This is a genomic window from Streptomyces sp. NPDC020983 (assembly GCF_044333485.1).
Lineage (GTDB): Bacteria > Actinomycetota > Actinomycetes > Streptomycetales > Streptomycetaceae > Actinacidiphila.
In genome coordinates this window covers 156,386-239,891 of sequence record NZ_JBIRRA010000015.1, presented here as the reverse complement: position 1 = coordinate 239,891, position 83,506 = coordinate 156,386, and the positions used below count along the sequence as shown (strand labels likewise).

The following is an 83,506-nucleotide window of genomic DNA, read 5'->3' as shown; positions in this document are numbered from 1 at the left end:
ACCACAACGTCCACCCGGCCGTCCTGGTTCCCCGCGGCCGCCGGAGGCCGGGGGCCGTGGGGGGGGGGGGGGGCCCCCCCCCCCCCCCCCCCCCCCCCCCCCCCCCCCCCCGCCCGCCCCTCAGAGGCCCTCGGGGTCCTCCATGCGGTCCAGCACGGCCGCCGGGTCCTCGCCCGCCGGCTCCGGTGCCTCCGATTCCGCCTCCTCCTCGTCCTCCCACAGCGAGAACCACACGGTCTTGCCCTCGGACTCCGGGCGCACGCTCCACTGGCCGGACAGGATGTCCAGCAGCATCAGCCCGCGGCCCGACGACGCCAGTTCGCCCGGGTTGCGCTGGTGCGGCAGCTCGTCGCCGCTGTCGGACACCTCCACCCGCAGCACCCTGCGGCCCGGCTCGCCGGTCAGCGACGCCGCCAGCGACGCCGCCTGGTCGGTGTGCATCAGGACGTTGCCCACCAGCTCCGACGTCAGCAGCACCGCGGTGTCCACCTGGTCGGGCTGCGCCCAGTCGTGCAGCAGCGCCTGCAGCTCGGCGCGGGCCTCCGACAGGCCGTGCGCCTGGTCCTGCTCGATCGTCAGCACGAGCCTGCGCTCGGGCACCGCCCGCTGGAGCACCCCGGCGTCGCGGCGCAGCAGCACCAGCGCGATGTCGTCCTCGTTGCGCGGCGCCAGGTCCGGCCGGGCGCCCGCGGCCGCGCGCTCGCCGCTGCCCCCGGGGCCGCGCTGCGCCGACTGCGCCAGCGGGTGCTGCACCGCGCGGATGAGGGTGTCCGCGATGCCCTCCAGGTCCTCGGCCGGGCCCGGCGAGAAGGCGTCCCTGACCCGCACCCAGCCGCTGTACATGTCGTGCCCGCCGGTCTCGATCAGGCCGTCGGTGCACAGCATCAGGATCTCGTCGGGCCGCAGCTCCATGTCGGTGACCGGGAAGTCCTCGGTGCCGGGCATCAGGCCCAGCGGCAGCCCGCCGCCCACGTGCTTGAGCATGCACGTGCCGTCCGCGAGCCTCAGCACCGGGTGGGGGTGGCCGGCCCGGGCGATGTGCAGCATGCCCGACGCCGGTTCGGCCTCGATGTACAGGCACGTCGCGAAGCGGTCGTCGTCGAGGGCGGCCAGGAAGCGCGAGGCGCGGGCCAGCACCGCGTCCGGGCCGTGGCCCTCGGCGGCGTAGGCGTGCACGGCGGTGCGCAGCTGCGCCATCAGGGCGGCCGCGTGCACGTCGTGGCCCTGGACGTCGCCGATGACGACGGCGAGCCGGCCGCCGGGCAGGTTGATCACGTCGTACCAGTCGCCGCCGACCACCAGCCCGCCGCCGGTCGGGATGTAGCGGGTCGCGACCGTCAGGCCCGGGACGGCGGGCGGGCTCGCACCCATGCTGCGCCGCAGCCCGCGGGACAGGGCCAGCTCCGCGGTGCCGGTCCGGGTCCGCTCCAGGGCCTGTGCGACGAGCCGGGCGGTCACCACCAGCAGCGCCCGCTCGTCCTCGGTGAAGGCCACCGGCTCGCGGAACGCCATCAGGCACGCCGCGCTGACGCTCCCCGACGTCACCAGCGGCAGGAAGGCCCACGAGCTGCGCCCGTACCGGGCGGCGACCGGCCAGGTGGCGGGGAAGCGGGCGCGGTAGTCGTCGGCCGAGGACAGGTAGACGGGGCGGCCGGTGTCGATCACCTCGACGGCGGGGAAGGGGGCGTCCCTCGGCATCCGGAAGGCGTCCTCGCCCTCCTGGCGCCGGAATCCGTACTGGCCGAGCACCTTGAGGAACTTGTCGGTCATGCCGAAGACGACCAGCCCGTCCAGCGCGAAGCCGGGGGCGAAGAGCCTGGTCACCGCCTTGAGCGCGGCGGACAGCGTGTCGGCCTCGGCCAGGTCGTGACCGGCCTCCAGCAGCGCGGCGTCCCGCAGCCGCCCCTCGGCGAACGAGCCGCCCCCGCCCGGAGCGGAACCGGGACCGGCGTCCGGGGGAGGGGCGCCCGGGTGGTCCGTGATGCGGTTCATGGCGTCGATCTGCCGCTGCCCGTCCGGGTCGGCCGGCACGGCGCCGCGGGACCGGGCCCGCGCGGGCCCGCCGGACGCCGCCTGCGTGTCGGCCTCCGACGGCTCGCGCGGCGCCGGACGGCCCGCTCCGTTGCCCATCCCGGCGCCCTCTCGCCGCAGCGGTGGTCCTGTCCGTACCCATGCTGGGCGACGGCGCCACTCCCCGCATGCGGAGCGCCACCGCCCGGGGCCGGGGGCCGCGACGCCGGGGGCGATGTGCCCTCCGGCCGGGGGAGCTGGCATGCTCGGACACGTGGGTGAACGCATCATCGCCGCGTGTGACGGGGCATCGAAGGGCAATCCTGGACCTGCGGCCTGGGCCTGGGTGATCGCCGACGACCGGGGTGAGCCGGTCCGCTGGGAGGCCGGCCCGCTGGGCAGCACCACCAACAACGTCGCCGAGCTGACCGCGCTCGAACGGCTGCTGGAGGCGGTCGGCCCGGAGGTCGCGCTGGAGGTCCGGATGGACTCCCAGTACGCGATGAAGGCCGTCACGACCTGGCTGCCCGGGTGGAAGCGCAAGGGCTGGAAGACCGCCGCGGGCAAGCCCGTCGCCAACCGGGAGCTGGTGGTGCGGATCGACGCGCTGCTGGCCGGGCGCACGGTGGACTTCCGCTACGTGCCCGCGCACCAGGTCGACGGCGACCGGCTCAACGACTTCGCCGACCGCGCCGCGAGCAACGCCGCCGTCGTCCAGGAGCCGGCCGGCAGCGCCCTCGGCTCGCCGCCGCCCCCGCGGACCCCGGACACCGTGCGCAAGGCGCCCCGCCCGGCGCGCCAGGGCGGCTCCGCGGGCGGCACGGGCACCTCCGGCGGCGCGCCGGGCGGCGGCCCGGCCCGTACCCTCAAGGCCAAGTACCCCGGCCGCTGCCGCTGCGGGCGCGGCTGGGCGCCCGGCGAGCCGATCGCCAAGAACGCCGACGGCTGGGGCCACCCCGACTGCCGCTGACCTGCCGCCGTGACCGCCCCGGCGGCCTGCTGACCTGCTGACCTGCGGTCCGCCGCCGTACGCCACCGCCCCCGTCCCCGCGCACGACGCGCGGCTGGCGGGGGCTTTTGCATGCCCGGGCGCTCTCGCGCGGCCGCCCTCCGGAGCGGGGAAGTGCCCGCGCCGGTTCGCGCGCGGGGCATTGACGTCCGCACCCGGCGGCCCTACGGTCGTCCGCGTCGTACTTCGTACGTCATATATGAGACCTGATACGTGAGATCTGAGAGCCCCATGACCTTCGCTCCCACCCCGATCCCGTCCCGGACGCAGTACGTCCTCGAAGCGATCAAGCACCGCATCCTCACCGGGCAGCTCAGCCCGGGGCAGGCCCTGGTCGAGGCGGACCTGGCGGCGCAGTTCGGGGTGTCCAAGACCCCGGTGCGCGAGGCGCTCAAGACGCTCGCCGGGACGGGCCTGGTGGTCATGAGCCAGTACAAGGGCGTCACCGTGCGGACCGTGGACGCCGCCATGGCCCGCGAGGTCTACGACGTGCGCCTGCTGCTCGAACCGGAGGCCCTGCGCCGCACCATCGCCCGGCAGGCCTCGCTCGCCGACGCGCAGGAGGCGCTGGAAAGGGCGGCCCGGGCGGAGGACCGGGCCGACCGCAGCCTCGCCAACCGGGACTTCCACCGCGCCCTCTACCTGCCGTGCGGCAACCCGCTGCTGGCCAGGATGCTCGACGAGCTGCGCGACCAGGCCGCGCTGGTGTCCACCGTCGCCTGGGCCGCCGACCCGTCGTGGGAGCAGGAGGCGAGCGAGCACGAGGAGATCCTCCGGCTGGCCCTGGCCGGCGCCGCGAACGAGGCGACGCGGCTGCTGCACACGCACATCGCGGTCTTCTTCCGCCGTGCGTTCCCCGACGACGAGGAGGGTGTCTGATGGACCGTTCCGCGCTCACGGCCGCGCTCGCCGGTGTGGTGGCGATCCCGGTGATCCCCTTCGGCACCGACGGCGGCATCGACCGGGACGCCTACCGGGTGCTGCTGCGGCGGCTGCTCGACGGCGGCATCCGCGCCGTCACGCCGAACGGCAACACCGGCGAGTTCTACGCCCTGACCCCGCAGGAGCGGCAGGCGGTCGTCCTCGACACGCTCGCCGAGACCGCGGGCATCCCCGGCGCCACCGTGATCGTCGGGGTGGGCCACGACCTGCCGAGCGCGATCGGTGCGGCCGAGCACGCCCGGGACTGCGGGGCCGCGATGGTGATGGTGCACCAGCCCGTCCACCCGTACGTCTCGCGGGACGGCTGGGTCGCCTACCACCGCGCCGTCGCGGAGGCGGTGCCGGAGCTGGGCGTCGTGCCCTACATCCGCAACCCCCTGCTGGACGGCGGGTGGCTGGCCGAGCTGGGCGGGCACTGCCCCAACGTGATCGGCGTGAAGTACGCGGTGCAGGACGCCGCCCGCTTCGCCGCCTTCGCGCGGGACGCCGGGCTGGAACGCTACGTGTGGATCGCCGGCCTCGCCGAGCTGTACGCGCCGGCGTACTTCGCGGCCGGCGCGACCGGCTTCACCTCGGGCCTGGCCAACGTGGCGCCGTGGATCCCGCTGGAGATGCTGGCCGCGCTGCAGGGCGGCGACTACCCGGCCGCGATGAAGGTGTGGGAGCAGATCCGCGCCTTCGAGGACCTGCGGGCCGCCCGGCAGTCCGCGGACAACGTGACGGTGGTCAAGGAGGCGCTGGCCTCGCTCGGCCTGTGCCGCCGCGAGGTCCGCCCGCCCAGCAGCGCGCTGCCCGAGGAACGGCGCGCCGAGGTCGCCGCCGCGGTGGAGGGCTGGGGGCTGTGACCGGCACCGGGAGCACGCGGCGGCCGCTGCGCAGCAGCGCGTGGTACGACGGCGACGGCCTGCGGGCCTTCAGCCACCGGGCCAGGACCCGGCAGCTCGGCTACCTGCCCGAGGAGCACCTCGGCAAGCCGGTGATCGCCGTGCTGAACACCTGGTCGGACATCAACCCCTGCCACAGCCACCTGCGCGAGCGCGCCCAGGCCGTCAAGCGCGGGGTGTGGCAGGCGGGCGGCTTCCCGCTGGAGTTCCCCGTCGCCACGCTGTCGGAGACCTTCCAGAAGCCGACCCCGATGCTCTACCGCAACCTGCTCGCGATGGAGACCGAGGAGCTGCTGCGCTCCTACCCGGTCGACGGCGCGGTGCTGCTCGGCGGCTGCGACAAGACCACCCCCGCGCTGCTCATGGGCGCCGCCAGCGCCGACCTGCCCGCCCTGTTCGTCCCCGCCGGGCCGATGCTGCCGGGCCACTGGCGCACCACGGTGCTCGGCTCGGGCACGGACATGTGGAAGTACTGGGACGACAAGCGCGCCGGCCTGATCGGCGACTGCGAGATGGCCGAACTGGAGAGCGGCCTGGCCCGCTCGCCCGGCCACTGCATGACCATGGGCACCGCCTCCACGCTGACCGCCGCCGCCGAGGCGCTCGGCATGACGGTGCCCGGCGCCTCCTCGATACCCGCGGTCGACTCCGGGCACGAGCGGATGGCCGCGGCGAGCGGCGCCCGGATCGTCGAGCTCGTCCGGCGGGACCTGCGCCCTTCGGCCGTCCTGACCCGCGAGGCGTACGAGGACGCGGTCACCACCGTGCTCGCGCTCGGCGGGTCCACCAACGCGGTGATCCACCTCATCGCGATGGCCGGCCGCTCCGGCGTGCCGCTCGCCCTCGACGACTTCGACCGGCTGGCCCGTACCGTCCCCGTGCTCGCCAACGTCCGCCCCGGCGGCCGGTACCTGATGGAGGACTTCCACTTCGCCGGCGGACTGCCCGGCCTGCTGTCCCGGATCAGCGGGCTGCTGCACCTGGACCGGCCCACCGTCGCCCACGCCAGCCTGCGCGAGCAGCTGGCCGGCGCGAAGGTGCACGACGACGACGTGATCCGCGACCCGGCGCACGCGCTCGCCGCCGAGGGCGGCATCGCGGTGCTGCGCGGCAACCTGTGCCCGGACGGCGCGGTCATCAAGCACATCGCCGCCGAGCCGCACCTGCTCACGCACACCGGCCCGGCCGTCGTCTTCGACGACTACCGCACGCTGCAGGCGACCGTGAACGACCCCGGACTCGGCATCACCGCCGACAGCGTGCTCGTCCTGCGCAACTCCGGGCCGCTCGGCGGGCCCGGCATGCCCGAGTACGGCATGCTCCCGATCCCCGACCACCTGCTCAGGCAGGGCGTGCGCGACATGGTCAGGATCTCCGACGCCCGGATGAGCGGCACCAGTTACGGCGCGTGCGTGCTGCACGTCGCCCCCGAGTCGTACGTCGGCGGGCCGCTCGCGCTGGTCCGCAGTGGCGACCCGATCACCCTCGACGTGCCGGGCCGCACCCTGCACCTGGACGTCGACGACGCCGAACTCGACCGGAGACGAGCCGAGTTGAAGCCGCCTCCGGCCCGCTACGGGCGCGGTTACGGCGCCCTCTACCAGGACCAGATCACCCAGGCCGACACCGGATGCGACTTCCGCTTCCTCGCCGCGCCCGGCGACGTCCCGGAACCCCACGTGTCATAGCGAAGGAGCCCCGGTCATGGCCATCGCCGTGGCGAAGAACCCGCTCAAGAACCGCGTGAACCACCGCGGCCGGCGCACCCGGCGCCTGCCGTACCTGCTGATAGCCCCGGCCGCCGTACTGATGCTGGGCTTCATCGCCTACCCGATGGGCAGCGTCCTCTACTACAGCCTGCAGGACTACAACGTCACCAAACCCTGGCGGAACGGCTACGCGGGCCTCGGCAACTTCCGCCGCATCCTCACCGACGACCCGCAGTTCTGGCAGAGCCTCGGCTTCAGCCTGCGCTGGGTCGTGGTGCAGATCGGCCTCCAGCTGGTCATCGGGCTCGCGCTCGCGCTGCTGGTCAACCAGACCTTCGCCGGCCGCGGCCTGTCGCGTGCGCTGGTCTTCTCGCCCTGGGCGGTGTCCGGGGTGCTGACCACGACCATCTGGATGCTGCTCTACAACCCCTCGACGGGCATGAGCCGCTACCTGGCCGACGCCGGGATCGGCTCCTACGGCCACTCGGTGCTGTCCGACCCCCACACCGTCTTCTGGGCCGCGGTGCTCGCCGAGCTGTGGCGCGGGGTCCCCTTCTTCGCGATCCTGCTGCTCGCCGACCTCCAGTCGATCCCCAAGGACCTCTACGAGGCCGCGTCCGTCGACGGCGCGAACCGGCTGCGGCAGTTCTTCCACATCACGCTGCCGCACCTGAGGGACGCCATCGTGCTGTCCACGCTGCTGCGCGCGGTGTGGGAGTTCAACAACGTCGACCTCCTCTACACGCTGACCGGCGGCGGCCCGGCCGGGCAGACCACCACGCTGCCGCTGTACGTCGCCAACACCGGCCTGGACGGGCACGACTTCGGCTACGCCTCGGCGCTGACCACCGTCGCCTTCGTCATCCTGCTCTTCTTCTCCCTCGTCTACCTGCGCCTGAGCAAGTTCGGAGGCGACCGCGCATGACGACCGCACTCGTCGAGAACGCGACCCTGCCGCCCGCCGCGCTCCCGCACCCCCGCAGGGGCGGGCGCCGCGGACGCGGGCCCGCCGACGGGCCCCCGCGCTGGCAGATCTACCTCCCGCTGGGCCTGTACCTGCTGTTCACGCTCGTGCCGTTCTACTGGATGCTGCTCTTCGCGCTGCGCCCCGACGGCTCCACCGCGCTGGTGCCGTGGCCGGTCACCGGCGCGCACTTCGACAAGGTCTGGAACGACCGCTCCTTCGGCACCTTCTTCGTCAACAGCATGCTCGTCGGCGTCGGCACCCTGGTCTTCACCACCGTCGTCGCGCTCAGCGGCGGCTACGCGCTGGCCCGCTTCCGCTTCAGGGGACGCACCGCCTTCCTGATCGCCCTGCTGTGCTCGCAGTTCATCCCGGGCGCGCTCATGCTCGTGCCGCTCTTCCAGATCTTCCGGCACCTCCAGCTGATCAACTCGCTGTGGAGCGTGGTCATCTCGGAGACGGTCTTCCAGCTGCCGCTGTCGGTGATCCTGCTCAGCGGCTTCATCAAGGGCATACCCGAGGCGCTGGAGGAGGCCGCGTGGGTCGACGGCTGCACCCGCATGCGGGCCTTCCGGGCGGTGGTGCTGCCGATGCTGCGGCCCGGCCTGGTGGCCGTGGGCTCGTTCGCCTTCGTGCACAGCTGGAACCACTTCCTCTTCGCGCTGATGTTCCTCAGCGAGCAGGACAAGCAGACCATCCCCGTCGGCCTCAACACCCTCATCGGCGCCGACAGCGTCGACCTGGGCGCGCTGGCCGCGGGCGGCGTCATCGCCGCCGTGCCCGTGGTGATCGTCTTCGCCTTCATCCAGAAGTGGCTGATCACCGGCTTCAGCGCCGGCGCGGTGAAGGGGTGACGGGCATGAGCGCGACACGTGTCGTCCTGGCCGGCGGCCGCGGTCACGGCCACTGGCACCTGGACAACCTGCGCCGGCTCGGCGCCCGCGGCCTGGTCAGGCTCGCCGGCGTCTGCGACGTCACCCCGCTGGAGCCCGCCGCGCTGACCCGGCTCGGCAGGCCCGCGCAGGGCCCCGACCTCGGCGCGCTCATCGACGCCACCGGCGCGACCGCCGCGATCGTGTGCACCCCCATCCACACCCACACGGCCCTCGCGCTGACCGCCGCGGCGCACGGCGCCGACGTCCTGCTGGAGAAGCCGCCCGCGCCGTCCCTCGGCGAGTACCACCGGCTCCAGCGGGGGCTGGCCGGCAGCGGCAGGGCCTGCCAGATCGGCTTCCAGTCGCTCGGCTCGCACGCCCTGCGGGCGGTGCACGAGCTGGTCGCGGACGGCGCGGTCGGCGAGCTGCGCGGCATCGGCGCGGCCGGCAACTGGGTACGCGAGGAGCACTACTTCCGCCGCGCCGCCTGGTCCGGGCGGCGCCGGCTGGACGGCACCGACGTCGTCGACGGCGTGCTGACCAACCCGCTCGCGCACGCCGTGGCGACCGCGCTGCACCTGGCCTCCAGCACCGCCGAGCAGGACGTCGAGGAGGTGCGCACCGAGCTGTACCGCGCGCACGACATCGAGTCGGACGACACCTCGTGCGTCGCCGTCCGCACCGCCCGCGGCACCCGGATCGTCGTCGCGGCCACGCTGTGCGCGGCCCGCGCCGCCGAGCCGTACGTCGTGGTGCACGGCAGCAGGGGGCGGATCACCTTCTGGTACAAGCAGGACCGGGTGCTGCTGCAGCGCGCCGGGCACGGTCCGGTCGAGCGGGTGTACGGCCGCACCGACCTGCTGGAGAACCTGCTCGCGCACCGCGCCGACGGCACGCCGCTGCTCGTGCCGCCCGCCGCGACCGGCGCGTTCATGCGGGTCGTCGAGGCCGTCCGCACCGCACACGACCCGCTGCCGGTCCCGCCCTCGCGCCGGCGTGCCGTGCCGGGGGAGCGCTCCCCCCGGCGGGTGGTGGACGGGGTCGACGAGCTGGTCGACGCCGCCGCCGAGAAGCTCGCGACCTTCACCGAACTGGGTGCGTCCTGGGCCGCCCCGCTGCGCCCGGCGGCCCGCCGGTGACCGGCACCGTGCCGCTGCGCTGCGGCTCCACGACCGTCGGGGCGTACGTCACCGCGCCACGGCTGGCGGCCCGGCTGTCCCCGCGGCCCTACCTGCACCCGTTGACCACGCTGGGCGGGGCCCCCGTCACCGAGCTGATGCCGGCCGACCACCTGCACCACCTGGGCGTGGGCGTCGCGGTGCCGGACGTCGCCGGGCACAACTTCTGGGGCGGCCGCACCTTCGTCCGCGGCCAGGGACCCACCGCACTCGACAACCACGGCGAGCAGCGGCACCTGCGCTGGACCGCGGGGCGCCCGGGCGGCTTCACCGAGGAGCTGTCCTGGACCGCGGGCGGCCGTGAACTCCTGCACGAGGAAAGGACGGTGACCGCCCGCCCGCTGACGGCGCAGGCCTGGGAGCTGGACTTCGCCTTCACCCTCACCAACACCACCGGGGCCCCGCTGCGGATCGGCAGCCCCGCCACCAACGGCCGCCCCGGCGCGGGGTACGGCGGCTTCTTCTGGCGCGCCCCGCACACCGGCGCGCCCCCGCGGGCCTTCACCGCCGACGCCGACGGCGAGGACGCCGTGCACGGCAGCACCGCCGCATGGCTGGCGCTCGCCGCCGAGCACTGGACCCTCGTGCTGCGCGGCACCGACCCCTGGTTCGTCCGCACCCGCGAATACCCCGGCGTCGGCTCCGCCCTGGCCTGGCGGAGCCCGCTGACCGTACCCGCCGGCGGCAGCGTCAGCCGGCGGGTCGTCACCGCCGTGGCCGACGGCCGGCTCGGCCGTGACGAGGCCGCCGCGCTGGCCGCCCGCACCACCCGCTGAACCGCGCCCGCCCACGCGGCGCCCCGCACGGACCGTGCGCGGCGCCGCCGTACCACCCGCCGACCGCCGCTCCCGGCCCGGCGGCACCCTCCGGCCGTCCCGGACGGACGGTACCGCGACACCAGTCCCGACAACCGAAAGAGCCGCCATGCCGCACCCGCAGCACAGACACCGCAGAGCCCGGCTGACCGCCGGAGCCGCCCTCGCCGCAGTGCTCGCCCTGACCGCCACCGCCTGCGGTGACGACGGCAGCGGCAGCTCCGGAGGCGAGGGCAGCGGCAAGGGGAAGATCGTCTTCTGGGACAACAACGGCGGTGTGCGCACCGACGTCTGGAAGAAGATCATCGCCGCGTTCGAGAAGAAGTACCCGGACATCGAGGTCGAGTACGTCGGCATACCGATCGCCGACGTGCAGAAGAAGTACGACACCGCCATCGCCGGCGGCGGCCTGCCGGACGTCGGCGGCGTCGGCACCGCCTACCTGGCCAACATGGTCGCGCAGAACGCACTGGAGCCGCTCGGCGCCCGGATCGACGACAGCGCCCTCAAGGGCAGGCTCGTCACCGGCATGGTCTCCAGCGTCCAGGCGGCCGGCGGCCAGGGCAAGGAGATGTACGAGGTCCCGACCTCCGCCAACATGGGCACCCTGTGGTACCGCCCGGACCTCTTCGCCGCCGCCGGGCTGCAGCCGCCCACCACCTGGTCGGCGTTCTACGCCGCCGCGGACCGGCTCACCGACGCGAGGAACAACAAGTTCGGCTTCACGCTGCGCGGCGGCGCCGGATCCATCGCCCAGGCGCTGGAGATGATGTACGCCCAGTCCGGCATCGACAGCTTCTGGGACGGCGACAGGACGACCGTCAACGACCCGCGGAACGTCGCCGCGCTGGAGAAGTACGTCGGCCTGTACAAGAAGGACACCCCCGAGGCCGACCTCAACAACGACTTCGTCAACATGGTCGCCGAGTTCGACCACGGCACCGTCGGGATGCTGCAGCACAACCTCGGCTCGTACAACGACCATGTGAAGGCCTTCGGCAAGGACCGCATCGAGGGCGTCACGCTGCCGCCCGCGCAGGACGGCGGGGTGCGCACCATCGTCTCCAACCCGGTCGACGGGCTGGGGCTGTTCAGGAGCAGCAAGAACAAGTCCGCGGCGTGGAAGTTCATCGAGTTCGCCGCCTCGGCGCCGATGAACAGCCTCTGGAACGAGTCCGCGGGCGCCATCCCGGCCAACACCGGCGCGGCACAGGACGCGTGGATCAAGGACGCCGAGCCCACCCGGACGGCGATGGAGTCGCTCAACGACCCCAGAACCACGATCGTCCAGTTCCCGTACTACCTGCCGGACTGGAACAACATCACCAAGGCCGACAGCGAGCCGGACTTCCAGAAGGTGCTGCTCGGCAAGATGACCGCGAAGGCCTTCGCCGACGAGCTGGCGGGCAAGATCAACGACGCCCAGGCCGACTTCCTCGCGCACCACAAGAAGAAGTGAGCCCGCGGCGGGGCCGGTCCACGCCCCGGCCCCGCCCGCACCTTCCCCCCGCACCTTCCCCCCGCACCTTTCCGCGACGAGACCCGTCTCCTTCACCCCACCGGGAGCCGCACGTGCGCAAGAGCCATGTCCCGCTGATCGCCATGCTCGTCTCCGCCGCCCCCCTGGTGCTGGCCGCCGCCCCGGCGCAGTGCGCGCCCGGCGGCCACCCGGGCAGGCTGCCGGGCTACGCCCGCCAGGTGCTGCCGGCCCACGACGGCTGGGCCTCCCAGGACGGCGGCACCACCGGCGGCGCGGCCGCCGACGCCGCGCACGTCTACACCGTCACCAACCGCGCGGAGCTGGCCGCCGCACTCGACGGCGGGAGCGCCGTCCCGAAGATCATCCAGATCTCCGGCACCGTCGACGGCAACGCCGACGCCGAGGGCGAGCCGCTGTCCTGCGACGACTACGCCACCGACGGCTACAGCCTGGACGCCTACCTCGCCGCCTACGACCCGGCGGTATGGGGCCGGGACGAGGTGCCGTCCGGCCCGCTGGAGGACGCGCGCGCCGCCTCCGCCGCCAAGCAGGCCCTCCAGGTCGAGCTCAAGGTCGGGCCCAACACCACCGTCGTCGGCATCGGGCGCAGGCCGACCCTGCTGGGCCTCGACCTCCAGGTCGCGAACGTGGACAACGTCATCGTCCGCAACCTCACCTTCGAGGACGCCTTCGACTGCTTCCCGCAGTGGGACCCGACCGACACCGCCGACGGCAACTGGAACTCCGAGTACGACAACCTCGTGCTCACCGGCGCCACGCACGTGTGGATCGACCACAACACCTTCACCGACGGCCGCCGCCCCGACGCCGGCCAGCCCTTCTACTTCGGCCGCATCTACCAGCAGCACGACGGGGAGATGGACGTCGTCAAGGGCGCTGACCACGTGACGGCCTCCTGGAACGCCTTCCTCGACCACGACAAGACCCTGCTGTTCGGCAACAGCGACGGCGCCGCCGCGACCGACGCCGGCAGGCTGCGGGTGACGCTCCACCACAACCTGTTCCAGGACATCGGCGAGCGCGCGCCGCGGGTCCGCTTCGGGCAGGTCGACGCCTACAACAACCACTACGACGTCACCGACGCGGCGGGCTACGTCTACAGCCTCGGTGTGGGCTTCCGGTCGCAACTCGTCGCGGAGTACAACGCCTTCACGCTGCCGGCCGGTGTCACCCCCGACCGCACCCTCGCGTACTGGAAGGGCACCGCGATGACGGAGGACCACAACTACGTCAACGGGCGCCCGGCCGATCTGCTCGGCGCCTTCGACGCCGCCCACCCCGCGACCCCGATCGCGCAGGGCGCGGGCTGGACGCCGGTCGCGCGCACCCGTGTCGACGACCCGCGCGCCGTCCCGCACGTCGTCGACCACGGCGCCGGGGCCGGACGGCTCTGACTGCTCCTGACGGCCCGCCGCCCGCCCGGGCGGCGGGCCGTCACGAGGGCGGATTGCCCGTACGGCCCGCGGCCAGCGGCGTGATGGTGAAGAGCTCGTCGCACACCGTCACCTCGCCGTCGACCACCAGCGACGCGCGGCTGCCCGGCGGGTAGACGCGCACCTTCGCCGACGCCGGGCGGCAGGTGCCCAGGTGGTTGGCGGTCCGGATGGTGTCGCTCGCCGACTCGCCCGGCTTCAGCACGACCGGCGCGTAGTCCATCGGCCGGCGGTCGGCCGGGGCGCCGATCTGCTTGCCGCTCGCGTCCAGCACCGACACCCCGGGGTAGCCGGTGAGGTGGCAGGCCGTCGCGCCGTGGTTGGTGAGCAGCAGGTAGCGGTAGACGCTGCCCGCCGCCCCCTCCGGAGCGCCGAGCGAGGCGGTCAGCTGGGAGGCCGCGCACATCGGCGCCGGGGAGCCGTGGCCGGTGGACGCCGGCGTGCCGGACGGGGTGGGGGAGTCCTTCGCGGGGGAGGGGCCGGTCACGGGCGGGCGGGACGGCGGGGACGCGCCGTGCGTGCCCGGGGTGGCCCGCGGCTCGGTCGTCACCGGCGGCGCCGGCCGGGTGGTCCGCGGGGCGGGGGTGGTCGGCGAGCCGGTCGCGGGCGGGCTCACGCGGTCCTCGGTCCCGTGCGGCGTGAGGGCGCCCACCAGGTACACCGACCCGGCGAGGACCGCGGCCGCCGCGGTCCCACCCCCGGCCGCCCGCAGCCGGCGGCGGCGTGCCGCCCGCCGCCGGATCTGCCCGAACGAGCCGGGCGGCGGGGCCAGATAGCCCGGCGGCTGCCGCAGCAGCGGCTCCTCCGGGCCGGGGCCCTCGGGGGTGCCCCCCAGGTCGTCAGGAAATCCGGTCATGGTGTCCTTCGAGTCGGGCGCGGAGCAGTTCGCGTGCGGCGTGCAGATCGGCCTTGACGGTGCCCTCCCGGCGGCCCAGCAGCGCGGCCACCTCACGGACCGGCAGGTCCGCGTAGTAGTAGAGGAGCACCGGGTTGCGCAGCCGCTCCGGGAGCGACTGCACCAGTATCCGCACCGAGGGGTCGTCGGCCTCCCCCCGGGAGTGCAGGGACTGCTCGACCGACACCCGGCGCAGCGCACGCCGCTCGCGCTCCGTTCTGCGCCAGTGGTCGCGGACCAGGTTGGCCGCCGTGACGTAGAGGAAGCCGGTCGGCTCCTCGACCCTGGTCCAGCGGGCCCACAGCCGGGTGAACGCCTCGGCCGCCACCTCGTGGGCGGTGCCGTCGTCGTCCACCAGACGGCGGCACCAGCCCGCCAGCCGCGGGTACACGGCCTCGAACAGCTCCGCGGCGGCGCGCTCCTCGTGCTGCCGGATGACGACCCTCCTCACCTCCGCAGACGGGCCGCCGAACGTGGCGGGCCAGTCGTTCACGGGCCGGCGACCAGCGAGGCGTAGACGATCACGTTGTCCGGGTAACCGCCGCCGCCCGTCAGCTTCGTGCCCCCGCAGGTGATGAGACGCAGGGCGGGGTGGTCCACGTTCCCGTACACGGCCCGTGTCGGGAAGTGCGCCTTCGGCACCGTCTGCACCCGCTCGACGGCGAACGTCGCGACGCTGCCGTCCGCCCGTACGACCTGCACCCGGTCGCCCGGCCGCATCCGGTCCAGCCGCCGGAAGACGCCGTCCCCGTACCTGCCGACCGTGACGTGCCCGAGCAGTACCGCCGGGCCGGTCTGGCCGGGCGCCGGCGAGCCGTCGTACCACCCGGCGGGCGAGTGCGGCTCGATCGGCGGCACCTGCACCGTCCCGTCGGCCGCAAGGCCCAGCGCGACGACCGGGGTGTCCACCCCGAGGGAGGGGATCTTCAGCCGCTTCGGCGACGACCGCGCCATCGCCCCCGGGCGCGCGGGGGCCGTGGTGTGCGTGCCCGTCGGCGAAGCGGTGGGCGGCGCCACGCCGCCGGGCGTGCCGGACCCCGCGGAGGCGGGACCCGTGCCGGTCCCGTTGCAGGCCGACACGCCGACGGCGAGCGCGGCGAGCGCCGCGGCGGCCCACGGGGCGCGGCGCGCCCCCGACCGCTCGCGGGCCCGTAGGGGGGTGCGTGTCCCCCGGCCGCCGGAAGGCCGGGCGGCGGCCGGGGGAGGCACCGGGTGTCCGGCCGGGCGAGGGGCTGCCTGACCGGACCGGGGTACGTGACGCAGGCCGGACAACGCTCAGCCCCGGGAGCGGCGGCGGGAGGCCGCGACGCCCAGGCCGCCCAGCGCGAGTGCCGCCGCGCCCGCCGCCAGACCGGCCGTGAGCTCGCCGTTGCCGCTGCCGCCGCCCGTCGCTGCGAGACCGGTGTCCGGCGCGCCCTTCGGAACGTGCGAGACCTGGCCGGTGTCCGTCGGCCCGGGCGTCGACCCGTGCGTCGGCGCGGGCGTGCCCACCGGGTCGCTGCCGTCCTTGCCCGCGGCCATCGGCGTGATCGTGAAGACCTTGTCGCAGATGGTCAGCTGACCGGGGATCACCAGCGACGCGGTGTTGCCCGGCGGGTATATCCGCACCTTCGCCGACGTCGGCAGGCACGTCCCCATGTGGTTGATCGTGTGGATGGTGTCGCTCGCCGACCCGCCGGGCTTCAGCACGACCGGCGAGTAGCGGCTCGGCTGGCGGTCGGCCGGGGCGCCGATCTGCTTGCCGCTCGCGTCCAGCACCGACACCCCGGGGTAGCCGGTGAGGTGGCAGGCGGTCGCGCTGTGGTTGGTGAGCACGAGATAGCGGTAGACGTGCCCCGCGCCCGCGTCCCCGCCGCCGAGCGAGGCGGTCAGCTGCGAGGTGGCGCACATCGGGGTGCCGGGCGCCCGGCCCACCGGGGCCGAGGCGACAGCGGGGACGGTTCCCGCGACCGCCACCGCGAGGACCGCCGCCGTGCCGGCGGCGAGTGAGGTACTGCGCATGTCCCGTCCCTCGTTTCTCCGGCGGCCGGCCGCGCGTCCCGTCGCGCGGACCCTGGCCGTACCGGGATTCGTGGGCAGAGACGACACGGGCGGGCACCGGGTTGTAAAGACTTCGTCAAGTCCCGCTCCCCGGGCCCGTGTCCGTTCCGAACGGCCGTCAGGACGGCAGCGCGCGGCGGCCACCGAGCGCGCGAACCACCGGTGCGTCGGGCATCCGGCGTCCGGCTTCCGGTGGAGGGCGGGGGTGCCGCGGACTGCTGCGGGCGGGCGGTGCGGGCTCTCAGGCCCCTGCGCCCGCCCGTGTGTCGTCGCCGGGCTCCGTGTGCGGACGGTTCGCCTCCCGGGGGGCGGGCGGCGCCGCCCTCAGCGCCGCCGCGAGGAGGGCCACCGGCTCCGCGGGGGAGGTGGCGTGGAGGATCTCGGTGCGGTGCACCAGCCGCGGCGCGGCGACGGGGACGGCGTGCACGCCGGGCGCCCCGGCGAGTGCCGCGGCGGGCAGCACCGCGAGGCCGTGCCCCGCGGCGCACAGCGCGAGCAGCCCCCGCACGTCCGCGCCGTCGTAGCGGAGGGCGGCGCGGAAGCCCTCCGTGCCGCTCACCGTCCGCAGGCGGGCGAGCGGCAGCGCGGTGCCCGGGGCGTCGATCCAGCGCGCCTCGGACAGGTCGGCCAGGCCCAGTCCCGCGCGGCCGGCCAGCGGGTGCCCCGCGGGCAGGGCGACGGCGAGGGGCTCCTCGGCCACGGCGAGCGCCACCGGCGGCGCGGTCTCGGCGAGGTTCAGCGGGTCGCCGGGCGCCGCGGCCCCGTCGACGAGGCCCGCGTCCAGCTGCCCGGCGGTGACGCCGCCCACGACGGCACCGCGGCCCAGCACCCGTACCGTCACGTCCAGCAGCGGCTGCCGGCGCCGCAGCCCGGCGAGGGCCGCGGCGAGCCGCCCGGTCAGGGCGGTCGGCGCCGCCCCGACGACGAGCCGGGCCGCGGGCTCCGCGGTGAGCCGCGCGATGTCGGCGCGGGCGGCGTCCAGTCGCAGCAGCAGCGGCTCCGCGTGCTCCAGCAGCCGTGCGCCGACCGGCGTCGGGGTGACCGGCCGCCGTCGCAGCAGCACCGCTCCGAGGTCGTTCTCCAGCGCGGCGATGTGCTGTGACACCGCCGACTGCGTGTAGCCCAGTTCGCGCGCGGCCGCGGAGAAGGAGCGGAGGCGTGCGACGGCGGTGAACGTACGGAGCAGGTGCGGATCCACGTCCATCAGTATCCGTGATGGACGGTGCACGGATCATCGTTGGCGCTTCATCCGGACGCCGGGCAAGGATGTCCGCATGTCCGAACCCCCGGCGGCCGCAGCCGCAGTACCCCAGGTCCCCGCGCCGCGTGTCGCCCTCGTCGGCGACCGCTCGCCCGGTGTCCGCTCCCACACCCGCCTCCCCGGCATCCTCGACGCGCTCGCCGCCCGCGACCACCTGGTCCTCGACGCGTACTGGATCCCCACCACCGAGGCGGAGGACGCCGCCGCCCTCGCCGCCTTCGACGCCGTCTGGCTGCTCCCCGGCAGCCCCTACCGCAGCGAGCGCGGCGCGCTCACCGCGGTGCGCACCGCCCGCGAGCGGGGCATCCCTTTCCTGGGCAGCTGCGGCGGCTTCCAGTACGCGGTGCTGGAGTTCGCCCGCCACGTGTGCGGGCTGGCGGGCGCCTCCCACGCCGAGGAGCGGCCGCCCGGCACGGACGACGCCGATCTGCTCGTCGTCCCGCTCGCCTGCTCCCTCGTCGGCCACGAGGGCGCGGTCGACGTGGCCCCCGGCTCGCTCGCCCGCAGCGCCCTCGGCGCGGAGCGGTCCGTCGAGCGCTACCACTGCTCGTACGGCCTGGCCCGCGACCGGCTCGACGTCCTGCGCGCGCACGGCCTGCGTTTCAGCGGCGTCGACGGCTCCGGCGACGTCCGTATCGCCGAACTCCCGGGCCACCCGTTCTTCCTGGCCACCCTCTTCCAGCCCGAGCTGTCCGGCGACGGGACCCGCCCGCACGCCTTCGTCCGGGCGCTGGCCCGCGCGGCCGCCGCCCACGCGGCGGGCAGGGCCGGCCGGCCGGCGCCCACCGAACCGGCGGGCCGTCAGCCACCGCGCTGACCAGCGGACTTCATGATTACCGGGGACCTTCACTACGATCCTCCGATGATCACGAGAAGACTGCTGGCCATGGGTATGGCCGGTGGCCTACTGGCCACCCTCGTCTGCGGGCTGCTGCCCGCCGGCGCCGCCGCCGACGACGGCGAACCGGCGGCTCAGCCCGCACCGAAGGTCGAACTCGTCCTCGACGTCAGCGGGTCGATGCGCGCCAGGGACATCGACGGGCAGACCCGGATGTCCGCCGCCAAACAGGCCTTCGACGACGTCCTCGACTCGACGCCGCCGAACGTCCAGCTGGGCATACGCGTCCTCGGTGCGGACTACCCCGGCAACGACCGCAAGACCGGCTGCAAGGACACCCGGCAGCTCTACCCGGTCGGACCGCTGGACCGCACCGAGGCCAAGACCGCCGTGGCGACGCTCGCGCCCACCGGCTGGACGCCGATCGGCCCCGCGCTGCTGGCCGCCGCCGACGACCTCAAGGCGGGCGGCGACGGCACCCGCCGCATGGTGCTCATCACCGACGGCGAGGACACCTGCAACGCCGACCCCTGCGACGTCGCCCGCGACATCGCCTCCCAGGGCATCCACCTGGTCATCGACACGCTCGGCCTGATCCCCGACACCAAGACCCGCAACCAGCTCAGCTGCATCGCCGAGGCCACCGGCGGCACGTACACCACCGTCCAGCACAAGAACCAGCTGACCAGCAAGGTCAAGCAGCTCGTCAGGCGCAGCACCGACACGGTCGTCACGCCCGTCTCCACCCAGGGCGCCGCCAGCTGCGCGGACGCGCCCCTGCTCAAGGCGGGCCTGTACTCCGACCGCGAGACCTTCTCCGAGAACCGCTGGTACCGCGTCGAGGTGCCGCCGGGCAAGGAGCTGCGCGCGTCCGCGACCGTCGGCGTCGACCGCGCCGTCAACGCGGACTACGGCGTCCTGCTGCGCGGCGTGACCCTGCACGGGCGGGAGATCGTCCGGGACGACGAAGCCGGCACCGGACGCACCGACGCCGTCTCCGCGGGCATCCGCTACCCCAAGCCGAAGGCCGACGACGGCACGCCGCCGGAGACCGTGTGCCTCCAGGTCGGCAACTCCTTCTCCGCGCCGCCCGCCGTCAAGACCACCCCGGGCCTGCCCGTCGAGCTGGCCGTCGATCTGGTGCCCAGCCCCGACCAGCCCTCCGACGTCGCCTTCTTCGGCCTCGGCCGCGGCTGGTGGCTGCTCGGCCTGCTCACCCTCACCGGCGGTGTCGCCGGCCTGCTGACCGGCTGGGTCTCCCGCTGGCGGCTGAACACCGGAAGGGCCTCCTGATGCGCACCGTACGACGACTGGCCGCCGCGCTGCTCTTCACGGCCGCCGCGGTCGCACTGCCCGCGGGCCACGCCCTCGCCGACGACCCCACCCCGGCCGCCACGGCGACCGCGACCGACGGCACCGCCGGCGACGACGGGCCGCCCACCGAGGCGGGCACCAACTTCCGCACCGCGGTGGCCGTCGAGCAGGGCGAGCAGGCCACCGCCGGAGCCTCGGCGGGCGACTACCTGTACTGGGTGGTCCCCGCCGACGCCGGGCAGCACGTCACCGTCAAGGCCACCGTGACGTTCGGCTCCGGCTCCGGGACGGCCGCCGCGCACAGCGCGTCCACGTGGCAGATCGACGTCTACGACGGCCTGCGCCGCCGTCAGGCCTGTCGCTACGGAGCGCAGACGAGGACGGCCGCGGCGGACGCCGCGAGCGTCGACCTGGTCTGCCACCTGCGCACGGTGCGCGCCTGGGCCGACACCTGGTCCAACGACCCGCTGCGCGGCGCGTTCTACCTGCGCCTGACCGCGCTCGACGTCGCCGAGGCCGATCTCGGCCAGCCCTTCCGGGCCGCCGTCGAGGTGACCTCGGACGGCACCGCGGGCCGCGACGCCGTCGACGGCTCGGTGGCGCCGGTGGTCTCCGCGAGCGCGCCGGACGTCTCACCCGGAGACGGCTGGGCCGGCACCTGGTGGTCGCCGCGCTGGCTGTGGACGGCCGGCGGCGGACTGCTCGCCGTGGCCGCCGCGCTCGGCGGCCACCGGCTGGCCCGCGGCCCGATCGGCCGCCCGTACCGGGGCCGTCCCGCGGAGCCGGTGCGTCCGCACGAACCGCCGCCGTACACCTCCTGACGGCGGCCTCCGCCGCGGCGCACCACCATCCGGGGGCGTCCCCTCCTGCGCGGAGGGGACGCCCCCGGGCGTGTGCCGGCGCCGCCGGTCCCGTACGGCGCCGGCGGCTACAGTGAGCCGGTGCGTGAAACCCCTGAAGAGATCACCGCGCTCCAGGCCCTGCTCGATGCCTCGCTGGCGGACTCCACCTCCCACCTGCGCTCCGTCTTCACCGGCCGCACCATGACGGCCGGGCAGCTCACCTCCGTCCTGACCGGTATGTGCACACTCGCGCTGTCCACCGTCACGGCCCGGGGCGAGCCCCGGATCAGTGGCGCGGACGGCCACTTCCTGCACGGACGCTGGTATTTCGGCACCGCCCGCACCGCCGCCAAGGCCCGCCACCTCGCCGCCCGCCCGGCCGCCAGCGCCGCCCACATGCGCGGTGAGGACCTGGGCGTCTTCACGCACGGCAACGCCGTGGCCCTCAACCCCCGCGACGCCGCCGCGGCCCCCGAATGGCCCGACCTGCTCGGCTACCTCAAGGACTTCTACGGCGCCGACGCCTTCGACTGGGACCGCGACGTCGTCTACTACCGCCTCGACCCGCACTGGATGACCGTCTACGCCCCAGACCCCGCCGCGCTGACGGACTCCTGAACGCGCGTCACCCGGGAGCGGGCGGGACCCGCGCGGGGACGCCGCCCGCGGACGGGGGAGGGCCGCGGGATACGCCGAGTGACGTATGGCCCCGGCATGCGCGGGGGCGCATGCTTGCCCCACCCCCGAGGTGCCCCGCCGCTGCTCCCCCTTACGGCGGGGCACTGCCGTGCCCGCGCGGGCCCCGCGCGAGCCGGCGGGGAGAAGGGGGAGCGGGGCCGGACACCGGCGGTGCGGCGGTCGCGTCCTTCCCCGGCGCCCCGGCCGCCCGGCGCCCGTCCCGGCTCCGTGACCCGCTGAGCGGCGGTGCGGCGGTCGCGTCCTTCCCCCGGCGCCCCCGGCCGCCCGGCGCCCGTCCCGGCGCCGTGACCCGCTGACGGGCAGGCCCGTCCCGGTGGCCTGCCACGACGGCCGGGTGCCGGGACGGCGGTGCCCGGCCGTCGCGGAACGGGCACCGCCGGGGGCATTCCGTCGTCACCCCACCGGGCCGGGCGCCGCGCTGGTAGCGTGCCGGGCATGTTCCTCCACCGTGTGTAGGCCGAGCCGGCCGCCCCGCGGCACCGCGGGCGGCGGCCCTCTCGCGCCCACCCACCGGCGCGCCGGCCCGGCCGGCGCCGTGACGCCGAGGAACACCCCATGTCTTCGTCCTCCGTACCGGCGGCGTATTCCGCCGTCCTCCGCAGACCCCACGTCCTGCGGACCTTCGGCCCTGCACTGCTGGGCCGCCTCTCCTACGGAACGGCCTTCGTCCCGCTGGCCGTCGCGCTGACCCGCACGACCGGCTCCTACGCCTGGGCGGGCGCCGCCGTGGCCTGCTTCGGGCTCGGCGCCTCCGTGCCGGCGCCGCTGCGTGCCCGCCTCATCGACCGGCGGGGCCCGCGCCGCGTCCTCCCCGCACTGGCGGCGGCCTACGGGGCGGCGCTGCTGGCGCTGACCGCCGCGACCTGGTCGCCCGGCACGCCGCGCCCGCTGCTCGCGCTGCTCACCCTCGCGGCGGGCGTGTGCTCGCCGCCGCTCGGGCCGGTCATGCGCACGCTGTGGAGCACGCTCGTGCCCGAGCCCGAACTGCGCGCGCGGGCCTTCTCGCTGGACGCCGTCGCCGAGGAAGTCCTGTACGTCGTCGGGCCGCTGCTGGCCGGCGTGGTCATCGCGCTGGGCAACCCGGCCGCCGGGGTGGGCGGCAGCGCCGTGCTGGTCGTCGTGGGCACCCTGGCGATGTGCACGTCGCCGGTGGTGGCTTCCGCCGCGCCGCCCGCCGGGGCGCCGCCCCGCGACGCCGCGGCGAGGGCGGGGCGGAGCCCCGGCAAGCGGCGGACGGGGCGGCCGGGATGGCTGGTTCCCGCCGTCGTGGCGGGCGCCCTCGGGGTGTCGCTGGGGGCGCAGGAGCTGCTGGTGGTCGCGTTCGCCCGCGGGCACCACGATCTCGCGGCGGTCGCCTGGATCCAGGCCGCGGTCTCCGCGGGCAGCGTCCTCGGCGGCACGGTGTACGGCGCCCGCACCTGGCGCGTGCCCGCGCGCCGCCGCCTCGCGCTGCTGGCGGCCGCCCTCCCGGTGCCGCTCGCCCTCGCCGGGTCCGCCGGCGGCGTGCCCGAGCTCGCGGTGCTGCTCGGCTGCACGGGCGCGTTCGTCGCCCCGGCCCTGTCCACCGCCTACCTGCTCGCGGACGACGAGGCCGCGGAGGGCGCCCGCACCGAGGCCGGCACCTGGGTCAACACCGGCTTCAACGCGGGCCACACCGCCGGCACCGCCGCGACCGGCCTGGCCCTCGGCGCCCTCCCGCTGGGGCTGTGCTTCGTGGCGGCGGCCGTCCCGACGCTGCTGTCGGCCGTCCCGGCCGCGGGGCGGCCGAGGCGGCGGTCCCGGCGGGCGGCCCGGCGCCGGGAGGGGTGGCCGACCGGCCCGCCGCCGACCGTCCCCCCGGCCGGGCCGCCGGGCTTCTGCTGCCCGGTCTGCCGGAAACCCCTGCCCGCGGACGCCGCCGGGTGCGCGGTGTGCGCGGCGCGCGGCGAGGCGTGAGCCCGCGGCCCGCGGCCGCGCACCGGTACCTCCCGCCGCCGCGCCGTCAGCGCGCCGGGACCGCCGCGGACAGCTCCGCCGCGTCCGGCGGGCGGGCGCCCGCGCGGGAGACGGTCAGGGCCGCCGCGGTCCCGGCCCGGCGCAGGACGCGGGCCAGCAGCGGGCCGTCGAGGGCGGCGGGCAGCCGGGGGCGGGCGGCGGCGCCGGTGAGGTCCACCGCGTGCAGCGTGTCGAGGGCCGCGGACATGAAGGCGTCCCCGGCCCCCACCGTGTCGACGACCTCGACGGGGACGGGCGCCCCGGCCACCCGGCCCGCCGCCGTGAACGCGTGCGCGCCCCGCGCGCCCAGCGTCACGAAGACCGCCGCGGGCCCCAGCCGCAGCCAGCGCGCGGCCACCTCGCCGGGCCGCTCGCCCGGGTAGAGCCACGCGAGGTCCTCGTCGCTGGCCTTGACGACGTCGCTGAGCGCCACGCACCGCTCGGCCTGCGCGGCGGCCGCCGCCCGTGCGCCCATGAGCGCGGGGCGGACGTTCGGGTCGTAGCTCACGGTCGCCACCGCCCGCAGCCGCGCGGTCAGCTCCTGCGCGGCGGCCGCCCCGGGCGCCACCAGCGCGCCGATCGACCCCAGGTGCACGTGCCGCACCCCGCCCGCCGGCGGGTCCACCGGCCGCAGCGTCCAGCCGATCGCGAAGTCGTAGGTTGCCGCGCCGTGCGCGTCCAGCGTCACCACGGCGGTGGGCGTGGCCGTCCCCCGCTGCCCGTCCGTGAGCACGTGCACCCCGGCGCCCTCCAGGTGCTCCCTGATGAGCCTGCCCTCCGCGTCCTCCCCGAGCTGGGTGAGCAGCGCGGCGCGTCGCCCCAGCCGGGCCAGGCCGTAGGCGACGTTGGCGGAACTCCCGCCGGGGTGCGTCACGTCGGGCGCGCCGGGGGTGCGGACGACGTCGGCGACGCTCTCCCCGACGGCCAGAAAGTCGATCACCCGCTCATCATCGCGCACCCGCGCACCGCGGCGGACCGTCCGCGGGCGCCTCCGCGAGAGGATCCGGCGCCCGCCCTCCGGACCGGCGCGCGGCCGCAGCCGCCGGGGATGCGAGGATGGAGTCCATGAACAATGTGTACTTCGACATCTCGATCGACGGCGCACCCTCCGGACGCATCGTCTTCCGGCTCTTCGACGACGTGGTGCCCAAGACCGCCAAGAACTTCCGCGAGCTGGCCACCGGGGAGCACGGCTTCGGGTACGCGGGCTCCGCCTTCCACCGCATCATCCCGTCCTTCATGCTCCAGGGCGGCGACTTCACCTCCGGCGACGGCCGCGGCGGCAAGAGCATCTACGGCGAGAAGTTCCAGGACGAGAACTTCCAGCTCAAGCACGACCGCCCGTTCCTGCTCTCGATGGCGAACGCCGGGCCGAACACCAACGGCTCGCAGTTCTTCATCACCACCGTCGTCACCGACTGGCTGGACGGCAAGCACGTCGTCTTCGGTGAGGTCGTCGAGGGCCAGGAGCTCGTCAAGACGATCGAGGGCAAGGGCTCGCGCAGCGGTGCGCCGTCCGCGAAGGTCGTCATCACCGAGTCCGGAACCGTCGCCTGACCGAACCCGACCACGCCCCGCCCCACGGCGGGCGCACCCGCGAGGGCCCCCGGCACTGTGCCGGGGGCCCTCGCGTCCGGCGGTGTCAGAGCGACTCCCGGCCGTCCAGCCGGACCCGGCCGCCCACCTCGACCACCCCGTCCGGCTGCGGCGCCGTCATGATCTGCGAGCCGCGGCCCTGCGCGATGTTCAGCGCCCGCCCCAGCCGCTCGGTGAGCAGCAGCGCCGCCGCGCCGGTCGCCTCGTCCTCGTCGATCCCGTCGTCGCGGCCCGGGAAGGCCCGCGCCCTGATCCGGCCCGCAGCCTTGTCCTGCCAGGCCCAGGCGTAGATCCACTCGCCGGGCGGCGGCACCTCCAGCGCGTCCACCTCGGCCGCCGAACCGTACTGGAGCAGGGTGCGCGGCGGCGCCCAGGCCGGCATCGCCCCGATCCAGCAGAACTCCCCGTCCATACGGACGTCCACCACGCCCGCGGGCGTCACCAGCTCCGGCAGGTCGAGCAGCCAGCCGGTGCCCACGCAGGGGTGACCGGCGAAGGGCAGCCGCAGGGTGGGGGTCCAGATGTCGAGGATGCCGCGCTCGGGGTCGTCGACGAAGACGGTCTCGCTGAAGCCGAGCTTGGCGGCCAGCCGCAGGCGGTCCGAGGGGTCGGGCACGGCCGAGCCGTCGCGGACCACGGCCAGTTCGTTGCCGTGCCGCCCGTCGGCGCCGCAGAAGACGCGGAGAACGTCGTATTCGGTCACGCGGGCAGTCAACCACGTGCGGCGGGCCGGCGGAGGCCGGAGGCCCGGGGGCGGTTTGGCCGCGGGCGGGCGGGGCAGGCGTGGGTGCACAAGGGGGCCGGACGCGGCAGGCGCGCGCCGACCGACCGGTGGGTTCGTGCGGCAGGAGGCCGGGTCCGGCACACGATCGGGCACGGATGGGACGGTCTCGTGATGCAGCAGCAGACAGCGCCGACGACGCGCACCAAGTCCTGGACCCTCAACCTGGAGATCGCCGAGGAGAGCAAGGACGCGACCACGGTCGAGGCCGCTCTCGACACCGGCGACCGCACCCTGCGCACGCACGCCACCGCGCAGCGCAACCCGGGCGACCCGCCCGCCCCGGAGATCGGCGACGAGTACGCCGCCGGGCGGGCCCTGCTGGAACTCGGCAGGCAGCTGCTCCGGATGGCGACGGTGGACGCCGCCGAGAACGAGAAGGCGGCCGCCCACGAGCCGCCCGCGCGCTGAGCACGGCCTCCCGGCCGGGGCCGAGGAGTTCCGGCCGGGAGCCTCAGCGCTCGGCCGGGACCGGAGCGGGCAGCAGTCCGTCCGCCAGGAGTCCCAGGTGGATCGCCTCGGCGACGATCTGCACCGCGGACTGGGGGCGGATCAGCACGGTGATCTCGGTGATGTGCCGTGCGCCGTCGAAGTGCAGCAGGTCGATGCCGTGGATCTGCCGGCCCTTGACGGTCGCCCGGAAGGGCAGCGCGGTCGCGGTGGCGCGCGTCCCGTCCGCCCCGCGCTCGGCGGCGCCGTCGAGCCGGCCGCCGTAGTGGACGTCCTCGAAGGTGCGGTAGAGCACGGCGAAGAGGCCGGTGACCAGCCGTCTGCCCTCGAGGGGCCGGAAGGTGACGGGGCTGTAGAAGCGGACGTCGTCGGTGAAGAGGTCGTCGAGCGCGGTCAGGTCCCGGTTCTCGACGGCGGCGCGGAAGCGTTCTGCTGTGGCCACGGGCGTACCTCCCCTGTGAGGCCCTGCCTGGGGGCCTCTTCCGGATAGTCATGAAGGTGACTAGTCACAGTGTTGACTATCCCGCGGCCGCGTGCGGCCGTTTCACGCCACTGCGCACGCACGCCACCGGCCCCGCCCGGCCGCCCCGCGCCCGGGGGAACCGCACGCGTGCCGGGGGCCGTCTCAGCGGTCACCCGGGCGTCCCGATACGGGCACCTGCGGAGGGAGGGGGCGGTGGCGGACATGACGGACGAAGGCGCACCCGGGGGCACGAACGGCCACTCCGCCCGGCGCGAGGCCCTCCGGCTCGCCGGGCAGCACGGCTTCGGTGCCGCCCGCGGCACGGTCGCCCTCGGCGGCGGTGACGCCGGCTGCGCGGGTGTCGCGCTGGCCGTCACCCTGCTGCCACCGGGGATCGGGCTGCTCGCGGGTCCCTTCGGGCCGCTCGCGGCGTCCGCCGGGGCCACGCTGGTCATGGCGGCGCTCGCCGTCCCCGTCCTGGCCCTCGGTTACGAGCGGCGGCGGGGCGCCCGGATCCCGCGGCTGCACCTCTTCGACGGCGGTCTGGTCATCGGCTACCCGCCCGCGCGCCCGTCGGGGCCGCCCCGCCCGGAGGGCTTCGCGGTGCTGCCGTGGACGGACGTCCGCGTCGCCGAGCGGATCCACACCTCCACCGCCGGCCGGGGCGGGGCGGCCCGGCGGGTGTGGCGGCTCGAACTGCACGTCCGCGGCGGGCCGCTGCTCTGCTCGCTGGGCGACACCCCCCTCGGCCTGCAGGCCCTCCGGCTCGCCCTCGCCGGAGGCGCGGACACCGGCGGCGCCTGAGCGTACGGGCCGTCCCGGAGGGCGGCGCCAGGGCGTGACCGCGAGTCAGGCCCGCGCGCCCTCCGCCCCTTCCGCGGCCATGCCGGTGAGCGTCTCCAGCGTGTCGTATACGAGCTCGGGCAGGCCGCGGATCTCCTCGGGGGCGACCCAGCGCTCGAAGCCGACCTTGAAGACGGCGACGCCCGTCTCCGCGGCCACGGCCGCCGCGGGGTCCGGCACCCCGCGCTCGCGCAGCGCGGCCGAGAGGGCGGCCGAGAGCGTCGCGAGCTTGATCAGCTCGCGCTCCAGCAGGTCGGCGTTCGCCGTGATCACCTCGTGCCGCTTGCGCGCGAAGTCCCGGCGGTCCGTGAACATCCCGGCCGCCGCGTCCACCCCGGCCGCCACGGCCCGCAGCGGCCCCGTCCCGGCGGGAGCGCCGGCGACCGCCGCCACGAACACCTCCTGGAGGGCGGCGCTGCCCGCGAACAGCACCTCGCGCTTGTCGGCGTAGTGCCGGAAGTACGTCCGCTCCGTCAGTCCGGCGCGGCCGGCGATCTCCGCGACGGTCGTCTGCTCGTAGCCGCGCTCGCTGTAGAGGTCCAGCGCGGCCTTCGCCAGCCGGCCGGGTGTGTCCGGCGCCCATCTGCCCATGGGGGGATCCTACGTGATGACGGTGCCTGACATCGGGTGCTACTGTCGATGACAGTAGCTGACATCACTTGTACCGAACGTCAGGGGTCCCCTTCATGCGCTACTTCGTCACCGGTGCGTCCGGCTGGATCGGCTCCGCCACCGTGCCCGAGCTGATCGCCGCCGGACACCGGGTCACCGGCCTCGCCCGCTCCGACGCCTCCGCGGCCGCGCTGACCGCGTCGGGCGCGGACGTCGTCCGCGGCACCCTCGACGACCTCGACGTCCTGCGGGAGGCGGCGGCCGCCTCCGACGGCGTCGTCCACCTCGCCTTCAAGCACGACATCGCCTTCTCCGGCAGCTTCAAGGAGGCGGCCGAGGCCGACCGCCGCGCCGTCGACGCGCTCGGCGAGGCGCTGGCCGGCAGCGGCCGCCCGCTGGTGCTCGCCTCCGGCGTGGCGGGCCTCAAGCCGGGCCGGCCGGCGACCGAGCGCGACATGCCGGAGAGCGACGGCTCGCCGATGTCCCTGCGCGGCGCCACCGCGGCGGCGGTGCTCGCGCTCGCCCCGCGCGGCGTGCGCTCGTCCGTCGTGCGGATCCCGCCGACCGCGCACGGCGACGGCGACCGGGGCTTCGTCGCGAGCCTGGTCTCTTTCGCCCGGGAGAAGGGTTCCTCGGGTTACCTCGGCGACGGTGCCAACCGCTGGCCCGCCGTCCACCGCTCGGACGTCGGCCGGCTGTTCGCCCTCGCGGCGGACGGGGCCCCGGCCGGAGCCGTGCTGCACGCCGTCGCCGACCGGGGCGTCCCCTTCCGCGAGATTGCCGAGGTGATCGGCCGCCACCTGGGGGTGCCCGCCGTGTCCGTCCCGCAGGAGGAGGCCGCCGCGCACTTCGGCTGGATGAGCGGCTTCGTCGGCCTGGACGCCCCCGCGTCCAGCGACCTCACGCAGGAACTGCTCGGCTGGCACCCGACCGGGCCGGGTCTGCTGGCCGACCTCGACGAGGGCCACTACTTCCGCGCGGCGGGTGCCTGAGCGGCGGCCGGTCCTCCGCGGGCGGCGCCGTCACGCCCCGCCCGGACGCGCCCCGCAGTCGGCGAGCAGGGCCGCGACCAGACCGCGGGCCCAGTCGCCGGAGGCGGGCCGGCTGCTGAAGACGGCCCGGTAGTAGAGCGGCCCGAGCAGCATGTCGACGGCCCGCTCCACGTCGGGCACGGCCCCGCCGCGGGCCCGCTCGCGGCCGATGATCGCCGCGAGCTGCTCGTGCCGGTCGGCGGCGCACGCGCAGCCGCCGTCCGGTCCCGAGCCGATCGTGGCGCGCATCAGGGCGAGCACGTCGGGGTCGGCCAGGTCGGTCGCGACATCGGCCATCCAGCGCTCCAGGTCGCCGTCCAGCGTCCCGGTGTCGGGCACCACCACGTTGCCGCTGAAGCGGCTGGTGGCGACGTCGGCCAGCAGCTGGGCGACCGAGCCCCAGCGCCGGTAGACGGTGGTCGGGTGGACGCCCGCGCGGGCGGCGACCACCGGGACGGTCAGCGGCTCCGCCGGCTCGGCGGCGACGAGTTCGGCGACGGCGCGGTGGACGGCGGCCCGTACCCGGGCCGACCGCCCGCCGGGCCGCCGCTGGGCTGCTTCGGTCATACGGAAATTATCGCACTGGTCACTGCGTTAGCGCAGGAGTCACTAACGCAATGATCACTGCAACCGGAGAGATCCATGACCGTCGCGCCGCACTCCCAGGAGCCCGGACCCGCCGCCCCGCCCGCCCCGCGCGGGCCCTCCCTCCCGTCCCGCGCCCGGCCGGGCGGCCTCGGCCGGGGCGCCGCCTTCGCCGCCGTCGCCGCGATCTTCGTCCTCTTCATGGCCGCCTCCAGCGCACCCTCCCCGCTCTACGTCGTCTACCAGCACGCATGGGGCTTCTCCGCGACCATGCTGACCACCGTCTTCGCGGTGTACGTGGTCGGCATGATCGGCGCGCTGCTCGTCCTCGGCGCGCTGTCCGACCACGTCGGGCGCCGGCCCGTCCTGCTGGCGGCCATCGCCCTGGAGGCGGTGGCGATGGTGCTCTTCGTCTCCGCGGGGGACGTCCCCACCCTGCTCGCCGCCCGCTTCGTGCAGGGCGTGGCCACGGGCGGCGCGATGACGACACTCGGCGCGGCCCTGGTCGACCTCAACCCGCCGCACGCGCCGCACCGGGCCGGCGTGGTGAGCGGCGCCGCCCCCGCCTTCGGCCTCGCCGTGGGCTCGCTCGGCTGCGGCTTCCTGGTGCAGTACGGACCGCACCCGACACGGCTGGTGTACGTCCTGCTGTTCGCCGGGCTGGTCGTCGCCGGACTCACCGCCCTCCTGCTGCCGGAGACCTCGCAGCGCCGCCCCGGCGCCCTGCGGTCGCTCCAGCCGCGGCTGGGCGTCGCACCCCGGCTGCGCGCCGACCTGCTCGCCCTGGTGCCGATCCTGATCGCCAGCTGGGCGCTCGGCGGCCTCTACCTCGCGCTCGGGCCGTCGGTCGCCGCGGGCCTGTTCGGCCTGTCCAGCCACGTCATCGGCGGCCTGGTCGTCACGCTGCTGTGCGCCCCCGCCTCCGTGACGGCGTTCGCGCTGCGGCCGTGGCCGACCGAGCGCACCCTCGCCCTGGGGGCGGGCCTGCTGGCGCTGGGCACGGGCGTGGGACTGGCCGGCGTGGAGGCGGACTCGGTGGCCGCGGCGGCGCTCGGCACCGCGCTGGCCGGGGTGGGCTTCGGCGCCGCGGGGCTGGCGAGCTTCGGCACGCTGGCCAGGATCGCCGAGCCGGCCGAACGCGGCGAGCTGTTCGCCGTCGCCTTCGTCATCTCCTACCTGGCCTTCAGCATCCCCGCCGTCCTCGCGGGCTTCGCCACCACCGGCGTCGGCCTGCACCGCACGGCGGTCGTCTACAGCTCGGCGGTCATCGCCTTCGGCGTCCTGGCGCTCGCCGCCCAGCGCGTGCGGACCTCCCGCGCCGCCCGAGTCCCGGCGTCCGGAGTGACGCAGATCACCGGGCGGGGGGCCTGAGGCGGTCACATCCGGCCCGGCCCGGGAGTCAGTCCTGTGCAAGCCGCCGCAAGGCCGACCACCGCAAGGAGACCCTCATGGACGCCCGTCTGAGCTACTACACCAACCCCGTCGGCGCCAAGGTCGCGAAGTACGTCAACTCCGCGGGCAAGGCCGTGACCGACTCGTCGCTGCCCGCCGCCACCCAGGAGCTGGTCAAGATCCGCGCCAGCCAGATCAACGGCTGCGGCGCGTGCCTGGACATGCACACCAAGGACGCCGCGGCCGCGGGGGAGACCGCGGTGCGGCTCGCCCTGATCGGCGCCTGGAGGGAGGCCACCGTCTTCACCGAGGCCGAGCGCGCCGCCCTCGCGCTGACCGAGGCGGGCACCCGTCTCGCCGACTCCGCGGGCGTGCCCGACGACGTGTGGGCGCAGGCCGCCCGGCACTTCGACGAGGAGCAGCTGACGGCGCTGGTGTGCCTGATCGGCGTGATCAACGTCTACAACCGGCTGAACGTCCTGACCCGCCAGCCCGCGGGCGACTACCAGCCCGGCCAGTGGGGCTGATCCTGCCCCCTCAGCGCCCGGAGGGCCGGTGCCCCGTACGGGGGAGCACCGGCCCTCCGGGCTTTCCGCAGCCCGGGCTGCGGCGCGCGGCAAGGGCCCGCGGAGGGGGCGGGCCCTTGCCGCGTCCTGCCGTCAGCGGGCGGGACGGGCCTCCGCCGCACGCCGCTCCTTCAGGCGCGCGGCCTCCTTGCGCACCTCGGCCTGGGTGGCGCGCTCCCTGCGCAGCCACTCCGGGCTCTGCTCCTTCAGGGCCTCGACCTGCTCGGTGGTGAGCGCCTCCGTGACACCGCCGCGGGCCAGCCCCGCGATGGACACGCCGAGCTTCGCCGCGACGACCGGACGCGGGTGCGGACCGTCGCGCCGCAGGTCGCGCAGCCACTGCGGCGGGTCGGCCTGGAGCGCGTCCAGTTCCGCCCGCGAGACGACACCCTCCTGGAACTGCGCGGGGGTGGCGGGGAGGTACACGCCCAGTTTCTTCGCCGCGGTGGCGGGCTTCATCGTCTGGACGGATTTCTGCGACGTCATGCCCCAAGGGTAACGAGCGCGTGCGCCGCCCCCGACCGTCGCCGCTAGCCTTGCGGGGTGACCGGCACGCACCAGACCCCCGACGTCCCCGAGGCTCCTGAGCCCTCCGACGCGCCCGCGCCCGACCGGACCGCGGAGCCGGTCTTCCGCCTCGCCTACGTCCCGGGTGTGAACCCGTCCAAGTGGGTGCGGATCTGGGGCGAGCGGCTGCCGGACGTCCCGCTGGAGCTGGTCGCGGTGCCCGCCGCGCAGGCCGCGGGACTGCTGCGGGCCCGCGGCGCCGACGCCGGCCTGCTCCGGCTGCCCGTCGACCGCACCGACCTCAGCGCGATCCCGCTCTACACCGAGACGACCGTGGTGGTCGTCCCCAAGGACCACTTCGCGGCCGCCGCCGAGGAGGTCGCGCTCGCCGACCTCGCCGACGAACTGGTGCTGCACCCCCTCGACGACACCCTCGGCTGGGAGCGCCCGCCCGGCCGCCCCGCCCTTGAGCGCCCGGCGGCCACCGCGGACGCCGTCGAACTGGTCGCGGCCGGCGTGGGCGTGCTGGTCGTCCCGCAGTCGCTGGCCCGGCTGCACCACCGCCGGGACCTGACCTACCGGACGGTCACGGACGCGCCGCAGTCGCAGGTCGCGCTGTCCTGGCGGGAGGACGCGACGACCGATCTCGTCGACGACTTCATCGGGATCGTGCGCGGCCGCACCGTCAACAGCACACGCGGCCGCCGCGCCGCCGCGGACGCCGAGCAGGCCGGCGGCCGAGCCGCCGCGGGCAAGGCCGGTACGTCCGGCAAGGCCGCCGCGGGGCGGAAGAAGCCGGGCGCGGCCCGCACGTCCGCGGGCAAGGGCGCCCGGACACCGGCCGCGCCGCGCCGCGGCAAGCCCCGCCGCCGCTCGTAGCCGCACGCGGACGCGCCCGGCCCGCGGTGTGCGGACCGGGCGCGTACGGGCTCCGGGCTCAGCCCAGGCCGACCGACTGCAGCCAGGCCTTCGCCACGTCGAGCGGGTCCTTCTTGTCGTTCTGCACCTGGGCGTCCATGGTGAGCAGCGACTTCGTGTCGAGCTTGGCGGACACCGCGTTGAGCGCGGCGACGGCGTCGGGCGACAGGGCGGTCTTGGACACCAGCGGCTGGACGTTGGCGATGCCGAAGAGCTTCTTCGGGTCCTGGAGCGTCACGAAGTGCTCGCGGGTGACCGACGCGTCCGTGGTGAAGACGTCGGCGGCCTGCACGCTGTTCGACTTCAGCGCCTGGACGGTGAGCGGGCCGCCCGCGTCCAGCGGCTTGAAGGACTTCGGCTTCAGCCCGTACTCCGACTTCAGGCCGACCAGGCCCTGCTGACGGGTCTGGAACTCCGGAGAGCCGCCCACGACGATCTCCGGCCCGTACTTGGCCAGGTCGGCGATCGTCGACTGCGCCGTCAGGTGGTACTTCGCGGCGGTCTCCTTGTTGACCGTCAGCGAGTCCTTGTCCTCGGCCGGGGCCGGGTCCAGCATCGTCAGCGACGGGTCGAGCTTGGCCTCGATCGCCGCGGTGGCCGCCTCGGGGGTGGTCGGGGTGGCGCTCTTGTCCAGGTAGGACAGCAGCGAGCCGTTGAACTCCGGCAGCACCGTCACGCTGCCGTTCTTGACCAGCCCGTAGGTGATCTCGCGGGTGCCGATGTTGGGCTTGTACTGGACCGTCACGCCCTTGGCCTTGAGCGCCTCGCCGTACAGGTCCATCAGCAGGACGCTCTCGGCGAAGTTGTTGGACCCGACGACCACCGTGCCGCTCTGCGGTGCCTTGCCCGCCAGCGGGTCCTTGTCCTTGCCGCTGCCGGACGCGGGCGGCGCCGCGGGCTTGAGCGGGTCGGAGTCGGACGAGGAGGAGTCGCTACAGCCCGCGAGGAGCGCCGCGGCCGTGGTCGCGGCGATGAGGACCGCCGTCACTCGGAGGTGTCGAGGGCCTGTGCTGCTGCTCTGCGAAGGAGAGGTCACGATTCCCGCTTCCGGGGGTGAGGGTTCGGATGGCGTTCAGTTGTCTTCGAAACGTCGGTTCCGTACACCGAATGATCCAATCCAGCGGCCGCGAAGGGCGTCAAGGCCGCCAGGGTCACCGATTGGCATCGATGCCCGCCGGGAACCGGACGCGGGTCCGGATCCCGGCGGGGCGCCGGCGCGCGGTACGGGCCGGTCACCGGCCGCGCCGGACGCCCGGGGACACGACAACGCGCCCGACCAGCCAGAACAGCCCGATCATGGCGAGCGCGAGAGCCGCGATGAGCGTCGCACCGCCCACCACGATCCGGTAGTTGTACTGGTAGAGGCCGTCGACGACGAAGCGTCCCAGGCCGCCGAGCGAGACCGTCGCGGCGATCGCCGTGGTCGAGACGACCTGGATCGCCGCCGACCGCAGCCCGCTGAGCACCAGCGGCAGCGCCATGGGCAGTTCGACCTGGAAGAGCACCGCGGCCGGCCCCATGCCCATCCCGCGCGCCGCGTCGACGGGTGCCGGGTCGACGGTGCGCATCGCCTCGTAGGCCGTGACCAGGATCGGCGGCACGGCCAGCGCGACCAGGGGGATCATCACGGGCGTGAGCCCGAGGCCCAGCCAGAAGAACATCAGCACCAGCAGGCCGTAACTGGGCAGCGCCCGGGCCGCGGTGGCGACGAGGGCCAGCGCGTTGCCGCCCCGCCCGGTGTGGCCGGTCAGCAGGCCGACCGGCAGCGCGAGGGCGGCGGCGATGCCGAGCGCCGTGAAGGTGTACTGGAGGTGCTCCAGGAGCCGGTGCGGGATGCCGTACGCGCCGTGCCAGTTGGCGTTGTCGCGGAAGAAGTCGCCGATGAAGTGGAAGAGGCTCATGACGCGGCCTCCACCCGTGCGGCGCCGGCCGCCGGCTCGGGCGCGCCCGCGGACGCCGCACGCGCCGCCCGGCCGCCCCGCGGCAGCCACGGGGTCAGCGCGGTGCGCAGCAGCACCAGCAGGACGTCCGCCACCACGGACAGCACCGCGATGGACAGCACCGAGTTCAGCGCCAGGTTGGAGCGGTGGTAGAGGATCGCGTCCTGGAGCAGGTTGCCCAGCGCGCCCTGGTTGCCGATGATGGCGCCGACGCTCACCAGACTGATGCTGGACGCCGTCGCGACCCGCAGCCCGGCGAAGATCGCCGGTACGGCGAGCGGCAGTTGCACCTTCAGGTAGCGCTGGACGGGGCCCAGCCCCATGGCGGTGGCCGCCGACATCGTCTCCTCGGGCACCGATCTGACGCCGTCGACGATCGCCGGGATGAGGATCACCAGCGTGTAGACCGTCAGCGGGATCATCACCGTGGTCCGGGTCGCGCCGGTGTAGTCGATCAGGAAGACGAAGAAGGCGAGCGACGGGATCGCGTACAGCACGGTGGTGACCCACAGCAGCGGCGGGTAGATCCAGCGGAAGCGCACGCACAGCTGGCCCAGCGGCAGCGCGACGGCCAGGCCGAGGCCGACCGGGATCATCGCCTCCTGGACGTGCAGCCCGACCAGGCCGAGGTAGGAGTGCTGGAGGTCGCTCGGGATGTCGAAGAAGCCGCTGCCGCTCATGTGGCCGCCCCCGCCTTGCCGGTGACGGCCCGGCCGCCGTCGTCCGCCCCGGCGGCGTGCGCGCTGCGGATCGCCGAGCCGATGGCCTCCTGCGAGACCACGCCCGCCACCGCGCCGTCGCCGTCCACGGCGACCGCCCATCCGGTCGGCGAGAGCACCGCGCAGTCCAGCGCGTCCCGCAGCGACTCGCGCCCGGCCACGAAGGCCCTGCCGAGCGGCAGCAGCCCCTCCGCACCCTTCCCCGCGGCGGCGGCCGCGTCCTGCGCGGGGGCCCAGCCCAGCGGCCTGCCCGCGGCGTCGGTGAGCAGGACGTACGGGGCGCCCGACGCGGTGGCCCGTGCGACCCGGCCGGAGTCCGCGCCGACCGGGAGCACGGGGTCGGTCAGCAGCTCCAGCTCCTGCGAGGAGAAGAACGACAGCCGCCGGATGCCGCGGTCGGTGCCGAGGAAGTCCTCGACGAAGGCGTCGGCGGGGGAGCTGAGCAGTTCCTCGGGCCGGGCGAACTGGGCCAGCACGCCGCCGGTGCGCAGGACCGCGATCATGTCGCCGATCCTGATGGCCTCGTCGATGTCGTGCGTGACGAAGACGATGGTCTTGCCCAGTTCCTCCTGGATCCGGAGCAGTTCGCCCTGCAGGCTCTTGCGGACCACCGGGTCGACCGCCGAGAACGGCTCGTCCATGAGCAGCACGGGCGGGTCGGCGGCGAGCGCGCGGGCCACCCCGACGCGCTGCTGCTGGCCGCCGGAGAGCTGGTACGGGTAGCGCCTGGCCAGACCCGCGTCGAGGCCGACACGCTCCATGAGCTCGCGGGCCCGCGCACGGGCCCGGCCGCGGTCCCAGCCGAGCATGCGGGGGACGGTGGCGATGTTGTCGACGATGGTCCGGTGCGGGAAGAGCCCGGCGTTCTGGATGACGTACCCCATGGACCGGCGCAGCGTGTTGACCGGCTGCTCGCGTATGTCCGCGCCGTCCAGCAGGATCCGCCCGGAGGTCGGCTCGACCATCCGGTTGACCATCCGCAGGGTGGTGGTCTTCCCGCATCCCGACGGGCCCACCAGGACGGTGATCGAGCCGTCCGGGATCTCCAGCGACAGGCCGTCGACCGCGGTGGTGCCGTCGGGGTATCGCTTGGTAACTGACTCTATCTGTATCAAAGTGCCGAATACCCCTCGGGATCGGGCATGGACGGCCTGCCTCCGGTCGATTTCGGGCAGGCCGGTGCCCAAGGAGTCTAGACCGGGGGCTCCCGGGAGCGGCCGGGCGTCGCCCGCGGGGGGCCGGCCCGGTGGGGCCGTCCTCCCGGCCCCCCGCGGGCGAGCGGCCGGGTGCCCGCGCTCACGCCGCCGGCCCGGCGGGCGCGGACGCCTCCAGCAGGGCCAGGTCGCCGTCGGTGAGCCGCAGGGCGCCCGCGGCCAGGTTGTCCTCCAGGTGGGCCGGGTCGCCGGTGCCCGGGATCGCCAGCACGTGCGGGCCCTGACGGAGCGTCCAGGCCAGCCGCACCTGGGCCGCCGACACGCCGTGGGTCCGGGCGACGGCCTCCACCGCGCCGTCCGCGCCGCCGGGTTCCCCGACTACGCCCATCTCCCGGCCCTCGCCGGCGATCGAGTAGAAGGGCACGAAGACGATTCCCAGCTCGCCGCACTCGCGCACCAGCGGGGCGCTGCGCCGGTCGCCGAGCCCGTACATGTTCTGCACGCACACCACCGGCGCGGTGGCGCGGGCCTCGGCGAGCTGGGCGGACGTCACGTTCGACACCCCCAGGTGGCGGATCAGCCCGGCGGTGCGCAGCTCCTCCAGCGCCCCCATGCGCTCGGCGACGCCGCCGGGCCCCACGGAGGGCATGACGCGCAGGTTGACCAGGTCCAGGTGGTCGCGGCCGAGCTGGCGGAGGTTCTCCTCCACCTGGCCGCGCAGCTGGTCCGGGCGGGCCGCCGGCAGCCAGGCGCCCGAGGGGTCGCGGCCCGGACCGACCTTGGTGGCGATCACCAGGCCGTCGGGGTACGGCGCGAGTGCGCGGTTGATCAGCTCGTTGGACGAGCGCAGCGAGGAGAAGTAGAAGGCCGCGGTGTCGATGTGGTCCACGCCCAGCTCGACCGCCCGGCGCAGCACCGCGAGCGCCTGTTCGCGGTCGCGTGGCACCCCGGCGTGGAAGGCGGCGCTGCCGGTCAGGCGCATCGCGCCGAGCCCGATCCGGCGGACCGTCAGGTCGCCGAGCCGCCAGGTGCCTGCCGCGTCGGCGGTGACCGGGTGTGAGGTCGAAAACGTCATGGACTCCCGTTTCTGTGGGTGCCGCGCGGGGGGAGGTCCCTGCGGAGCGACCCGGAGTATGCCCCGGCGGGGGCCGCGTCCGGAACGCCCGGACCGCGGGGGAAACGTCACATCCGGGCCGGGAACGATATGGTGGCGCCGGGAGTTGGTCCTGTGTCGGAAGGTGCCGGTCACGCGCCCTGCGCGGCCGCCGGGCAGGGCGGAAAAATCCCCTTCGCCCCATTACGCTCACAGATGTGACGACGACCCAGCGGTCCGGCCCCCGCCGCGCGGCCCCCGGCCGGTCCGGCCGCGCCCTGGTGGCGCCGATCCTGCTGGCCCTCGCCATCGGTGTGGCGGCCGTCGTGACGCCGCGTGACGTCGCCATCAGCCGGATGCTGCCCGCCGCGCCCGCGCTCGCCGCTTCCAGCTGGTCGGTGGCCGCGACCGTCGCGCTCGGCGTGTTCGCGCTCGTCGTGGTGGTCGTCGTCGAGCTGACCTCCCATCAGCCTGCCGTCTTCTTCACCGGCGCCGCCATCACCGCCGTCACCGCGGCCGCGGGCTACGCCTGCCACGTCCGTCTGGAGCGCGAGCGCGCCCTCCTCCAGGTCCGGTCGGTCGCCGAGGCGGCCCAGTCGGTCGTGCTGCGGCCGGTGCCGCCGCGCGTCGGCGGCATGTCCGTCCAGACCCTCTACCTGGCCGCCGCGGCCGAGGCCAGGATCGGCGGCGACCTGTACGAGGTGACGGACACCCCGTTCGGCGTACGGCTGCTCATCGGCGACGTGCGCGGCAAGGGCCTGTCCGCGGTGGGGGTGGCCGGCGCCGTGGTCAACTCCTTCCGGGAGGCCGCCCACGACGAGCCGGACCTCGCGGCGCTGGCCCGGCGGCTGGACGCCAGCATGGTCCGCTACGGCGCGTCCTTCCCGTCCGACGAGTCCGCCGAGCGTTTCGCGACCGCGGTGCTCGCCCAGATCCCGCACGGCGGCGGCGACGCGACGGTGCTCAACTGCGGCCACCCGCCGCCGGTCCTGATCCGCGGCCGGGACGTGCGCGCCCTGGAGCCGGCCGCCGCGTCCCCGCCGCTGAACATGGCGGGACTGCTCGGCGCCGACTACGCCGTCGACACCGTCCCGCTGGTCCCCGGCGACCAGCTCCTGCTCTACACCGACGGCGTCACCGAGACCCGTGACAGCGAGGGCCGCTTCTTCCCGCTGCTGGCCTGGCTCGGCAGCACGGACCCGGCGCCGCCGCGCCGCCTGCTCGACCAGCTGCACGACCGGCTCGTCGGCTTCGGCGACGGCCTCGACGACGACATCGCTGCCCTGGTGGTCCAGGTGGAGGCGGCGGATCCGCCGCGGAGCCCGCCGGGCGGCCCGTAGTCTCCGGCCCTCCGCGGCGCGCTGTCACACGTTCACGTTCACATGTTCACGTGATCCCCGCAGGGCGTCGCGGGCCGATGAGAGGGATGCTGGAAGGGAGCCGACAGCGGGAGGCTGCGCCATGCCGAACCTCGGGATCGCCATCGTTCGCCAGTACGAGCGGGGAGTGGTTTTCCGGCTCGGGCGGCTGCGCGGAGTACGCAAGCCGGGTTTCCACTTCATGATTCCGTTCTCCGACCGCATGTGGAAGGTCAGTCTGCGGACGGTCACCATGCCCGTGCCGTCACAGCAGGTCATCACCCAGGACAACGTGTCGATCGGCGTCGCGGCGGTCGCGTACTTCCGCCGGGTCGACGCCGTGAAGGCGATCGTGGAGATCGAGGACGTCGCCAAGGCGGTCGGCCAGATCGCGCAGACCACGGTCCGCAACATCGTCGGGCGCTCGATGCTGGACCAGGTGCTCACCGACACCCAGACCCTCAACCTCGCCATCAGGGAGATCCTCGACAGCATCACCGAGCAGTGGGGCGTGCAGGTCTTCCTCGTCGAGCTCAAGGACATCGAGCTGCCGGTCACCATGCAGCGCGCGATGGCCCGCCAGGCGGAGGCCGAGCGGGAGAAGCGCGCGAAGATCATCGCCGCCGAGGGCGAGGCGCTGAGCGCCGGCCGGCTGGCCGAGGCCGCCGACGTCATCGCCGACCACCCCGTGGCGCTCCAGCTGCGCAACCTCCAGGTGCTGGCCGAGATCGCGGCCGAGAAGAACAGCACGGTCGTCTTCCCCGCGCAGCTCCTGGACAGCGCCAGGGCCGTCGGCCGGTTCGTCGCCGAGGAGAGCGGCCGGCCGCCGGACCCGGACGCCCCGCTCCCGCGCGTCGAACCGGCCGCGGGCCCGGCGGTCGGCTCCGCGGAGGAACCCCCGGCCGTGGAAGGCCCGCAGGGTACGGACACGCCCCCCGGGACCGGCGCTGGGCGGTGACCGCGGGCGGCGCGCCGCCGGACCGCGTCCGCACGCCTCACGAACCCGGCTCCGGGATCCCGAGGCGCGTTCCGGCACGCCCGCGCCCCCCGGCGGCTCGGCCTCGTGCACCGTCGACGGACAGGGCCGGGTCACCGCGTGGGGCGGCGACGCACAGGACCTGCTGGGATTCGCCCCCGCCGAGGCGGTCGGCCGCCCGGTCCAGGAGCTGCTGGGCGTGCGGGCCGACCTGCTGCCGTGGGGCGCGGACACCGGCTGGACGGTCTTCGCCCCCGTACACGAGCGCGGCGGCGAGCCGCTCGACGCGCTGTGGTGCGCCGAGCCGCTGGCGACGGCGGGGGCCGGCGAGCCCGGCGCGGGCACGGCCGGAGGCGCGACCGCCCGCGGCGCCGGGGCCGCCGGCCCGCCCGGCCGCTGCTGGGCCGTCCGCATCCTCCCGCAGGACGCCGCCGCCCAGCTCGCGCACGCCCGGGACGTACCGGCCGAGCAGGACCACGGCAGCCGGCGGCGGCTCGCGATGGTCTACGAGGCCTCGCTGCGGATCGGCAACACCCTCGACGTCTTCCACACCGCCGACGAGCTGGCCCTGATGAGCACCGGGGAATTCGCCGACTACGTGACCGTCGACCTGCTGGAGGAGCTGCTCAGCGGCGAGGAGGACGTGCTCGACCCGGCACCGGCCGGCGGCGTGGTGCTGCGGCGCACCGCCCAGCGCTCCGTCCTCGACGGCTGCCCCGAGGCCGTCGTCGCCCTCGGCGACAAGCACACCTACCCCGCCGACTCGCCCGCCGGCCGCACCCTCGCGACCGGGCACGGCTTCCTGCAGCAGGTCAACGAGCCCACGCTCGGCTGGTGGTCGGCCTCGCCCGAACGCCAGACCGCCGTCCGCGAGTACGGGATCCACAGCGCGCTGGTCGTCCCGCTGCGTGCGCGGGGCGTCACGCTGGGCCTCGCCATGTTCTGCCGGCACCGCACCCTCGCCGCGTACGAGGCCGACGACCTCGGGGTGGCCGAGGAGCTGGCCCGGCGCGCCGCGGTCTGCGTCGACAACGCCCGCCGCTACACCAGGGAGCGGGCCACCGCCGTCATGCTCCAGCGCAGCCTGCTGCCCGGCACCCTGGCCGCGCCGGCCGCCGTCGAGGCCGCCGCCCGCTACCGTCCCGCAGGATCGCGCAGCGGTGCGGGCGGCGACTGGTACGACGTGATCCCGCTGTCCGGCGCGCGGGTCGCGCTCGTCGTGGGGGACGTCGTCGGCCACGGGCTGCGCGCCGCGGCGGCGATGGGGCGGCTGCGCGCGGCCGTCCGCACCCTCGCCGACATCGACCTGCCGCCGGACGAGGTGCTCACCCGGCTCGACGACGTCATCACCCGGCTCGGCCGCGAGGCGGCCGTGTCCGACAGCGCCGACCCCGAGCAGCAGGGCCTCGGCGAGATGAGCGCCACGTGCCTCTACGCCGTCTACGACCCCGTGTCGCGCACCTGCTTGACGGCCTCGGCCGGACATCCGCCGCCCGCGGTCGTCAGCCCCGAGGGCGAGGCGGTCTTCGCGGACCTCCCCGTCGGCCCGCCGCTGGGCATCGGCGGCCTCCCCTTCGAGGCCGTGGACCTGCGGCTCACCGAGGGCAGCCTGCTCGCGTTCTACACCGACGGGCTGGTCAAGGCGCCGGGGACGGACGTGGGCTCGGCGATGGAGACCATGCGCGAGCGGCTCGCGACCGCCGGGCGCCCGCTGGAGGAGACCTGCGACCTGCTGCTGCGCACCCTGCTGCCCACCCCGCCCGTCGACGACGTCGCCCTGCTGCTCGTCCGCACCCGCGCGCTGAGCGCCGACCGGGTCGCCTCCTGGGACGTCTCCGACGACCCGGCGGAGGTCGCCCTCGTCCGCAAGAACGCCGTCGAGCAGCTCGACGCCTGGGGGCTGGACGAGGCCGTCTTCACCATGGAGCTCGTCATCAGCGAGCTGGTCACCAACGCCATCCGGCACGGCCGCCAGCCGGTCCGGCTGCGCCTCATCCGGGACGACGCGTCACTCTTCTGCGAGGTCTTCGACGGCAGCAGCGCCGCCCCCCACCTGCGCCGCGCCCGCGTGTGGGACGAGGGCGGCCGCGGGCTGCTGCTGGTCGCCCAGCTCACCGACCGCTGGGGTACCCGGCACACCGCCGACGGCAAGATCATCTGGACCGAGCAGGACATCGCGCGGCCGGCCGCCTGACACCGCCCGCACCGCGCGCCGCGGCCGTCCCCGGCCGGCCCTCGCACGGCGCGGGTTCAGCGACGCGACCCCGTCCGTTCGGTCCTTCCGGCCCGGCGCCGCTCCCCGGCCCGGCGCCGCTCCCCGGCCCGGCGCCGCTCCCCGGCCCGGCGCCGCTCCCCGGCCCGGCGCCGCTCCCCGGCCCGGGTCGCGGCGCGGGCGGGGCCCGGCTTCCGGCACGGGACGGCCCCGTACGCCGCCGAGAGAGCGGCGACGCCCGCCGCGGCGGTGAGGGCCGCGGTCACCGAGCGGGCCGCGACCGGTCCCGCGGCCGCCGCGCCCAGGGCAAAACCGGTGACCTTCAGGCTCGCCCCGGTGGTGAAGACGCGGGCCCGCAGCGCCTCGGGCGCCTCGCGGTGCCGCACCGCGAAGAGGGCCGTGAGCTGCGGGCCCTCGCCGGCCCCGGCGAGCAGCAGCGCCGCGACCAGCAGGCCGGGGCTGCCCCCGGCGGCCGCCGCCAGCGCGGCCGCCTGCACCAGGGCGCCCGCCCACACCACCGTGTCCGGTGCGGCCGCCCGCGGGAACCGCGCCAGGACCGCCCCCGCCGCGAGCGACGAGCAGGCCGCGCAGGAGAGCAGCAGCGCCCCGCGCCCCGCGTCCCCGAACTCCCGCTCCCCGAGCAGCGGAAGGCACGCGGCGAGCGCGCCCTGCGCGGCGGAGCAGCCGATCGAGGTGAACGTCGCCCGCCGCAGCCGCGCCCGTCCGGCGACGATCCGTACCCCGTCGAGGAGTTCACGCCGCAGCGGCCCCGCCGGGCCCGCCGGGGCGGCCCCCCTCCGCCCCGGCAGCGCCCATGCCGCCGGGGCTGCCGCGGCGATCAGTGCGGCCGAGGCGGCGACCGCCGCCGGGGCGCCGGCGGTCTGCGTGACGGCGCCCGCGAGGGCCGGGCCGCCGAGGCTCGCGAGGGTGAAGGTCAGCGCGTCCAGGGCGTTCGCGCGGGCGAGCCGCGGGCCCGGTGCCGCGTCCGGGAGCTGGGCCGTCCACCCGCCGGACACGGCGGGGCCGGCCAGGCCGGTCAGCACCGCGAGCGCCACGCACAGCGCGAACGGCAGCCTGCCGAGGCCGGCGAGGAGCGCGGCGAGGCCCGCCGCGTACGCCGCGAGCGCCCCGGCCAGCAGCCGGCCGGGCCGCTCCCGGCGGTCCAGCAGCGCCCCGAGCACCGGGCCTCCCGCGGCCGCGGCGACGGTGAGCCCCGCCAGCAGGGCCGACGCCGAGGCGGCGGAGCCGGTGAGCGCGAAGCCGGCGAGCATCAGCGCGGGCCCCGACATCTCGTCGCCCGCACGTGCCGCGACCGCCCCGGCGAGGTACGTGCCCAGCCCGTAACGCTTTGCCACCCGGCCGACGTTACGGACGTAACTCACAACGCCGCAATATGCGTTACGGTGCCGGGGTGCTGCACTCCGTCCACGAGATGGCCGCCCGCGCCGCCGCCCTCGTCAACGTCCTGGACACCTCACGCCCCGCCGGCCCCGGCGACACCGCAGCGGTGGCCGCGGTGCTCACCGCGTACGGGGAGCCGGCCGGCGCCCTCACCGCGGCCGACGTCGCCGGGATGCGCGCGGCCGCCGTGCTGCTCCGCGAGGTCTTCGCCGCGGGGCGCACCGACGCCGCCGCGGCCGTCCTCAACCGGCTGCTGCGCGAGCACACCGGGCCGATGCGGCTGACGGGGCACGGCGGCGCGTCGCCCTGGCACCCGCATCTGGACGGTGACGACGAGGCGCCGTGGGACGAGTGGTTCCTCGCCTCGTCCTGCATGGCGCTGACCCTCCTGCTCTGGGAGCGGCAGGCGCCGCCCGGTGCGGTGTGCGCCTCGTCCGCCTGCCGCGACGTCTTCGTCAGCGGGAGCCGGGGTCTGGAGCGCCGCTACTGCTCGCGGCGCTGCGCGACCCGGGAGCGGGTCGCGGCCCACCGGCGCGGCCGCGCGTGACCCCCGCCGCGAGACGGCCGAGCAGCGGCGCGGTACGCGGGTGCGGGGCACGGCGCGGGGTCAGGGCGTGGATGCCGCGGGACGGGGCGTCCACGAGCGGCACCGCGGTCACGTCGGCCCGCAGCGCCGGCGCCAGCACACCGGGCACCAGCGCGATCGCGTGGCCGGTGGCGACCAGCGCGAGCTTGCCCGGCAGGTCGGCGGCGGTCAGCTCGACCCGGGCGGTGACCCCGGCGCGTGCGGCGTGCCGGTGCAGCAGCGCGGCCGAGCCGTCGTTGTCCTCGGCCCAGGTCTCGCCCGCCAGCTCCTCGATACGCAGCGGTCCGGCGGCCGCGAGCGGGTGCCCGGCGGGCAGCACGACCAGCATCTCGTCGGCCCCCAGCGGGTGCTGTTCCACCCGCGGGTCGGGCGGCAGTCCCGGCGGCGCGTCCGTCACCACGGCGACGTCCAGCTCCCCGGCCGCCACCCGGCCGTGCAGCTCGGCGCTGAGCGCGGGCAGCAGGCTCCACCGCACGGGCCCGGCCTCCGCCAGCATCTCGCGCACGGCCTGCGGGACGATCCCCGCGGCGAGCGAGGGCGTCGCGCCGACCGCGAGCGGCCGGACCGCCTCGCCCTCGCGCAGCTCGCGTACGGCCCGGACCGCCCGGTCGGCCTCGTGGAGCGCGGCCAGGGCGTGCCGCCGGAAGACCTCGCCCGCCGCGGTCGGGCGCACCCCGCGGGCGTGCCGCTCCACCAGGGGCACACCGAGCTGCCGTTCGAGCCCGGCGATCTGCCGCGAGACCGCGGACTGGGTGTGGTGCAGCTCGGCGGCCGCCGCCGACAGCGAGCCGAGCCGGCACACCGTCACGAAGGTCCGCCACACGGTCAGGTCCATGGGCGCCAGTATGCCGGTGAGCCATGCGCCGCTCGCAGGGCAGCCCTGCGTGATCATCACTTGTCGCATGGCTCGCGGCAGGTGAGCCTGGGCGGCATGACCACAGCACACACCGTCGCCGTCCTCGGCCTGGGACGTATGGGCGGCGCGATGGCCGCCCGGCTCGCCGCCGAGGGCCACACCGTCACCGGCTGGACGCGCTCCGGCCGCCCCGTTCCCGGCGTCGTATCCGCCTCCGGCCCGGCCGCCGCCGTCGCGCGAGCCGATCTCGTCCTGCTGGCCCTCTTCGACGGCGCCGCCTGCCACCAGGTGCTCGACGCCCTCCACGGCGAACTGCCGCCCGGCGCGCCGGTCCTCAACACCGCCACCGTCGCGCCCGCCGAGGCCGCGGGCCTCGCCCGGCGGGTGGGCCGGTCCTACGTGCACGCGCCCGTCCTGGGCTCGGTCCCGGCGGCGGCGTCCGGCACGCTGCGGATCCTCGCGGCCGGCGAGGAGGACGCCCTGGCGCGGGCCCGCCCGGTCCTGGACGCGCTCGGGACCGTGCACCACGCCGCGGACGCGTGTACCGCCGCGGCACTGAAGCTCGTCGCCAACGCCGCGCTCGCGGGCGCCGTGCTCACCCTCGGCACGTGCCTGCGGCAGTCCGACGCCCTCGGGCTGCCGCGCGAACAGGTGCTGGACGTCCTCGAACGCGGGCAGCTCGGCGGCCTCACCGCCCGCAAGAGGGCCTTCCTCGGCGGCGGGCCCGCTCCCGCCACCGCCGATTTCACCCTCGCCGCGCTGACCAAGGACATGGACCTGCTGGCCGCCGCGTCCGGCCTGCCGCTGCCCGAGGCCTCCGCGCTCGCCGCGGTACCCGCGGACCCCGGCGCGGACGTCGCGGCCGCCGCCACCGCCCCCGCTCCGGACGAGGCCGTCCTCGTGCCCCTGCGCGCCTACGCCCGCGGTCACGCGACGGGCGACCCCGCGCACTTCCGTACCGCGTTCCTGTCCACCGCCCGCGTCGAGGGCATGCGCGACGGAGCGTTCGTCTCCTGGACGCTCGACGACTACTGCGCCCTGTTCCCCGGCAGCCCCGCCCCGGACGAGGCGTCCCGCACCCGCCGGGTCGACGCCGTCGACGTCCACGGCAGCACGGCCACCGCCCGGATGACCCTCGTCCACGGCCCGGACCGCTTCACCGACGTCTTCCTGCTCGTCCGCACCGGAGGCGGCTGGCGCATAGCCGGCAAGACCTACCACCGGCACGCCTCCTGACGGCGCGGTACGGGCGGCCCGGGTCCGAGCCGCCCGTACCGCATCCCCTCGCGGGGGGAAGGCGCGGCACCCGGGCGGCGGCCCCCGTCCGGCCTGTACGACGGCGGCCCACGGCCGCCCGGCTCCCGCGCGCCGGGCGCGTGCGTGTCCGCCGCGGGCCGCGCCGCCGGGCGGTCCCCGGGGCGAGGACCGTGTCCGCCGCGAGCCGCGTCCCGGAAACCGGCGCGCAGGGGCCGCAGAAGGATCACCCGGCCCGTTCCCGGCCCGTTCCCGGCCCGTTCCCGGCCCGTTCCCGGCCCGTTCCCGGCCCGTTCCCGGCCCGTTCCCGGCGCGGCCCGGCGCGGCCCGGCGGGGCCCGGCGGGGCCGGACGCGCGAGCCCGCCGATGTCGGCGGGACCGGAGCGTCCCGCCGGGCCCCGGCGTCCGCATGAGGCACCATCGGTCACGGACGTCCCGCCCCGGAAGGGCGGATGACACGGAGGAGGGCCGCAGGTGCCGACACGCACCGCAGAGGACGAGCCGGGCGCGCCGTGGTTCGTCCGGGTGGTGGTCCTGGTTGCCGCGGTGCTGCTGTACGTCCTCGTGCTCGGCCTGGAGTTCGGCACCTCGCGGTCCTCGCACGTACCGTCCGTCCTGGTGGCGATCCCGGCCCTGGTCGCGCTCGCCTTCGGGCCGCCGCTGATCATCGGCTCGGCCCTGCTGGTGGCCGCCACCCGGTGGGCCTTCCTGCCCGTGGAACCCGGGCGCTTCGGCGCCGCGGCGGGGACCAGCGCGGCGGCCCTCGCCGTCGCGGCGATCGCGTGCTTCGTGGTCGGGCGGCGGCGGCGGACGGCGGTGCAGCTGGGGGAGGTCACCTCCGTCTCGGAGACGGTCCAGCGCGCGCTGCTGCGCCCGCCGCCCGCCGCCGCAGGCCCGTTCCGTATCGCCGCGAGCTACCGGGCGGCCGCGCAGTTCGCCCGTATCGGCGGTGACGTCTACGGCGTCGCGGACACCGGTTTCGGCCTGCGCGTGCTCATCGGCGACGTCCGCGGCAAGGGGCTCGAAGCCGTGGCCACCGGGGCGGCCGTCCTCGGCTGCTTCCACGAGACCGCCTTCGACCACCCCACCGTCGAGGGCCTCGCCGACCGGATGGAGCTCAGCCTGCGCCGCCACCTGGCCGACGCCGAGGGCTTCGTCACCGCGCTGCTGGTCGACATCGCCCCGGACGGCCGACTGCACGCGCTGTCCCGCGGCCACCCGCCGCCGCTCCTGCTGCGCGGCGCGGACGCGCGCGACCTCCCGGTGGCCGAGGGGCTGCCGCTCGGCCTGGGCGACCTGCCGTCCGCCGCCGGTCCCGGACCGGCTCCCGCCGCCGTGCGCCTGCAACGGGGCGACACCGTCCTGCTCTACACCGACGGGATCACCGAGGCGCGCGACACCGCCGGCGACTTCTACCCGCTCGCCGGCCGCCTCGGCGCCCACCTGCGCGCGCACCCCGGCCCCACCGACCCGGCCCCGCTCCTCGACTGGCTCCAGCAGGACGCGCGCGACTACGCCGGCGGCTGCACCCACGACGACGCGGCCCTCCTCGCCCTCACCTGGATCTGAGCCGGCCGGGCGGGCCGGGTTCCGGGCCGCTCCAGGGCGCGCAGCGGCGGGGCGTGCCGCCGGGGGGCAGGGCCCGGGCACGGGCCACGGCCCCCCGGGCCCCGCCGGGCTCCCACCCAGGCGAGCGCAGGACAGCCGCCCGCCCCGCCCGGGTACACCGGCGCGTGCACACCTTCCACCGGCGGCGCGGGCGTAGGGGCGGGCGCGGCGGCTCACGTCCGTATCCGCGGGCCTGCCGCCAGGCCGGTGCTGGTGCCGTGGTTGCGGTGAGTGGGTTCGCGGTGCGCGGCAGCTGGGCGGTGTCTCCGGTTGCCGTGCCCGCGGCGGGCAGGCGCCGCTCTGTGCGGTTGCCGGCTCACCTCCGTATCCGCGCGCCTGCCGCCCTGCTGGTGCCGGTGCCGTGGTTGCGGTGAGGGGGTTCGCGGTGCGCGGCAGCTGGGCGGTGCCTCCGGTTGCTGTGCCTGTGGTGGGCAGGCGCCCGTCTGTGCGGTTGCCGGCTGTCCGCATGCGCGGGCCTGCCGCCAGGCCGGTGCTGGTGCCGTGGTTGCGGTGAGGGGGTTCGCGGTGCGCGGCAGCCGGGCGGCGTCCCCGGTTGCCGTAGCCGCAGCGGGCACGCACTGCCCTGTGCAGACCGCCGGCTCAGCGCCGGGTGGTTCGGCCGGCCGGACAGCCACGACCCGATGGACCGGTAGGGCCCGGCACCGGCAGCACGGGCATCGCCGAGCCGGGTGACCCGAGCGTCGCGAAGGACTGCACGGACCCGCGGACCTGCTCGACCGGGCCGGGGCCGCCGACCCGACGGACAGCTGCGGGGGCGGGACCCGGCCGGCCGGCGGGACACCGCGCCCGCCGGTGTCACGCCCGGCGCCCGCTGCCCGTGGCACCGGGCGCGTTATTCGGTGGGCACCCCGGCACGCCCGCGGTTACCCTCTCGCGGTGCCGGGCGGGCCGGCGGAGGAGAACTGATGCACCGCGGCGAATTCCCCGTCGACGAGGACCTGGTGGCACGGCTGGTCGCCGCGCGCTTCCCGCGCTGGGCGGGGCTGCCGGTACGGCGCCTGGCCTCCGGCGGGACGGTGAACGCGGTGTTCCGGCTCGGCGGCGATCTGCTCGTACGGCTTCCGCTGCTGCCCGGCGGGGCGGCGGACGTGGAGCGGGAACGGCGGTGGCTGCCGCGACTGGCCCGGTTGCTGCCCGTGCCCGTACCCGAGGTGGTGGGGGAGGGGGAGCCGGGCGAGGGGTACCCGTGGGCCTGGTCCGTGCTGCGGTGGCTGCCGGGCGAGCCGCCCGAGGAAGGGGCGCCGGGCGACCCGGCTGGGCTGGCCGCGGACCTGGCGGGCTTCGTCGCCGCCATGCGGGCCGTCACCCTGCCGGACGCGCCGCGCGCCCACCGCGGCGGACCGCTCGACCTGCTCGACGCCGACACGCGGGAGGCGCTCGCGCGGCTGCGGGACGTCCCGGAGGAGGGCGTCGACTGCGACGCGGCCCTCGCCGTGTGGGAGGAGGCGCTGCGCGCGCCGGCGTGGGACGGCCCCCCGGTGTGGCTGCACGCCGACCTGATGCCGGGCAACCTGCTCGTCCGGGAGGGCCGCCTGGCCGCGGTCATCGACTTCGGGTGCGCCGGCGCCGGCGACCCGGCCTGCGACCTCCTCCCGGCGTGGAACCTGCTGCCGCCGGACGCCCGCGACGTCTTCCGCGACGCCCTGGACGTCGACGACGCGACCTGGGCCCGCGGCCGCGCCCGTGCCCTCTCGCAGGCGCTCGTCGCCCTGCCGTACTACCGCACGTCCAACCCCGCGATGGCCCGCAACGCCCGGTACGTCATCGGTGCGGTGCTGGGCGGCCGGTGACGCGGCACCGGCGCGTGCGGTGCCGTCCGTCCCCTGCCGCGGCAGGGGACGGACGGCACGGACGGGCCGTCAGCGGGAGGTGAGCACGCGGTACTCGAAAGCCGCGAACGCCGCCTCCTGGCGCCATTCGAGGGCGGCCTTCGGGCTGGCCGCGAGCAGGCGGCGGCAGGCCGCGGAGACCGGGCGGCCGGTGCCGGGGAGCTGGCCGCGGCAGGCCGGCTGCGGGCGGTAGCCCAGCGCGGTGGGGTTGCCCGACCAGAGCGGCGCGCCGGGCAGGAAGGCGTACTGGAGGGAGGCGCGGGCCAGGTCCTTCAGCTCCGGGTACGTCAGGCCGTAGGTCGCGGCCGTGTACTGGTACTCGTGGCTGATGTCGACCCGTGAGACGCCCGGGTCGTCGGTCGCCAGGACGACGGGTACGCCGTAGGCGCGGTAGGTCTCGAAGGGGTGCTCCGCGCCCTTGACGCCCAGGATCTGGGCGTTGCTGCTGAAGGGCACCTCGACGGCGGTCTGGCGGGCCGCCATCGTCCGGGCGCTCGCCTGCCAGCCGTCCTCGTGCACCAGGTCCACGCCGTGGCCGATGCGTTCGGCGCCCGCGACACCGACGGCCTCCCCGATGTGGAAGGCCAGGTCGGCCGGTTTGACCAGGCCGGGCCACAACTCGCCGGCGTGCAGCGTCACGTGGGCCCGCGGGTGGACGCCGCGCAGGTACTGGAGCATGCGCATCTGGAGGCTGTAGTCGCGCAGCGCGATCTCGCCGTCCTCGGGCTGCACCAGGTTGACGGCGACGAACCGCGGGTCGGTCTCGGCCAGCCGCATGCCGACGTCCATCTGCGTGAAGACGCGTTCGGGAGAGGTGCCGCGGGAGACCTGCGAGATCCACCGCACGGTGAGCGCGCACCCGGGCCGGGCCGCGGCGGTTCCGCAGTGCGCGGAGGCGCGGAACTCGGCGTCTGCGTCGTCGGCCTCCTTGCGGGCCGCGGCGACGACCGCGTCGAGCCTGCCGTCCGCGGTGAGCGCGGCGTGCAGCGCGGCGAGGTCCGGGTTCCAGCCCACCTGGGCGGCGAGTTTCCTCGCCTCGCCGGAGGCGGGGGTGACCATCGTCTCCAGGTAGAACTGGTTCTGCTCCGCGGCCGTGTCCGCGACGTCCGCGAGCATGTCGCCGCGGTGCCGCCACGTCACCTCGCCGAACTTGCCGAAGGTGTCGAAGAAGTGGTCGTGGCCGTTGCCGTCCGGTGGGAAGTCCTGCATCGACCAGGCACGCACGATCGCCGCGGCGAAGGCCGCGTCGGTGCGGGCGTCCGCCGCGGGCCGGGTGCCGGGCCCGCAGGGCGGCTCGACCGCGGTCATCGTCTGCGTGTCGACGCACAGCCCGTCCTCGGCGGCCCGTTCGACCAGGTACTCGGTCGAGACCGCACCCGAGAGGTGGTTGTGCAGGTCGCCGCCCTTGGGCATGGCCACGAAGAACGCGCGCAGCCGCGCCGGGTTGCCGCGTACGGAGCGCAGGTACGCGTCGGTGAGCGCCTCGGAGGGCGTCACCGTCCGGGCGGCGGTGGTGCCCGGCGACGCGGCCGGAGGCGCCGCGGGCGCCGGGGCCGCCAGCGTGCACACCACGGCGAGCGCCCCAAGGCCGGCGCCCGCCAGCCGCCGGGCCCGGCGGGCGGGGGAGGAACCATTGGTGATCATGGTGTCATCGTGGCCACCGGGGCGTCGGCGCGGGCGAGTTGACACACCGCCGCGTACCCGGGTCACCCGTACGGAGCAGCCGCCGGAGGTGCCCGGCCGCGTACGCCGTTCGGTCCCGTGCCGGTAACGGTCCGCATCGAGCGGCCAGTCGGGGGGTAGCCATACGTGATGTGAAGGACGAGAACGGCGATACCAGTGAGAACGGCGGCACCGGCGCGAGCGGCGTGAGCGGCGTGGACGGCGGGCCCGGTGACAGCGGGCAGTGGCCCGGCGGCCCGCGCGGGCCGCACCGCCACGCCCGGACGGGGCCGAGCGCGCAGGACGCCCAGGTCATCGTGGTGGGCGCGGGCCCGGCCGGCTCCAGCGCGGCCTTCCACCTCGCACGCGCCGGAGTGGACGTCCTGATGCTGGAGAAGGACGAGTTCCCGCGCGAGAAGGTGTGCGGCGACGGACTGACCCCCCGGGGCGTGCACCAGCTCGTGCGCATGGGCGTCGACGTCACCGGGGAGGGCTGGCACCGCTCGCGCGGCATGCGGTGGGTCTGCGGTGAGCGCCACGTGCTCATCGACTGGCCGAACCTGGCGCGCTTCCCGGACTTCGGACTGACCCGCACCCGGCACGACTTCGACGAGATCCTGGCCCGCCACGCGCAGGCGGCCGGGGCCCGGCTGCACACAGGTGTCAAGGTCACCGGGCCGCTCACCGACCGCGCCGGCCGGGTCGTCGGCGTCCGCGCCGCCGCCGGGCCGGACGGCGAGCCGGTCGAGCACCGCGCACCGCTGGTCGTCGCCGCCGACGGCGCCTCGGCGCGGCTCGCCGTCGCGCTGGGCGCGCACCGCGACAAGGGCCGGCCGATGGCCACCGCCGTACGCCGCTACTTCCGCAGCCCCGCCCGCTCCGGTGAGGAGTACCTGGAGCTGTGGGCGGATCTGCGGCTGCCGCAGACCGAGGCGTGGCTGCCCGGCTACGGCTGGATCTTCCCGCTGGGCGACGGGCGGGTGAACGTCGGGGTCGGTGTGCTGGGCCGCCGCGGCCGGCGCACCCCCGACCTGCGCGCCGTGCTGGCCTCGTGGCTGCGGCGGACCCCGCCGGAATGGGGCCTGGACGAGGCGGGCGCCGACGGCCCGCTGCGCAGCGCCGCCCTGCCGATGGGCCTCAACCGCCGCCCGCAGTACGGGCGCGGGCTGATGCTCGTGGGCGACAGCGCGGGCACGATCAGCCCGTGGAACGGCGAGGGCATCTGCCAGGCCATGGAGTCCGGCGAGGCCGCGGCCGAGGTCGCCGCCCTCGCGCTGACCCGCCCGGAGGGGCCGGGCCGCGAGCGTGTCCTGCAGAGCTACCCGGCCGTGCTCGACCGCCGCTGGGGCCGCTACTACCGGCTCGGCAACGCGGCGGCGACGTACGTGCTGAGCCGCTCCGGCTTTGAACCGCTGCTCGCCCGCATCATCGACCGCCCCGTGCTGGTCGACGGCATGGCCCGGCTGCTCACCAACCTCACCGACGACCCGTCCCGCGACGCCGTCGACCACGTCGTCAACACCCTCGTCCGCCTCACCCCCGCCCGGGCGGCGAGCCGCTGACCGCCACGCGGCCGCCCGCACCCGGCCCTCCGGTACGCCGCCCGGGGCGGGCGGCGGAATAACCCGCACCCGCCACGGTGCTGCACACGGGCATGACTGCACTCCACAAGCTCGGGCCGTCCGATCTCGAGATCTTCCCGCTCAGCCTCGGCGGGAACGTCTTCGGCTGGTCCGCCGACAAGGCGACCTCCTTCGCCGTCCTCGACGCCTACGCCGAGGCGGGCGGCAACTTCGTCGACACCGCCGACGCGTACTCCGCCTGGATCCCCGGCAACGAGGGCGGCGAGTCGGAACGCATCATCGGGGAGTGGCTGGCGGCGCGCGGCAACCGCGACAGCGTCGTCGTCGCGACCAAGGTGAGCCGGCACCCGCAGTTCCAGGGCCTGCGCCCGGAGAACATCAAGGCCGCCGCGGAGGCCTCGCTGCGCCGCCTGGGCACCGACCGCATCGACCTGTACTACACGCACTTCGACGACCCCGAGGTCCCGGTCGAGGACATCGTCACCGCCCTCGACGACCTGGTGCGCGCCGGCAAGGTCCGGGCCGTCGCCGCGTCCAACATCAGCCCCGGGCGGCTCGCCGAGTCGCTGGAGTTCGCCGAACGCGAGGGCAAGGCGCGCTACGTCGCCCTCCAGCCGCACTACAACCTGATGTCCCGCGACACCTACGAGGGGCCCCTCCAGGACACCGCGGTACGCCACGGCCTCGCGGTCGTGCCGTACTACGCGCTCGCCGCGGGCTTCCTGACCGGCAAGCACCGCCCCGGCGAGGCCGTGGACAGCGCCCGCTCCGGCGGCGTCGGGAAGTACGTCGGGAGCGAGCGCGGCAACCGGGTGCTGGCCGCCCTGGAGCGCACCGCCGCGGCACACGGGGCGCACGTGGCCTCCGTCGCCCTCGCCTGGCTCGCCGCCCGGCCCGGCGTCGTCGCGCCCATCGCCAGCGCGCGCGTTCCCGGCCAGCTCCCGCCGCTGCTCGCCTTCCCGGAGCTGCGGCTGAGCGACGCGGAGGTCGAGGCGCTGACCGAGGCCTCGGCCTGACGCTCCGGGCCCGGCCCGCCGGCTGCCCCGCGGCGGCCCGGGCCTCGCCCCCCCGCCGCCGGGCTGCCGGAGCTGCGGACGCCGACGCCCGCACTGTCCGGCCGCCCCCGGGTCACCGTCGAGGTGCTGCACGGCGGCCCCGGCCCGCTGCGGCAGGCCCGCGGGGTGCGGCGGCCGGCACCGGCCCGCCGCACCCCGCGGACGGCACGCTCACAGCGCGCGCAGGATGTCCGCGACGCGCTCCTTCGCGTCCCCGAACAGCATCCGGCTGTTCTCCCGGAAGAACAGCGGGTTCTGCACGCCGGCGTAGCCAGGGTTCATCGACCGCTTGAAGACGACGACGTTCTCCGCCTCCCACACCCGCAGCACGGGCATGCCGGCGATGGGGCTGCCGGGGTCGTCGACCGCGGCCGGGTTGACGGTGTCGTTCGCGCCGATGACCAGGACCACCGAGGTCGCGGCCAGGTCGTCGTTGATCTCGTCCATCTCCAGCACGATGTCGTACGGCACCTTCGCCTCGGCCAGCAGCACGTTCATGTGCCCCGGCAGCCGGCCGGCCACCGGGTGGATGCCGAACCGCACCTCGACGCCCATCTCCCGCAGCCTGCGCGTCAGATCGGCCACCGGGTACTGCGCCTGCGCCACCGCCATGCCGTAGCCGGGGGTGATGACGACCGACCGGGCGTCCTTGAGCAGCCTCGCCGTCCCGGCCGCGTCGATCTCGCGGTGCTCGCCGTACTCGGTGGTGTCCGCGGGGCCGGTCTCCACTCCGAAACCGCCCGCGATGACTGACAGGAAGGAGCGGTTCATCGCCGTGCACATGATGTACGACAGGTACGCACCCGACGAGCCGACCAGCGCGCCCGTCACGATCAGCAGGTTGTTGTCCAGCAGGAAGCCCGACGCGGCCGCCGCCCAGCCCGAGTAGCTGTTGAGCATCGACACGACGACCGGCATGTCTCCACCGCCGATCGAGGCCACCAGGTGCAGGCCCAGCGCCAGTGCCACCGCCGTCACGGCGACCAGCAGGCCCGCGTCCGGCGAGATCACGAAGGCCGCCGTGAGGCCCGCGAAGGCGGCGAGCGCGCCGAGGTTGAGCAGGTTGCGGCCGGGCAGCATCAGCGGGCTCGACCTGATGCGCGCCGACAGCTTCAGGAAGGCGACGATCGAGCCGGTGAAGGTCACGGCGCCGATGAAGACGCCGATGAAGACCTCGGCGTGGTGGATGCGCAGCAGGTCGGCGGCGACCTCGTGCTGCCCGGCGCCCTTGGCCTCGACGTCCAGGTAGCCGTTCCAGCCGACCAGCACGGCGGCGAGGCCGACGAAGCTGTGCAGTATCGCGATGAGTTCCGGCATGCCGGTCATCTCGACCCGGCGGGCCCGCCACAGGCCGATGCCCGCGCCGGCGGCCATGGCCAGGACCAGCAGCCCCATGCCGGTGGCGGCGATGCTGCGCGAGGCCAGCCCGATGGTGGCGGCCAGTGCGATGGTCATACCGGCGATGCCGTGGACCACGCCGGAGCGGGACGTCTCGTGCCGGGACAGCCCGGCCAGGGACAGGATGAAGAGCAGCGCGGCCACGACGTAGGCCGCCTGTGCGGCGGTCGATGCGGTCACGGCGGTCAGTCCTTCGCGAACATCGACAGCATGCGCCGCGTCACCGCGAAGCCGCCGAAGATGTTGACGGACGCCAGCAGGACCGCCGCGAAGGCGAGCACGGTGACCGCGGTGTGCGCGTGCCCGATCTGCAGCATCGCGCCGACCACGATGATCCCGGAGATCGCGTTCGTCACCGACATCAGCGGGGTGTGCAGCGCGTGGTGCACGTGCCCGATGACGTAGTAGCCGATCACGACGGCCAGCACGAAGACCGTGAGGTTGCCGATCAGCTGCTGCGGGGCGAAAGCCGTCGCCAGGAACAGCAGCGCCGCCCCCAGGCCCACCACGGCGTAGCGGCGGGCCGCCGCCGCGCCGCGGCTGCGCGCGGGCGGGGCCGGCGGGGCGGCGGGGGGCACCGCGGCGGCGGGCTGCGGTGCGGCGGAGACCTGCACGGGCGGTGGCGGCCACGTCGTCCTGCCGTCGCGCGTGACGGTGACCGAGCGCTGCACGACGTCGTCGAAGTCCAGCACCAGCCGCCCGTCCTTGCCGGGCGTCAGCAGCTTGAGCAGGTTGACCAGGTTGGTGCCGTACAGCTGGGAGGCCTGCGCGGGCAGCCGCGCGGCCAGGTCGGTGAAGCCGATGATCGTCACTTGGTTCGCGGTGACGACCGTCTCGCCGGCGACCGAGCCCGCGACGTTGCCGCCCTGCGCCGCGGCCATGTCCACGATCACGCTGCCGGGGCGCATGGCCGCCACCATCTCCTCGGTGATCAGCCGCGGGGCCGGGCGGCCCGGGATGAGCGCGGTGGTGATGACGACGTCGGTGTCCGGCAGGGCGCGTGCGTAGAGGGCCGCGGCCCGGGCGTTGTAGTCGTCCGACATCTCCTTGGCGTAGCCGGTCGCGCTGACCTCGGCCTCCGCCGACTCGACCGCCAGGTACTCCCCGCCCAGCGACCTGACCTGGTCGGCGACCTCCGGGCGCGGGTCGGTGGCCGTCACCACCGCGCCGAGACTGCCCGCCGCGCCGATCGCCGCGAGCCCCGCCACACCGGCGCCGGCCACCAGGACCCTCGCGGGCGGCACCTTGCCGGCGGCGGTGACCTGGCCGGTGAAGAACCGCCCGAAAGCGTGAGCGGCCTCGACCACGGCGCGGTAACCCGCGATGTTCGCCATGGAGCTGAGCACGTCCATCGACTGGGCGCGGGAGATACGCGGCACCGCGTCCATCGCGAGCGCCGTCACGGAGGCGCGCGCCAGCGCCTCCAGCAGTTCCGGGTGCTGCGCGGGGGCGAGCAGCGAGACCAGCACCGCGCCCTCCCGCAGCAGCGCGATCTCGTCTCGTGCCGGCGCGTCCACCGCCAGGACGACGTCGGCGCCCCACACTTCCGTACGGCTCCCGATCGCGGCCCCGGCCTCGCGGTAGGCCTCGTCGCCGATGCTGGCGGCCAGACCCGCGCCGGACTCCACCACCACCTCGTAGCCGAGGTCCCGCAGGTGCGCGACCGTCACCGCGGTGGCCGCCACCCGTGTCTCCCCGTCGCGCGCTTCGGACACGACGCCCACTCGTTGACCTTGCTGACTCACACTGGGTCCTCTCTGGTCGGCGTTCCGCCCCGGCGGAGGCCGCGACGGCCCGCGGCCGCCCCGGAGGGCGGACGCGGGCCGGCCCGGGCGCACCGGTCCCGGCCGGGCGCGCGGGGCAGGACGCGGCACGGCAGAACCGCATGATCCCGCCCCGCGCGCGGCCGCACCACAGTGCGAACGCCGTACGCCCGGGCGCCGGCCCGTAGTCTGGGGCCGACGTGGGAGGGGTGCGTGGAACGGATCGGCACATACGCGGTCGTGCGCAGGCTCGGCGAGGGCGGCATGGGGACGGTGTGGCTGGCGAGGTCGCGCGGCGGGCGGCTGGTGGCGGTCAAACTCGTCCGGCCCGAACTGGCCGTGGACCCCGCCTTCCGGGCCCGCTTCCGCGCCGAGGTGGCCGCCGCCCGCAGCGTCGGGGGCTTCCACACCGCGCCCGTCGTCGACGCCGACCCCGAGGCCGCCGAGCCGTGGCTCGCCACCGCGTACGTGCCCGGCCCGACGCTGGGTCAGCTGCTCGCCGCCGAAGGGCCGATGGGCGAGGCGCGGCTGCGCGAGCTGGGCGCCGCGCTCGCCGAGGCGCTGCAGGCCGTCCACCGCTGCGGGCTGGTGCACCGGGACCTGAAGCCCGGCAACATCGTCATGGCCGCGGACGGGCCCCGCGTGCTGGACTTCGGCATCGCCCGCGCCATGGACGACGCACGCCTCACTACCACCGGCACGGCGTTCGGCACGCCCGGCTTCCTCGCGCCCGAGCAGGCCGAGGGCCACGACGTCGGCCCGGCCGCCGACGTCTTCGCGCTCGGCGCGGTGCTGGTCGCCGCCGCGGGCGGCAGCGCCTTCGGCGGCGGCACCCCCGTCGCGCAGATCTACCGCTCCGTGCACGGCGACCCCGACCTGTCCGCGGTGCCGGACGGGCTGCGCGCGCTGGTCGCCGCGTGCCTGGCGAAGGACCCGCGGTGGCGGCCCACGACCGGGGAGCTGCTGGACCGGCTCAGCCCGCTGGACGCCCCGCTCGCAGCCCCCGCCGCGCCGACGTCCTACCCGCTCGCGCCCCCGCGGGCGCGCGACACGCCGGTGCCGTCCGGCCCGGCGGCGGGCGGACGCGACACGCCCGGGCCTCGGGTCCAGGAGGCGGGGGAGGACCGCACACCCGGGCCGCAGGCCGCGCAGGGCCTCCCGCCGCAGGGCGCGCCGGAGCCCGCCCCGCCGCCGCTGCCCGGGACCGCCCGCCCGCCCCTGCCGCCGCCGCCCGCCTACCCGCCCTCGGCCTACGGCGCCGGGTCCGTGTCCGCCGCGCCGCCGCCGTACACCGCCGGGCCGGTGCACGCGCCCGTTCCCGGCGGGGGAGCGCTGCCGCCCTCGCCCTACGGGCCGGGGGCGCCGGTGCCCCCGCCGGGAACGGGCGCGGGGCAGCCGGGGATGCCGGAGTTCCTGGCCATGGACCGCAGGAACGCCGTCGTCCTGGACCCGGCGGGCGTGTCGCTGGGCGTCGACGGCCAGGTCACCGAAGTGCCCTGGCACGCCGTCGACTTCGCCTGGTGCGAGCGGGCCGCCGGGCGCGGCCACACCCTCCTGGTGGGTGTGTCGCTGCGCGACGGCACCGTCTTCTCCTGCGCGGTCGGCACCCGCAGGGCCGCCGAGCTGGAGACCTGGATGGCGCAGTTCGACGCCACCCTCGGCTACTACAGCCCGGAGGAGGACTGAGGCGGCGGCGGGGCCGCCGGAAAACCGGGTGCCGCGCCGGCCGCGTACGCGCTAGCGTCCGCCGTATGAGAAGCCACGGTCGCACGACGACGCCGGAGTACGTCCCGGCGCGCTGACCGATGTCCGCAAGCGAAGCCCCGGGGCGGGTGCCCCGGGGCTTCGCCGTGCGGTCACCCGCCTCGCCGTCCGCGAGGGAGACCCGCCATGCACGACCACCGTAAGCTCGGCCGAGAGCTCGGCCTCTTCGACACCGACCCCCTCGTCGGCGCCGGACTGCCCTACTGGCTGCCCGCGGGCGCCGCCGTCCGGCACGAGCTGGAGTCCTACGTCCGCGAGGAGGAGCGCCGCGCCGGCTACCGCCACGTGCACTCGCCCGTGCTCGGCAAGCGCGAGCTGTACGAGATGTCCGGACACTGGTCGCACTACAGCGACGACATGTTCCCGCCCATGGACGTCGGCGGCGAGCAGCTGGTGCTGCGCCCGAGCCTGTGCCCGCACCACGCGCTGATCTACCGCCACCGCGCCCGCAGCCACCGCGAACTCCCGCTGCGGATCGCGGAACTCGGCGGCATGTACCGCTCGGAGCTCTCCGGCGTCCTCGGCGGCCTGACCCGGGTGCGGGCCATCCACCTCAACGACGCGCACATCTTCTGCACCCTCGACCAGGCCGCCGCCGAGGCCCGCGACGCCCTGCTGATGATCGCCCGGGCCCACCGGGTGCTGGGCATCGAGCCGGTGCGCCACCGGCTGTCGCTCGCCGGCCCGGGCGGCAGGTACGCCGGCGACCCCGGGATGTGGCGGCGGGCGGAGGCGCTGCTCGTCGACGCGCTCGACGCCGCCGGGCTGGAGTACGAGGCGGCGGCGGGCGAGGCCGCGTTCTACGGGCCGAAGATCGACGTCCAGATCGCCGACCCGGCGGGGCGCGAGAGCACCCTGTCCACCGTCCAGATCGACTTCCACCAGCCCGAGCGCTTCGGCCTGGAGTACGTGGGCGCGGACGGCGGGAGGCACCGTCCCGTGATGGTCCACCGCAGCGTGATCGGCAGCGTCGAACGCGCCGTCGCGCACCTCGTCGAGCGCCACGGCGGCGCCTTCCCCGGCTGGCTCGCCCCCGTCCAGCTGGTGCTGCTGCCGCTCACCGCGGCCGAGGTGCCCTACGCCGGGCGGCTGCTCGACCGGTGCCTCGCGCAGGGCCTGCGCGCCGAGGTCGCCCACCCGGCCCAGGGCACCCTCGCGGCCCGGGTACGCGCCGCGCGCCTGGCCCCGTGGCAGGCCGTGCTCGGCCCGCGCGAGGCCGCCGCCGGGACCGCGGCGCTGCGGCTGCGCGACGGGCGCCGGCTCGCCGCGCTTCCCGCCGGTGAGGTGGTGGCCCGCGTCGCCGCCCTGGTCCGGGCGCGCACCGCCGGGCTGTGGGGGGACGGCGGGGAGGGGGCCGCGGGGTGAGCCGGCTCCGGCGTCCCCGCGGGCCGCCGCCCCGCCGGGACGGGCGGCGCCCGGCCTGCCGCCGGGGCGGGACCGGCGGCAGGCCGGGCGTACGGCGGGACGCCGTGCGACTGCGCGCGGACGCCGGCCCGGCGCCCGCGGACGGCGCGCCCGGCGCGGCTCGCCGACACCTGGCCCGGTTCCGGGCCGGGAGCCCCCGCCGAGCCGCCGTCAGGACGCGGTGCGCACGCCCAGCCGGCCGAGGGCCGCCACGGTCAGCGCCTCCACGCCCGTGGTGAGTGTCGGCTGGACCACCGGCGCGAACTCGGGGGAGTGGTTGCTCGGCAGCTCGTCCATCCGGCCCTCCTGGAAGGCCGCTGTCGTGGCCGCGGCGTCCGTGCCGCCCCAGAACCAGAAGACCGTGGGGACACCCGCGGCCTCGCCGTAGAGCCCGACGTCCTCGCTGGCCGCGACGGGCGGCAGCGGCAGCATGCGGTCGGCGCCGAAGTGCGCGGCGAGGTCGGCGCCCACCGCGCGTGTCGCGTCGGGGTCGCTGACGAGCACCGGCGCGCCGGGGGCCCAGGTGATCTCCGGCGGCTTCGGGGCACCGCTGGCGGCGGCCTCGGCGCGGATGATCCGCTCGACCGCGTCGATGACCAGGCGCCTGACCTGAGGGGTGTACGAGCGCACGCTGATGCCCAGCTGCGCGGTGTCCGGGATGACGTTCTCCTTGGTGCCCGCCTGGAGCCGGCCCACGGTGACCACCGCGGTCTCGGCGGCCGGCACCTCGCGGGCGACGACGCCCTGGAGCCGCACCACCACCGAGGCGGCCATCAGCACCGGGTCCACCGTCGCCTCGGGGCGCGAGCCGTGGCCGCCGCGGCCGAAGAGCCGCACGTCGGCGATGTCGGCGCCCGCCATGACCGGGCCCTCGCGGTGTGCCAGGAAACCGGCCGGCAGGGGGCCGACGTGCTGGCCCAGCACGACCGACGGCTTCGGGAAGCGGTCGAGGAGCCCGTCCTCGATCATCGCCCGGGCGCCGGACATCAGCTCCTCGGCGGGCTGGAAGACCGCGAGGACGGTGCCCGACCACCGCGCCCGCAGCCGCGCGAGCAGCGCCGCCGCCCCGGCCAGCGCCGCGACGTGCATGTCGTGGCCGCAGGCGTGGGCGACGGGGACGCTCTCGCCGTCCGGGCCGGTCGCGAAGACCTCGGAGGCGTAGGGCAGGCCGGTGTTCTCGCGGACCGGCAGCGCGTCCATGTCGGCCCGCAGCATCACCACCGGGCCGGGCCCGTTGCGCAGTACGCCGACCACGCCCGTGCCGCCGACCCCTTCGGTCACCTCGTAGCCCGCCGCCGCCAGCGCCCGCGCGGCCTTCGCGGCGGTGCGGCGCTCCTGGCCCGACAGCTCGGGGTGGCGGTGCAGGTCCTCGTAGAGCGCCTCCAGGTCGGGCAGGAGGTCGGACCGCCAGGTGTCGTCGGGCAGTGCCATCGGATCCCCTTTCCGTGTGCCGCCCGCGGCCGGGCGGCGCCGTTGCCGCGACCATTCGACCATGTCGGGCTGCCGCGGACCGGCTCCGGGGCGGCGCGTGGGGACCCGGCTGCGGCCGGGTCAGTTCTTGCCGGCGATGGTGAAGAGGAAGTACAGGTACGCGGCGAGGCCGTGGGCGACGACGACGTAGACCAGCACGCGCAGGACGACGCCGCGCTGCTTGCGGCGTTCGGTGCCGTTGGTGGTGGGGACGACGGCGGGGGCGGGCGGGGCGGCGTCGTGGGCGGTGCCGTCGGTGGTGGTCATGTCCTTGTCCTCCAAGGGTGCCGGGGATCCCCCGGCGTCATGTGCCTCAGTGGGTGGCGGGTCCGCGGTGTGCCGCGGGGGTACGGGACGGCGGGGCGCCGACGCACAGCGCGGACGTCTCGCTCTGCATGAGCGTGTGGACGAACAGCACGTCCGCCCCCGTGCCGCCGGCCGCCGCGAGGCGGTGCGGCACGAGCGAGTCGAAGTGCGCGGAGTCGCCGGGCGCCAGGGTGTGGACGCGCTCGCCGAGCGTCAGCTCCAGCGTGCCGCCGGTGACGTACAGCCACTCCTCGCCGGGGTGCACGCGCACCAGCGCGCGCTGCGCGCCCGCCCCGGCCGGGATGTGCAGCCGCAGAGCCTGCATGGCCCGCCCGTTGCCGCCCGCCCGCCAGTAGGTCCAGCCCCCGGCGGGCACCGCGGCGGCGGTCGCGCCGCGTACGATGGGGTCGGGTTCGCCCGCGGTCTCGCCGAGCAGGTCCGAGACCGTGGTGCCGTACATCCGGGCGAGCCCGAGCAGCACCGGGAGCGACGGCTGGCGCAGACCGGACTCCAGCCGCGACAGGTGCGCGGCGGACAGTCCGGCGCGGGCGGCGGCGCCCTCCAGCGTCAGGCCCGCCGCCTGCCGCAGGTCCCGCAGCCGCGGGGCCAGCACCAGGTCGCCGCCGGGTGCGGCCGCGGGCGGGGCGGGGGGCTGGTGGTCGGTGGCTGCCATGTGTCCATGGAACCGCAGCTCATGCCCCAGAGGCAAAAAGTTTGCCCCAGAGGCAAAAAATCCCCTGCGGGCGCCCCCGTTGCGGAAACGGCACCGGCGTTTGCCGCCGTGTCCCCCGTCCGCCGACCATCGCGGCGAGGAGGCACCCGACATGACGAACAGCCATTCGCACGACCGCTCCACCGCCCCGGGCCACGAGGTCCTGGTCATCGGCGCAGGCGCCGCGGGCCTGGCCGCGGCCGCGACGCTCGGACGCGCCCGCCGCTCCGTCCTGGTGGTCGACGCCGGCCACCCGCGCAACGCTCCGGCGTCCGGCGTCCACACCTACCTCGCCCGCGAGGGCACCCCGCCCGCCGAGCTGCTGGCAGCCGGACGCGCCGAGGTCCGCGCGTACGGGGGCGACTTCCGCCGGGGCACCGTCACCGCCGCCGAGACCACCGGGGACGGCGGCTTCCGCGTCACGCTCGACGACGGCACCGTGCTGACCGCCGCCCGGCTGCTGGTCACCACCGGGCTGACCGACGAGCTGCCCGCCGTCCCGGGCCTGGCCGGGCTGTGGGGCCGCGACGTGCTGCACTGCCCCTACTGCCACGGCTGGGAGGTGCGCGACCGCGCCGTCGGGATCCTCGGCACCTCGCCCCTGGCGGTGCACCAGGCCCTGCTGTGGCGGCAGTGGACGGACCGCGTCACCCTCTTCCTGCACACCGGTCCCGAGCCGGACGGCGACGCCCGCGAGCGGCTGGCCGCGCGCGGTGTCGCGGTCGTCGGCGGCGAGGTCACCCGGCTCGTCACCGAGGACGGCCGGCTCGCCGCCGCCGAGCTGGCGGGCGGCCGGCGCGTCGGCTGCGACGCGCTGGCCGTCACGACCCGCCTGGTGGCCAACTCGGCGTTCCTGGAGGGCCTCGGCCTGGCCGCGGAGGAGACGCAGCTGGGCGGCCTGGCCATCGGCACCCGCATCCCCGCCGACCCGGTCGGCGCCACGGCGGTCCCCGGCGTGTGGGTCGCCGGCAACGTCGCCAACCCCGTCGAGCAGGTCATCGGCGCCGCGGCCGCCGGGGTGCGCGCGGCCGCGGCGATCAACGCCGACCTCGTCGAGGCCGACACCCGTCGCGCGGTCGAGGCGGCACGGGCGGCGGCCGCCGCGTAGGCGGCGCGCCCGCGGGGCCCCGGCGGCCGGGGCCCCGCGGGCGCCCGGGCGGAGGGCGGGGGCGGTCGCGGGCCGGCTCCGGCGGGGCGGCGCTCCACCGAGGGGGCGTACGCCGTCCGGTTCGCGCTGCCGCGCACTCCCGCACGCCACTGCCGGACACCCGGCCGAACCCGATTCAATAGGGGCAATTCCGGCCGACGCCAGGGGGCCCGCATGATGACCGACCGCACCGCCGCCGCGGTGGTCTTCGACGCGCCCTTCACCGACCGGACGGCGTGGGCGGCCGGCCGCACCTCCGCCTACCCGGCCGACGGCCGCAACCCGGGAGACAACAAGCTCGACCGCATCGGCCCCGGCTACGCCCCCACCGCCGACGGCGCCTTCACCGCCCGGCGCGCACCGGACGGCAGCTGGCACTGCGCGCTGGTCTCCACCGAGTACGCCCCCGGTGGCTTCGAGCTGCTGCCGGAGGACGAGCTGACCGCCACCTGCGTCGTCCACGACGTGCAGGGCGCCTGGCCCGCGCTGTGGACGTGGGGGCGCGACACCGGCCGCGGGCCGCAGCCCGGCCACGGCGAGGTCGACGCCTTCGAGTACCACCCCGACCACCCGCGGATGCTGGAGCTGACCAACCACGTCCGGCCCTCCGGCCACTACGCCGAGGACGCCGTCACTCCCGGCGTGCCCTTCGCCCTGCGCGTCGTCTTCGGCACCCGCAGCGTCGAGTGGTACGCGGACGAGCGCCTGCTCTACGCCGACAACCGGGGGGTGGGCCCGCACTGGCGCGCCTGGCCCGTGGTGTGCGTCAGCGTCGCCGCGGGGCGGTACGGCCACCTGGCGCCCGCACCCGGTACCGAGGAGCTGGAATGGCGGTGCACGGGCCTGACCGTGCGCCGCCCGGCGCCCGGAACCACCCGCGTCCCGCCCGCCGAAAAATCACAGGAATGATCGCCCGGAAAGCGGGCAGGCGGAGCATCACCATCCCTGTGCCCCAGGGTCCCCGAGTCATGGAACGGAGTCGGTGCGATGACCCGGCGACAGCCGTCGCACACCCACGCCCACCCCGCCGGCGCGCCCGGCACGGACGTGGCGCGCGGCGCCCCGTGCTGGGTCAGCCTGACCGCGCGGGATCTCGCCGCGTCCGAGAAGTTCTACGGCACCGTGCTCGGCTGGGAGTTCCGCTCGACCACGCTCGGCTCGCGCTTCGCCGTCGCGCTGAGCGACGGCCGTCCGGTCGCCACGATCGGGGGGGTCGCCGGGGACATGCAGGTCGCCGTGGTCTGGACGCCCTTCTTCGCCGTCCCGCAGGCAGACGAGGCGACCGCCCGCATCCGCGAGCGCAGCGCGACCGTCGCGCTCGGCCCGGTCTCCTTCGCGTCCGGCCGGGCCGTGCTCGCCGCCGACCGGGACGGCGCCGTCTTCGGCGTGTGGGACGGCCGGCTGCCCGGCGGCTGGCAGTCCTGGCACGACCGCGGCCCCGTCGTCGTACGCCTGCACACACGCGACGCCTTCGAGTCGGCCATCTTCTACGGCGGCGTGCTCCAGTGGGCCGACGACGAGGCCGACGCCTGCACGGTGGGCTACGAGTTCGACCGGGCCGAGGTCGTCGTGCGGACGGGCGGCAGCGTCGTCGCCCGGATCTCCTCCGGCGCCGTCGAGGCCGCCCCCGACCCGCTCGCGCGCCCGCACTGGTCCGTCTCCTTCGCCGTCGACGACGTGCCGGCCGCGGTCGAGCGCGCCCGCGAGCTGGGCGCCACCGTGGTCGACGCGGGCGAGGGCGCCGAGGGGCCGTGGGCCGACGTCCGCGACCCGGAGGGCGGGCTGTTCACCGTGTTCGCGCGCGCGTCGCACCCGGAGCCGCCGCAGTAGCCGGCGGGGCGGCCGCGGCCGCCCCGGCCGCCCGCCGGCGCCGCAGGGCCGAGCGCAGTGCCCGGCATCCGCGCGCCATCGGGCCCTGCGGTGGCACGGGCGGCATCGGCGCCGCGTCGATCATCGCGTCGATCTGGTCCTTGACCCACTGGTTGGGACCCGCGACCCGCGTGCCCGCTTCCTGCTCCTGCCCCCACTGCTGCATGCCCCCGCCTTCCGCCCGTGTGCCGAAGAATATACACGAACGGTCGTGCTCAAAGTTTTCCCGGCCGCCCGGGCGCGCCCGCACACCCCGCGGGCCTGCCGCCACGGGCGGAAGACGGGGAAAGCCGTGGCAGTGACCCCCTCGGGCCGGTGAACCGCCCGCGCCCCGGAACGCGCGGATCACGCGCGCCCGCCGGGGCCGTCCCGGGCCGCCCGGCAGCACGAGGGCGGGGGCGGCCACCTCCGGAGGGTCACGCGCCCCCGCCGGAGTCGTCCTGGGCCGCCGCGGCGCGATCGATCGCCTCGCGGCGCTCCTCGGCGCGGGCCCGGTCGGTGCTGTCGGCATCGACGATGTCCAGGAAGACCTGTGTGAAGGCCGGGCAGCGGCGGCGCAGTTCGGCCTTGATGCGCACGCTGACCTCCTCCACCCGCTCGCTGTCGATGCCCGCGCGCAGGTCGACGCGGGCGGCGAGCAGCGCGGTGTCGACGCCGAGGCGCATGGTCTGGAGGGCGGTGACCGTGTCGATCTCGGGCTGGTCCGCGAGGACCGCGTACGCCTCCTGCTGCTGCCGCGGGTCGGCGGCCTGGCCCACGAGCAGGTCGCGGGCCGCGCGGCCGAGCCCGAAGGCGACCAGGACCAGCAGGACGGCGATGGCCAGCGCGGCGGCGGCCTCCCAGCGCTGGGAGCCGGTCAGCTGGTGGCCGACCACGCCGCCGGCGGCGAGCACCACGCCGAGCACGGCGGTGGCGTCCTCCGCGAAGACGGTGCGGACCGTCGGGTCCTCGCTGGTGGCGACCTCGCGGACGAGGGTGCGGCCGTGGGCGGCCGCCCGGGCCCGTAGCTGGACGGTGGCGCGCAGCAGCGAGGTGCCCTCGGCGGCGAAGGAGACGCCCAGGACCAGATAGGTGGCCACGAAGCCGCTGGTCGACTGCCGTTCGGGCGTGAACCAGGCGTGGAGGCCCTGGTAGAAGGAGAAGCAGCCGCCGGTGACGAAGATGCCGACGGCCGCGAGGAGTGACCAGAAGTAGCGTTCCTTGCCGTAGCCGAAGGGGTGCCGGGCGTCGGGACCGCGCCGGCTCCGGCGCACCGAGGCGAGCAGGAAGACCTCGTTGAGCGTGTCGGCGACGGAGTGCGCGGCCTCCGCCAGCAGGGCCGGGGATGCCGTGAGCGCTCCGGTGACGGCCTTCGCGACGGTGATCACGACGTTGGCCAGCAGCGCGACGAGCACGGTGCCCGCGGTGCGGCCGTCGTCGTCCTTGTGCTGCGGCCGGTCCGTACCGCCGCTGTCGCGGGGCGTCACCGGCGGCCCGGCCGGGCGTGGCAGGCCGCGGGCCCGGCGGTGTGGTCCATGGGCGGGTCTCCTCCTACAAGTGCTGCCTGTCGGGCGTTCTCTCTGGCCTCGCGTGTACCCGGCCCCCGGCGCCGCAACCAGCGGCCTCGGCGGACGCGGATGCATACCGGCTCCCCGGTCGGGCACGCGTGGGAGGACGAGTCCCAGAACGTCCGGGAAAGGAGCGGTCCATGGCCGGCAACGATCTGCAGGGGCGCAAGGTCCTCGCGGTGGTCACGAACTACGGGGTGGAGCAGGACGAGCTGGTCGTCCCGGTCGACCACCTGCGTGCCAACGGCGCGGACGTCGACGTGGCGGCGGTGTCCGGTGAGCCGGTGCAGACACTGGTCGGGGACAAGGAGCCGGGCCGCAGCGTCTCCCCGACGACGACGCTCGACGACGCCGATCCGGCCGCCTACGACCTGCTGCTGGTGCCGGGCGGCGCGCTGAACGCGGACCACCTGCGGATGGACCACCGGGCCGTCGAGACGGCCCGGGCGTTCGCGGCGTCCGGGCGTCCGGTCGCGGCGATATGCCACGGGCCGTGGACGCTGGTGGAGGCCGACGTGGTGCGCGGCAAGACGCTCACCTCGTACCCGTCGCTGCGCACCGACATCGCCAACGCCGGCGGCAGCTGGGTGGACCGGTCGGTGGTCGCCGACGACACGGGCGGCTGGACGCTGATCACCTCGCGTACGCCCGACGACCTGGACGACTTCCTCCGCGAGGTGGAGGCGGCGCTGGTCACGTCTCCCTGAGGGGCGCACGCCATGGCGAACAGGGCCCGGACCCCCGCGGCCCGCCCGGCCGCCCCTTCCGGCGGCCGGGCGGGCCAGGGCGAGCTGCACCGCTGGTGGACGCTGACGGCGGTGTGCGTCGGCACGTTCATGCTGCTGCTGGACATCACCATCGTGAACGTCGCGCTGCCGGACGTGCAGCGGGACCTGCACAGCAGCTTCTCCGACCTCCAGTGGGTCGTCGACGCCTACGCCCTCACGCTCGCGTCGACGCTGCTGACCTGCGGCTCGCTGGCCGACCTCTTCGGGCGCAGACGCGCGTACCTCGCGGGGCTCACCGTCTTCACCCTCGCCTCGCTGCTGTGCGGGGCGGCGACGGGCACGCTCTTCCTGGAACTCGCGCGCGGGCTGCAGGGCGTGGGCGGCGCGGCGATGTTCGCGGTGTCGCTGGCGATCCTCGCCGAGACCTTCCACGGCCGGGAGCGCGGACTGGCCTTCGGTGTGTGGGGCGCGGTGACGGGCCTCGCCGTGGCCGTCGGACCGGTCGTCGGCGGCGCGCTGACCTCGGGAATCTCCTGGCGCTGGATCTTCTACGTCAACGTGCCGGTGGGGCTGCTGGCGCTCGCGGTGACATGGACCCGGGTCCGCGAGTCGCGCGACCCGCGCCCGCGGCGGCCCGACTGGTGGGGCTTCGCCTCCTTCACCGGCTCGCTCGCCTTCCTGGTCTTCGCGCTGATCAAGTCCGGTGAGCGCGGCTTCACCGACACCCTGGTGGTGGAGTGCTTCGCGGCCGCCGCGGTGCTGCTCTGCGCCTTCCTCGCGATCGAGATCGCCGGCCGCCACCCGATGTTCGACCTGTCGCTGCTGTCCAAACCCACCTTCTCCGGCGGCCTGATCGCCGCCTTCAGCATGTCCGCGTCGATCTTCGCGATGTTCCTGTACCTGACGCTCTACATCCAGGACGTGCTGGGCTACTCCGCCTTCGGCACCGGCCTGCGGCTGCTGGTGGCCTCCGGGCCGATCTTCGTCGTGGCGGCGGTCTCCGGGCGGCTGTCGGCGCGCGTGCCGGTGCGGCTGCTCATCGGGCCCGGCGGCATCGTCGTCGGTCTCGGCCTGCTGTGGATGCGCGGCCTGGGCGCGGACTCCGACTGGACGCACCTGGTCCCCGGCCTGCTGCTCGCGGGCGTCGGCATCGGCATGATCAACCCGCCGCTCGCCTCGACGGCGGTCGGCGTGGTCCCGGCCCGGCAGGCGGGCATGGCCTCGGGCGTCAACTCCACCTTCCGGCAGGTCGGCGTCGCGACCGGGATCGCCCTGCTGGGCTCGCTGTTCGCCACCCGGGTGCAGTCCGTGGTCACGGAGCAGCTGAGCCGGATCCCCGGCCTGTCCTCGCAGGCCTCGCAGTTCGCCGCCGCGCTCACCAACGGCCAGTCCTCCGCGGCCGTCGCCCACGTCCCGCCCGCACAGCGCCCGGCCGCGGCCGCGGCCGCACGCTCGGCGTTCACCTCGGGCCTGGACCACATCCTGCTCGTGGCGGCCGTCGTCGCCCTGGCCGGCGGCGTGCTGTCGCTGCTGCTGATCCGCAGCCGCGACTTCGTCCCCTCGACCGAGGAGGAGTGAGCACCCCGGCCGGGCGTAGGGTCGGCGCATGCTGGTGTGGATCAACGGCCCCTTCGGGGGCGGCAAGACCGCGACCGCGTACGAGCTGGCCCGACGGGTGGCGGGGAGTGTGGTGTGCGATCCGGAGCACATCGGCTTCGGGCTGCACCGGGCGATGCCACCGGCGCTGCGGGGGGACTTCCAGGACCTGCGGGCGTGGCGGGAGGGGGTCTTCGAGGTGCTGGACGTCGCGGCGGCCCGGCACCCCGGGGCGGTGATCGTGCCGATGACGGTCGTCGAGCCCGGCTACTTCGCGGAGACGGTCGGGCGGCTGCGCGAGCGGGGGCACGAGGTACGGCACTTCGCGCTGCTCGCCGAACGCGAGACGGTGGTGCGGCGGCTGCGCGGGCGCGCGTTCGGCTGGGCCCTCGCGGCGGTCGCCGGCAAGGACGCGCCGCTGCGGCGGGAGAGCTTCGCGCTCGGGAAGCTGGATCTGTGCCTGGAGCGGCTGCGCGGCCCGGAGTTCGCGGAGCACCTGTGGACCGACCGGATCGGGGTGCCGGAGGTGGCCGGGCGGATCGCCGCGTCCGCCGGTCTGGACGCGGCGCCGGACACCGGCGGCGCCCTGCGGGGCAGCCTGCGGCGGACCTGGGTGAGCGTGAAGCACATCCGCTTCGACTGACCGGCGGGCCCGGCGGGCTCAGCCGACCCGGCGCTCCAGGACCTGGCCGGGCCAGGTGCCGGACAGGAAGCCCGCGGCGCGGGTGAAGCCGCAGCGCTCGTAGAAGCGGACGAGTTCGCCTCCGCCGCCCGCCCAGCAGTCGACGCGCAGCAGGGACACGCCCGCCTGCCGCGTCTGCTCGGCCGCGTGCTCCAGCAGCGCCGCGCCGATGCCGCGGCCGGCCAGCCGCCGGTCGGTGACCAGCAGCCGGACGTAGCGCTCGGGCTCGGCGGCGGGCGCGACGGGCATCTGGGGGCTCGGGCCCGTGTCGAGCACCAGCGCCCCCGCGGGCACGCCGTCCAGCTCGGCGACGAAGGGCATGTTCTCCGTGGTGTAGCGCCGCACCCGCTCCACTCCGCCGGGCTTCTGCGAATACGGCGTGGTGCCCCACTGCTCGGTGTTGCCGCGGCTGTTCATCCACGCCACCGCGCCGTCGAGCATGCCGAGCACGGCGGGCGCGTCGGCCGGGCCGCCGGGCCTGATCCGTATCCGGGGCGTGGTGTCGTCCATGGGCGCCAGCGTAGTGGGCCCGCACCGCACCGCCCCGCGGGGGTGGCCGCGGGGCGGATATGCGGTGGCGGCCGCGGCGGGGGAGCGGGCAGGCTGGCGCGATGCTGATCAGGGAAGCAACCGACCAGGACTGGCCGGCCGTCTGGCCGTTCTTCCACCGCATCGTCACCGAGGGCGAGACGTTCACCTACCCGCCGGACCTGACGAGCGAGCAGGCCCGGGAGTGGTGGATGCTCGCGGAGCCGTTCCGTACCGTCGTCGCGGTCGACGACGAGGGCCGGGTGATCGGCTCGGCGAAGATGAACCGCAACCACATGGGCAACGGCTCGCACATCGCGAGCGCCAGCTACATGGTCGACCCGGCCCACCGGGGGCGGGGCGCGGGGCGGGCGCTGTGCGCGTACTCGCTGGAGTGGGCGCGGGCCGCGGGATACCGGGCGATGCAGTTCAACGCCGTTGTCGCGTCCAACGAGCCGGCGGTGGCGCTGTACCGGTCGCTCGGCTTCGAGGTCATCGGGACGCTCCCGGAGGGCTTCCGGCACCCGAGGCTCGGCTACGTCGGCCTGCACATCATGCACCGCCCGCTGTGACACGGACGCCGTACGGGGCGCCGGCGGCCCCGTACGGCGGTCCGGCGGTCAGGCGGCGGGCGCGCCCCAGCGGGCGAGCGCGGCGAAGGCCGGCCGCCACTCGGCGGCGAACTGCGCGCGCACCGGCTCGGGCACCGGGCGCAGCGTCGTCTCGGTGTCGGCGGCGTCCGCGCCCTCCAGCAGCCAGGGCAGCACCTGCGGCATCCGCGGGCCGACGCCCTCGCTGTGCGCCAGGCCGAAGCGCTGCAGGATCTCCGGCGTCACGTGGGCGTCGACGATCGGCAGGCCCTCGTCCTCCTCGTGGGCGAGGTGGGCGGTCAGCCCCTCGGCCAGCGCCTCGACGGCGGCGGCCAGCGCACCGTCGCCGGGACCGTCCGCGGCGACCGCCGCGTCCACGGCCTCCAGCGCCGGGTCGATGCGTGCGTGCTCGGCCTCCATCGCGTCCAGGACGGCGAGCAGTTCGGGCTTGCCCTCGACGGCGTCCCGTATCCCCGGCCACAGCGCGGTGTCCTCCGCGCTGTGGTGGACGTGCAGGACGTCCTTGAAGAGCTGCCAGCCGGGCGCGGTGCGGAAGACCTCCCGCGGATCGATGTCGGTACGGGCGGCGAGGGCGTTCATGTGGCCCAGCTCGCGGCGGAAGGCGTCGTGCATGACGTACATGATCGTGATGTACGCCCCAACTTGGCTGACGGTGCGCTGACAAGTCCGTTTGCGCGTTGATCAGGGCGTCTACCTGAGGTGATGCGTGTACGTAGTGCGGGTGTCGGACAGTGGTCGTCCTGTGTCGGACATGATTTTTTCCCATTCATCTCCCATGTCGTTCCCAGATCGTCCCGATGTCGGACACGAAAAAGCGGCGGCCCACTTGGGCCGCCGCTTCGCTGTAGTCAGTCTTTTGGTGGGAGGACCCCGCGGGCGCGCAGTACCTCGATGGCCCGTTCGTGGACCTGTCGGACCTGCGCAGTGGTCAGGTCGTCGGTCGTTGCGATGAGAGCGCCCTGGACCGCGTCGCGGATCTCCGTTTCCAGGTCCTCCGGAGGCACAACTGTGATCCGGTGATGGTCCTCATCGGGGAGGGAGGTCGGTTCGCCGCCGTCCAAGACCTTACGGCAGCTGCCCACTGCCCAATGGAGCACCGCTTCGACCTTGGTGTACGTCTGGCGCTGGACCGACTCGCCGGCCTCAACGCGGATCCACGTGTCTTTGCTCATCGGCCCCAGCTCGGCCGCCCTTTTGATGGACAGGTTGAGCCCGTTTCGCCGCTCAGCTACGCGGTCCGCAAGTCTCCGCAGGTCAGGTGTCGCCACGCCCACATGATGACAGGACTAGATCGGACTGGCTAGGACTGGCCAGAGATAGGCCGAACATCGCCCTGCCCTCGCGTCACATCAGCCTCTAGAGCAGGGCTACTTGTGGGCGATGTCTGTCCGACGCAGGGTAGACAAGCGGGCTAGAAGTGGTCTAGCTTTACGTCATGCAGGAACCGGACACCACGTTCGAGGTGAACGGACAAGCCATATGCGACGCCCGCAAGCGTGCAGGACTTGAAGTCAAAGATCTCGCCAGTGCCGTAGGCGTCACAGACAGCTACATCCGCAAGATCGAGCGCGGCATACGCAAACGCATGAAACCCAGCACCTACAGCCGGCTCCGCACCGCGCTTCACGCGGGCGAACGGCAACTCCTCGCCCCCGTCGGGGAGCTCAACGACGCAGAGAGGAAGTGAGATGAACACCCAGTACGAGAGGTACTACACCCCCCGCGAGCCGAAAGACCCGGACGCCGAGTACCTCGACGCCGCCGAAACTGCCTACGTCTTCAAGACCGGCGTCAGGACCATCTTCCGACTCGCCAAGGAACTGAACGTCGGCGCCACCATCGGGCGCAAGAAGATGTTCAGCCGCGAGCACCGTCGGGCCATCTACGACCGCTGCAGCGCCGGCGGCGCCCCGACCCGCATCCCCACGCAGCGCCGGCGCATGCCGCGCTCCCAGGTCAAGCCCGTAAAGGCCGCTGCCTGAGTCTCCGCTCGATATATCGAGCCCCCTGCGTGGTGCGGGGACGACTGGTCGGTCAGGGCCAGCCGCCCCCTAGGCCACGCCCCGCAGATCCCAAGAAGAGGAGGCACAACCGTGTCCGCATCATCCCAGAACCCCGGGCGTGACCCGAACGTGCAGAGGTACCGGTCCGCCCTGGACGCCGCGATCGAGGTCGTGCAGTCGGAGCTGCTGCACGACAACACGGGCACCTCGGGGGACGCCGCGTACAACCAGGCCATCACCGACGCGGTCGCCGTGATCGCCCGGCTGCGGGACGGCGTCCGGTGACCGCCCCGGTGTTGTTCGTGGACCGTGACGGTGACGTGTGGCGTGTCGGTGGCCGCACCCGCACCGGTGAGGAACTGCTCGTCTGCGACAGTCCCCAGCACCTGGACGACCAGGGCCCGGAGGGGCTGATGCTCTTCCCGTGGACGCGTGCAGCGGTCGAGAACTGGTTCGGGCCGCTGGTCCGTATCGAGGTCCCGCGCCTGGTGGAGCCGACGTCCCTGGTGCTGCGTGACGGCACCGTGCTGACCCGGGCGGTGGCGGCGTGAGCGCCCAGACGCCGCAGGTCATCGCGGACCTGAACGTGCCCGCCCCGGACCTGTCGAAGGGTCGCACCGACAGGCAGCTCGCGGAGGACTTCGCCGGTTCGGTGCGGCGGGGTTTCGTCACCCCGGTCGAGTGGGGCGAGGTCCCGGTGTACCCGTCCCGTACTGCCGACGTGCAGACCGGGGGTGCCCTGTGATGACTCCCGAGTTGGAGAAGGCGCTGCGGGCGACCGCCGCCCTCCCGGCGACCGGTGAAGCCGCCGTGTACCGCGTGCATGTGGCCGTGCTGCTGGGCGAGATCGACCGGCTGCGTGCCGAGCTGGCGAACAAGCGGCAGCCGAAGAACTCCACGGGTGGTGCCCTGTGAGCGCCCCGCTGAGCGAGCAGCACCTCATGAGCATCAGCGAGCTGGTCAAGAACGCGCTGTCCACGGCGGGCGCGTACTGCGGCGAGTGCGGCTTCGAGCTCGGCGACCGCAACAAGTGCCGTGCCTGCGAACGCTGCCTCGACATTTACGCCAGGGTCATCCTGCCGCTGCTGGATACGAGCGCCGAGCGTGTGCCGGTCCTGCTTGCCGAGCTGGGTCAGAAGACCACCGAGGTCGAGCGACTCAAGGTCGAGCACGACCGCGAGTTGGGCCAGTTGATCGACGAGCGCGACAACCGCGAGGAGTGGGCCGACGAGCTCGCTAATGCCGTTGGTCCGATCGAGCTGATCGGCGAGCACTCCAGCCACAACAACCCGTGGGCCAACGCCCTCGACCTCATCACACCGCACGCACAGGTCCAGAAGCTCCGTGGCCGCGTCGCCGAGCTGGAGGCGGAGCGTCACGCCACGAACGAGGCGTTGGACGATGCGGTCAAGGCCATCCGTGAGAAGGACCAGCGCATCGCCGAGCTGCAGGACGAACTGACGGAGCAGCGGCGGTACGCGGCGGCCCTTGAGGCTGCCGTCTGCCAGTGCCAGCCCGTGTGCGAGGACGGCGAGTACATGCACGAGGCCGACTGCCCGGTCGTTCCCATCCAGATGGAGGCGGCGGGGCTCCCGAAGCCCGATGTGAAGGCGGGCGGCCCTCGTGTCTGACCTCCGCGCGCTGGTGCTGATGGTGGGCGCCCCGACCGCCGTGCTGGGTGCTGCCGTGTACATCGGCTATCTCGCGGACCACACCGAGGAGATCGCCCGGTCGTGGGCGGACGGCATGGAGTGGCTGTACGCCCGCCGGGACGGCCTGTACGTCACCTGGGACACCACCACCCGCACGGCCCGTGCCGCCGCCCTGTGGGTGCTGTGCGCGGTCCTGCGGGCCCACGGCAGGCACCGGGCCGGGGTGACCGCGTGAGCGCCACCGTCGCGTCCCTGGCGGTTGTGGCGGGCCTGGCCCTCCAGCCCGTGATCGCCGCTACGGCCGCCCGTCTCTGGCCCCCTGTCGCCGCCCGCGGGGTCATCCCGCCCGAGCTGTGCTCCTGCGGCAAACCCCTCACCCCCGGCCACACCTGCACCAACTACACGACCAAGGAGAGCCAGCAGTGACCGACTACCGCACCCAGGCCGAGCGCGACGCGGCCGACCGGTTCGCCCGGGAGACCGCCAAGCACCAGATGACCGTCCTGCACGACGACGGGCTGCACCGCCACCTGCGTTTCGCCAACCCGGGCAGCTCCCTCTACTGGTTCGAGATCACAACCACGCCCGGCCAGCTCGTGTTCTCCGGCGATGGCGACAGCTTCGTCTTCCGGCTCGCCCCGGACATGTTCGAGATGTTCCGCCAGTCCGCCGATTCGGGCGCCGTCAACGCCTCCTACTGGGCGGAGAAGGTCCGGACCGGCAACGCCCGCTCCTACTCCCGTGAGCGCTTCGAGGAGTACGTCGAAGAGCAGGTCGCCGCCGCCGAGCCGTACTACCCGGGCATCCGCGACGACGTGCAGGTGGAGATCTTCGACGATGTCGTCTACGACGTCAACTACGAGGCCAGCGCCCTCATGGCCGCGCTCGGTTACGCGTACTTCCTGGACCCGGATCAGAACCCGGAGGGCCGGAAGGCGTTCAACTTCAAGTACGTCCACGAGTGGGACCTGCGCGACTTCGACTGGTGGTACCTGTTCGCCTGCCACGCGATCGTGTGGGGCATCGCCCAGTACGACGCCGCGAAGACCACCACGGCGGTGGCGGCATGAGGCAGCCCATCCCGTTCCCGATCACCGTGACCGCCCGCCCCGACGGCGCCGACCTGGCCGTGGCCGCCGAACACTACGAGTACCTCCTCCGCGACATCTTCGCCGTCCTCGACGAGCACCCCGAACTCCTCAACGACCTGCGCGCCCTGTACACCGACCCGGCACCCCAGCAGGACCCCCACGACATCGACCAGCCCGCCCGCGACGACATCCTCGCCCAGCGCATCATCGCCCTGCTGCCCGCCGCATCCACCACCATCCGCATCCACCGCAACCCCCTCACCCGACTCGCCACGGCCGTCGACGCGGCGCTCGGCCGGCACGGGTGGTTCCCCGCGGTTCGCGGCGGGAGGGCGGCATGAGCGAGCGCGACGCCCACCGCGCCGAGCGCGACGCCGAGATCCTGTACTGGCTCGGCAAGAAAGCCCTGGAGTACCGGCACGCAGGCAGCAAGCAGGACCTGGTGCGGGCCGACGTCATCGACCTCATGGCGTCGAAGATCTCCCGCGGCGCCGTCCGACCCGACAACACCCGGCTGCCCGCCGGCGTCACCCCGGACTTCTTCCAGCCCGGCCACACCTACACCGACCACGAGCACCCGCAGTTCGACTGGAAGTTCCGCTGCGACACTGTCACCACCCATCCGGAAGACGGCGAGCGCACCGCCCTCGGATGGCGACACTTCCGCGGCGAGTGGGAGCCCTACGCCTACAGCGAGGGCGACTGGGAGATCCACCAGTACGTCGCCACCGTCGCCCGCCAGGCCACCGGCGGTGCAGCGTGATCCGCGACCTGTACCTCGCCGCGGTCATCCTCGTCGCGCCGTGCGCCGTGTTCGTCGTCGCCGTGGCCATCGCCTCCACCCGCCTCAACCACAGGCGGGAGGGGCAGTGACCGCCGTCATCGACACGCCCACCGTCCACCCCGCCTGGCGTGGCCCGGGCCTGTACAGCGCCGACGAGATCAGCCTCGACGACTACCACCGCGACATCGTGCCCGGCGGAAGCCTCAGCAGCAGCGGAGCCCGGAAGCTCCTCGCCCCATCCTGCCCCGCCCTGTTCAAGTGGGAACGCGACAACCCACCAGCCCCCAAGCCCCAGTTCGAGTACGGCACCGCAGCCCACAAGTTGATCCTCGGCGAAGGCCCCGACCTCGTCCTCGTCGACGTCGACGACTGGCGCACCAAAGACGGCCGTCAGCAGGCCGCCGACGCGCGGGCCGCAGGTGCCATCCCCCTCAAGCGCGACGACTACGAGCAGATCCACGCCATGGCCGACGCCCTGCGCCGCCACCCCGTCGCAGGCAACGTGTTCGACCCCGCAGGCGGCACACCCGAACAGTCCCTCTACTGGATCGACCCGATCACCGGCGTCACCTGCCGAGCTCGCCCGGACTGGCTCCCGAACCCGGGCAAAGGCCGGCTCATCATCCCCGACTACAAGACGACCCGAGACGCCTCCCCGGACGCCATCGCCAAGGCCATCCACACCTACGGCTACCACTGCCAAGCCGCCTGGTGCATCGAAGCCGCCCGCGCGCTCGACCTCGCCGACCGCGACGCCGTGTTCCTGCTCGTCTTCCAGGCGAAGACCGCCCCGTACCTGGTCACCGTCGTCCAGATCGACGCCCTCGACCTGCGCATCGGCCACGCCAAGAACGCCGTCGCCCGCGACATCTACCGGCAGTGCACCGACACCGGCCACTGGCCCGGCTACAGCGACGCCGTCGAGATCATCCCGCAGCCCGAATGGGCCCAGAAGCAAGAAGCCGAGGTCTACCTGTGAACTACCCCGTCCAGCAGCAGAACCCTGCCCCCGCACCCACCCGCGTCGGGCAGGGAACCGCCGTCGAGCAGTCCCGCGCCGTCGCCGAGGTCCAGGCAGCCATCTACGTGGCCCGCCAGTTCCCCCGCAGCGTCTCCTCAGCCCGCGGCTCCATCCACTCCGCATGCCAGTCCATGGCCCTCGCCGGCAAGGCGTTCTACCGCTTCCCCCGCGCCGGCGGTGCCGTGTCCGGATCGTCCATCCACCTCGCCAAAGCCCTCGCCCAGTCCTGGGGCAACATCCAGTTCGGCGTCACCGAACTCCGCCGCGACGACGACTACAAGCAGTCCGAGATGCAGGCGTGGGCCTGGGACGTCGAGGCCAACAGTCGCCACGTCCTGACGTTCATCGTCCCCCACGCCCGGTTCGCGAAGGGCAAGGTCGAGGCCCTCGTCGACCTCCGGGACATCTACGAAAACAACGCCAACAACGGTGCCCGCCGACTGCGTGAGGCGATCTTCGCGGTCATCCCCGACTGGTTCATCGAAGAGGCCGAGGAGCTGTGCCGGGAGACCCTGAACAAGGGCGACGGCAAGCCGCTGGCGGAGCGCATCGCCGGGGCCATCAAGGTCTTCGACTCCCTCGGCGTCACCAAGGACCGCCTGGAGTTGAAGCTCGGCCGCCCCAGCGAGCAGTGGACCGGCCCGGACATCGCCCAGTTGCTCATCACCCACAAGTCGATCCAGCGGCGTGAGATCGCGATCGACGAGGAGTTCCCGCAGCCGAAGGTCACCGCCGACGAGATCAAGGCGAACCAGAAGGCCCCCGCGAAGGCCACCACGGCGGCCACCGAGCCGGCCCCGTGGCCCGACGTCACCCAGCCCCCGCAGCAGTAGCCCCGGACCAACAGCCGGCCCGGGGCCTATCCGGGCCGGCCTCCCCATAGGAGACCACATGACCAGCACCACCAAGTACGCCCTCGCCTTCGTTGACACGGAGACGACCGGCCTCGACCCGTTCCTGCACGACCCGTGGGAGATCGCCGTCATCCTCCGCGAGCCCGGCAAGGGCGACGTCGAGCACGTCTTCCACGTCGAGCCCGACCTGTACAACGCCGACCCCAAAGCCCTGGAGATCAACCGCTACGGGGAGCGCACCACAGCTCCGGACTGGCGGTGGCACAACCGCGCCGTCGTCGGTGGCCTACTCACCGCAATTCTCGACGGTGCCGTCATGGTCGGCTCCAACCCGTCGTTCGACGCCGGCATGCTCAACAAGCTCATCGGCCGGACGTTCCCCGAGAAGACCAACCCGTGGCACTACCGGACCATCGACGTCGCCACGATGGCCGCCGGCTACCTCTATGGGCAGGCCGAGCGGATGACCCACCGCGACTGCGACCCGGACTGGTACGGCAAGGTCGCCGAGCGCCTGCGCTGGCCGTGGAAGTCCTACAGCGCATCCGAGGCGGCAGGCACCCCGCGCCCGGCCGCTGATGTCGCCCACACCGCCCTCGGTGACGCCCGCTGGTGCCGTGACCTGTGGGACCGCATCACCGTCCCCGACGCGTTCTACGCCGCCAGCGACGAGCAGCTCGCCGACATGGTCGCCGACGCACTCAAGCGCCGGTCGGGCGGTGCGTGATGTTCGTCGGCTGCCTCATCGCCCTGATCGCCGTCGTCGCGGGGTTCGTGCTCGCCGCGTGCTCGGCGTACATCCCGATCCTCCGCGAGATCACCGGTGCCGCACCCCTCCAGGACGACGACGAGGACGGCACCCGATGAGCCTCCTCCGTCGCCGCCCCGTCACCCGCGCCCCCGGGGTGATCCCCACCGCCCTCCGCCACTGCCCCAACGAGCAGCGCACCCGCACCGTCTACACCCACCCCGACGGCACCGCCACCTGCGACCACTGCCACGCCCACATCGAAAGGACCACGCCGTGAGCTACCCCCAGTATCTGACCCCCGCCGAGACCCTGGCCGACGGCAAAGAGCGACTCGGCATCCCCTCCGTCGTCGTCCTGTGCGGGAGCACCCGCTTCATGGCCGAGATGGCAGACGTGGACCGCGCCCTCACCTGGGAGGGATGCATCGTCATCAAGCCCGGCTGCGACATGAAGACCCCGCACCCCCTCTGGTCCAACCCCACCGAAGCCGAAGCCGGCAAGCAGCGTCTCGACGATCTCCACCGCGCGAAGATCCGACTCGCCGACGAGGTCTACGTCGTCGCCCCGGGCGGCTACATCGGAGATTCGACCCGCGGCGAGATCGCCTACGCGGAAAGCCTCGGCAAGACCATCCACTACGTCACCGACGGGGACCTCACCCCCGTGACCGTGGAGGCCGCGGCATGAGCACCCGCGCCTGGCAGCACCAGGCCGCCTGCCGTGACGAAGACCCGGACTTGTTCTTCCCGATCAGGGAGACCGGGACCGCGGCCCTCCAGCTCGAAGAAGCCAAGGCCGTCTGCCGCCGCTGCCCCTCGCGCGCCCGGTGTCTCGCCTGGGCCCTGGACACCGGACAAGACGCCGGCGTGTGGGGCGGACTCAGCGAGAACGAACGCCGCACCCTTCAGCGCCGTACCGCCAGCACGAACGGAGGCGTGTCATGACCGCACCCATGCCGCTGCCCGGCATGCCCGAACCGCCGAAATCCGAGTACGAGACCTGGGCCGACGCCATCCGCCCCGTGTACGTCAACGTCGCCGCCACCGGCCGCCGCTTCGTGTGCTGGGAGATAGCCCGCGACAACCAGCTCCCCGAACCCCCGAACCCGCAGCGCGACTGGGCGAGATTCATGGGTGAATTCCACCGCGACGGCCTCATCCGGCAGGACGGCTACGGCGAGGCCCGCGACCACTCCGCCGTCAAGCAGTGGCGCGGCACCCACGCAGCACGACGGGAGGCCGCAGCATGAGCACCCGCACCCTCCCCGACCACGGCACCCTCTCCCGCGCCAAATACCACCACTGCCACTGCGACAAGTGCCGCAAAGCCTCCGCCGACTACCAGCGCACCCGCCACCGCAAGCGCGGATACGGCACCTGGCAGCCCCTCGTTGACGCCGAACCCATCCGCCAGCACCTCGCCATGCTCCGCGAACACGGCATCAGCTACATCCGCGCCGCCGAACTCGCCGGCCTCTACGCCCCCACCGTCGGACGCCTCCTCTACTCCGTCGGCGGCCGCAAACCCACCCAGCGCGTCCGCCCCGAAACCGCAGCCGCGCTCCTCGCAGTACAACCCGGCGCAATCAGCACACACCGCGTCGACGCCACCGGCGTCCACCGCCGCATCCAAGCCCTCGCCGCCAACGGCTGGCCCCTGCGCAGCCTCGCCCCCCACTTCGGCGTCAACCCGTCCACACCCGGGCGACTCCTCAACCAGACCACCCTTTGCGCCACCACCGCCAAGGCCGTCTCCGACGGGTACGAGCGCATCCGCAACCAGCGCCCCGAAGACAACGACGTCCTGCCCTGGGACGCCGACAAAGCCCGCCGCCGTGCCGCCCAACACGGCTGGCGTGACCCCCTGTTCTGGGAGGACTACGACCACATCGACGACCCCGACTTCGACCCGGCCACCGTCGACCGCGAACTCAACAAGTTCGAGCTCGGTGCTCTCCGCCGCGAAGAGATCGCCCACCTCGCCGCCTACGGCTACACCCGCGAAACCATCCACCAGCGGCTCACCGCCGGCGGCCACGACATCACCGAGAACACCATCCAAGGCATCCTCCGCGAAGTCCACAGCGGAGCCCGACGCGACCGCCGCAAGAAGACCGGGGTGGCCGCATGAACGCCGTCGCCGCCCGGGCCCGGGCCATGACCCCCCGCCGCATCGAACTCCTCACGCTCGCCGCTCAAGGCAACACCAACCGGCAGATCGCCAAGCACCTCAACATCAGCCAGGACGTCGTCGTCCAGCACTTCAAGTTCGTCTACCGGGCACTCGGCGCCTACGACCGCGCCCACGCCGTCGCCCTGGGTATCCGCTACGGCTACATCAGCACCGACAACATCCGCCCCAAGGCCGCCGCATGACCGCCCCCGTGCGCCCGGTGCTGCCGCCCGTCACCCCCAGCTGCTGAAGGAGGACCGCAATGCCAAGCAAATGGATCAGCACCGCTGCCAGCAGGGGCAAGGTCATCGTGGGCACCGACACAATCGGTCGGCCGATCTGGAAGACACCAGTCGACCCCGCACAGAAGCTCTGGTCGCGAGTAGCCGCAGGGCCGAACGGGTGCATCGTCTGGACCGGCCCCCTGAACAACCGCGGCTACGGAACCACGAAGGTAGACGGCCGCAGCACCTACACCCACCGTCTCGCCTACGAACTGACGGTCGGCCCCATACCCGACGGCCTGCACATCGACCACCTCTGCCGCAACCGAGCCTGCTGCAACCCGCGCCACCTGGAGCCTGTAACCCCCGCGGAGAACACCCGCCGTGGGGAGCCAGCCCAGCGCACGCAATGCCCCGCCGGCCATCCCTACGACGACCTGAACACCATGCCCCATCGGCGCATCGACCCCGCGACCGGTAAGACCCGGGTCTCACGGGAGTGCCGCGCCTGCAATTCAGCACGGCAGCGCGCCAAGGCTGCAGCCCGAACCCACTGCGGCGCCGGACATCCCTTCACGGCCGAGAACACCGTCGTCCGCAGCGACGGCAGGCGCTGGTGCCGGATCTGCCGGGAAGCCTTCGCTGTCGCCCATAGCGGCGAGGGCAATCCCCACTCCAAGCTCACCGCCGTTCAGGTCGAGGAGATCCGCCGCCGTCACGCGGCGGGCGAGTCCCTGACATCCCTTGCCGCGGTTTACGACGTCTCGCGCGGAGCCATCGCCCGCGCCGTGCGGCCAAAGGGCCAGGCCGCACACTCGCCAGCCGCACTCGCCGGACGACCCGAAGCACCCGACACCCACACCACCTGACAGGACGGGCCGCGGCTTGACGAAGAAGCCACGGCCCGCACCACCCACCATCCCACGACACAAGGACACGACATGACCGACCAGCTCGCCCAGCACCGCACCCGGACCGCGACCGAACTCGGCCTCGCGGGCAACCACCCCGACGCCATCGCCAAGCACCTCGACGCCTACGAAGCGCACGTGACGGCCCGCGCGTACCGCATCGCCGCCAGCGCCATGACCGCCCAAGGCAACGAGGACGGCGCCAACCTCCTCAGCACCATGGCCACCCACCAGGAGACCGCCGCCTGAGACCCGCCGGCCCGGGGCTGACCACCCGCCCCGGG

General features: G+C 75.0%; 93 protein-coding genes. 64 read left to right on the top strand and 29 right to left on the bottom strand.

Annotated elements, in window-relative coordinates:
- Window positions 1–120: 120 nt before the first annotated feature.
- Window positions 121–2,130 (bottom strand): SpoIIE family protein phosphatase, encoded by a 2,010-nt coding sequence (locus tag ACH4SE_RS30070; RefSeq protein WP_398546664.1) that lies wholly within the window; start codon window positions 2,128–2,130, stop codon window positions 121–123.
- A gap of 142 nt (window positions 2,131–2,272) precedes the next feature.
- Between ACH4SE_RS30070 and ACH4SE_RS30065 the strand changes: the two genes are divergently transcribed.
- The 10 genes from ACH4SE_RS30065 (at window position 2,273) to ACH4SE_RS30020 (ending at window position 13,281) form a co-directional block, all read left to right on the top strand.
- The gene (locus ACH4SE_RS30065) at window positions 2,273–2,980 is read left to right on the top strand and encodes a ribonuclease H (RefSeq protein WP_398546663.1); all 708 of its coding nucleotides are present in this window, start codon (window positions 2,273–2,275) and stop codon (window positions 2,978–2,980) included.
- 270 nt (window positions 2,981–3,250) lie between these two features.
- Complete coding sequence (locus tag ACH4SE_RS30060; protein WP_398546662.1) at window positions 3,251–3,898, top strand: GntR family transcriptional regulator; 648 nt, start codon at window positions 3,251–3,253, stop codon at window positions 3,896–3,898.
- Window positions 3,898–4,806, top strand: coding sequence for a dihydrodipicolinate synthase family protein (locus tag ACH4SE_RS30055; protein ID WP_398546661.1), 909 nt, complete (start codon window positions 3,898–3,900; stop codon window positions 4,804–4,806). Before ACH4SE_RS30060 ends, ACH4SE_RS30055 begins: the two co-directional genes overlap by 1 nt.
- A complete protein-coding gene (gene araD / locus ACH4SE_RS30050) occupies window positions 4,803–6,533 on the top strand; it encodes an L-arabinonate dehydratase (protein WP_398546660.1) in 1,731 nt (576 codons plus the stop codon). The genes ACH4SE_RS30055 and araD overlap by 4 nt, the downstream gene beginning before the upstream one ends.
- Before the next feature lie 16 nt (window positions 6,534–6,549).
- The gene (locus ACH4SE_RS30045) at window positions 6,550–7,479 is read left to right on the top strand and encodes a carbohydrate ABC transporter permease (RefSeq protein ID WP_398546659.1); all 930 of its coding nucleotides are present in this window, start codon (window positions 6,550–6,552) and stop codon (window positions 7,477–7,479) included.
- The gene (locus ACH4SE_RS30040; RefSeq protein ID WP_398546658.1) at window positions 7,476–8,372 is read left to right on the top strand and encodes a carbohydrate ABC transporter permease; all 897 of its coding nucleotides are present in this window, start codon (window positions 7,476–7,478) and stop codon (window positions 8,370–8,372) included. Before ACH4SE_RS30045 ends, ACH4SE_RS30040 begins: the two co-directional genes overlap by 4 nt.
- Window positions 8,373–8,377: 5 nt before the next feature.
- On the top strand, window positions 8,378–9,532 hold the full coding sequence (locus tag ACH4SE_RS30035) for a Gfo/Idh/MocA family protein (RefSeq protein ID WP_398546657.1): 1,155 nt from the start codon (window positions 8,378–8,380) through the stop codon (window positions 9,530–9,532).
- Window positions 9,529–10,347, top strand: coding sequence for a PmoA family protein (locus ACH4SE_RS30030; protein ID WP_398546656.1), 819 nt, complete (start codon window positions 9,529–9,531; stop codon window positions 10,345–10,347). Before ACH4SE_RS30035 ends, ACH4SE_RS30030 begins: the two co-directional genes overlap by 4 nt.
- Window positions 10,348–10,495: 148 nt before the next feature.
- Window positions 10,496–11,845 (top strand): ABC transporter substrate-binding protein, encoded by a 1,350-nt coding sequence (locus ACH4SE_RS30025; RefSeq protein ID WP_398546655.1) that lies wholly within the window; start codon window positions 10,496–10,498, stop codon window positions 11,843–11,845.
- A gap of 143 nt (window positions 11,846–11,988) precedes the next feature.
- Window positions 11,989–13,281, top strand: a complete 1,293-nt coding sequence (locus ACH4SE_RS30020) for a polysaccharide lyase family 1 protein (RefSeq protein ID WP_398546676.1) — start codon at window positions 11,989–11,991, stop codon at window positions 13,279–13,281.
- Between the two features lie 40 nt (window positions 13,282–13,321).
- On the opposite strand, the gene ACH4SE_RS30015 is transcribed toward ACH4SE_RS30020, so the two are convergent.
- The 5 genes from ACH4SE_RS30015 to ACH4SE_RS29995 all read right to left on the bottom strand — a co-directional run bounded on the left by ACH4SE_RS30015 (window position 13,322) and on the right by ACH4SE_RS29995 (window position 17,453).
- The gene (locus ACH4SE_RS30015) at window positions 13,322–14,176 is read right to left on the bottom strand and encodes a DUF4232 domain-containing protein (RefSeq protein ID WP_398546654.1); all 855 of its coding nucleotides are present in this window, start codon (window positions 14,174–14,176) and stop codon (window positions 13,322–13,324) included.
- Window positions 14,160–14,651, bottom strand: coding sequence for an RNA polymerase sigma factor (locus tag ACH4SE_RS30010; RefSeq protein ID WP_398546675.1), 492 nt, complete (start codon window positions 14,649–14,651; stop codon window positions 14,160–14,162). The genes ACH4SE_RS30015 and ACH4SE_RS30010 overlap by 17 nt, the downstream gene beginning before the upstream one ends.
- Window positions 14,652–14,704: 53 nt before the next feature.
- Window positions 14,705–15,232, bottom strand: coding sequence for a class F sortase (locus ACH4SE_RS30005; protein ID WP_398546653.1), 528 nt, complete (start codon window positions 15,230–15,232; stop codon window positions 14,705–14,707).
- 258 nt (window positions 15,233–15,490) lie between these two features.
- Window positions 15,491–16,216: a DUF4232 domain-containing protein gene (locus ACH4SE_RS30000; protein WP_398546652.1), complete on the bottom strand. Its 726-nt coding sequence runs from the start codon at window positions 16,214–16,216 to the stop codon at window positions 15,491–15,493.
- A 280-nt stretch (window positions 16,217–16,496) separates the two neighbouring features.
- Complete coding sequence (locus tag ACH4SE_RS29995) at window positions 16,497–17,453, bottom strand: LysR family transcriptional regulator (protein ID WP_398546674.1); 957 nt, start codon at window positions 17,451–17,453, stop codon at window positions 16,497–16,499.
- 76 nt (window positions 17,454–17,529) lie between these two features.
- Here ACH4SE_RS29995 and ACH4SE_RS29990 point away from each other — a divergent pair, with 76 nt between their 5' ends.
- From ACH4SE_RS29990 to ACH4SE_RS29970, 5 genes are all read left to right on the top strand, one after another.
- On the top strand, window positions 17,530–18,333 hold the full coding sequence (locus ACH4SE_RS29990; protein WP_398546651.1) for a hypothetical protein: 804 nt from the start codon (window positions 17,530–17,532) through the stop codon (window positions 18,331–18,333).
- A gap of 45 nt (window positions 18,334–18,378) precedes the next feature.
- Window positions 18,379–19,647: a VWA domain-containing protein gene (locus ACH4SE_RS29985; RefSeq protein ID WP_398546650.1), complete on the top strand. Its 1,269-nt coding sequence runs from the start codon at window positions 18,379–18,381 to the stop codon at window positions 19,645–19,647.
- Window positions 19,647–20,489: a hypothetical protein gene (locus ACH4SE_RS29980; RefSeq protein WP_398546649.1), complete on the top strand. Its 843-nt coding sequence runs from the start codon at window positions 19,647–19,649 to the stop codon at window positions 20,487–20,489. Before ACH4SE_RS29985 ends, ACH4SE_RS29980 begins: the two co-directional genes overlap by 1 nt.
- A 120-nt stretch (window positions 20,490–20,609) precedes the next feature.
- Window positions 20,610–21,128, top strand: coding sequence for a pyridoxamine 5'-phosphate oxidase family protein (locus ACH4SE_RS29975; RefSeq protein ID WP_398546648.1), 519 nt, complete (start codon window positions 20,610–20,612; stop codon window positions 21,126–21,128).
- Window positions 21,129–21,764: 636 nt separating this feature from the next.
- Window positions 21,765–23,144 (top strand): MFS transporter, encoded by a 1,380-nt coding sequence (locus ACH4SE_RS29970; RefSeq protein WP_398546647.1) that lies wholly within the window; start codon window positions 21,765–21,767, stop codon window positions 23,142–23,144.
- Between the two features lie 46 nt (window positions 23,145–23,190).
- Here ACH4SE_RS29970 and ACH4SE_RS29965 read toward each other — a convergent pair whose 3' ends face one another.
- Window positions 23,191–24,120 (bottom strand): carbohydrate kinase, encoded by a 930-nt coding sequence (locus ACH4SE_RS29965; RefSeq protein WP_398546673.1) that lies wholly within the window; start codon window positions 24,118–24,120, stop codon window positions 23,191–23,193.
- 128 nt (window positions 24,121–24,248) lie between these two features.
- On the opposite strand from ACH4SE_RS29965, the gene ACH4SE_RS29960 reads away from it, so the two are divergent.
- Entirely contained in the window at window positions 24,249–24,740 is a 492-nt protein-coding gene (locus ACH4SE_RS29960) for a peptidylprolyl isomerase (RefSeq protein ID WP_398546646.1), read from the top strand.
- A gap of 85 nt (window positions 24,741–24,825) precedes the next feature.
- Here ACH4SE_RS29960 and ACH4SE_RS29955 read toward each other — a convergent pair whose 3' ends face one another.
- Window positions 24,826–25,482: a PhzF family phenazine biosynthesis protein gene (locus ACH4SE_RS29955; RefSeq protein WP_398546645.1), complete on the bottom strand. Its 657-nt coding sequence runs from the start codon at window positions 25,480–25,482 to the stop codon at window positions 24,826–24,828.
- Window positions 25,483–25,674: 192 nt separating this feature from the next.
- On the opposite strand from ACH4SE_RS29955, the gene ACH4SE_RS29950 reads away from it, so the two are divergent.
- Window positions 25,675–25,971, top strand: coding sequence for a dsRBD fold-containing protein (locus ACH4SE_RS29950; RefSeq protein ID WP_398546644.1), 297 nt, complete (start codon window positions 25,675–25,677; stop codon window positions 25,969–25,971).
- A gap of 43 nt (window positions 25,972–26,014) precedes the next feature.
- On the opposite strand, the gene ACH4SE_RS29945 is transcribed toward ACH4SE_RS29950, so the two are convergent.
- Window positions 26,015–26,452 carry a nuclear transport factor 2 family protein gene (locus tag ACH4SE_RS29945; protein ID WP_398546643.1) on the bottom strand — a complete coding sequence of 146 codons (438 nt, stop codon included), beginning with the start codon at window positions 26,450–26,452 and terminating at the stop codon, window positions 26,015–26,017.
- 234 nt (window positions 26,453–26,686) lie between these two features.
- On the opposite strand from ACH4SE_RS29945, the gene ACH4SE_RS29940 reads away from it, so the two are divergent.
- Window positions 26,687–27,277 (top strand): hypothetical protein, encoded by a 591-nt coding sequence (locus ACH4SE_RS29940; RefSeq protein ID WP_398546642.1) that lies wholly within the window; start codon window positions 26,687–26,689, stop codon window positions 27,275–27,277.
- A gap of 45 nt (window positions 27,278–27,322) precedes the next feature.
- Here ACH4SE_RS29940 and ACH4SE_RS29935 read toward each other — a convergent pair whose 3' ends face one another.
- Entirely contained in the window at window positions 27,323–27,907 is a 585-nt protein-coding gene (locus ACH4SE_RS29935) for a helix-turn-helix domain-containing protein (protein ID WP_398546641.1), read from the bottom strand.
- A gap of 95 nt (window positions 27,908–28,002) precedes the next feature.
- Between ACH4SE_RS29935 and ACH4SE_RS29930 the strand changes: the two genes are divergently transcribed.
- Entirely contained in the window at window positions 28,003–28,920 is a 918-nt protein-coding gene (locus tag ACH4SE_RS29930; protein ID WP_398546640.1) for an SDR family oxidoreductase, read from the top strand.
- 30 nt (window positions 28,921–28,950) lie between these two features.
- Here ACH4SE_RS29930 and ACH4SE_RS29925 read toward each other — a convergent pair whose 3' ends face one another.
- On the bottom strand, window positions 28,951–29,526 hold the full coding sequence (locus ACH4SE_RS29925) for a TetR-like C-terminal domain-containing protein (RefSeq protein ID WP_398546639.1): 576 nt from the start codon (window positions 29,524–29,526) through the stop codon (window positions 28,951–28,953).
- Between the two features lie 75 nt (window positions 29,527–29,601).
- Here ACH4SE_RS29925 and ACH4SE_RS29920 point away from each other — a divergent pair, with 75 nt between their 5' ends.
- Together ACH4SE_RS29920 and ACH4SE_RS29915 are read left to right on the top strand one after the other, a co-directional pair.
- The gene (locus ACH4SE_RS29920) at window positions 29,602–30,915 is read left to right on the top strand and encodes an MFS transporter (RefSeq protein WP_398546638.1); all 1,314 of its coding nucleotides are present in this window, start codon (window positions 29,602–29,604) and stop codon (window positions 30,913–30,915) included.
- A gap of 77 nt (window positions 30,916–30,992) precedes the next feature.
- On the top strand, window positions 30,993–31,463 hold the full coding sequence (locus tag ACH4SE_RS29915; RefSeq protein ID WP_398546637.1) for a carboxymuconolactone decarboxylase family protein: 471 nt from the start codon (window positions 30,993–30,995) through the stop codon (window positions 31,461–31,463).
- 132 nt (window positions 31,464–31,595) lie between these two features.
- Here ACH4SE_RS29915 and ACH4SE_RS29910 read toward each other — a convergent pair whose 3' ends face one another.
- On the bottom strand, window positions 31,596–31,988 hold the full coding sequence (locus ACH4SE_RS29910) for a DUF5997 family protein (RefSeq protein ID WP_398546636.1): 393 nt from the start codon (window positions 31,986–31,988) through the stop codon (window positions 31,596–31,598).
- 168 nt (window positions 31,989–32,156) lie between these two features.
- Between ACH4SE_RS29910 and ACH4SE_RS29905 the strand changes: the two genes are divergently transcribed.
- On the top strand, window positions 32,157–32,888 hold the full coding sequence (locus tag ACH4SE_RS29905) for a LysR substrate-binding domain-containing protein (RefSeq protein ID WP_398546672.1): 732 nt from the start codon (window positions 32,157–32,159) through the stop codon (window positions 32,886–32,888).
- A gap of 58 nt (window positions 32,889–32,946) precedes the next feature.
- On the opposite strand, the gene ACH4SE_RS29900 is transcribed toward ACH4SE_RS29905, so the two are convergent.
- The 5 genes from ACH4SE_RS29900 to ACH4SE_RS29880 form a co-directional block, all read right to left on the bottom strand.
- Entirely contained in the window at window positions 32,947–33,963 is a 1,017-nt protein-coding gene (locus tag ACH4SE_RS29900; RefSeq protein WP_398546635.1) for an ABC transporter substrate-binding protein, read from the bottom strand.
- Window positions 33,964–34,159: 196 nt separating this feature from the next.
- Window positions 34,160–34,828, bottom strand: a complete 669-nt coding sequence (locus ACH4SE_RS29895) for an ABC transporter permease (RefSeq protein ID WP_398546634.1) — start codon at window positions 34,826–34,828, stop codon at window positions 34,160–34,162.
- Window positions 34,825–35,547, bottom strand: coding sequence for an ABC transporter permease (locus ACH4SE_RS29890; RefSeq protein WP_398546633.1), 723 nt, complete (start codon window positions 35,545–35,547; stop codon window positions 34,825–34,827). Before ACH4SE_RS29890 ends, ACH4SE_RS29895 begins: the two co-directional genes overlap by 4 nt.
- On the bottom strand, window positions 35,544–36,701 hold the full coding sequence (locus ACH4SE_RS29885) for an ABC transporter ATP-binding protein (protein ID WP_398546632.1): 1,158 nt from the start codon (window positions 36,699–36,701) through the stop codon (window positions 35,544–35,546). Before ACH4SE_RS29885 ends, ACH4SE_RS29890 begins: the two co-directional genes overlap by 4 nt.
- A gap of 181 nt (window positions 36,702–36,882) precedes the next feature.
- Complete coding sequence (locus tag ACH4SE_RS29880; protein WP_398546631.1) at window positions 36,883–37,815, bottom strand: aldo/keto reductase; 933 nt, start codon at window positions 37,813–37,815, stop codon at window positions 36,883–36,885.
- A 236-nt stretch (window positions 37,816–38,051) separates the two neighbouring features.
- Between ACH4SE_RS29880 and ACH4SE_RS29875 the strand changes: the two genes are divergently transcribed.
- The 3 genes from ACH4SE_RS29875 (at window position 38,052) to ACH4SE_RS29865 (ending at window position 42,361) form a co-directional block, all read left to right on the top strand.
- Complete coding sequence (locus ACH4SE_RS29875; protein ID WP_398546630.1) at window positions 38,052–39,173, top strand: PP2C family protein-serine/threonine phosphatase; 1,122 nt, start codon at window positions 38,052–38,054, stop codon at window positions 39,171–39,173.
- 121 nt (window positions 39,174–39,294) lie between these two features.
- Window positions 39,295–40,149, top strand: coding sequence for a slipin family protein (locus tag ACH4SE_RS29870; RefSeq protein ID WP_398546629.1), 855 nt, complete (start codon window positions 39,295–39,297; stop codon window positions 40,147–40,149).
- Window positions 40,150–40,366: 217 nt separating this feature from the next.
- A complete protein-coding gene (locus ACH4SE_RS29865; protein ID WP_398546628.1) occupies window positions 40,367–42,361 on the top strand; it encodes a SpoIIE family protein phosphatase in 1,995 nt (664 codons plus the stop codon).
- A 56-nt stretch (window positions 42,362–42,417) separates the two neighbouring features.
- Here the strand turns inward: ACH4SE_RS29865 and ACH4SE_RS29860 are convergent, their stop codons facing one another.
- On the bottom strand, window positions 42,418–43,734 hold the full coding sequence (locus tag ACH4SE_RS29860) for an MFS transporter (protein ID WP_398546627.1): 1,317 nt from the start codon (window positions 43,732–43,734) through the stop codon (window positions 42,418–42,420).
- A gap of 77 nt (window positions 43,735–43,811) precedes the next feature.
- Between ACH4SE_RS29860 and ACH4SE_RS29855 the strand changes: the two genes are divergently transcribed.
- On the top strand, window positions 43,812–44,327 hold the full coding sequence (locus tag ACH4SE_RS29855) for a CGNR zinc finger domain-containing protein (protein WP_398546671.1): 516 nt from the start codon (window positions 43,812–43,814) through the stop codon (window positions 44,325–44,327).
- On the opposite strand, the gene ACH4SE_RS29850 is transcribed toward ACH4SE_RS29855, so the two are convergent.
- Window positions 44,236–45,201, bottom strand: a complete 966-nt coding sequence (locus ACH4SE_RS29850; protein WP_398546626.1) for a LysR family transcriptional regulator — start codon at window positions 45,199–45,201, stop codon at window positions 44,236–44,238. The two genes, ACH4SE_RS29855 and ACH4SE_RS29850, sit on opposite strands and share 92 nt — an antisense overlap.
- Window positions 45,202–45,297: 96 nt before the next feature.
- Here ACH4SE_RS29850 and ACH4SE_RS29845 point away from each other — a divergent pair, with 96 nt between their 5' ends.
- From ACH4SE_RS29845 to ACH4SE_RS29835, 3 genes are all read left to right on the top strand, one after another.
- The gene (locus ACH4SE_RS29845) at window positions 45,298–46,458 is read left to right on the top strand and encodes a nuclear transport factor 2 family protein (RefSeq protein ID WP_398546625.1); all 1,161 of its coding nucleotides are present in this window, start codon (window positions 45,298–45,300) and stop codon (window positions 46,456–46,458) included.
- Window positions 46,459–46,950: 492 nt separating this feature from the next.
- Window positions 46,951–48,045, top strand: coding sequence for a PP2C family protein-serine/threonine phosphatase (locus tag ACH4SE_RS29840; RefSeq protein ID WP_398546624.1), 1,095 nt, complete (start codon window positions 46,951–46,953; stop codon window positions 48,043–48,045).
- Between the two features lie 965 nt (window positions 48,046–49,010).
- Window positions 49,011–49,895, top strand: a complete 885-nt coding sequence (locus ACH4SE_RS29835) for an aminoglycoside phosphotransferase family protein (RefSeq protein WP_398546623.1) — start codon at window positions 49,011–49,013, stop codon at window positions 49,893–49,895.
- 69 nt (window positions 49,896–49,964) lie between these two features.
- Here ACH4SE_RS29835 and ACH4SE_RS29830 read toward each other — a convergent pair whose 3' ends face one another.
- A complete protein-coding gene (locus ACH4SE_RS29830) occupies window positions 49,965–51,578 on the bottom strand; it encodes an adenosine deaminase (RefSeq protein ID WP_398546622.1) in 1,614 nt (537 codons plus the stop codon).
- Between the two features lie 332 nt (window positions 51,579–51,910).
- Between ACH4SE_RS29830 and ACH4SE_RS29825 the strand changes: the two genes are divergently transcribed.
- A complete protein-coding gene (locus ACH4SE_RS29825; protein ID WP_398546670.1) occupies window positions 51,911–53,158 on the top strand; it encodes a geranylgeranyl reductase family protein in 1,248 nt (415 codons plus the stop codon).
- A gap of 92 nt (window positions 53,159–53,250) precedes the next feature.
- Window positions 53,251–54,195, top strand: coding sequence for an aldo/keto reductase (locus ACH4SE_RS29820; protein ID WP_398546621.1), 945 nt, complete (start codon window positions 53,251–53,253; stop codon window positions 54,193–54,195).
- A 210-nt stretch (window positions 54,196–54,405) separates the two neighbouring features.
- Here the strand turns inward: ACH4SE_RS29820 and pntB are convergent, their stop codons facing one another.
- Window positions 54,406–55,812, bottom strand: coding sequence for a Re/Si-specific NAD(P)(+) transhydrogenase subunit beta (gene pntB, locus ACH4SE_RS29815; RefSeq protein ID WP_398546620.1), 1,407 nt, complete (start codon window positions 55,810–55,812; stop codon window positions 54,406–54,408).
- 5 nt (window positions 55,813–55,817) lie between these two features.
- Window positions 55,818–57,347 (bottom strand): Re/Si-specific NAD(P)(+) transhydrogenase subunit alpha, encoded by a 1,530-nt coding sequence (locus ACH4SE_RS29810; RefSeq protein ID WP_398546619.1) that lies wholly within the window; start codon window positions 57,345–57,347, stop codon window positions 55,818–55,820.
- 261 nt (window positions 57,348–57,608) lie between these two features.
- On the opposite strand from ACH4SE_RS29810, the gene ACH4SE_RS29805 reads away from it, so the two are divergent.
- Window positions 57,609–59,081 carry a serine/threonine-protein kinase gene (locus ACH4SE_RS29805; RefSeq protein WP_398546618.1) on the top strand — a complete coding sequence of 491 codons (1,473 nt, stop codon included), beginning with the start codon at window positions 57,609–57,611 and terminating at the stop codon, window positions 59,079–59,081.
- Between the two features lie 204 nt (window positions 59,082–59,285).
- Window positions 59,286–60,524, top strand: a complete 1,239-nt coding sequence (gene thrS, locus ACH4SE_RS29800; protein WP_398546617.1) for a threonine--tRNA ligase — start codon at window positions 59,286–59,288, stop codon at window positions 60,522–60,524.
- Between the two features lie 210 nt (window positions 60,525–60,734).
- Here thrS and ACH4SE_RS29795 read toward each other — a convergent pair whose 3' ends face one another.
- The 3 genes from ACH4SE_RS29795 to ACH4SE_RS29785 all read right to left on the bottom strand — a co-directional run bounded on the left by ACH4SE_RS29795 (window position 60,735) and on the right by ACH4SE_RS29785 (window position 63,012).
- Window positions 60,735–61,994, bottom strand: coding sequence for an amidohydrolase (locus ACH4SE_RS29795; protein ID WP_398546616.1), 1,260 nt, complete (start codon window positions 61,992–61,994; stop codon window positions 60,735–60,737).
- 120 nt (window positions 61,995–62,114) lie between these two features.
- A complete protein-coding gene (locus ACH4SE_RS29790) occupies window positions 62,115–62,300 on the bottom strand; it encodes a DUF6126 family protein (protein WP_398546615.1) in 186 nt (61 codons plus the stop codon).
- 46 nt (window positions 62,301–62,346) lie between these two features.
- Window positions 62,347–63,012 (bottom strand): helix-turn-helix domain-containing protein, encoded by a 666-nt coding sequence (locus ACH4SE_RS29785; RefSeq protein WP_398546614.1) that lies wholly within the window; start codon window positions 63,010–63,012, stop codon window positions 62,347–62,349.
- A gap of 151 nt (window positions 63,013–63,163) precedes the next feature.
- Here ACH4SE_RS29785 and ACH4SE_RS29780 point away from each other — a divergent pair, with 151 nt between their 5' ends.
- From ACH4SE_RS29780 to ACH4SE_RS29770, 3 genes are all read left to right on the top strand, one after another.
- Complete coding sequence (locus ACH4SE_RS29780) at window positions 63,164–64,159, top strand: NAD(P)/FAD-dependent oxidoreductase (protein WP_398546613.1); 996 nt, start codon at window positions 63,164–63,166, stop codon at window positions 64,157–64,159.
- A 213-nt stretch (window positions 64,160–64,372) separates the two neighbouring features.
- Window positions 64,373–65,107 (top strand): beta-glucanase, encoded by a 735-nt coding sequence (locus tag ACH4SE_RS29775; protein ID WP_398546612.1) that lies wholly within the window; start codon window positions 64,373–64,375, stop codon window positions 65,105–65,107.
- Between the two features lie 78 nt (window positions 65,108–65,185).
- On the top strand, window positions 65,186–66,028 hold the full coding sequence (locus ACH4SE_RS29770) for a VOC family protein (RefSeq protein WP_398546611.1): 843 nt from the start codon (window positions 65,186–65,188) through the stop codon (window positions 66,026–66,028).
- A gap of 455 nt (window positions 66,029–66,483) precedes the next feature.
- Here the strand turns inward: ACH4SE_RS29770 and ACH4SE_RS29765 are convergent, their stop codons facing one another.
- Window positions 66,484–67,533 (bottom strand): cation diffusion facilitator family transporter, encoded by a 1,050-nt coding sequence (locus ACH4SE_RS29765; protein ID WP_398546610.1) that lies wholly within the window; start codon window positions 67,531–67,533, stop codon window positions 66,484–66,486.
- A gap of 221 nt (window positions 67,534–67,754) precedes the next feature.
- Between ACH4SE_RS29765 and ACH4SE_RS29760 the strand changes: the two genes are divergently transcribed.
- From ACH4SE_RS29760 to ACH4SE_RS29750, 3 genes are read left to right on the top strand one after another with little or no spacing between them, the layout of a single operon-like run.
- Complete coding sequence (locus tag ACH4SE_RS29760) at window positions 67,755–68,321, top strand: type 1 glutamine amidotransferase domain-containing protein (protein WP_398546609.1); 567 nt, start codon at window positions 67,755–67,757, stop codon at window positions 68,319–68,321.
- A 12-nt stretch (window positions 68,322–68,333) separates the two neighbouring features.
- Entirely contained in the window at window positions 68,334–69,920 is a 1,587-nt protein-coding gene (locus ACH4SE_RS29755; RefSeq protein WP_398546608.1) for an MFS transporter, read from the top strand.
- A gap of 28 nt (window positions 69,921–69,948) precedes the next feature.
- The gene (locus ACH4SE_RS29750) at window positions 69,949–70,581 is read left to right on the top strand and encodes an AAA family ATPase (protein WP_398546607.1); all 633 of its coding nucleotides are present in this window, start codon (window positions 69,949–69,951) and stop codon (window positions 70,579–70,581) included.
- An 18-nt stretch (window positions 70,582–70,599) separates the two neighbouring features.
- Here ACH4SE_RS29750 and ACH4SE_RS29745 read toward each other — a convergent pair whose 3' ends face one another.
- Window positions 70,600–71,130 (bottom strand): GNAT family N-acetyltransferase, encoded by a 531-nt coding sequence (locus ACH4SE_RS29745; RefSeq protein ID WP_398546606.1) that lies wholly within the window; start codon window positions 71,128–71,130, stop codon window positions 70,600–70,602.
- Between the two features lie 101 nt (window positions 71,131–71,231).
- Here ACH4SE_RS29745 and ACH4SE_RS29740 point away from each other — a divergent pair, with 101 nt between their 5' ends.
- Window positions 71,232–71,720: a GNAT family N-acetyltransferase gene (locus ACH4SE_RS29740; protein WP_398546605.1), complete on the top strand. Its 489-nt coding sequence runs from the start codon at window positions 71,232–71,234 to the stop codon at window positions 71,718–71,720.
- Window positions 71,721–71,768: 48 nt separating this feature from the next.
- Here ACH4SE_RS29740 and ACH4SE_RS29735 read toward each other — a convergent pair whose 3' ends face one another.
- Both ACH4SE_RS29735 and ACH4SE_RS29730 read right to left on the bottom strand, forming a co-directional pair.
- The gene (locus tag ACH4SE_RS29735; RefSeq protein ID WP_398546604.1) at window positions 71,769–72,380 is read right to left on the bottom strand and encodes a hemerythrin domain-containing protein; all 612 of its coding nucleotides are present in this window, start codon (window positions 72,378–72,380) and stop codon (window positions 71,769–71,771) included.
- Window positions 72,381–72,607: 227 nt separating this feature from the next.
- A complete protein-coding gene (locus tag ACH4SE_RS29730; protein ID WP_398546603.1) occupies window positions 72,608–73,027 on the bottom strand; it encodes a hypothetical protein in 420 nt (139 codons plus the stop codon).
- Window positions 73,028–73,194: 167 nt separating this feature from the next.
- Here ACH4SE_RS29730 and ACH4SE_RS29725 point away from each other — a divergent pair, with 167 nt between their 5' ends.
- From ACH4SE_RS29725 to ACH4SE_RS29610, 24 genes are all read left to right on the top strand, one after another.
- Window positions 73,195–73,446, top strand: a complete 252-nt coding sequence (locus ACH4SE_RS29725) for a helix-turn-helix domain-containing protein (RefSeq protein WP_398546602.1) — start codon at window positions 73,195–73,197, stop codon at window positions 73,444–73,446.
- A gap of 1 nt (window position 73,447) precedes the next feature.
- On the top strand, window positions 73,448–73,741 hold the full coding sequence (locus ACH4SE_RS29720; protein WP_398546601.1) for a hypothetical protein: 294 nt from the start codon (window positions 73,448–73,450) through the stop codon (window positions 73,739–73,741).
- A gap of 111 nt (window positions 73,742–73,852) precedes the next feature.
- Window positions 73,853–74,047 (top strand): hypothetical protein, encoded by a 195-nt coding sequence (locus ACH4SE_RS29715; protein WP_398546600.1) that lies wholly within the window; start codon window positions 73,853–73,855, stop codon window positions 74,045–74,047.
- Window positions 74,048–74,064: 17 nt separating this feature from the next.
- Window positions 74,065–74,313: a hypothetical protein gene (locus ACH4SE_RS29710; RefSeq protein WP_398546599.1), complete on the top strand. Its 249-nt coding sequence runs from the start codon at window positions 74,065–74,067 to the stop codon at window positions 74,311–74,313.
- A complete protein-coding gene (locus tag ACH4SE_RS29705; protein WP_398546598.1) occupies window positions 74,310–74,507 on the top strand; it encodes a hypothetical protein in 198 nt (65 codons plus the stop codon). The genes ACH4SE_RS29710 and ACH4SE_RS29705 overlap by 4 nt, the downstream gene beginning before the upstream one ends.
- On the top strand, window positions 74,507–74,677 hold the full coding sequence (locus ACH4SE_RS29700; RefSeq protein WP_398546597.1) for a hypothetical protein: 171 nt from the start codon (window positions 74,507–74,509) through the stop codon (window positions 74,675–74,677). Before ACH4SE_RS29705 ends, ACH4SE_RS29700 begins: the two co-directional genes overlap by 1 nt.
- Window positions 74,678–74,703: 26 nt before the next feature.
- Entirely contained in the window at window positions 74,704–75,393 is a 690-nt protein-coding gene (locus ACH4SE_RS29695) for a hypothetical protein (RefSeq protein ID WP_398546596.1), read from the top strand.
- Entirely contained in the window at window positions 75,386–75,649 is a 264-nt protein-coding gene (locus ACH4SE_RS29690; RefSeq protein ID WP_398546595.1) for a hypothetical protein, read from the top strand. The genes ACH4SE_RS29695 and ACH4SE_RS29690 overlap by 8 nt, the downstream gene beginning before the upstream one ends.
- Complete coding sequence (locus ACH4SE_RS29685; RefSeq protein ID WP_398546594.1) at window positions 75,646–75,840, top strand: hypothetical protein; 195 nt, start codon at window positions 75,646–75,648, stop codon at window positions 75,838–75,840. Before ACH4SE_RS29690 ends, ACH4SE_RS29685 begins: the two co-directional genes overlap by 4 nt.
- Complete coding sequence (locus tag ACH4SE_RS29680) at window positions 75,837–76,484, top strand: hypothetical protein (RefSeq protein WP_398546593.1); 648 nt, start codon at window positions 75,837–75,839, stop codon at window positions 76,482–76,484. The genes ACH4SE_RS29685 and ACH4SE_RS29680 overlap by 4 nt, the downstream gene beginning before the upstream one ends.
- Complete coding sequence (locus tag ACH4SE_RS29675; RefSeq protein WP_398546592.1) at window positions 76,481–76,846, top strand: hypothetical protein; 366 nt, start codon at window positions 76,481–76,483, stop codon at window positions 76,844–76,846. Before ACH4SE_RS29680 ends, ACH4SE_RS29675 begins: the two co-directional genes overlap by 4 nt.
- The gene (locus ACH4SE_RS29670; RefSeq protein WP_398546591.1) at window positions 76,843–77,268 is read left to right on the top strand and encodes a hypothetical protein; all 426 of its coding nucleotides are present in this window, start codon (window positions 76,843–76,845) and stop codon (window positions 77,266–77,268) included. The genes ACH4SE_RS29675 and ACH4SE_RS29670 overlap by 4 nt, the downstream gene beginning before the upstream one ends.
- 106 nt (window positions 77,269–77,374) lie before the next feature.
- Complete coding sequence (locus ACH4SE_RS29665; protein ID WP_398546590.1) at window positions 77,375–78,268, top strand: PD-(D/E)XK nuclease-like domain-containing protein; 894 nt, start codon at window positions 77,375–77,377, stop codon at window positions 78,266–78,268.
- Window positions 78,265–79,143, top strand: coding sequence for a hypothetical protein (locus ACH4SE_RS29660; RefSeq protein ID WP_398546589.1), 879 nt, complete (start codon window positions 78,265–78,267; stop codon window positions 79,141–79,143). The genes ACH4SE_RS29665 and ACH4SE_RS29660 overlap by 4 nt, the downstream gene beginning before the upstream one ends.
- 58 nt (window positions 79,144–79,201) lie before the next feature.
- Window positions 79,202–79,891 carry an exonuclease domain-containing protein gene (locus ACH4SE_RS29655; protein WP_398546588.1) on the top strand — a complete coding sequence of 230 codons (690 nt, stop codon included), beginning with the start codon at window positions 79,202–79,204 and terminating at the stop codon, window positions 79,889–79,891.
- Window positions 79,891–80,031, top strand: a complete 141-nt coding sequence (locus tag ACH4SE_RS29650; RefSeq protein ID WP_398546587.1) for a hypothetical protein — start codon at window positions 79,891–79,893, stop codon at window positions 80,029–80,031. Before ACH4SE_RS29655 ends, ACH4SE_RS29650 begins: the two co-directional genes overlap by 1 nt.
- Window positions 80,028–80,192 carry a hypothetical protein gene (locus tag ACH4SE_RS29645; RefSeq protein WP_398546586.1) on the top strand — a complete coding sequence of 55 codons (165 nt, stop codon included), beginning with the start codon at window positions 80,028–80,030 and terminating at the stop codon, window positions 80,190–80,192. Before ACH4SE_RS29650 ends, ACH4SE_RS29645 begins: the two co-directional genes overlap by 4 nt.
- Window positions 80,189–80,602 carry a hypothetical protein gene (locus ACH4SE_RS29640; protein ID WP_398546585.1) on the top strand — a complete coding sequence of 138 codons (414 nt, stop codon included), beginning with the start codon at window positions 80,189–80,191 and terminating at the stop codon, window positions 80,600–80,602. Before ACH4SE_RS29645 ends, ACH4SE_RS29640 begins: the two co-directional genes overlap by 4 nt.
- Window positions 80,599–80,859 carry a WhiB family transcriptional regulator gene (locus ACH4SE_RS29635; RefSeq protein ID WP_398546584.1) on the top strand — a complete coding sequence of 87 codons (261 nt, stop codon included), beginning with the start codon at window positions 80,599–80,601 and terminating at the stop codon, window positions 80,857–80,859. The genes ACH4SE_RS29640 and ACH4SE_RS29635 overlap by 4 nt, the downstream gene beginning before the upstream one ends.
- The gene (locus ACH4SE_RS29630) at window positions 80,856–81,164 is read left to right on the top strand and encodes a hypothetical protein (RefSeq protein WP_398546583.1); all 309 of its coding nucleotides are present in this window, start codon (window positions 80,856–80,858) and stop codon (window positions 81,162–81,164) included. The genes ACH4SE_RS29635 and ACH4SE_RS29630 overlap by 4 nt, the downstream gene beginning before the upstream one ends.
- The gene (locus ACH4SE_RS29625) at window positions 81,161–82,045 is read left to right on the top strand and encodes a hypothetical protein (protein ID WP_398546582.1); all 885 of its coding nucleotides are present in this window, start codon (window positions 81,161–81,163) and stop codon (window positions 82,043–82,045) included. The genes ACH4SE_RS29630 and ACH4SE_RS29625 overlap by 4 nt, the downstream gene beginning before the upstream one ends.
- Entirely contained in the window at window positions 82,042–82,290 is a 249-nt protein-coding gene (locus ACH4SE_RS29620; RefSeq protein WP_398546581.1) for a response regulator transcription factor, read from the top strand. The genes ACH4SE_RS29625 and ACH4SE_RS29620 overlap by 4 nt, the downstream gene beginning before the upstream one ends.
- 59 nt (window positions 82,291–82,349) lie before the next feature.
- Complete coding sequence (locus ACH4SE_RS29615; protein ID WP_398546580.1) at window positions 82,350–83,180, top strand: HNH endonuclease; 831 nt, start codon at window positions 82,350–82,352, stop codon at window positions 83,178–83,180.
- Window positions 83,181–83,252: 72 nt separating this feature from the next.
- Window positions 83,253–83,471: a hypothetical protein gene (locus ACH4SE_RS29610; RefSeq protein ID WP_398546579.1), complete on the top strand. Its 219-nt coding sequence runs from the start codon at window positions 83,253–83,255 to the stop codon at window positions 83,469–83,471.
- The last annotated feature ends 35 nt before the right edge of the window (window positions 83,472–83,506 follow it).

Coding starts and splice junctions, on each gene's coding strand:
- ACH4SE_RS29895 (WP_398546634.1), bottom strand. CDS start 34,828: ATGAGCCTCTTCCACTTCATCGGCGACTTCTTCCGCGACAACGCCAAC.
- ACH4SE_RS29870 (WP_398546629.1), top strand. CDS start 39,295: ATGCCGAACCTCGGGATCGCCATCGTTCGCCAGTACGAGCGGGGAGTG.
- ACH4SE_RS29630 (WP_398546583.1), top strand. CDS start 80,856: ATGACCGCACCCATGCCGCTGCCCGGCATGCCCGAACCGCCGAAATCC.
- ACH4SE_RS29970 (WP_398546647.1), top strand. CDS start 21,765: ATGTCTTCGTCCTCCGTACCGGCGGCGTATTCCGCCGTCCTCCGCAGA.
- ACH4SE_RS29785 (WP_398546614.1), bottom strand. CDS start 63,012: ATGGCAGCCACCGACCACCAGCCCCCCGCCCCGCCCGCGGCCGCACCC.
- ACH4SE_RS30055 (WP_398546661.1), top strand. CDS start 3,898: ATGGACCGTTCCGCGCTCACGGCCGCGCTCGCCGGTGTGGTGGCGATC.
- ACH4SE_RS29920 (WP_398546638.1), top strand. CDS start 29,602: ATGACCGTCGCGCCGCACTCCCAGGAGCCCGGACCCGCCGCCCCGCCC.
- ACH4SE_RS29850 (WP_398546626.1), bottom strand. CDS start 45,201: ATGGACCTGACCGTGTGGCGGACCTTCGTGACGGTGTGCCGGCTCGGC.
- ACH4SE_RS29950 (WP_398546644.1), top strand. CDS start 25,675: ATGCAGCAGCAGACAGCGCCGACGACGCGCACCAAGTCCTGGACCCTC.
- ACH4SE_RS29795 (WP_398546616.1), bottom strand. CDS start 61,994: ATGGCACTGCCCGACGACACCTGGCGGTCCGACCTCCTGCCCGACCTG.
- ACH4SE_RS29980 (WP_398546649.1), top strand. CDS start 19,647: ATGCGCACCGTACGACGACTGGCCGCCGCGCTGCTCTTCACGGCCGCC.
- ACH4SE_RS29835 (WP_398546623.1), top strand. CDS start 49,011: ATGCACCGCGGCGAATTCCCCGTCGACGAGGACCTGGTGGCACGGCTG.
- ACH4SE_RS29720 (WP_398546601.1), top strand. CDS start 73,448: ATGAACACCCAGTACGAGAGGTACTACACCCCCCGCGAGCCGAAAGAC.
- ACH4SE_RS29760 (WP_398546609.1), top strand. CDS start 67,755: ATGGCCGGCAACGATCTGCAGGGGCGCAAGGTCCTCGCGGTGGTCACG.
- ACH4SE_RS30020 (WP_398546676.1), top strand. CDS start 11,989: ATGCTCGTCTCCGCCGCCCCCCTGGTGCTGGCCGCCGCCCCGGCGCAG.
- ACH4SE_RS29985 (WP_398546650.1), top strand. CDS start 18,379: ATGATCACGAGAAGACTGCTGGCCATGGGTATGGCCGGTGGCCTACTG.
- ACH4SE_RS29755 (WP_398546608.1), top strand. CDS start 68,334: ATGGCGAACAGGGCCCGGACCCCCGCGGCCCGCCCGGCCGCCCCTTCC.
- ACH4SE_RS29625 (WP_398546582.1), top strand. CDS start 81,161: ATGAGCACCCGCACCCTCCCCGACCACGGCACCCTCTCCCGCGCCAAA.
- ACH4SE_RS29610 (WP_398546579.1), top strand. CDS start 83,253: ATGACCGACCAGCTCGCCCAGCACCGCACCCGGACCGCGACCGAACTC.
- ACH4SE_RS29990 (WP_398546651.1), top strand. CDS start 17,530: ATGTCCGAACCCCCGGCGGCCGCAGCCGCAGTACCCCAGGTCCCCGCG.
- ACH4SE_RS30045 (WP_398546659.1), top strand. CDS start 6,550: ATGGCCATCGCCGTGGCGAAGAACCCGCTCAAGAACCGCGTGAACCAC.
- ACH4SE_RS29655 (WP_398546588.1), top strand. CDS start 79,202: ATGACCAGCACCACCAAGTACGCCCTCGCCTTCGTTGACACGGAGACG.
- ACH4SE_RS29935 (WP_398546641.1), bottom strand. CDS start 27,907: ATGGGCAGATGGGCGCCGGACACACCCGGCCGGCTGGCGAAGGCCGCG.
- ACH4SE_RS30065 (WP_398546663.1), top strand. CDS start 2,273: ATGCTCGGACACGTGGGTGAACGCATCATCGCCGCGTGTGACGGGGCA.
- ACH4SE_RS29855 (WP_398546671.1), top strand. CDS start 43,812: ATGGCCGCCCGCGCCGCCGCCCTCGTCAACGTCCTGGACACCTCACGC.
- ACH4SE_RS29700 (WP_398546597.1), top strand. CDS start 74,507: ATGACTCCCGAGTTGGAGAAGGCGCTGCGGGCGACCGCCGCCCTCCCG.
- ACH4SE_RS29745 (WP_398546606.1), bottom strand. CDS start 71,130: ATGGACGACACCACGCCCCGGATACGGATCAGGCCCGGCGGCCCGGCC.
- ACH4SE_RS29780 (WP_398546613.1), top strand. CDS start 63,164: ATGACGAACAGCCATTCGCACGACCGCTCCACCGCCCCGGGCCACGAG.
- ACH4SE_RS29620 (WP_398546581.1), top strand. CDS start 82,042: ATGAACGCCGTCGCCGCCCGGGCCCGGGCCATGACCCCCCGCCGCATC.
- ACH4SE_RS29740 (WP_398546605.1), top strand. CDS start 71,232: ATGCTGATCAGGGAAGCAACCGACCAGGACTGGCCGGCCGTCTGGCCG.
- ACH4SE_RS29830 (WP_398546622.1), bottom strand. CDS start 51,578: ATGATCACCAATGGTTCCTCCCCCGCCCGCCGGGCCCGGCGGCTGGCG.
- ACH4SE_RS30035 (WP_398546657.1), top strand. CDS start 8,378: ATGAGCGCGACACGTGTCGTCCTGGCCGGCGGCCGCGGTCACGGCCAC.
- ACH4SE_RS30060 (WP_398546662.1), top strand. CDS start 3,251: ATGACCTTCGCTCCCACCCCGATCCCGTCCCGGACGCAGTACGTCCTC.
- ACH4SE_RS29960 (WP_398546646.1), top strand. CDS start 24,249: ATGAACAATGTGTACTTCGACATCTCGATCGACGGCGCACCCTCCGGA.
- ACH4SE_RS29670 (WP_398546591.1), top strand. CDS start 76,843: ATGAGCGAGCGCGACGCCCACCGCGCCGAGCGCGACGCCGAGATCCTG.
- ACH4SE_RS29725 (WP_398546602.1), top strand. CDS start 73,195: ATGCAGGAACCGGACACCACGTTCGAGGTGAACGGACAAGCCATATGC.
- thrS (WP_398546617.1), top strand. CDS start 59,286: ATGCACGACCACCGTAAGCTCGGCCGAGAGCTCGGCCTCTTCGACACC.
- ACH4SE_RS29820 (WP_398546621.1), top strand. CDS start 53,251: ATGACTGCACTCCACAAGCTCGGGCCGTCCGATCTCGAGATCTTCCCG.
- ACH4SE_RS29910 (WP_398546636.1), bottom strand. CDS start 31,988: ATGACGTCGCAGAAATCCGTCCAGACGATGAAGCCCGCCACCGCGGCG.
- ACH4SE_RS29890 (WP_398546633.1), bottom strand. CDS start 35,547: ATGAGCGGCAGCGGCTTCTTCGACATCCCGAGCGACCTCCAGCACTCC.
- ACH4SE_RS30000 (WP_398546652.1), bottom strand. CDS start 16,216: ATGCGCAGTACCTCACTCGCCGCCGGCACGGCGGCGGTCCTCGCGGTG.
- ACH4SE_RS29915 (WP_398546637.1), top strand. CDS start 30,993: ATGGACGCCCGTCTGAGCTACTACACCAACCCCGTCGGCGCCAAGGTC.
- ACH4SE_RS29675 (WP_398546592.1), top strand. CDS start 76,481: ATGAGGCAGCCCATCCCGTTCCCGATCACCGTGACCGCCCGCCCCGAC.
- ACH4SE_RS29645 (WP_398546586.1), top strand. CDS start 80,028: ATGAGCCTCCTCCGTCGCCGCCCCGTCACCCGCGCCCCCGGGGTGATC.
- ACH4SE_RS29770 (WP_398546611.1), top strand. CDS start 65,186: ATGACCCGGCGACAGCCGTCGCACACCCACGCCCACCCCGCCGGCGCG.
- ACH4SE_RS29695 (WP_398546596.1), top strand. CDS start 74,704: ATGAGCATCAGCGAGCTGGTCAAGAACGCGCTGTCCACGGCGGGCGCG.
- ACH4SE_RS29635 (WP_398546584.1), top strand. CDS start 80,599: ATGAGCACCCGCGCCTGGCAGCACCAGGCCGCCTGCCGTGACGAAGAC.
- ACH4SE_RS30015 (WP_398546654.1), bottom strand. CDS start 14,176: ATGACCGGATTTCCTGACGACCTGGGGGGCACCCCCGAGGGCCCCGGC.
- ACH4SE_RS30040 (WP_398546658.1), top strand. CDS start 7,476: ATGACGACCGCACTCGTCGAGAACGCGACCCTGCCGCCCGCCGCGCTC.
- ACH4SE_RS29880 (WP_398546631.1), bottom strand. CDS start 37,815: ATGACGTTTTCGACCTCACACCCGGTCACCGCCGACGCGGCAGGCACC.
- ACH4SE_RS29845 (WP_398546625.1), top strand. CDS start 45,298: ATGACCACAGCACACACCGTCGCCGTCCTCGGCCTGGGACGTATGGGC.
- ACH4SE_RS29615 (WP_398546580.1), top strand. CDS start 82,350: ATGCCAAGCAAATGGATCAGCACCGCTGCCAGCAGGGGCAAGGTCATC.
- ACH4SE_RS29790 (WP_398546615.1), bottom strand. CDS start 62,300: ATGACCACCACCGACGGCACCGCCCACGACGCCGCCCCGCCCGCCCCC.
- ACH4SE_RS29750 (WP_398546607.1), top strand. CDS start 69,949: ATGCTGGTGTGGATCAACGGCCCCTTCGGGGGCGGCAAGACCGCGACC.
- ACH4SE_RS29735 (WP_398546604.1), bottom strand. CDS start 72,380: ATGTACGTCATGCACGACGCCTTCCGCCGCGAGCTGGGCCACATGAAC.
- ACH4SE_RS30070 (WP_398546664.1), bottom strand. CDS start 2,130: ATGGGCAACGGAGCGGGCCGTCCGGCGCCGCGCGAGCCGTCGGAGGCC.
- ACH4SE_RS29925 (WP_398546639.1), bottom strand. CDS start 29,526: ATGACCGAAGCAGCCCAGCGGCGGCCCGGCGGGCGGTCGGCCCGGGTA.
- ACH4SE_RS29775 (WP_398546612.1), top strand. CDS start 64,373: ATGATGACCGACCGCACCGCCGCCGCGGTGGTCTTCGACGCGCCCTTC.
- ACH4SE_RS29930 (WP_398546640.1), top strand. CDS start 28,003: ATGCGCTACTTCGTCACCGGTGCGTCCGGCTGGATCGGCTCCGCCACC.
- ACH4SE_RS29650 (WP_398546587.1), top strand. CDS start 79,891: ATGTTCGTCGGCTGCCTCATCGCCCTGATCGCCGTCGTCGCGGGGTTC.
- ACH4SE_RS30025 (WP_398546655.1), top strand. CDS start 10,496: ATGCCGCACCCGCAGCACAGACACCGCAGAGCCCGGCTGACCGCCGGA.